This is a genomic window from Mycobacterium colombiense (assembly GCF_001672755.1).
Classification (GTDB): Bacteria; Actinomycetota; Actinomycetes; order Mycobacteriales; family Mycobacteriaceae; genus Mycobacterium; species Mycobacterium colombiense_C.
The window spans coordinates 1-87872 of sequence record NZ_LZKI01000010.1 but is presented as its reverse complement, the minus strand read 5'-3'; the positions used below and the strand labels follow the sequence as shown (position 1 = coordinate 87872).

Here is an 87872-nt window from a genome sequence, read left to right as displayed (position 1 = left end):
GCAGCTGCGCAAGGCCAACGAGGTCACCGTTCTCGACGAGGCGAGCGCGACGCAGCTGGCGGCGGGCCTGCGCGGCGCCCAGCTCAACGTCGCGTCGGTGGAGGAAAAGCCCTACACCCGGCGCCCCTACGCGCCGTTCATGACCTCGACGCTGCAGCAGGAAGCCGGCCGCAAGTTGCGGTTCTCCTCCGAGCGCACGATGAGCATCGCCCAGCGGCTGTACGAGAACGGCTACATCACCTATATGCGTACCGACTCCACCACGCTGTCGGAGTCGGCGATCAACGCCGCGCAGGCCCGCCGCCAGCTGCGTCGCGCTCGCCTCGTCGAGAACGGTGACCTCGTTGGCCTTGCGCAGCTGCCCCAGCGAGTCGAAGTCCCGGCCGGCGGCCACGCGCAGGCCGTCGACGCCGGTCAGGCGGGCGGTGAAGATGGGCGGCGAGGCCTGCGGGTCGGACACGCTGGCATCGAGCTGGGCCACGATGTCCCAGTAGGAAGCGCTGCGAAAGGCCATGCGGTCGCGTTCGCGCTGCACGATGATGCGGGTGGCCACCGATTGGACCCGGCCCGCCGACAGCTTCGGCGCGACCTTCTTCCACAGCACGGGGCTGACCTCGTAGCCGTACAGGCGGTCCAGGATGCGCCGGGTTTCCTGCGCGTCGACCAGGTCGATGTCCAGGTCGCGGGGGTTCTCGGCGGCCTCGAGAATGGCCGGCTCGGTGATCTCGTGGAACACCATCCGCTTGACCGGGATGTTCGGCTTCAGGGTTTCCAGCAGGTGCCAGGCGATGGCTTCGCCCTCGCGGTCACCATCCGTGGCCAGATAGAGCTCGTCGACTTCCTTGAGCAGGCCCTTGAGCTCGGTCACCGTGCTCTTCTTCTCGGGGCTGATGATGTACAGCGGTTCGAAGTCCGCATCGACGTTGACCCCGAGGCGGGCCCACGGCTCCGACTTGAATTTCGCCGGCACGTCGGCGGCGGCGCGGGGCAGGTCGCGGATGTGACCGCGCGACGACTCCACGATGTACCTGGAGCCCAGGTAGCTGGCCAGTTTGCGCGCCTTGGTGGGCGACTCGACAATCACGAGTCGCCGGCGGCTGCCATTCCCGCCGCTGCCGGTGTCCTTTAGTTTCGGGTCAGCCAACTGCCCTTACGCTCCATCTCTGATTGGTCCCCCCTGCGAGACCACTGCAGGAAGAATGACAGGTCGGCATCGAAAATTCCGGTGAAATTCAGGTACGCGACCGTTCCTTCGCCCTGCGGCACCTGACAATTTCGCACCCTTGGCCGGGCCTGCGCAAACTGACATCCGCGAAAATGCCGGAAAGCCGACACAGTTTCGGGCGTTTACTCCAGCCTAGACTCGCGGCCACCGCGACAGCGCCTCATCGCCATCGGGCGGCTCGCCCACGTTCTCTACCAGGCGCGATAGCCTGCGCCGCCCACTGATCCGCAGCGCCGGCCGGCCACCGCGGGTGCCGATCAGGGTGGGCGCGATGCCGACGCGCATCAATGCCGACGCCAGCGGCGAGTGCGTGTCCGGCGCGTGCGGGTCCAATGCCAGCAGGTAATGCTCGCCCTCGGGGTTTCCGGCCGCCAACGTCCACGCCCGCAGCTCGCGCGGCCCGGGCAGCCAGCGCGGCGGTACGGTCTTGACGGCACCGCGCGTCCATTCGGCGGCCAGCGTGCTCAATGAGGGGTCCACCGCGGTGCGCACCAGCGGGGTGTCCTCGTCGGTCCGGCTGATCTCGGCCACCAGGCCCGCCTCCCGGATCATCTCGGCGAGCGCCGAGGCCCGCCAGGACTGGTCCACGACCACCGACAGCCGGGCACCCGCGACCTGGCTTTCGCCGGTGGCACCCACGGTGACGATCTGCCCGGACGCCGCCAGCACCCCGGAAAGATCGGCGACCGCGGGCGGCACCGACTCCGCTGTAAAGAAGGAAAGCTGGCTCACGCCACCGACAGTAGGCCAGGGGGCCCATCCGCGTCTTGAGGCAACCGGCGCGGCGTCCGGGACCGACGGGATGCGCACCTGGTCGCGCCGGTAAAAGAGGAAACCCCCCGGCCGGACCCGCTGGGCGGGTCTGCACGGGGGGATCCGTTCAGGTCTGCTCTGTCTTAGACGGAGCGGACTCCGGTGGCCTGGGGGCCCTTAGGGCTGTGGCCGATCTCGAACTCGACCTTCTGGTTCTCTTCGAGGGTGCGGAAGCCCGAACCCTGGATCTCCGTGTAGTGGACAAACACATCGGCGGAACCGTCTTCGGGGGCGATGAACCCGAAGCCCTTCTCCGCGTTGAACCACTTCACAGTTCCCTGTGGCATCTCTCGATCTTTCCTTTTCTTCTGGGTGCGGAGCATCGCCTTTCGATGCCCCGGGCCTGGTACGACCGCCATACCTCGCTGAGTCGCCGGAACTTCACCCGACCGATTAACCTCGCAGGAACCGCGGCCGCAACGTCGATCCTGCGAAAGTTTTACACGAACACAGAAGCTGCGACCGCAATTAGTCAACCATGTTCATCGCGTCGGCGACAGACTTGTGTCTGCCGCCGATTCGAAGGCCGATTCCAGCGCCGATTTCACAACGGATTCCGGAGGGAGTGAGATGGCGAGTTTCGGCAGCGACCTGCTTGCCGCCGCGCTCGCCGGAACAGCGTCGGACGAGCGCCCGCTGCGTCACGTCGCCGAACTGCCACCACGCAGCGGCCGGCCGCGGGAGTGGCCGGCCTGGGCCGCGCCCGACGTGGTCAGCGCGTTCGCCGACCGCGGGATCACCTCACCGTGGTCGCATCAGTTCGCCGCCGCGGACCTGGCGTACGCGGGCCGTCACGTCGTGCTCAGCACCGGTACCGCGTCGGGCAAGTCACTGGCCTATCAGCTCCCGGTCCTCAACGCGCTGGCAACCGATCCGCGGGCTCGGGTGCTCTACCTGTCGCCCACCAAAGCGTTGGGCCACGACCAATTGCGGGCCGCGCACGCGCTCACCGCGGCGATTCCACGGCTGCACGACGTCGCTCCCACCGCCTACGACGGCGACAGCCCAACCGAGGTCCGACGCTTCGCGCGGGAACGTTCGCGGTGGTTGTTCTCCAACCCCGACATGATCCATTTGTCGATCTTGCGCAATCATGCCCGTTGGGGCGTCCTGTTGCGTGGCCTTCGCTTCGTGATCGTCGACGAATGTCATTACTACCGTGGGGTTTTCGGTTCCAACGTGGCGATGGTGCTGCGCCGCCTGTTGCGGTTGTGCGCCCGCTATTCGTCGTCGCCGACGGTGATCTTCGCCAGCGCGACAACGGATTCACCGGGCGCGACGGCCGCCGAACTCATCGGGCTGCCGGTCGAGGAGGTCACCGAGGACGGTTCACCGCAGGGCGCCCGGACGGTGGCGCTGTGGGAGCCCGCGCTGCGGGCCGACCTGACCGGCGAGAACGGCGCGCCGGTGCGCCGCTCCGCCGGTGCCGAGGCGGCGCGCGTGATGGCCGACCTGATCGCCGAGGGCGCTCAGACCCTGACGTTCGTGCGGTCGCGCCGCGCCGCGGAATTGACCGCGCTCGGCGCACAGGCGCGGCTGGACGAGATCGCCCCGGAGCTGTCCCGACAGGTCGCGTCGTATCGGGCCGGTTACCTCTCCGAGGACCGCACCGCGCTGGAGCGTGCGCTGGCCGAGGGCCGGCTGCGGGGTCTGGCCACCACCAACGCGCTGGAACTGGGCGTGGACATCGCCGGACTGGACGCGGTGGTGCTCGCCGGTTTCCCGGGCACGGTGGCCTCGTTCTGGCAGCAGGCGGGCCGGTCCGGGCGGCGCGGCCAGGGCGCGCTGGTGGTGCTGGTCGCCCGCGACGACCCGCTGGACACCTATCTGGTGCACCACCCCGCTGCGCTGCTGGACAAGCCGGTCGAGCGGGTCGTGATCGACCCGGCCAACCCCTACATCCTGGGTCCGCAGCTGCTGTGCGCGGCAACCGAACTACCGCTCGAGGAAGCGGAGGTACGCGCCCTCGACGCCACCGAGGTGGCCGACGGCCTGGTCGACGACGGGCTGCTGCGGCGGCGCGGCGGCAGGTACTTTCCGGTGCCCGGCTTGGAACCCCATGCCGCGGTGGATATCCGGGGCTCGGCGGGCGGTCAGATCGTCATCGTGGAGGCCGACACCGGAAGGCTGCTGGGCAGCGCCGGCGCCGGTCAGGCGCCGGCCACCGTCCACCCCGGCGCGGTGTACCTGCATCAAGGCGACAGCTACGTGGTGGACTCCCTGGACACCGAGGAAGGCATCGCGTTCGTGCACGCCGAGGACCCCGGTTACGCGACGTTCGCGCGCGAGATCACCGATATCGCCGTCACGGGAACCGGCGAGCGCCTGACGTTCGGGCCGGTAACGCTTGGTCTGGTGCCGGTCAGGGTCACCCATCAGGTGGTGGGGTATCTGCGCCGCCGGCTCTCCGGGGAGGTGATCGACTTCATCGAATTGGACATGCCGGAACACACCCTGGCCACCACGGCGGTGGTGTACACCATCACCGAAGATGTGTTGCAGCGCAAGGGCATTGAGGCAACGCGAATCCCCGGAGCGCTGCACGCCGCCGAACACGCGGCGATCGGGCTGCTGCCGCTGGTGGCCAGCTGCGACCGCGGCGACATCGGCGGGCTGTCCACCGCCGTCGGGCCCGACCCCCTCGGCCTGCCCAGCGTCTTCGTCTACGACGGTTACCCGGGCGGCGCGGGATTCGCCGAGCGGGGCTTTCGCCAGGCCCGCACCTGGCTGGGTGCGACAGCAGCCGCCATCGAAGCATGCGAGTGCCCGCGGGGCTGCCCGTCGTGCGTGCAATCCCCCAAGTGCGGCAACGGCAACGACCCGCTCGACAAGGCGGGCGCGGTGCTGGTGCTGAAGCTGGTCCTCGCAGAATTGGCGCAGGGCCCCGGGAGGGCAGTTTCCGCGGATGACGACCGACCCCTCGACGGTCGACCCAGCGGATTTGCCTCGTGACGCCCACGCCAAGAACACATTTCCTGCTGCTCAAGAAATGGCGGCGTGCTGTCGCACTGAATGAGAAAAACGATTAGTTGTGGGCCATCCGCAACCCCGACGATGCGGACGCAGCAGCAAAGTACCAAGGCCCAGACGGCATCGCAAGCACCACCGACGCCGGTGACGGCTGCCGGCCGCGGAGGTCTTCGGCGCCCGGCGAATCGGCCGCACTCCCCCACACCCCTCGCCTCATCCGTAAACTCGGCCGCATGGCCCACGACTGGTTGCTCGTGGAGACACTCGGGGGTGATCCCACCGTGGTGGCGCAGGGCCGCCAGCTCAAAAATCTCGTCCCCATCACCACATTCCTGCGCCGCAGTCCCTTTCTGGCCGCGGTCCGCACGGCGATCACCGAGTCGGTGCAGACCGGGCAGGCCCTGACCAGCATCACGACCAAGCGGGACCGCATCATTCGCACCGAACCGGTGGTGATGTCCGACGGCTTCATCCACGGCGTGCATGTCTGGACCGGTCCCGCCGACGTCGAGCCGCCCGAGCGGCCGATTCCGGGGCCGCTGAAGTGGGACCTGACCCTCGGCGTGGCCACCGACACCCGCGAATCGCTGATCAACAGCGGCAAGAACCCCGAAGTCGAGGTCACCTTCGGCAGGGCCTTCGCCGAAGACCTCCCATCCCGTGAACTCAACCCGAACGAGACCAAAGTGCTGGCCATGGCGGTCAAGGCCAAGCCCGACCAAACACTGTGCAGCACCTGGGATCTCACCGACTGGCGCGGCGAGGCGATCCGGATAGGTTTTGTCGCACGCACGATTCTGGAACCGGGACCCGACGGCCGGGAGCACCTGGTGGCGCGGGCGATGAACTGGCAGTCCGAACTCAGGGGCCCGGAGGTGTCGACCGATGATCTGGCGCAACGGATCCTCAGCGGGCTGGCCCAGGCCGGGGTGCACCGGGCGCTGATCGACCTCAACACCTGGACGTTGCTCAAATGGCTCGACGAGCCCTGCACGTTCTACGACTGGCGCAGCAGTGAGACGGGCAAGCCCCGGGTTCACCCCGATGACCACGATCTGATGTCCACCATGACAAGGGAATTCAGTGGGGGCGCCACCAGCCGGGTGTTGCGGATGCCCGGGCACGACGGGGATTGGGTGCCCGTGCACGTCACGGTCAACCGGGTGGAACTCGAACCGGACACGTACGCCGGGCTGGTCTCGCTGCGGCTGCCCACCGACGAGGAACTGGCCACCGCGGGATTGTCACCCAGCCCCGACGCCGCGACCTGATCGACTTTCCCCGTCGCCGGCCCTGCCCGCGCGGCGGCCTGCGCCGCGCCGCCGAACGCGACGGCCACCCGCGCGGTGACGATGACATCGAGACCGTCCACCGCACAGCCGATGTCATCGATCCGCATCCGGCGTGCCACGCCCGCAGCACTGGCGCAGGCCGCATCCGCTCCGGAAGTCAGCCGCGCCGCGCCCGCCAGCGCGGCCAGGTCGGCAACCGCCTGCGCGCGGTGGCGGGCCACCACCGCCGAGCCCAGGTACGCGCCGGCGCCGGTCACCGCCAGCAGCACCACGATCATCCAGGCCGCGACCAGGGCGGCCGAGCCCCGCTCACCGCGACGGCTCGGCCGCCGAGACCGCTTTTGCCGCAATGTCGATGGTGGGCAACAACTTCGAATGCGCGACGACGGTGGCCACCAGGAAGTCGCCGTCGCGGCGCAGGTCGATCCGCGCGCCACCGGGCGCCAGCCGGCGCGCGGCGGCCACCGCGGAGCGTTCGTCGCCGCGCGCCGCCAGCCGGGCGGCTTCGCGGGCGGCGTCGACGCAGCGCACCTGCATCGACACCGCGCTGACACCGGCCAGGCACAGCACCAGCACCACCACGAGCGCGGCGATGCCCAGTGCCGCCTCCACGGTGGATGCGCCGGCATCGCCGGCTACACCTTGGTGTTGAGCGCGCGACCGATGATGTTGGTCAGCGCCGAGACGATGGAATCGCCGGTTACGACGGTGTAGAGCACCGCGCCGAAGGCCGCCGCCGCGATGGTGCCGATGGCGTACTCGACCGTCGACATGCCCGACTCGTCGGCCACCAGCACGGCCACGCGTGCCGAGAATTCGCGAAACATGTTGACCATCAATCGTTTCCTTTCGTTTCACAGCAGGCCCGACTGCAAGACATCGCCGGCCAGACCGGCCACCACCGGGACGATGCCCAGGCAGACGAACGCCGGCAGGAAGCACAGGCCCAACGGTCCGGCGATCAGCACGCCGGCCCGCTCGGCCGCGGCGGTCGCCGCGTGCGCGGCGTCGTGGCGGGACTCCCCGGCCAGCTCGGTGACGCCGCCGGCCAGCGCCGCGCCCGAGGACGCCGAGCGCCTGGCCAGCCGCAGCAACGCATCGATCTGCGGATCGGCCGCGTTCTGCGGGCCGGGCGGAATAGACCAGGCGACAGCGGGATCCGCACCGAGCGCGAGCAGGTCGGCGGCGCGGCGCAGCACCCCGGCCAACTTTGGCGGCGCCGCCGGGGCCGCCGCCGCGGCGGCCGTCGACACGGCCATGCCGGCCCCCAGGCACACGGCCAGCACGTCCAGACAGGAGGCGACCGCCAGCGGATCCGGCCCACGCGACGGTGCCCGGCCCCGCGACCGTCGACCGCCACGCATCGGCGTCCCGATGCGGCTGCGCACCAGCGAGGGACCGGGGCCGACCCACAGCGCCACGGCCAGCAGCACCGCCACGAAATCCATGCGCCCCTCCTCCTCATCGCTTCGCTCTGCATCGTCGCCGACACGGTTCATTCGCCGCCCCTCACGACGCCACCCCATCCGCAATGCGATCCGCCCACAGCAGGCCGACGCAGGCCAGCGCCGAGCCGACGAGCAGCAGCCACCCGCCCGCGTGTCCGCCCAGCAAGAAGCCCAGCGGGCGGGCCCCGATCAACTGGCCGAGCAGCACGCCGAGCGCCGGCAGCGCGGCCAGTATCGTCGCGGTTGCCCGCGCCCCGGCCATGCTCGACGAGACGCGGGCCGAGAACCGTTGCCGCTCAGCGATGTCGCGCTGGGCGGCGCGCATCAGGGTGGCGATGCCCAGCCCGTTGTCGCTGGCCAGCCGCCAGCACAGGGCGAGCCGCTCCCAGTGCGCCGGCAGCGCCGAGTCGCGGGCCGCGGCGGCCAGGCCGGCCGCGACGTCGGCTCCCAGCCGGGCCCGCGCCGCCACCGAACGCAGCGACGCCGCAACCGCGCCGACGGTGTCGTCGGCGGCGACGCCGAAGGCGCGCACCGGATGCGAACCGGCCCGCAACTCACCGACCAGCACCTCGAGCGCGGATTGCAGCGCGTCGCCCTCAGCCGCGGCGCGCCGGATGCTCCGGCGGCGCCGATACCGCAGACCCGCGGTCGCGCCCACGACCGCGACGCACAGGACGGTGGTCAGCGGCAGCACGACAACGGCGAGGCAGCCGATACCCGCGGCGACGCAGGCCGCCCCGCGAAGCCCGACCACCGGGAGCCGCGGGCGTCGTGAGGCCGACAGGCGTCGTCGCGGCGAGGGCCGAACGACGATGAGCGCCAACGACAACGGCAGCGCGCCGGCCAGCGGGCCGCTCATGCCGCCATCCGGCCGCGCAGCAGGCGCTGCAGCTGCGGGGCGGCATCCGTCATTCCCCGATCCGCATGCCACACGGTGATCGCGCGCACGCGACCGTGGTCGTTGTGCAGCGCGGCGATTTCGCTGAGCCGCCGCCGGCCGGCGCGGTCGCGCTCGACGTGCAGCAACACCTGCACCGCGGCGGCGAGTTGGCTGTGCAGCGCGGCCCGGTCGAGGCCGCCGAGCGCGCCCAATGCCTCCAGGCGGGCGGGCACCTCCCCGGGGCTGTTCGCGTGCACGGTGCCCGCGCCGCCGTCGTGGCCGGTGTTCAGCGCGGCCAGTAGGTCCACGACTTCGGCTCCCCTGACCTCGCCGACCACGATGCGGTCGGGCCGCATCCGCAGCGCCTGCCGGACCAGCTCGCGTACCGGAACCTCGCCGACGCCTTCGACGTTGGCGCACCGCGCGACCAGCTTCACCAGGTGCGGGTGCCGCGGGGCCAGCTCCGCGGCATCCTCGACACAGACGATCCGTTCGCCCGGCGGCACGGCGCCCAGCATCGCGGCGAGCAGTGTGGTCTTGCCGGCGCCGGTGCCACCGCTGACCAGGAACGCCAGCCGGGCGCCGATGATGTCGGTGACCAGGGCGGCGGCCGCGGGCTCGATCGCGCCGGCGGCGGTCAGGGCCGCCAGATCCTGGCTGGCGGGCCGCAGGACGCGCAGCGACAGGCAGGTGCCCGCGGCCGCCACCGGCGGCAGCACCGCGTGTAGCCGCACCGCGAAGCCGCCGGCGCCGATGCCGCTCAGCTCGCCGTCCACCCAGGGCTGCGCGTCGTCCAGGCGCCGGCCCGCGGCCAGCGCCAGCCGCTGGGCCAGCCGCCGCACCGCCGCCTCGTCGGGGAAGCGAATTTCGGTGCGCCGCAGGGCGGTGCCGTCGTCGACCCACACCGCATCCGGTGCGGTGACCAACACGTCGGTTGTCCCGTCCGCGCAGAGCAGCGGATCGAGAATGCCGGCACCGGTGAGCTCCGTCTGCAGGATCCGCAGGTTGGCCAGCACCTCGGTGTCGCCGAGCATCCCGCCGGACTCGGCCCTGATCGCGGCGGCCACCACGGCCGGTCCCAGCGGGCCGGCCTCGCCGGCCAACCGCTCGCGGACCCGTTCGATCAGCGAACCGCTCACGCCGCCTTGCCGTTCCGCCGCGACCCAACGGGCGGGAGCACGCCGAGCACTTGTCGGGCCGCCGCCGCGAGCGCCGAGCGCCGCCCTAACCGCAGGCCGCCGCGATCGACCTGCTCGGCGAGCTGCGGCTGCGCCTTGATCGAGGCCAACAGCGGCAGGCCGGCGATATCGGCGATCTCGGCTGGGCGTAATCCGGCGGGCGACGGCCCCCGCACCACCAGGCCGATGTTGGGATTGAGGGACGCCAGGACCGGCGCCAGCGCCCCGGTCGCCGCGCAGGCCCGCACGTCAGCGCGACTGATGACGACGACCAGATCGGCCGCGCTCAGTGCGGCCTGGGCGGCGTCGGTGAGCCGACGGGGAAGGTCGCAGATGACGCTGACCGCGCCGCGCCGTCCGGCGTCGACGATGGCGTGTACCGGCCCGGCGTCCAGCTCGTAACCGCGCCGGGTACCGGACAGCACGCTGATCCCGCGGTGCCGTGGCAGCGCGTCGCGGACGGCCGACCAGTTCAGCCGCCCGCCCTGCAACGCCAGATCCGGCCAGCGCAGGCCCGGCGCGCTTTCGCCGCCCAGCAACAAGTCGAGGCCGCCACCCCAGGGGTCGAGGTCCACCAACAACGCGTCCGTGGCGGCCTGGGCCAGGGCGACCGCGAGCAGGGACGCGCCGGCCCCGCCGCAGCCCCCGATGACGGCGACCGCGTGGCCGCGTGCCCCGTCGTCGCGCGACGATTCGCTGGCCTCGGCGAGTGCGCGGACCAGATCCGCTTCCTGCCCGGGCAGCCGCAACACATGTGCGGCGCCGACCCCGACGGCGGCCGCCCACGTCGTCGTCTCCGGTTCGGCGACCGTCAGCACGGTCACGTGGTCGCGGCGCGGCAGCGCCCATCGCCCGCAGCGCGCCGCCGCCCGCGCGTCCAGCACGACGGCCGCGGCCGCCGCCCAACTCTTGCGGCTGACCGGAGAACCGTCACCGGCATGCACCACCCGGACACCGGCGGCAGCCGCCACCCGGTCCAACTCGGCGCGCATCTCGGGCTCCGCCAGCATCGCGAACACACCCGCGGAACCCGTCGCGTCAACTTCGGAGCTGCTAGCCACCCGACCACTGTGCGGGGCCGTGACCTTGGCACACCAGTCCCAGATGCGCATTTGTGGATAGAGACGCGAGTGTGCACAAACGCAGCTCGAAGGCACCCCGCCAGCGACGACGGACACACTTTCCCGCAACGCACCCAGGGCCGAGCCGGGCGCCGTGCAGAGGAAAAAACCGACCCTAGAAAAGGGACGACCCCCGCCAGGGGGGGAGGAGGCGAGGGTCGTCGTGTATCAGCCCCGGGGGGTCGGGCTGATACACCCTCGGCTCAAGGCCGAGTAATGCTTACTATACACATGACAAGCCCGAGTAACGCAAGACATCATTTTCTGAAAAAACAGCTTGAGCCGCGTAAACACTGCTCCGCCCGCCCCCCGAACCCCGCTGAGCGGCCATTTCCGGTGCGGGATCACGGCGTCGCGGGACCGTCGACCTATGCTGGGTCGGTGACCGTCTTCGACCCGACCGCGGAGCAGTCAGCCTCGGAGCAAGCAGCGGCAAGCACCGCTCCGCACGCCCGAACGGCAGCCTTCTTCGACCTGGACAAGACGATCATCGCCAAGTCCAGCACCCTGGCGTTCAGCAAACCGTTTTTCAACCAGGGCCTGCTCAACCGCCGCGCGGTGCTCAAGTCCAGCTACGCGCAGTTCATCTATCTGCTGTCCGGTGCTGATCATGACCAGATGGATCGGATGCGCGCGCACATGACCAACATGTGCACCGGCTGGGACGTCGAACAGGTCAAGTCGATCGTCAACGAGACGCTGCACGACATCGTGACTCCGCTGGTGTTCGCGGAGGCGGCCGACCTGATCGCCGCGCACAAGTTGTGCGGACGCGACGTCGTGGTGGTGTCGGCCTCCGGCGAGGAAATCGTCGCCCCCATCGCGCGGGCGCTCGGTGCCACCCACGCGATGGCGACCCGGATGGTTGTCGAGGACGGTCGGTACACCGGCGAGATCGCGTTCTATTGCTATGGCGACGGCAAGGTGCAGGCGATCCGCGAGCTGGCCGCGCGCGAGGGCTACCCGCTGGAACACTGCTACGCCTACTCCGACTCGATCACCGATCTGCCGATGCTCGAATCCGTCGGCCACCCCAGCGTGGTGAATCCGGACCGCGGGTTGCGCCGCGAAGCCGTCGAACGCGGTTGGCCCGTAATGTCGTTCTCCCGTCCGGTATCCCTGCGCGACCGCATTCCGGCGCCCTCCGGTGCGGCGATCGCCACGACGGCCGCGGTGGGTATCAGCGCGCTGGCCGCCGGCGCGGTCACGTACTCGTTGTTGCGCCGCTACGCGTTCTGAGCGCGGCGGCATGCGGCAGCAAACTCGTTAAACGCGCAATCCAAAATGGATTCGGCGCCATTTCGCGAATTGCCCTTGCTGTGCTAGGGGTCTAGTAGTACAAAGGAACCACGGAAGCCCGGTGAGGCCTAGGTCGATCCGGAAGAGAAGGTTCGTTCTCCCAACCCGGGCGCCCAGCACGGTGCTCGGCACCCACGCGGAGTCATAGCCGCGAAAATGGCAGAAGTGTTGCGGGCCTGCGAAATTGCGAAAATGCGGAAGGTATCGACGGCCCTTTGGGTGGGGTCGCAACCAGAAGCGTCGTGAGATCGCCGAGGCCAACCCACGCAGCCCCGAGATGCACGCTTGGTAACCGAGCCCCGTGCTAGCGGGCGGCGGACCGAACATTCGGAACGTCGCCCGCTCTACATTTTTCCGGCCGTTTCTCCGGTGACGTTTCCCGGCCCTCGGTCACCGCTTCAGCTACCGGTTCGACATCGAGTCGGCAATCGACACGGCCTCTTGCGCACCGGCTTTCATCGCCCGGCAGCACAGCACCAGCCACGCCCCAACGCCCTCCGGTGTGCCGTCGGCGAATCCCTGCGCGGCATCGCGATACGCGGCGGGTTGGCGCATCCAGCTGACCTCGGGCACGCCCAGCCCGTGCGGGTCCAGCCCGCTGGCGATGGTCACCAATCTCGACACCGCCCGGGCCACCACACCGTCGGAGCTGCCGAACGGCTTCAGCGTCAGCAGTTCGCCGTGAGCGACGGCGGCAAGCACCGGCGCCGGCACCCGGGTGCGTCCGTTCACCAAGTCCGCCAACAACTCCAGTCGCGGGCCAACGCCTGCGTCCGCGCGCGGACGACCCAACCGCTCATCGTCGACCTGCTCCGCCGCGGCCAGCACGTGCAGTCGGGCCAGCGCCTGCAGCGGCGCCCGTCGCCAGATCGCGACTACGGGGCCTTCGCCGCCCTCCAGCGCCTGGGCCACCCGGAGCGCCCCTGCGAATACCGGATCACTGATCTGTCCGGCGTCGGCCAGATCCTCCAGTCGGACAGGGCCACCGTCCAGCACCGACGATGCGCGCGCCGCCCGCAGCGCCGCCTCGGCGGCGGTCACGGGCCAGCCGCGCAGGTTGGCGGGGTGGCGGTGGGCACGACCCAGCGCGTCGCGGGCGCGGTCACTGGCCTCGGCGACGCCGGGCAGCTCCATCAAGGGGGCCAGCGGATCAGCTGTCACAACGTCACAACCTATCCCCGTCGTATTTCGGCCCACGCGGGATGGCGTCCAGCAACTGCCGGGTGTACTCGTGCCCGGGGTCGGTGAACAGCTGCTCGGTGGATGCGTGCTCCACGACCCGGCCCGCCCGCATCACCAGGACGTCGTCGGCGATCTGCCGCATCACCGCCAGGTCGTGGCTGATGAACAGGTAGGCCAGTCCCAGTTCGGCCTGCAACTCGCCCAGCAGATCGAGGATCTGAGCCTGCACCAGCACGTCGAGCGCCGACACCGCCTCGTCGCAGACCAGCACCTCGGGCCGCAGCGCCAAGGCCCGCGCGATCGCGACCCGCTGACGTTGGCCACCCGACAGCTCGCGCGGCAACCTGCTCAGCACCGACGACGGCAGCGCCACCTGGTCGACGAGTTCGCGCACCGATTTCGCGCGGTGCCTGCGGTCGCCCACGCGGTGGATGCGCAGCGGTTCCTCGATGGCGCGGAACACCGAGTACATCGGGTCCAGGCTGCTGTACGGGTTCTGGAAGACCGGTTGGACGCGCCGGCGGAAGGCCATCATCGCGTCCCGATCCGTCGCGTCGGAGATCTGCGTGCCGTCGAAAACGACTGTGCCGGAGGTGGGTTGGAGCAGGCCGAGCGCCATGCGGGCCACCGTCGACTTTCCCGAGCCGGATTCGCCGACGATGGCCAGGGTGCGGGCCCGCTGCAGCCGGAACGACACCGCGTCGACCGCGCGAAACTCGCCGCGCCGCCACGGTGCGCCGTGCGAATCCCGGTACACCTTGGTGAGCTCCGAGGCGACCAGTATGTCGTCGCCTCGGGTGGGCGTCCGCCTGCTCGTGGGCGTCAGCGACGGAGCCGCGGCCACCAACCGCTGGGTGTACTCGTGTTGAGGATCTCGCAGAATGGTCCGTGCGGCACCGGTTTCCACCACAACGCCGCGGTGGACGACGACGACGCGCTCCGCCCGTTCGGCGGCCAGCGCCAGATCGTGCGTGATCAGCAGCAGCGCCGTGCCCAGTTCGTCGGTGAGCTTCTGCAGATGGTCGAGGACCTGACGCTGCACCGTGACGTCGAGCGCGGACGTCGGCTCGTCGGCGATCAGCAGCTGCGGACGACCCGCCAACCCGATGGCGATCAGCGCGCGCTGGCACATACCGCCCGATAGTTGGTGTGGGTACTTGCCCGCCTGCTTGGCCGGATCCGGCATGCCCGCCTGGGCGAGCAATTCCACCGCCCGCCGCCGCGCCTGACGGCCATTGGCGTTGGCCCGCAACGCTTCTCGTATCTGAAATCCGACCTTCCACACCGGGTTGAGGTTGGTCATCGGGTCCTGCGGCACGTAGCCGATGCGGCGCCCCCTGATCGAGCGCAGCAGCCGGCGGTCCGCCGACGTGATGTCGATCCCGTCAAACGTGATGCGGCCGGCCGTGATTCGCCCGCCCGGGGGGAGCAGCCCGAGGATCGCGGCGGCCGTGGTGGACTTCCCGGATCCCGACTCGCCGACCACGGCGACGGTCTGACCGCGCAGGACGCTCAGATCCACTCCGAGCACCGCGGGGGCGTGGTCGCCGAACCTGACCTCCAGGCCCTCGACCGTCAACAGCGGCGCTTCCCCGACGGTCATTTTGCGCCGCTCCTCACCGCTGCGCTCTGCATCGTCGCCGGCGGTCATGCGCGCCTGGACCGCGAGGCCGGATCCAGGGCGTCGCGCAGCGCGTCGCCCATCATCATGAACGCGAGCACGGTCATCGCCAGCGCACCTGCGGGATAGAACAGGATCGGCGATCCGGCCCGCAGCCGCGTCTGGGCGAGGTTGATGTCGCCGCCCCACGACACCACCGAACTCGGCAGGCCGACGCCGAGGTAGGACAGCGTGGCCTCGGTGACGATGAAGGCACCGAGTGCGATCGTGGACATCGCGATCACCGGGCCCACCGCGTTGGGCAGGGCGTGCCGGAGCAGCGTTTGAAACCTGCTCATCCCCAGCGCTTTAGCCGCGAGCACGTAGTCGCTGCCCCGCACCTCCAGCACCGCGCCGCGGGCGATCCTGGCAATCTGCGGCCAGCCGAACAGGGCCAAAATGGCGATCACCATCCACACCGTGCGATGGTGCAGCACCTGCATGAGCACGATCGCGGCCAGCAGCAGCGGCAGCCCGAAGAAGATGTCGGTGACGCGGGAGATGACGGCGTCGAACCATCCCCCGTAGAAGCCGGCGAGCGCGCCCAACGCCCCGCCGACGACGAACACCAGCAGCGTGGCGCCCAGCCCGACCGTCACCGACGCGCGCGCGCCGTAGACGGTGCGCGCGTAGATGTCATGGCCCTGCAGGTCGGTGCCGAACCAGTGCGCCGCCGACGGGCTGCGGAGGCTTTGGCTGGGATCGGCATAGCCGGGGTCGGCGTGGGTGAACAACGTGGGAAACAGTGCGACGAGAAGGACGAGGACGATCAGCACGGCGGCGATGACGAACTTCGGACGGCGGTGCAGCTTTCGCCAGGTCTCACCCCAAAAGCCAGAGTGCTCAGCCATAGCGGATCCTCGGGTCCAGCGCGGCGTAGAGCAGGTCCACCATCAGGTTGGTGATCAGATAGATCAGCACCAGCACCGTCACGATGGAGACCACCGTGGGCGCTTCTTGCCTGGTGACGGCCTGATAGAGCACGCCGCCCACCCCGTGGATGTTGAAAATGCCTTCGGTCACGATGGCCCCGCCCATCAGCGCCCCCAGGTCGGCGCCCAGGAACGTCACGACCGGGATCAGCGAGTTGCGCAGGATGTGCACGGTCACCACCCGTGGCCGTGACAGCCCCTTGGCGGTGGCGGTGCGGACATAGTCGGCGTGCGCATTGGCGGCCACCGCCGACCGGGTCAACCGGACGATGTAGGCGAATGAGACTGAACCCAGGACGAATCCGGGGAGCAGCAGGCGCGCGAAGGTCGCTCGTTCGCCGACGGTGACGGGCGCGATGCCCAGCTTGACTCCGAACAGGAATTGGGCCAGGAAGCCGAGCACGAAGATCGGGATCGCGATGATGATCAGGCCGGCGATCAGCACCGTGGCATCGAAGACTCCCCCCTGACGCAGCCCGGAAATCACGCCGAACCCGACCCCCAGCACCGCCTCGACGACCAAAGCGACCAAGGCGAGCCGGAGCGTGACCGGAAACGCATGTGCGAGAACGGCACTGACCGGCAAGCCGGAATAGGCGCGGCCCAGGTCGCCGTGCACAACGCCGCCCAGGTAGCGCAGGTACTGCACGATGAAGGGATCGTCGAGGTGATAGCGAGCGCGCAGCGCGGCGGCCACCGCCGGCGTCAGCGGGCGATCGCCGGCGATGGCGGCCAGCGGGTCGCCGGGCAACAGGAAGACCATGCCGTAGATCAGGAGGGTGGCGCCCAGGAAGACGGGCACCATGACGGCGATCCGGCGTGCGATGTACCAACCCATGTTCACGCCTTGACGATGTTCTCGTAGTCGGGCAGTCCGTTCCAGGTGACCTTGACGGCGCTGACCTCCGGCGACCATCCCACCACGGCGATGTAGTACCACAGCGGCACAGCGGGCATGTCGTGCAACAGGATTCGCTGCGCGACGTTGACGAGCGTCGCGGCCTGCCGGAGGTCGGGAGCCGCCTCGGCGGCGGCCAGGCCGGCGTCGAAGTCGCGGCTGGAATATCCGACGTCGTTGGATCCCGCACCGGTGGCGTAGAGCGGTGCGAGGAATTCGATCATCGACGGGTAGTCGCCCATCCAGCCCGCCCGGAACGCGGTGTCGATGGTGCGGTTGGTGATCTGGGTGCGGAACCCGGCGAAGGTGGGCTGCGGCGCACCGACGGCATCGATGCCCAGTATGTTCTTGATGCTGTTGGCCACCGCGTCCACCCACTCCTGATGGCCGCTGTCGGCGTTGTAGGCGATGGCGTACCGCCCGCTCCACGGCGAGATCGCGTTGGCCTGAGCCCAGAGTTGTTGTGCTCGTTGGGGGTTGAAGTCCAATGCGTCACTGCCCGGGATATTCGGATCGAATCCAGGCAACGAGCTGGCGGTGAAGTCGCGGGCCGGGCTGCGGGTGTTGTTGAAGATCTGCTGACAGATTTGCGGACGGTTGATGGCCGCCGACAACGCCAACCGGCGCAGCCGGCCTTCCTCACCCCCGAAGTGCGGCAGCCGCAGCGGCGTGTCGACGGACTGGCTGACGGCGACGGGCCCGCGAGCAGCGTTGCCGCCCAGGTCGCGCTGGTAGATCGTCAACGCGCTGGACGGGATCGTGTCCAGCACATCGAGGTTGCCCGACAGCAGGTCGGCGTAGGCGGTGTCCAGGTTGGAGTAGAACTCGAACCTCAGCCCCTTGTTGTGTGGCGTGCGGTTGCCGTGGTAACCGGGGTTGGGCCGCAGGTCGATTCGGACGTTGTGCTCCCAGGCGGGCCCGTCGGGACCGCCGGCGAGTTGGTACGGGCCGTCGCCGATCGGGTGCTGCCCGAAGGCGCTCATGTCCCGAAAGGCCGCCCGCGGCAACGGATAGAACGCGCTGTGGCCCAGTCGCAATTTGAAGTCGATGGTGGGCGCCTTCAGCCGGACGGTGAACTCCCGGTCGTTGATCACGCGTAGGCCGGACATGGTGGTGGCCGTCGGCTTGCCGTCGCCGCCCAGCCCGGCAACGGCGTCATACCCGTCGATGGGGCTGAAAAAGCTCTGCTGCAGTTGGGCATTGGTGCTCAGAGCCCCGTAGTTCCATGCGTCGACGAAGGAATGGGCGGTCACCGGCGAGCCGTCGGTGAACGCCCAGCCGGGTTTGAGGACGATCCGATAGTTGACGTTGTCGGTGGTGTCGACCGACTGGGCGACCTCCGGCGACGGATTTCCGGCGGCGTCGTAGGACATCAGCCCGGCGAAGAGCCGATCGAGGATCCGGCCGCCCTGGCTGTCGTTGGTGCCGGTGGGAATCAGGGGGTTCGGCGGTTCCCCGCCGTTGACCACCACCAGATCCGGGCTCAGCGCGCCGCCACCGCAACCGGCCAGCGAGGCGATCGTCAGCATCGCGGCGGCGACCGGGGCCAGCAAGGCCAACGGTATCCGCATCCCACGCATGACACCCGACCCTAGGGCCTGAAGTCGCCTCGGAGAGCAGCCCGACGGCAAACGGGAGCATTCGATCTAGTTGGCTACCCCGTCCCCGCGCGGGTCTACCGCCTGCTCAGAGCCGATTGACGTCGCTCAGACCGCGGTGATCGGGTGCACCTGGAGCGCGCAGGCGTCGATGGTCGCGGACACGGTCACCACATCGGTGGTGTCCGGCGGATTGACGACCAGGTCGGTATAGGTGGGGCACGGCTTGCCGTCGGCCTCGACGGCCATGCCCTCGACGATGGCCTGCCCCTGCGTCGATATCGACAGGATGACCGTCGGCGGCTCATTGACCCCGGTCTGCAGGCCGCCCATGTATCCGCGCAGCGTGGGCTGGGCGTGAATCAGCGGTCCCCCCGCACCCGAGTCGACCCCGGCGTATCCGGTCAGCGTGCACGGGTCGGCGCCACCGGCGAGGCTGAACATCAGGGTGAGCGCGCGATGCCCCACGGCGGCCTCGGCGGGCGAGGCGGTGACGGCGATCTGGTCTGACCAGCACGGCGTCGGCGCGTCGGCGTTGTCGGCAGGCATGGCCGATGCGGGCCACCCCAGCGTGGTGGCCGCCGCGTAAATCGTTGCGGCCCCGGCAAAGCTGGGGATTAGTCGGCGGATGCCCCGCCCATGACCCGGCACACGGGTGATTATCCGACATCAGGGCACACTTTGACCCCGGATTCGCGCGAGCCCACCACTCGCACAGCTACACCTCACACGGCTAGGCTCGCAGTCGGCCACCGAACGGCGCAGTCTCGACACAGGAGAACCCAGTGACCGCCACCAATACCGCAGGCCCGTCGTCGTACCCGCCGCCGGCGCAATTCGCCGAGCAGGCCAATGCCGGCGAGGAGCTGTACCGCGAAGCCGAGCAGGACCGGTTGGCCTTCTGGGCCAAGCAGGCCAACCGGCTGTCGTGGGCGACGCCGTTCACCGAGGTGCTGGACTGGTCGGAGGCACCGTTCGCGAAGTGGTTCGCCGACGGCAAACTCAACGTCGCCTACAACTGTGTGGACCGCCATGTGGAGGCGGGGCACGGGGATCGGGTCGCCATCCATTGGGTGGGTGAACCCGTCGGCGATCACCGCAGCCTGACCTTTTCCGATCTGCAGGCCGAGGTGTGCAAGGCCGCCAACGCGCTGACCGATCTCGGTCTGGTCGCCGGCGACCGGGTCGCGATCTACCTGCCGCTCATCCCGGAGGCGGTGATCGCGATGCTGGCCTGCGCACGCCTGGGGCTGATGCACAGCGTGGTGTTCGCCGGCTTCACCGCCAAGGCGTTGCAGGCCCGGATCGCCGACGCGCAGGCCAAGCTGCTCATCACCAGCGACGGCCAGTTCCGCCGCGGCAAGCCGGCGCCGTTGAAGGACGCGGCCGACGAGGCCGTCAAGGGCGACGACAGCCCCGTCGAGCACGTTCTTGTGGTGCGGCGCACCGGAATTGACGTGTCCTGGAACGACGGCCGCGACCTGTGGTGGCACGACGTCGTCGACGCCGCCTCCGCCGAACACACCCCGGAATCCTTTGAGGCGGAGCAGCCGCTGTTTCTGCTGTACACCTCGGGAACCACCGGCAAGCCCAAGGGCATCGTGCACACCAGCGGCGGCTATCTGACCCACGCCGCCTACACGCACTACTACGTCTTCGACATCAAGGCCGAAACCGATGTGTTCTGGTGCACCGCCGACATCGGCTGGGTCACCGGACACACCTACGGCGTGTACGGGCCGCTGGCCAACGGCGCCACCGAGGTCCTCTACGAGGGCACGCCCGACTCGCCCAGCCAGCACCGGCATTTCGAGATCATCGAAAAGTACGGTGTGACAATCTATTACACCGCGCCCACGCTGATTCGCACGTTCATGAAGTGGGGACGCGAGATACCGGACGCGCACGACCTGTCCAGCCTGAGGCTGCTGGGTTCGGTGGGCGAACCGATCAACCCCGAGGCGTGGCGCTGGTACCGCAAGGTGATCGGCGCCGACCGCCTGCCCATCGTCGACACCTGGTGGCAGACGGAGACGGGCGCCACGATGATCTCCCCGCTTCCGGGAGTCGCTGCGGCCAAACCGGGTTCGGCGATGAGGGCGCTGCCGGGCATCTCGGCCAAGATCGTCGACGACCACGGCGATCAACTGGTGCCGGGCATCCACCAGGGCGAGCACGTCACCGGCTACCTGGTGTTGGACCAGCCGTGGCCGTCCATGCTGCGCGGCATCTGGGGCGATCCCGAGCGATACATCGAAACCTACTGGTCCCGGTTCGCCGAGCAGGGCTGGTATTTCGCCGGTGACAGCGCCTATTACGACCGCGACGGCGCCATCTGGGTGGTGGGCCGCATCGACGACGTCATGAACGTGTCGGGACACCGGCTGTCCACCGCCGAGGTGGAGTCGGCGCTGGTCGGCCACGTCGCGGTGGCCGAGGCGGCGGTGGTCGGAGCGACCGATTCGACCACCGGCCAGGCCATCTGCGCGTTCGTCGTCTTGTGCGCGGATTACCAAGTGCACGACGGGATCGTCGACGAGTTGCGCGTCGAGGTGGCCCGGGAGATCTCTCCCATCGCCCGCCCGCGCGAAGTGCACGTGGTGCCCGAATTACCCAAGACCCGCAGCGGCAAAATCATGCGCCGGCTGTTGCGCGACATCGCCGAAAACCGCGAATTGGGCGACACCTCGACGCTGCTGGATCCCGGCGTCTTCGACGCGATCAGGGCGGCGAAGTAGTCGCACCGGTCAGCCCGGCAGCGGGCTGAACCCCGCACCCGGCCGGTGTTTTGCGTTGATGTCGGCGAGGGCGGCGTTGAACGACATCACCACCGCCGGGGTGTGCAGCGGAATGTACTTGATGATGCACGTCGGCAGGTTGTCACTGAATGCGCCGTGAATCATGCCGACCAGCAGGTTGTTGACGGTGACCGGCGCCCCGGAGTCACCCGGCTGGCCGCAGACCTGCATGACGATCGTGCCCGGATCCTGCCCCGGTCCCCAGGTGACGCCGCACGAATTGCCTGTCGTTCTGCCCTGTTTGCAGGCGATCTGGCCGAAGGCCGGGTCCGGTCCGATGCCGTTGATCACGAAACCGTTGTAGTTGGCCACCGGTGTCACCTTGGTCGGGTCGAACTTGATCACCGCGTAGTCCAGATTGTCGTTGCCCGAAACCATGGTGCCCAGTACGCCCGCGTTCTCGGCGCCCTCGGCCGCCACCTGCGCTCCGGGGCCGCCGCAGTGCGCGGAGGTGAAGCCGATCAGCTCGCCTGCGGCATCACCGCCGATGGTGGTCAGGGTGCACATCGTGTCGCCGTTGATGACGATGCCCGCCCCACCGCCCATCGGGATCCGGACGTCAGCGGCGGCGGCGCGGGCAAACGAACCCATCGCGGCCACGAGCAGGGCGACAATCGCCACCAGGAAGCATCGGTGCGCCCTCCGCACAGCCCCACTCCTATCGGTAGGCCGGACATCGCGACCGGCTTGGCCGAGTGTAATCGGCCGGGATGTGATGTTCGCGCTCTGAAAGCGCCTTGGCCCGGCGTCGTCGCCGACCGCCTTCTGGCCGAACGGAACTGGCCGTCGAGCGCTCGAACCTGCGGCGCGGTGCTCGTACCCGCCTCGTCTGGCTTCTCCTGCCCAGGCGCCACATGGCAACATAAACCGCGACGACAGCGAGCCGGGTGACGACGAAAGAGGACCGTCCGTGAGCAAAGCCGATGGCAAGAACGGTGTGCCCAGCACCCTGACCACGATTCCGTTGACCGACCCGCATGCCAAACCTGCCGAGCCGTCGATCGGTGATCTGATCAAAGACGCGACCACCCAGGTGTCCACGCTGGTGCGCGCCGAAGTCGAACTGGCCCGCGCCGAAATTACCCGGGACGTCAAAAAGGGTCTCACCGGCAGCGTCTTCTTCATCGCGGCGCTGGTGGTGCTGTTCTACTCCACCTTCTTTTTCTTCTTCTTCCTCGCCGAGCTGCTGGACACCTGGCTGTGGCGCTGGGTGTCGTTCCTGATCGTGTTCGGGATCATGGTGGTAGTCGGCGCCGTGCTGGCCCTGTTCGGCTTCCTCAAGGTGCGCCGGATCCGGGGGCCGCGCGAGACGATCGAATCGGTCAAGGAGACGCGCAGCGCGCTGACGCCGGGCCACGACAAGGCCCCCGGCGGCGCGAAGGCGCTCCCCGAGCCCCAAGCCAGGCACGCGAAGCCCGGTAACGGCGCTGCCGGCGATCCATCGGGTTGGTAGATGGCGCCGCCGGATCCGTCGGTAACCCGCATCGAGGGGCCGTGGCGCCATCTCGATGTGCACGCCAATGGCATCCGCTTCCACGTGGTCGAGGCGCTGAGCGACGCCGACGGCCCGCCCGCGACGGCGCGCCCGCTGGTGATGCTGCTGCACGGTTTCGGATCATTCTGGTGGTCCTGGCGTCATCAACTGCGCGGACTGCGCGGCGCGCGAGTGGTCGCCGTCGACCTGCGCGGCTACGGCGGCAGCGATAAGCCGCCCCGCGGCTACGACGGCTGGACGATGTCCGGCGACACCGCCGGACTCATTCGGGCGCTGGGGCACTCCTCGGCCACCTTGGTGGGCCACGCCGACGGCGGGCTGGCGTGCTGGGCCACCGCCTTGCTGCATCCGCGGCTGGTGTCGGCGATCGCGCTGATCAGCTCGCCGCACCCGGCGGCGTTGCGGCGATCCACGTTGACGCGACGCGACCAGGGTTACGCGCTGTTGCCGACGCTGCTGCAATACCAACTACCGTTGTGGCCCGAGCGCGTACTGACCCGGGACGACGGCGCCGAGATCGAGCGCCTGGTCCGCAGTCGCAGCTGCGGCAAATGGCTTGCCTCCGAAGACTTCTCCGAAACCATCGGCCACCTGCGGACGGCGATTCAGATCCCGGCGGCCGCGCACAGCGCACTCGAGTACCAGCGCTGGGCGGCGCGCAGCCAGCTGCGCGACGAGGGCCGGCGCTTCATGAAGTCGATGAGCCGGCAACTCAGCGTGCCGCTGTTACACCTGCGCGGCGAGGCGGATCCGTACGTGCTGGCCGACCCCGTCGACCGTACCCGGCGCTACGCGCCGCAGGGCCGCTACGTATCCATCGCGGGCGCAGGGCATTTCAGCCATGAAGAGGCCCCCGACGAAATCAACCGGCACCTGACGAAGTTCCTCGAACAGGTGCACCTGACCCGAGCCAGATAAGCGCGCCGGTTCAGCCGACGCAGGAGCCGGTGCCCACCAGCTGGGTGTCACCGATCCTGGAGAGCTGACTGGCCACCTCGTCGGCGGTCAACACGAACCCGGTGTCGGGATCGTCGACCGCCGCGCCGAACACCACACCGAGCACGTGACCGTCGAGGTCGATCAACGGCCCACCCGAATTGCCTTGCTCCACACTGGCTCTGATGGTGTAGACGTCGCGGGTGACCGGGGCCGGATCCCGGTAGATGTCGGGCCCGCTCAGCTTGATCAGCTCGCGAATCCTGGCCGGGGTTGCGGTGAAGTTTCCGCCACCGGGATAACCCAGGACTACCACGCTGGCACCGGTTTTCGCGTCGCCCTGCGCGAAAGCCAGTGGGGGCGGCGGCAAATTGGGCACGGCCAGGATCGCGATGTCGACGGCCGGATCGTACGACACCACCGTGGCGTCCAGCGGACTGCCACTGGCGTAGATCTGCACGCTGTTGGATCCGGCCACCACGTGCGCGTTGGTCATCACCCGGTCGGGCGCGATCACGAATCCGCTGCCCTCCAACACTTTCTGGCAGCTGGGGGCCAGGCTGCGCACCTTGACCACGCTGGGCGCGGTGGCCTGCACCACCGGGTTGCCGGCCAGCTCGGGATCGGGTGAGGCGACGGGAATGACCGGGGTGCGGCTGAACGGTTCCAGCACCGCGGGCAGGCCGGAGGTGTTCAGCAGCGCGGACAGCCGCTTGGGTACCGTCTTGAGCCAGGGCGGCGCTACGTCGTTGACCTGAGCCAACACTCGCGAACCGCGGACCGCGGCGGCCAGTTCCGGCTGGTCCTTTGACTGGGTCAGCGGCGTCGCCAACAACCACGCCGCGGTCAGCACCACGACCAGCTGGACCGCCACCCCGATGACCGAGTCGACCGTTCGGATCAAACGGCTGCGGATCGCACCCCGCACGGCGCGTCCCAACACCACACCTGCGACCTCGCCGATGACGACCAGCGCCAGGATCAAAAACAGTGCGGCAAACAATTTCGCCCGCGGGGCCGCGATGTGGCTGACCAGGTGGGGCGCCAGCAGTACACCCGCAATAGCACCGAGCAACACGCCGACGAACGAGAGCAACGAGCCCAGCGCGCCCGACCGCCAGCCCGAGATCGCCGCGATGAAGGCGACCGCCAGGACGGCGACGTCCAGCCACTGCGACGGGCTCATGGAATTCATCGAGATTCGCCCCCGTCGCCGACCAGCGCCATCGCCGCGTCCAATTCCCGCTCGTCGGTGGTATCCCACGGCTGGGCCCAGCCGGCGACGTCCAGCAACGCAGAAATCACCTGGCCGGTGAATCCCCAGACCAGCATCTCGTTGAGCAGAAACGCGGGGCCGGCCCATCGGCGGCCGAGATCGCCGCGGTACACCATCAGCCGGTTGTCCGGATTGATGAAGGCGCGCACCGGAACTCGCGCGACGATTGCCGTTTCGGCCTCGTTGACGACGGCCACCGGGCCGGGATCCGGCGAGTAGGCCAGCACCGGGACGACGTGGAACTGCGACGGCGCGATGAACATCTTTTCCATCGTCGCCAAGGGGGACAGCCTGCTGACATCGATGCCGGTTTCCTCGCGGGCCTCGCGCAGCGCGGTATCGATCGGGCCGTCGTCGGTGGGATCGGCGGCACCGCCGGGAAACGCCGCCTGGCCGGCGTGGTGGCGCAGGGTCGATGCCCGCACGGTGACCAGCAGGTCGGCCTCGTCGGGAAAACCGCCGTCGGGTGCGCCGGATTCGGGGCCGGAGAACAACACCAGCACGGCGGCTTCGCGGCTCGCGCCGCGCAGGGTCGCCACCGCCGACGCGGCCTTGGTGGTGATCATCGCCAGTACGTCGGCCGGCAGCCGGCGCCGGGCCGCGTCGGGAACGTCGTCGACGTGGTCGACAAGCGGACGCAGCCAGGGCGGGCAGGCGTCAGGCCTCAGCGGAACGGACCCGCGCGCGGGGGCGGGGTCCCCACTCCGCAGGGGCGAACCCCCAGCACTCACGGCCCCTCCAGTCGGTTCAATTTTTCCGCTTATCCCCTGTCGTTGCCGATCGCGGCCGCGATCTCATCGGCAGTGGTGAAAGCTCGTGGCAGCGTTTGGGCAACGCTACCGTCCGGCCGCAGGACCACCGTCGCGGGCATCACATTTACCACCCGCAGCGCGGCTGCGACCCGGCGACGACCGTCCTGCAGGGTCGGCAGCCGCACCCCGAGCTCGGCCAGCCGCAGCAGCGCCGCGGTCTCGTTCTCGTCTTGATGCACCGTCACCACCGTCACGTCCGAACCGGCCCGACGTTGATACTCGGCCATCGCGGGCAGTTCGGCCGCGCACGGCGCGCACCAATATGCCCACAGGTTGAGGACCACCCGGCGCCCGGCCAGCGCGCGGGCGACGTCGACCAGGGAGCCGTCGGCGGCGCAGTCGGCCGTCACCCCGCGCAGCGCGGCGGGACCGTCGCCAGTTCCGGCGCCGGGGCATGGCGGCAGGTCGGCGCGCTGCCGCGGACCTGCCAACGCGGCGGCCGTGTCGGCGTCGCGGTGTTCCCGGTCGGCCGCCGGCTGATCGCTCGCGGGCCTCGGCGTCGAGGCGGAGTCGTCGCGCAGCTGGGCGACCAGCGCCACGATCAGCGCCGCGACCACCGCCAGAATCGCGATGTGCCAGCGAGCCTTCCGGGTCAACGTCGGCATTGCGGTCCCTGCGCGTCGGTCGCGGGCCGGCTTACAGCCCGGCCAGCGCGAGCAGGTGCTCGGTTTCCGGGCCCTTCACCAGGGGAGCGGCCAACGCCGGTTCGGTGGGGCCGAGGCCGAAAGAGGGGCAGTCTTTGGCGATCAGGCAGACGCCGCATGCCGGTTTGCGCGCGTGGCAGACCCGGCGGCCGTGGAAGATCACCCGGTGGCTCAGCATGGTCCACTCACCGCGTTCGATGAGCTCACCGACGGAGTGCTCGATCTTGACCGCATCCTTGTCCTCGGTCCATCGCCACCGGTGCACCAGCCGCGTGAAATGGGTGTCGACCGTGATGCCGGGGACGCCGAAGGCGTTTCCCAGAATGACGTTGGCCGTCTTGCGTCCGACCCCGGGCAGGGTGACCAATTCGGCCATGGTCGACGGCACGTCGCCGTCGAAGCGTTCGACCAGGGCCTGCCCCAGACCGATCAGCGAGGAAGCCTTGTTGCGGAAGAACCCGGTCGGCCGGATCAGGTTTTCCAGCTCGGCGCGGTCCGCCTGGGCGTAATCCAGCGCCGACGGGTACCGCTTGAACAGTGCCGGTGTCGTCAGATTGACCCGCTTATCGGTGCTCTGCGCCGAAAGGATTGTGGCGACCGTCAATTCGAGCGGCGTGGTGAAGTCCAGCTCGCAGTGAGCGTCCGGAAATGCTTGTGCCAGAGCACGATTCATGCGCCGCGCCCGCCGCACCAGGCCGACTCGAGTTTCCTCGGACCAGCGTCGGGCATCGCCGCCGCCGGGCGAGGCCGGAGTCGATTTCGAACGCCCGGACGACTTAGCCGCTGTCACCTACGACAGAGTACTGATTTCGTGATCTCGCCGAGACCCCGAGTTGACACCAGGCGATGTTTACTCTTCGTGTGTCGTGGTTGCTGGTGGCCGGTATTCCGGCGCTGCTGATGCTGGCGGCGCTGGGCCTTGGGCGGCTCGAGTCCGAGCTCGCCCCAGGCGCCTTGGCGGTGGCCGACGTCGACGAATTCCTGGAGCTTGCCGGCGGTGTGGACATGCACACGCTGGCCTCCGAGGGCATGCCCGAGGCGTTGGAATACCTGCATCGGCGCGAGCTTGCGCAGCTGTCCGAGGCCCCGGCCAACGGGCGCGGCGGCGGACCGCGTCACGCCGCGCCGTCGTTTGCCGTCAGCTTCGTCGACCGCGATGAGATGACCTTGCCGACCCGGATCCGCGGCCATTCGCCTGTCAATCCGCAGTTTAGGGCACCTCGACACGCCAATCGTGTGTAGCGTTGGCACGTTGGACACAACGGCGTTCCTCTAGACTCGTCACGCGAGCAAGGGGTTAGCCTGCCCGTATCACATTAATTTTTTGGGAAAGTTGAAGAGGCAACGTGGACGAGATCCTGGCAAGGGCAGGAATCTTCCAAGGGGTTGAACCCGGCGCAGTCACAGCGCTGACCAAGCAGCTGCAACCCGTCGACTTCCCCCGCGGACACACGGTCTTCGCCGAGGGGGAACCCGGCGATCGGCTGTACATCATCGTCTCGGGGAAGGTGAAGATCGGTCGCCGCTCGCCCGACGGACGCGAGAACCTGCTGACGATCATGGGCCCCTCGGACATGTTCGGCGAGCTGTCGATCTTCGACCCGGGTCCGCGGACGTCCAGCGCCACCACCATCACCGAGGTGCGCGCGGTGTCCATGGACCGCGACGCGCTGCGCGCGTGGATCGCCGATCGTCCCGAGATCGCCGAGCAGTTGCTGCGGGTGCTGGCCCGACGGCTGCGCCGCACCAACAACAACCTGGCCGACCTGATCTTCACCGACGTGCCCGGCCGGGTGGCCAAGCAGCTGCTGCAGCTCGCCCAGCGGTTCGGCACCCAGGAGGGCGGCGCCATGCGGGTCACCCACGACCTGACGCAGGAGGAGATCGCGCAGCTGGTCGGGGCGTCCCGCGAGACGGTGAACAAGGCGCTGGCCGACTTCGCCCACCGCGGCTGGATCCGCCTGGAGGGCAAGAGCGTGCTGATCTCGGACTCCGAGCGGCTGGCGCGCCGAGCTCGGTAAAAGCGCGGGCCCGCCGGACCGTTCGGCCGGCCTTTGCCGCACCAGTCACATGGGCACCGCCGTGCGTCCCATGAAGCGACTTCACAACGCGCAAGCGCCGGCGCTAGCGAGTTTCGGCAGCACCGTATCCCACCCGACCCGGGATCCGTGGGGCGATAGTGACCTGTGCGAACGCAGTTACGCCGACGGCTCCGAGCGCAGGTGATTCAGCTGCACCTGCACCGACCACTCGGCGGCGTCCCACAGCTTCTCGTCGACGTCGACATAGACGTGCTCGACGATCCGCCGGGCGCTGGCGTCCTCCCCCAGCTCCCGCACCGCCGATCGCACCTGATCCAGTCGCTCCCGCCGGTGCTCGAGGTAGCCCTGCGCGACGCTTTCCAGATCGGTCAGGTCCGGGCCATGGCCGGGCAGCACCGTCCGCGGGCCCAGGCCGCGCAGCCGCCGCAGCGATTCCAGGTAGTCCGTCAGGCTGCCGTCCTCCTTGTCGAGGACTGCCGTGCCGCGGCCCAGGACGGTGTCGGCGGTCAACACGGCGTCGTCTATCAGGAAGGACAGCGAATCGGCGGTGTGGCCGGGGGTCGCCATGACCTTGATCTTGAGGCCGGCGGCATCGATCACCTCGCCGTCGGTCAGCTCGCCGCCCAGGCCGCGCAGAAAACCGCTGCCCGCCGAGCGGACGGTCGCGCCGGTGCGCTCGACCAGCTTGTCGATGCCGTCGGTGTGATCGCTGTGCCGGTGGCTGATCAAGACCAGGGCGATACGGCCGAGCGCGGCCACCCGTGCGATGTGCTCGTCGTCGTCGGGTCCGGGGTCCACGATGACCAGCTCGTCGCTGCGCGGGCCGCGCAGCACCCAGGTGTTGGTGCCCTCGAGCGTGAGCAGCCCGGGGTTATCGGCCAGCAGGACAGACGCGGTCTCGGTGACCGGCCGCAACTTGGCGTACGCGGGATGGGTCAGCGGCTCGGCGGCCTTGGTCACGGTGTCAGCCGACCTCGACGACCAGCTCCACTTCCACCGGCGCATCCAGTGGCAGCTCGGAGACGCCGACCGCCGAGCGGGCATGCGCGCCCCGCTCGCCGAACACCTCGGCGAGCAGCTCGGAGGCCCCATTGATGACGCTGGGCTGGCCGTTGAATCCCGGGGCCGAGGCGACGAATCCGACCACCTTCACCACCCGGGCCACCTCGTCGATACCCACCAGCGAATTGACGGCCGCCAGCGCGTTGAGCGCACAGATCCGCGCCATCGCTTTGCCCTCATCCGGGCTGATGCCGGCGCCGACCTTGCCGGTGGCCAACAGCTTGCCGTCCCGCATCGGGAGCTGGCCCGCGGTGTAGACGAGGTTTCCGGTGCGCACCGCCGGTACGTAGGACGCCAGCGGCGCAACCACCTCCGGCAGCGCGAGGCCGAGCTGCCCGAGCCGGGCCGAAGCACTCATCGGATGCGACCCTCTACTTGGGGCGCTTGAGATACGCGACGTGCTGCTCGCCGGTCGGCCCCGGCAGCACCGACACCAACTCCCAGCCGTCGGCGCCCCACTGGTCGAGGATCTGTTTGGTGGCATGCGTCAGCAGCGGAACCGTGACGTATTCCCATGCGGTCGGTTGGCTCATGCCGCGAGCTTATCGGTCGCAGGTGAACCGCTCCGGCCAGCCCAAGGGCCCGTCGGGCTAGCATGCGAAGGTGGCAACCACATTGGGCGGCGGAGCTGCCGTCGGCTGGCCTGCGCGCTTGACGAAGGCCCGTTTACATTTCGTGACCGGCAAGGGCGGCACGGGCAAGTCGACCGTCGCGGCCGCGCTGGCGCTCACCCTGGCCGCCGGGGGCCGCAAGGTGCTGCTGGTGGAAGTCGAGGGCCGCCAAGGGATTGCGCAACTCTTCGACGTCCCGCCCCTGCCGTATCAGGAGGTCAAGATCGCGACCGCCGAACGCGGCGGTCAGGTCAACGCCCTGGCGATCGACATCGAGGCCGCGTTCCTGGAATACCTCGACATGTTCTACAACCTGGGCATTGCGGGCCGCGCGATGCGCCGCATCGGCGCGATCGAGTTCGCGACGACGATCGCGCCGGGTCTGCGTGACGTGCTGTTGACCGGCAAGATCAAGGAGACGGTGATCCGGGTCGACAAGAATCGGCTCCCGGTTTACGACGCGATCGTCGTCGACGCCCCGCCGACCGGACGGATCGCGCGCTTCCTGGATGTCACCAAGGCGGTGTCCGATTTGGCCAAGGGTGGGCCGGTGCATTCGCAGGCCGACGGCGTGGTGAAGCTCCTGCACTCCGAGCAGACGGCCATTCACTTAGTCACCCTGCTGGAGGCGTTGCCGGTGCAGGAGACACTGGAAGCCATCGAGGAGCTTGCCGAGATGCAGCTGCCGATCGGCAGCGTCATCGTCAACCGCAACATCCCCACTTACTTGCAACCGGCGGATCTGGCGAAGGCCGCCGAGGGCGACGTCGATGCGGACTCGGTGCGGGCCGGATTGGAAAAGTCTGGAATCAGCTTGACCGACAAGGACTTCGCGGGCCTGCTGACGGAGACCATCGAGCATGCCACCGTCGTCGCCACCCGCGCCGAGATCGCGCAACAGCTCGATGCGTTGAAGGTGGCGCGACTGGAATTACCGGCCATTTCCGACGGTGTCGACCTCGGTAGCCTCTACGAACTGTCGGAATCGCTTGCACAGCAGGGTGTTCGATGAGCGTCACGCCCAAACAGCTTGATATGGCCGCCATCCTGGCCGACACCACCAACCGCGTCGTGGTGTGCTGCGGCGCGGGCGGGGTGGGCAAGACCACCACCGCGGCCGCGATCGCGCTGCGCGCCGCCGAGTACGGGCGCAACGTCTGCGTTTTGACGATCGATCCGGCCAACGGCTGGCCCAGGCGCTGGGAGTCAGCGACCTCGGCAACACGCCGCAGCGAGTCCCGCTGGCGGCGGAGGTTCCCGGCGAGCTGCACGCGATGATGCTCGACATGCGTCGCACCTTCGACGAGATGGTGATCCAGTACTCCGGACCCGGTCGGGCACAAGCGATTCTGGATAACCAGTTTTATCAAACGGTCGCCAGTTCACTCGCCGGCACGCAGGAGTACATGGCGATGGAGAAGCTGGGCCAGCTGCTGGCCGAGGATCGCTGGGACCTGGTGGTGGTCGATACCCCGCCGTCGCGCAACGCGCTGGACTTCCTGGACGCGCCCAAACGGCTGGGCAGCTTCATGGACAGCCGGCTGTGGCGGCTGCTGCTGGCGCCGGGCCGGGGCATCGGGCGGTTGGTCACCGGCGCAATGGGTTTGGCGATGAAGGCGATGTCGACAATCCTGGGTTCACAGATGCTCGGCGACGCCGCGGCGTTCGTGCAGTCGCTGGACGCGACCTTCGGCGGCTTCCGCGAGAAGGCCGATCGCACCTATGCGCTGCTGAAAAGGCGTGGGACGCAGTTCGTTGTGGTGTCGGCGGCCGAGCCGGACGCGCTGCGCGAGGCGGCGTTCTTCGTCGACCGGCTGTCGCAGGAAGGGATGCCGCTCGCCGGGCTGGTCCTCAACCGCACCCATCCGCCGCTGTGCTCCCTGCCGGCCGAGCGGGCGATCGACGGCAGCGAAATGCTGGACCACGACGCCGACTGCGAGGCGGCGTCGCTGGCCTCGGCGGTGCTGAAGATTCACGCCGACCGGGCGCAGACCGCCAAGCGGGAGATCAGATTGCTCTCCCGGTTCACCGGCGCCAATCCGCACGTGCCGGTCATCGGCGTTCCGTCGCTGCCGTTCGATGTCTCGGATCTCGAGGCGCTCCGCGCGCTGGCCGATCAGATCACTTCGGTCGGCGACGGCCGGGCAGCGGCTCGCTGAATCACTTTCAACTCCGCGGTCCGGCCTGCCTTAACAGAAACGTAATCACGAGCGGCGGGCCGGTCAGACCTACCGTCCACCAATCGGCGGGGTGACCCGTCGGCGCGGCGAAGGGTCAGCCGACGCTGCGGGTCCGCCTCTTGTCGAAGAAGTCCGCCCAGGAAACCACCTCGGGGTGCTGCTTGAGCAGGGCGCGGCGCTGCCGCTCGGTCATGCCGCCCCAGACCCCGAACTCGACCTTGTTGTCCAGCGCGTCTGCCCCGCACTCCTGCATCACCGGGCAATGCCGGCAGATCACTGCCGCCTTACGCTGGGCCGCGCCGCGGACAAACAGTTCGTCGGGATCGGTGGTCCGACATAGCGCCCTCGAGACCCAGGCGATCCGTTCTTCGGCATCGACACTGCGGAGTACCCCTTGTGCGGCTGCAATGTTTGTCCTACGCGCCGCCGGCCGTATTGGTGACACGAACTGTTCCCTTTCCCTACCGGCCGCCCGTCACGGCCGCCCTCCTTGGGGTGCAGATCCCGTCTCGCGATCTACGCCACACTGTGTACTTCGGTGTTACCTGAATCTCACCGTGTGTCTAAGTTAGGTGGTCAGGTGCCAATTGCGCAACAGTCCGATAACGCTTTTTTTGGGACGGGCGTCCAGCCTCGTACCAAAAGATCGGCGAGGAAGTGATCTTGGACACGCCTTAGCCCGTCTGACCTGTGCCGCAATTCGAAATTCGCGCCCGTCGGCGCCGGTCTTGAGATGACGAAATTTTTCGGAGAACGCGCAGCGTGGTGGCGTGACTGGGGCCCGCTACTGTAGTACCCATGTCAGACCGCCCCCCGGCCGCGCTCACGATCCTCAAGCTTGCGGGGCTCTGCGTGTTGGCCAGCGTCGTCGCGACGGCTCTCCTGTTCCCCTTCGCCGGCGGAATAGGACTGGTGTCCAATCGCGCGTCGGAAGTGGTCGCCAACGGCTCGGCTCAGCTTCTCGAGGGCGACGTGCCGGCCGTCTCGACGATGGTCGACACCAAGGGCAACACCATCGCCTGGCTGTATTCGCAGCGCCGGTTCGAGGTGCCCAGCGACAAGATCGCCAACACGATGAAGCTGGCGATCGTCTCCATCGAGGACAAGCGGTTCGCCGACCACAACGGGGTGGACTGGAAAGGGACCCTGACCGGTCTGGCCGGCTATGCCCGCGGCGACGTCGACACCCGCGGCGGCTCGACCATCGAGCAGCAGTACATCAAGAACTACCAACTGCTGGTCACCGCGAAGACCGACGCCGAGAAGCGCGCGGCGGTCGAAACCACCCCGGCCCGCAAGCTGCGCGAGATCCGCATGGCGCTGACGCTGGACAAGACCTTCACCAAACCCGAGATCCTGACCCGGTATCTGAACCTGGTCTCGTTCGGCAACGGATCGTTCGGCGTGCAGGACGCCGCCCAGACGTACTTCGGCATCAACGCGTCCGACCTGAACTGGCAACAGGCGGCCCTGCTGGCGGGCATGGTGCAGTCGACCAGTGCGCTCAACCCGTACATCAACCCCGATGGCGCGCTGGCACGGCGAAACTTGGTGCTGGACACCATGATCGAGAACATCCCGCAGGAGGAGGAGGCGCTGCGCGCCGCGAAGGCGGCGCCGCTGGGCATCCTGCCGCAGCCCAACGAGCTGCCCCGCGGTTGCATCGCGGCAGGCGACCGCGCGTTCTTCTGCGACTACGTCCAGGAGTACCTGTCCCGAGCCGGCATCAGTAAGGAACAGGTGGCCCGGGGAGGCTACCTGATCAAGACGACGCTGGACCCGGACGTGCAGATCCCGGTCAAGACGGCCATCGACAAGTTCGCCAGCCCGACGCTGCCGGGTATTTCGAGCGTGATGAGCGTGATCCAGCCCGGCAAGACGTCGCACAAGGTGATGGCCATGGCCAGCAACCGCACCTACGGGCTCGACGTCGACGCGGGTCAAACCATGCGCCCGCAGCCCTTCTCGCTGGTCGGCGACGGCGCGGGATCCGTCTTCAAAATCTTCACCACGGCCGCGGCCCTGGACATGGGCATGGGCACCAACGCCACCCTCGAGGTGCCGGGCCGCTTCCAGGCCAAGGGCATGGGTAGCGGTGGAGCCAAGGGCTGCCCCAAGGACAACTGGTGCGTGGTCAACGCCGGCAACTACCGCGGGTCGATGAACGTCACCGACGCGCTGGCCACCTCGCCCAATACCGCGTTCGCCAAGCTGATCCAGCAGGTCGGCGTGACGCGCACGGTGGACATGGCGATCAAACTCGGGCTCCGGTCCTACGCCGACCCGGGCACCGCCCGCGACTACAACCCCGACAGCAACGAGAGCCTGGCCGACTTCGTCAAACGGCAGAACATCGGCTCGTTCACGCTGGGCCCGATCGAGGTGAACGCGCTGGAGCTGTCCAACGTCGCGGCCACCCTCGCCTCGGGCGGCACCTGGTGCCCGCCCAACCCGATCGACAAGCTGGTCGACCGGAAGGGCAACGAGATCGCGGTGACCACCGAGACCTGCGATCAGGTGGTGCCCGAGGGGCTGGCGAACACCCTGGCCAACGCGATGAGCAAGGACGCGCTGGGCGGCGGCACGGCGGCCGGCTCGGCCAGCGCGGCGGGCTGGGACCTGCCGGTGTCCGGTAAGACCGGCACCACCGAGGCCCACCGCTCGTCGGGCTTCGTGGGCTTCACCAACCACTACGCGGCGGCCAACTACATCTACGACGACTCCACCACCCCCACCGATCTGTGCTCCGCCCCGCTGCGCCACTGCGGCGAGGGCGACCTGTACGGCGGTAACGAGCCGGCGCGCACGTGGTTCACCGCGATGAAGCCGATCGCCACGAATTTCGGGCCGGTGCAGATGCCGCCCACCGACCCTCGCTACGTCGACGGTGCACCGGGCTCCCGGGTACCCAGCGTCGCCGGCCTGGATATCGACGCGGCGCGCCAGCGCATCAAGGAGGCGGGCTTCCAGGTCGCCGACCAGAACAACTTCGTCAACAGCAGCGCCAAGCAGGGCGAGGTGGTCGGGACGACACCCAGCGGCGCAACGATTCCGGGGTCGATCGTCACGATCCAGGTCAGCAACGGCATCCCGCCGGCGCCGCCGCCACCACCGGAAGGCGCGCCGCCGCCGGTCGGCTCGCAGGTCGTCGAGATTCCGGGGCTGCCGCCGATCACGATCCCGCTGCTGGCGCCACCGCCACCGCCACCCGGTCAGCCGCCCCCCTAGGCGCGGTTGCCGCACTCCTCCTCACCTCAGTCCCGGGCCGCATCGTCGTACGGCTCGGCGCCGTGACCCAAGAGATACGCTGCCAGTCCCCGACCGGCAGTAGGCTGCCAGCATGGCTGATGTTTTGCCCGTCCTGATACGTGCCGGCGCCGCCACGCTAGCTTCGAGCGTGGCCGGCCTCGGCTATGCCGCGGTCATCGAGCGCAACGCGTTCGTCCTGCGCGAGATCACGATGCCCGTGCTCACCCCGGGCTCGACCCCGCTGCGGGTGCTGCATGTCAGCGACCTCCACATGACGCCCGGCCAGCGCCGCAAACAGGCGTGGCTGCGCGAACTGGCGGGCTGGGAACCGGATCTGGTGGTCAACACCGGCGACAACCTGGCGCACCCCAAGGCGGTCCCGGCGGTCATCCAGGCCCTGGGCGATCTGCTGTCGCGGCCGGGTGTCTTCGTGTTCGGCAGCAACGACTACTTCGGCCCGCGGCTGAAGAACCCAATGAACTACGTGACCAACCCGTCGCACCGGGTTCGCGGTGAACCGCTGCCCTGGCAGGACCTGCGGGCGGCGTTCACCGAGCGCGGCTGGCTTGACCTCACCCACACCCGACGCGAGTTCGAGGTGGCGGGTCTGCACATCGCGGCCGCGGGCGTGGACGACCCGCACATAGACCGCGACCGCTACGAAACCATCGCGGGCCCGGCCAGTCCGGCCGCGAATCTTCGGCTGGGACTGACCCATTCGCCCGAGCCGCGGGTGCTGGACCGCTACGCCGCCGACGGCTATCAGCTGGTGATGGCCGGACACACCCACGGCGGTCAGGTGTGCCTGCCGTTCTACGGCGCGCTGGTGACCAACTGCGGTCTGGACCGCTCGCGCGCGAAGGGACCGTCGCGCTGGGGCGCCAACATGCAGTTGCACGTGTCCGCCGGGATGGGCACCTCGCCGTTCGCGCCGGTGCGATTCTGCTGCCGACCGGAGGCGACCCTGCTGACGTTGATCGCCACCCCGATGGGCGACCGCGACGCGGCCAGTGACCTGAGCCGTTCGCAGCCAACAGCATCGGTGCGTTGACCGACCAGACCCGGATCGCGGTTCGCAGCCGCTCTCGCTGCTGGACAGACAACGCGATCCGGCTGATCCAGGCCGACGCCCGGCGCAGCGCCGACACCCACCTGCTGCGCTACCCGCTGCCCTCGGCATGGAGCGCGGGCGCCGACGTCGCGCTGTACCTCAAAGACGAGACGACGCACATCACCGGCAGCCTCAAGCACCGGTTGGCCCGCTCGTTGTTCCTCTATGCGCTGTGCAACGGCTGGATCGACGAGGGCACCACGGTGGTCGAGGCGTCGTCGGGTTCGACGGCGGTGTCCGAGGCCTACTTCGCGGCGCTGCTGGGACTGCCGTTCGTCGCCGTGATGCCCGCGGCGACGAGCACGTCGAAGGTGGCGTTGATCGAATCCCACGGCGGCCGTTGCCATTTCGTGCAGAGCTCCAGCGAGGTGTACGCCGAGGCCGAGCGGGTCGCGAGGGAGACGGGCGGGCACTACCTGGACCAGTTCACCAACGCCGAGCGCGCCACCGACTGGCGGGGCAACAACAACATCGCCGAGTCGATCTTCGAGCAGATGCGCGAGGAGCGTTACCCCGTCCCGGACTGGATCGTGGTCGGGGCGGGCACCGGCGGAACCAGCGCCACGATCGGCCGCTACATCCGCTACCGGCGGCACGCCACCCGGCTGTGCGTCGTCGACCCGGAGAACTCCGCGTTCTTTCCCGCCTACGCGCAGGACCGCGAGGACGTCGTGATGCCCACCTCGTCGCGCATCGAGGGCATCGGCCGGCCGCGGGTGGAGCCGTCGTTCCTGCCCGGCGTGGTCGACCGGATGGTGTCCGTCCCGGACGCGGCGTCGATCGCGGCCGCGCGGCACGTCAGCGCCGTGCTGGGCCGTCGCGTCGGGCCGTCGACCGGCACCAACCTGTGGGGCGCGTTCGGCCTGCTCGCCGAGATGGTCGCCGAGGGCCGCAGCGGCTCGGTGGTCACGCTGCTCGCCGACAGCGGCGACCGCTACCGCGACACCTATTTCAGCGACGAATGGGTGACGGCGCAGGGGCTGGACCCGGCGGGCCCGGCCGAGGCGCTGGTGGAGTTCGAGCGATCGTGCTCCTGGAAGTGACCTGCCCCACCGCGGTTTGGCCTCCCGATGGCCCGGTGCGATAGGCTGTCGAAGCTTCAAGCGGGGTGTGGCGCAGCTTGGTAGCGCGCTTCGTTCGGGACGAAGAGGCCGTGGGTTCGAATCCCGCCACCCCGACTCGTAATTCAAAAGCCTGACCGGCAGCAGCACGGTCAGTGCTTCTCGCGACAGGAGAACTAGCCTGGCCGGCCGCGACACCGGACGTGTTGATATCCGGGCCCGGCTGCAGCCATGTAAGCGGCGCACTATTCGGTGTAGCGTCATCGTTGTCCGGCGGGACGTTGGCGTCCGGGACAGACTCAGATGGGTTCGGCGGGACGTTGGCGTCCGGGACCTGGCGAGCCTCCTGCTCCCGTGAGCGGAGCGGGCGCCCATTACGAAGGAGGGCTCCCTCCATGGCCGCCAATGACACGTCGCAGCCGGTGAGTCCGGCACGGTCAGACGATCTGCGCGTCACCCTGGCCTTGAGCCGAGACAAGCTCGTTCGCCAGCGCGTGGACGTGCTTGCACAGATTCGCACGCTTTCCGGGCAACTCGAATCGATCGACCGCCAACTCGAGCACATCGCGCACATTGAGGCCGCGCACGTCGAGCCCTGATCAAGGCTCAGTTGTCTCAGTATTCAGCGTGACGCGTCCGCGCTCTGGGTCTCCATCACGTCATCGTCGCCAGGTTGTGCCAGAAGTTCTTGAGGCTGTCCGTTCCGCCGAACAGCGTCGTGAAATTCGTGGAGTCGACGAGCACGATGTCGCCGGCCCGGTTGCCGGCCGGCGGCATCCAGACCAGCGCGTTGAATTCGCTGTTGCCCGCCGCGGTAAAGGGATGGGGCCGTTGCGGGTCCACGAGTTGCCTGCCGAGGACGCGCAGCAGGTCGCTTTCCGGGGCGGTGAGTTCGTAATGCGGCAGGTGCGGGTGAAAGTTCAGCGTCGTGACGTTGTTCAACAGGCCCGGCGCGTCCAGATCGCGGAAGCCGGTCAGCGGGGCGATCTCGCCGGTCCCCTCGACCAGCGCGGGACGCAATCCCCACGCGTTGCGCACGGGAACGTCGAGCGCCTTCATCAGTGAGCGCGTGTAGGCGGTGAACCGCTGCTGTCGTGGCACCAACGGATCCCCGTGGTGCAGGTATTCGACCTGGCGCTGCGCTGGGTCGTCGGTGAAGCCGACGTCGTGGTGCGGCGCCAGCAGCAGGCAGGTGCCATCGCGTTGCAGCCACTCGCGCAGGGCGGCGATCTCTTCGGGGCGCGCCTCCTCTTGGCCGACGAGATGGTCGAGCCCGAACACCATCAGGGTGTCGGCGTCGGCCAATATCCGTTCGTCGATCAGCTGCTGGTAGCCGGCCTGGTCGATGCGCTGGAACACCGCGACCGGATGGCCGGTGGCGTCGCCCGCCAGCTCCTGAAATGCCAGCGTCGACCGGTGGAACAGTTCCAGGGTGCCGGCGATGCCCTGCAGGAAGTGCGCCTCATCCCAGTCGGGTCCCTCGTACTGCGGCCAGGCCGCTCTGCGCACTTCGGTCATCGTTGAAAACCGGTTGTCCAGCGCTTCGACGTCGCGCTGGGATTCCCACGGATAGCTCCACGTCCAGTAGATGCTGATGCGCCGTCCGGCCGTGCGCGGTCGCGGCACGTGGGTCTGGTTGTACGTGCGTGCGGCGGGCAAGGTGCTCATGATGGTTCCCGGTTGTCAGTCGAGCGCCGCGAGGTAGCGCATGGCGTTGATGCCCGGCAGGAAGAAGTACGCCCCACCGGTGAGCGTCGTGAACGCTGGAAGGCCCTTGAGAACCCGGCGAATCGGGCGCTTCGGCACTTTGAATTCCATTGTGCCGTCTTGTGTTCCGCAGATGGGGTCGTGCTCGTTGCCGAGTTCGTGGAACGTGCGGTCGTTGATCCAGACGTTCTGCGCGAATTCGAATTGCCGGATCAGGCTGGCGCAGATGATGAACGCGGCGATGCCGCGGTCCACTCCGTCGTCGGGCGCACCGTCGGGAAGCGCCGGCCCGTAGGTGGCCCCGCGGCGGATCATCCGTCGCCGGTTCATGTTGGGCGCGGTGTCTCGCGGGTTGAGCCGCCGGGCGTGGGCACCCAGGGGACACGCGTAGCCGAGCGGGTCCATCTCCTTGTAGTTGAAGTCGTTGTTGCGCATCGGGTCCGCACCCAGTTCGGGGTCATCGGCGTCCGGCGCCAGCACCAAGGGAGCGCCGCTGCGCCAGCGGCCCATGAATTTCGCGGCCAACAGCTCCTCGTCATCGGGCGCGCGGGCCTGCGAACGGATGTAGTCGCGGAACAACGCCACGTGCTCGTGCAGTCGCCGGTACGCGGCGTAGGTCCCGTTGCGCGAGAGCACATCCGGCTGGGGCGACTTGGCCACCGGGCCGACCTCGTCGGGATAGCCGAGGATGAACTCGCCGGCCTTCAGCGGCGCGCCCGAGCCGGGCGTGGGTTCCTCACCCGATCCCTCGATCACCGGCTGCGACAACCGATCCCGAAAGCCGAAATGGTCGTGGGCATAGTTGAACGGGGGTGTCGCATTCAGATCCAGGTACGACAACCGGCGCACGCCGCCGCACCTTTGCACCAGGTCGTCGTGCGCCCGGGTGGCGCGGGCGTGTTCGGCGTCGTCTCGCGCGAACAGAATCGCGATCGCGTGCAGGTCGTCGCCCGCCAGTCCCCCGACCCAGTTGTCGGGGTGGTTTCGTCCGGTGTCGCCGAGGATGTCGGCCCGGGCGGCCATGCCCTGACGGAACTCTTCCGGGAAGGTTGCGAGCGCCTCCTCCGGCACACCGAGCGCCCGAAGGCCGCTCCAGGTGAAACCCAGGGTGACCCAGCGCCTGGTGTCATCCATGGTGTCTCGCACCGACGCGGCGGACTCCACGACGTCCAGCAGTTCGGACAGCCAGGCCCGGCCGGCCGCCGGATCGTCGAACGAAAGAAACTCGTAACGCCCGGTCAGGGCCGGGGTCCGGGTCAGCAGGATGTGCTGGATGTCGTCGAGCTCAAGCATCTGCACGCTCCGATGTGCGTCACTGCATCTGATCCAGCATGGCGCCGAACGCGGCTTTCAGCCGCAGCCCCTTCTTGATCTCGTCGGCCGTGGCATAGGGGTACTCCCCGTATTCCAGGAAGCTCGGGCACTGGTGCTCGCGAACGAACTTGACGAAGGCCTCCGGGTTCTCCCGCCAGTCCTCGGGGAAGCCCTCGAGGTTGGTGAAGACGGTGGTGATCCCGGTCTGGCTGAACAGCTGCACCGCGTCCTCGGTGTATTTGTCGAAGTCGGTGTCGAAGATGCCCTGGTACTGGAAGTGCAGCCCCGACCCGACGTCGAAGAGCTGCCAGCGCAGATAGTGCAGCCGCAACGGTGCCAGCACTTCCGGGTTTGCCCTGACGGCTTCTTCGATCTGTTTGCCGTAAGCGCGAACGGCTTCCTCGCGGCCTTCCTTGACCTTGGCGATGATGGAAAAGCCGTAGCAGGCCGGGGTGCGCGGATACAGCGGCCCGTACCGGCCGCGTTCCAGCTCGAAATAGCCTTCCTTGGGGATGGCCAGGGCCGCGGGTTTGCTCCACAAGTCTTCGGTTGCCACCATCGTCGCTCCAAAGTCAGGCCGATGCGCCGGACGCTACCACCTGACTCCGCCCACGCAACACGGATCGACCGAAGGCGGCCGCCCCGGCCGCAGGGCACGCATTTGCCGGACCGGTAGCGGGCGCCATCCCCCGAAACCAGGCCGATATAATCGGTCTCACCGTAATGCTGAGCAAACAGCATTGACATTCGTCGCCGTCACAAACTCCAAGTGATCGCCTTGCGAGACCGCAGGCTCCTGAACGGTACGGGTTATGCCTGCCACCGGTCTCGAAGCATGAGGGCGATACTCAGTGACCAATCTTGACGATCTCAGCCTGCTCACCGACGTTCTGCGGGCCATCTATTCGGCCGACGCCGGCGACTTTCCCCAGGTGCTGGACGACCTGACCAGGGCGGCGGCCCGCTGGGTGCCGGGCGCCCAGGAAGCGGGGATCACCGTCACCAGCCGGCAGAACGAGGTCAGCACCCCGTCGGTCACGCACGACTGCGCCCGGCTGCTCGACGAGTTCCAGCAGCGCCACCTCGAGGGACCCTGCGTCCACGCCGCGTGGACGCGCAAGGTCGTCGTCATCGACGACCTCGAAGCCGATGAGCGCTGGCCGAAGTATCGGGCCGACGCGCTCGAACACACTCCGATTCGCAGCGTGCTGTCGCTGCCCATGTTCGCCGACGAGCTGAGCATGGGCGCGCTGAACTTCTACGCCGAGCGCCCGCAGTCCTTCTCCGAAGACTCGCGCCGGATCGCCGCCATCTTCGCGACGCTGGGCGCCCTGGCCTGGAGCAACGTCGTGCGCACCCAGCAGTTCCGCGAAGCCCTGAGCACCCGCGACATGATCGGCCAGGCCAAAGGCATTCTCCTCGAGCGCTACGACCTCGACGACCAGACCGCCTTCAACACCCTGATCAAACTGTCGCAGAGCATGAACACCCCGTTGCGCGACATCGCGCGGCGGGTGATCGAGGACGCAACCGGGCGCTGACGCCACGGAGGGATGGCGGCCCGGCCGAACATGCCGTGGCCCATGGCATCTCGCTAGCTTTCCCACTCCGGTTCCAGCCGTTGCGGTCTGGCCTGCGGAGCGACCCGATGGGTGCGCCGCGGACCCGGCACGACGACGGGCTGAATTCGCGTCCAGCTCTGCACCTGGGAGCGGCCCACCAGGCGGCAATGGTGGGTACCGGCCAACCGGCGGGCCGCCTTGGTGAAGGTCTGGTTGGTCACGACCACCGTCCGGTTACAGCCGTGCTGCAGCGCCCCGGCCACGACCTGCTGGACCGCGGCCACTCCGACGGCCTTCGCCAGCCTCTTGCATTGGACGGCCATGCGGGCGCCGTCCTTCCTGGCGATCAGATCCACGCCGTAGTCACCGGTGCTGGCGGTCGGGGTGACGCTGTACCCCGCGACGCGAAGCTGCGCCGCAACGAATTCCTCGAACTCGGTGCCCGACATCCGGTCGATCGCCCGAAGACCGGATTTCGACAGTTTGAGGTCGCGTCGTCGGTGCGCGTCGGCCTGGTAGCGGTCCCGCTGCAGCGACAGCCACCACAAGATCGCCACGGCGACGGCGAGCCCGCCGAGTCCGGCGAGGCATCCCGCCGGCAGGCTGCCGGTGGCCTTCTGCGTGAAATACCAAGGGAGCGCTAAACCCAGCAGCAGGAGCGACCCGAGTACCTTCTCCATTTGTCCGATGAACCTAGTGGATGCCACTGACAATCCAGGGCAATCCAGCGCGGGTTCACGGTCGCGGCATGGGCCGGGAGGCGCCTCACCCGGCTCGAGGGGCGGGTGTCAGGCGCAGTCGGCGCACACCGGCAGGCCGGCGCCGGAGACCCGCATCCGGCTGCGGTGCTGCACCAGAAAGCAGCTCGAGCAGGTGAACTCGTCGGCCCGCTGGGGAATCACCGTCACCGACAGTTCTTCTCCGGACAGGTCGGCGCCCGGCAGCTCGAAGAAGTTCACATCGTTGGGGTCCTCGTCGACCACGGCGATGGCAGACCCGTGCAGGGTCGGCGCCAGTTCGCGGAGCGGGGATTTCTCCTGGGTGTCGGCGTCAGATACACGGCGTGCGTCATAGTCAGTGGTGGTCGCCATTGGTGTTCCTTCCTGCGATGGAACGGGTTGACGCACTTTCCTGTACTCACCCGTGGCGCAGGCAGTACCCCGTTCGGGGGTGCGTTACACGGTCGCGGCCCGAAAAAGTTGCGGCAGCCGCCGACAGCCGCGCGATGCCGAAAGTGGTCAACTCGACAGACCAGGCGTCCTCAGCTGCTGGGCGGTGGCGCCGGCTGATCGGAATGCTCAGCGTGCCAGCGCAGTTCGGCGTCGCGGACTTTGCGGTGGGCGCGCAGCAGCCACGCCGCACTGAGCGCGCCCAGCACGACCGCCACGAGCAGGGCGATGGCGCCGCTCACCAGATGCCCGGCCGCCACGGCGAACAGCCCTACGGTCAGGGCGATGACCGCGACGGCTGAACCGACGAGACCTGGGGCGTTGGCACCGTTCTTGAAGGATTCGCCGGCGTGCTGACGGGTGGTGCGGGCATGGTCGACCGGGGCGTTCTTGGGGTAGTCCAATGTCATTCCTCGTCGAGAATTACTGTGTACCAGCATTATTCGTACGCGTACGATTGCTATCGAGCCGCAGGCGGGCACCATGAACCCCGGGCCCGATGTCGCGGATCATCACGCACGTGTACCCGGCGCGCCGGTGGCCAAACGAGACCCCGCACTGTGTCAGCCGCACCCGGCCTGGGTATGCCGGGCACATGACTTCAGGGCATGCTCCCGGCGGCGCACCCGCCGTCCTGTTCGATGTCGACGGCACGCTGGTGGATTCCAACTATCTGCACGTGTACGCCTGGCAGCGCGCGTTCGACGCCGAAGGCATGCGGGTGCCGTCCTGGCAAATCCATCGCTGCATCGGCATGGACGGGTCCCGACTGGTCCGAGCGCTCTCCGATGACGCCCCGGACGATGTTCAGGAGCGGCTCAGCGACAAGCACAGCCAGTACTACCGGGAGATCACCCCGCTGCTGCAACCTTTGCCCGGCGCTCGCGACCTGCTGCGCCGCGTCGCCGACCTGGGCTTACAGGTCGTGCTGGCCAGCTCGGCGCCCGAAGACGAGCTGGAGATTCTGCGCAAGGCGCTCGACTGCGACGACGTGATCTCCGAGACGACATCCTCGCGCGATGTCGACACCGCCAAGCCCGAGCCCGGCATCGTGCGGGTGGCGCTGGACCGCGCCGGCGTCGACGCTGCGCACGCCGTGTTCGTCGGGGACGCCGTGTGGGACGCGCACGCCGCGGCCGGCGCGGAATTGCCGTGCATCGGGCTGCTGAGCGGCGGCATTGCCCGCGCCGAGCTGCGGGAGGCGGGCGCCGAACCTGTCTTCGCCGATCCGCGCGACCTGCTCGAGCACCTGGACTCCACTCGAATCGCGGCACTCGCGCCGGGCCGCTGACCGACGAGTTTCGCCTCAGTCGCCGCGCGTCCGCAGCATCAGCGGCAGCACCCACCAGAAGAAGGTGAACAGCGGCAACGCACACGCTCCGGCTATGAGGCCGACATTTCGCCCGGCCACCGCGGCGAAAATGATCGTGGTGAGGCCGATCAGCGCCAGACCGAGCAGGCCGAGCCCGGCGAAGGCGCACCGGTGCGCAGCCGATACGAGGACCTGAAGCCGATGACGCCGGAAGAGTATGCGATGCATGGCGACCGGGGCGATCAATAAGACGGTCGCGCACACCGCGCACACCACGGTGCCCAGATAGACGACGCGCATGTGCGGGCCCAACACGTCGAAGCGCTGCTGGAACGGCAGGGTCAACAGGAAGCCGGTCAGCAGCTGCACCCCGGTCTGGACCACCCGCAGCTCCTGCAGCAGGCTGTTCCAATTGCGGTCCAGCCGTTGAACTTCGGTCTCGCCTCGCTCACGGCGATCCCACCGCTGGTCGTCTTGCGGATGGTCGACGTCCATAGTCCTGATCATCGCATCTGGGCTACGCGGGGACACCGGTTCACGACGACCGGCCGCCGATAAAGGTCTTCGCCGGTTTTGTTCGGGTGAATTCCTGCCGCGGACGGCGTTTCCGGGAAAAATGCGGGATAAGTCCCGAAATCGATGCAGTGCGGAATCAAACTCGCCGCCTTTGCGCCAAACATGTTGTCAGGCAACTAAACCTGTCAGAATTCGGCCCACCGGGCCCGGGCCATGGAGACGGCGCGCCGCCAGGGCGGCGGGGTGGGTAGCTAGCCGTTCAGCTTGCCGTCCCGCACCCCGGTCAACGCATCGTCGAGCGTCGGGTACAGCGGGAAGGTCTTGTCCAGGCCGGTCAGATGGATCGGCCTGCGGGTGGCCGGACCGCGAGCGACCACGCCGAACCCGGTCTGGTCGCCCAGCTTCTCGTAGGTCGCCGCCAGGATCTTCAGGCCGACCGAGCCCAGAAACTCGACCGCGGAGAGATCGATGATCAGTGCTGTAGGGCTGTCCGCGACGACCGCGCTGATGGCTTGTTCCAGGGCTGGAGCCGTGACCAAATCGATTTCGCCGCTGACACTGACCACGGACACGCCGTCATGGTCCTCAACCAACGTGGTAATCGAATCAGGAGCTGACAATGGCAATCCTTTGTCCTGGGCCGTGGCGTGGTTCAACCCTAGCCTGCGTTACCGAACTGCGAGAAGAATATGCCCTCTACACGTGCCCCGCGACAACCCACGCTAGTCTCGCAAAAGGAACTGCAGACCGCAGGGCGCGACGTGGCACTCGGGAGGCCAGATGTCAGATTCGCCGTCGGATTTCAACAGTACCGGCACCGCAGCACAGACCATCGGCATTTCCAGTGAGGGTCTCCTTCCCCAGCTAGTCCAGCATCTGCGGCAGAACCGAACCGTCCTGCGGGAGGAGTGGGCCCGCAGGATCACCGAGGCCGAGCTGCTCACCGCGATGACCCCCGAGGAGATCTTCTCCGAGGCGACGACCGTGTACGACAGCTACGTCGAGGTGCTCGAGACCGGTAGCGTCGAGGCGCTGCAAGATTACGCTCGCGACCTGTCCGAACGCATCATCCCCCGGGGCGTGGAGACCGACGAGGTCGTCGGCATCGTGCTGCTGCTCCGCGACGTGCTGGCGCGGTCACTGTTCGAGAAGTACCAGACCGACTTCGAGATGCTCAACCGCGTCCTCGACGCCTACGAACCGGCGGCCAACCGCATCGCCAATACCGTGGCCGTGTCCTTCGTGCAGGAACGCGAGCGCATCATCCGCCAGCAGCAGGAGGCCATCCGCGAGCTGTCGACGCCGGTGCTGCAGGTGCGTGAGCAGCTGCTGATCCTGCCGATCATCGGCGTGCTGGACAGCCAGCGCGCCCGCCAGGTCACCGAACAGCTGCTGCGGGCCATCCGCGCGAACCGCGCCAAAGTGGTGGTCATCGACATCACCGGTGTGCCGACCATCGACTCGACGGTGGCCAACCACCTGGTGCAGACGGTCGACGCGTCCGGCCTGATGGGCGCCAGCGTGATCATCACCGGCCTGTCCTCCGAGATCGCGCTGACGCTGGTGACGATCGGGCTGGACCTGTCGAAGATGAACGCCGTCGGTGACCTGCAGGGTGGCATCGAGGAAGCCGAACGCCTGCTGGGTTACGAGGTGACCCGCACGGGCGAGCAGACCGGATAACCACCATCGACGCGAGCACCCCATGCCAGTACCGATCCTGAAACAGGGCTCGATCCTCATCGCGTCGGTACAGGCCGCCCTCACCGACTCCGACGCCGAACGCCTGCGCTACGACCTGATGGAACGGGTCAGCCAGTTCCGCGCGCAGGGCATCATCGTCGATGTCACCGCCATCGATGTGATGGATTCCTTCGCCGCCAGGTCGCTGCGGACGATCGCTCACATGACGCGGCTGCGCGGCGCGGACACCGTGATCGTCGGATTGCAGCCGGAGGTTGCCTTCGCGATGGTCCAGCTTGGTCTGGCGTTCGACGACATGAACACCGCCCTGGATCTCGAAGAGGGCCTGGCGCTGCTGAATCGTCAAGGCGCAGCGGGGAAGTCAACGATCGGGCTCGACGGTGGCGGCTGATATCGTCGTCGCCATCGACCACCCCGACGACATCGTCGAAGCCCGCAAAGCCGGACACGAGCTCGCCCTTGATTGGGGATTCTCCCTGACCGATGTCACGATGATCGCCACTGCGATCTCCGAGATCGCCCGAAATATCACCAGCTACGCCGGCCGCGGCGCCGTCCGGGTCACCATCGCCGACCGGGAGGGGCGCAAGGCTCTGGTGGTGCGCGCCGAGGACGAGGGCCCCGGCATCGCCGACATCGAACGGGCGATGGAGGACGGCTACACAACCGGACGCGGGCTGGGCATGGGTTTGCCGGGCGCGCGCCGGCTGATGGACCGGTTGGTCGTCGAATCCACCCTGGGACAGGGAACTGTCATCGAAATGTGGAAATGGGTCCCCCCTCGTGCATGAGAGCGGTCGCTTCGGACCTATCGAATGGGCAAGGGCGGGGCGGCCTTTGCCCAGTGAATACACCTCCGGTGACCGGGGTATCGCAGTCGAGGTCGGCGGTGACGCCGCGCTGTTCGGGGTGGTGGACGGCCTCGGCCATGGGCCGGCCGCCGCCGAAGCCGCGCTGCGCGCCGTCGACGTGGTCACGCGCGCCAGCTCCGAGCGGGTCGAGGTGCTGATCCAGCTCTGCCACCGCGTGTTGGTCGGCACCCGCGGAGTCGCAATGACGTTGGCGCGGGTGGATTTCGCCGCCAACACGCTCACCTGGACCGGCGTCGGCAATGTCACCGCCGACCTGGTGGCCAAGGCGCCAACCGGTAACCAGATTCGTTCCAGCGCACGGCTTACCGGGGGCATCGTCGGCTATCGCATACCGGAAATCAGGCCGGCGCAGGTGGTTTCGATTCGCCCCGGCGATCTGATCGTGATGAGCACCGACGGAATCGTCGAAGACTACCTGGACCACATCGACTTCTCGGCCACCGCTGTCGCTATCGCGGAGGGGCTCCTCGGCAAGGACGCGAAAGAGACCGACGATGCGATGGTGCTGGCGGCGCGTCACAGGGGAGTATCGATTTGAGCGGCGACAACGACTTTCACGCGCAATACGAGGCCGCCCTGCGTGCCTATCTGAACTCACACGACGAGGCCAGCCTGTCGGTCGGCAACGAGCTCGGGCGCAGGGCCCTGAAGGAACAGATCAGCCTGCTCGACATCGTCGAGCAGCACGTCCGCCTGGTCTTCGAAATCTCGCAAGACGTGCGGATCGATGCGCCGATCGCGCTGGAGTTCCTGTTGCAGTTGCTGGTTCCGCTGGATATCGCAACACGCGGCTTCATCGACGGCAACCGGCGCTACGCCGAACAGCGGGCCCGCGCCGAGGGGCTGGCCGACCGGGACAAATTCCGCACCGCCCTGGTGAATTCGCTGCAGGAAGGCTTCTTCGTCGCCGATCACGAGGGCTCCGTGGTCGAGATGAACAACGCCTTCATCGAGATCCTCGGGTTTCCCAACGAGGGCCTGCCGTACCGGTGGCCGCACCCATGGCTGGTCGACACGAAGACGGCGGCCGAGCAGATATCAGAGGTGCTGGCCAACGGCCGGGCCGACTACGAAACACCGATCCGCCATGCCGACGGACACCTGGCGTGGGTGAAGGTGAGCATCAACGCGGTCAAGGAAACCGGCAGCGATCGGGATGCCTACGTCGGCACGATCCGCGACGTCACCGCCGAGCGCGCCTTCGCGGCCCGGGAGAGTGCGGTGTTGCGGCTGGCCACCGCCGTGGCGGTGGCCAAGAGCGTGGACGAGTTGCTGTCGATCACGCTCGACGAGTGCAGCGCGGCGATCGATGTGCAACGGGTGATCGCGGTCTCGTGGCCCAACGGCGACAGCGACCCCACGGTGCAGGCGGCGGGCGAGCCCTCGGCCTCATCGTGGCGCAAACTGGATCCGTGGCTGCGCCATACCTTCCAGGATGCGCGTCACCAGTTGCCTCTCACCGCGAAAACGGTTGAGGCGCCTGATCATCCGGGCAAGGCCCAGGGACTGGTCGCGGCACTCTCCGGTACCGGTGACCTGACGCTGTGGCTGGAGCTGCGCACGCCTCGCTGGGTCAGCGGGGAGGACCGGCTGCTGGTCACCGTGCTCATCGGTCACTTGAGCCTGGCCATGCAGCACGTGCGCCAGTTCGAGAGCGCGCGTGAGACGTCGCTGACATTGCAGCGGGCCATGCTCCCGCCGGTTCAGCCGCCGCCGGGCTTCGCCGTTCGCTACGAACCCGCGGTGCCGCCCTTGGAGATCGGCGGTGACTGGTACGACGTGCTGCCGATCGGCGAGCACCACATCGGCATCGTCGTCGGAGACTGCGTGGGCCGCGGCCTGCCGGCGGCCGCGATCATGGGTCAGCTGCGCAGTTCCGCGCGTGCGCTGCTGATCAACGGGGCCGAGCCCGCCGTGCTGCTCGACCAGCTGGACTCGGCGGCGTCGCTGATCCCGAACGCGTACTGCACGACCGTGTTTCTGGCCATCCTGGACACCGAGACCGGGGTGCTGCAGTACAGCAACGCCGGCCACATGCCGGCCGTGCTGGCCGGCCCGCAGCCCGGCACGACAATGCTGTTGACCGATGCCGCGTCGGTGCCGCTGGCGGTCCGCCGCAACGAGCCACGCCCGCAGGCAACGCAGGTGCTGCCGCCCGGCTCTACGCTGATGCTGTTCACCGATGGACTCGTCGAACGCAAACATGAGTCGATCGACGACGGGATCGACCGTGCGGCAGACGTTCTGGCGCAGACCATGACATCGCCGCTGGACACCGTCGCCGATGTGGTGCTTCGCGAACTGGCGCCTGCGGCCGGGTATGACGACGACGTCGCGATGGTGATCTACCGACACCAGCACACACCCCTGCGGATCGAAACCGGCGCCACCGCGGACCAATTGGTCCTCATCCGGCATCGGCTGGCGGGCTGGCTACACGCCGGAGGCGTGACGGAGGACCGGGCGGCGGACATCGTGCTGGTCGTCAACGAGGCGTGCACCAACTGCGTCGAACACGCCTACCGGGGTTTCGCCGCCGGAACCATGCTGCTCGAGGTCAATCTCGCCGACGGCGAAGTGCGCACCCGGATCAAAGATTACGGATCGTGGAAGACGCCGGCCAACCCCCCGGGCAACGGCGGGCGCGGCCTGCCGCTGATGCGGGTGCTCAGCGACTCGATAGAGCTCGACACCACGGCCAGCGGCACCACCGCGGACATCACCTTCCGGCTACCCTCAGAAGCCGCCTGAGACGCGGTGACGGCCGTTAGCGGCCGGCCGGCGTGCCGTTTGCCCGTCCCGCACAGCGGGTAGACATCGGCGTGACCCACGCATCGACCCTGACCGAACCGGTCCTGCCTGCGGCGCACGGGCCCCTGTCAACGGCCGTGCGCTGTGCGCTGGCCGGTCCACCGTCGGTTGACCACCTGGCGCGTATCGGTGCCTCGGTGCGCGATTCCGATCCTTGCGGCCTTGATCTGCAACTGGCGCTGTCGATGTGCTACGAGTTGCACTACCGCGGCCTCGCCGGCGTGGACCCCGCCTGGGAGTGGAATCCCGCGCTACTGGGGCTGCGCGCCGAACTGGAACGGGTGTTCCTGGCGGGCGTGCGCCGCGATGTCGGGCACATCGATCCCGATCAGACGGCGGCGGCCGAGATGGAAGCGCTCACGGTCGAAGCCGCCGACGGCACCGGCCCGTCGTATTACCTGCGCGACACCGGAACCTGGCAGCAGATGTGCGAATACTTCATACATCGCTCCCTATACCACCTGAAAGAGGGCGATCCGCATGCCTTTGCCATCCCGCGCCTGACGGGTGTGGCGAAAGCGGCTTTTGTGGCAATCGAATTCGACGAATACGGCGCCGGACGGGGGCCGCGGCTGCACCAGCAGCTGTTCGCTGATCTGCTGGCAGCGGCGGGTCTGGACGCGACGTATTGGGGTTACGTCGACGCGGTGCCCGCCGAATCCTTGGCGGTCGTCAACCTCATGTCACTCTTCGGCCTGCACCGCTCGATGCGCGGCGCGGCGATCGGGCACTTCGCGTCGACGGAGATCACCTCACCGCCGGGATCGCAGCGCATGGTGAAGGCCTTGCGGCGCCTGCGGGCACCGGCGGCCTGCATCGAGTTCTACAGCGAGCACGTCGAAGCCGACGCGGTGCACGAACACGTCGTGCGCAACGACGTGGTGGGCGATCTCGTCGCCCAGGACCCACGGCTCGAGCACGATGTCATCTTTGGCATCCGCGCCCATGCCGCCGTCGAAGACCGCTTGGCAGAACGGATTATGACGTCGTGGGGGCGGAGTCAGACGTCGCTGCGGAGGCCGCTGGAGCAGACGAGCCTGCCGACGTCTTGAGGCGCCGGCACCGGCGATGGCTGGTGTCGCACAGCGGGTAGCGGTCGCTGCGACGGCAGGTGCAGATGGCCACCATGAAGCGGTCGGACTCGACGACCTCGCCACCGGGCATCTCGATGCGCACCGGACCCGACACCAGCACCGGCCCGTTGGGCACCACCTGCACCCGGGTGGTGGTCATCGCTTCTCCGCGCGGATCACGATCAGCTCTTCTTCCCGCCGCCCGCGCGGGATCAGGCCGACCTCCTCCAGCCACTTCGCCCGGGAAGACATCACCGGGCCGAACGGTATCCATTTGGAGGCAATCACTTTCGCATCCATACCGGCCCACTTCAGCGAATCCAGGGACTGCTGAACGCCGGCGAGCGCCGAATGCACCAGCAGCAGGGATCCGCCGTCGCGCAGGAGCTTCGGTGCCGACTCGCACAGCGGGTCGAGGATCATCCGGCCATCCACACCGGCGTTCCACGCCCAGGACGGTCCCGCGTTCGGGCAGATCTCTTCCAACTCCGCACCGGGTGGCGTGGGCACATAAGGCGGATTCGACACGACCACGTCGAACGGCGCGCAATCCACCGCCGCGATCCACGATCCTTCGCGCACGTCGACCTCGACACCGGCCACCGCCGCGTTCTCCCGGGCGCACCGCACCGCGTGCGGGCAGATGTCGAACGCCGTCGCGCCGGCACATCCCATCGCGGCGGCCGCGATGGCCACGAAACCGCTGCCGGTGCACAGATCGAGAACCCGCCGCCCGGGAATCAGGCCGGTGTCATGCATCACGTCGACCAGCAATCGAGAGTCCTCTTGCGGCTGATACACGTTCGGAACGGACGAGACAGCGGGCTCGGGATACGTGGTTGTCACTGTTGGCCTTTCGAGAACCCTACAAGGATTGCCGCTCAGCACGGCTTGGCGGGATAATGCCCGCAAACCGGCGCATTCAAACGGACCTGCCGGAAAGTCGTGGCGGCTAACCCGCCGTCTCACGGGCGAACTGTTTGAGGATGGCCGCGCAGAACGCCGGGAGGTCCGACGGCGACCGGCTCGAGATCAGATTGCCGTCGACCACGACCTCCTCGTCGACGACGTGTGCGCCCGCATTGCGCAGATCGGTGCGAATGCTGGGATACGACGTCAGCGTGCGGCCCACTGCCACACCGGCTTCCGCCAGCGTCCAGGGCCCATGACAGATGGCCGCCACCGGCTTGCCCGACCCGACGAAATCACGGACGAAGGAGACGGCGGAGCTGTCCATGCGCAGCTTGTCCGGGTTGACGGTGCCGCCCGGCAGCACCAGGCCGTCGTATTCGTCCACCGACGCCTCGGATACCAACCGGTCGACGGCGAACGTTCCGGCCGGTTCGAGATCGTGGTTGCGTGCCTGGATTTCGCCGTCCTTCAGGGACAGCAGCTGCACCCGCGCGCCGGCATCCTGCAGCGCCGCACGCGGCTGTTCGAGCTCCACCTTTTCCACGCCGTCAGCCGCCAAGATCGCTATCGTTTTGCCCTGCAATTCATTTGACATCGTCGCATCCCTTCCTACATCACCCGTCGGATCAAACAGCTGGTAGCTGCGAAGCACCGCGTCGGTCCGCGGTGGTTCGCAACGCCGTGTAGAGGTCGAGTCCGGCGATGCCGGAAAGCAGGGTGGCCGAAATGGCGCCCTGGCGCCGTCGGCCCGGCCCACGGGCGACCACTCCGGCGATCAACAGCGCCATGTCCAGCACGTCACCGACCACGCGGGTCCACACCAGCTTGGCCGGCCCGGCCAGCAGCGCCGCGCCATGGCCGCATTCACGCACCCCGAGCGCGCGGATCACCCGTCGCGACCGGCCGGTGGCGTCCACGCCCGCGATCGCGGCGACTTTGCCCGGGGCAACCAGTTCGCTCACACCCAGGCCGAAACTGGCGCCGCTGAGCGCCCTGACGAGTGTGGTTGTGGTGGCGCCGGTTTGATCGCTCATAATTCACTCCCCCTGCTTTACCGGAATGCGGATGCCTGCAAGCCGGCTGTGCGGCAGCAGTGTTCTAAGGCCAACGCGCGCCGGAACGCCCGTTCACGTCCCAGCTCTACCGGTGTCCGACGCGCGTTGGCTGGCTGCGCACGACTGGGAGGCGGATACCCGGGCGCGCAGCGGTCAAACCTGCGATCAGTTTGCTGCGTCGCGCAGCGCCGCGAGCAAAGGCTCCGCGGCTTCTTCGAGGAAGCGTTCCTGGGTTTCGCCGCCGATTTGCACGAGGGCGATGTCGGTGAATCCCGCTTCCCAGTAGGGCCGGACGGCCTCGACGATCGCGTCAAGGTCAGGGCCGCAGGGAATGGTCTCGGCGACGTCTTCGGGGCGCACGTACTGGGTTGCCCCGGCGAAGCCGGCGGGCGTCGGCAGGTCGGCGTTGACCTTCCAGCCGCCGGCAAACCAGCGGAACTGCTCGTGCGCGCGTTTGACGGCGGTATCACGGTCGGGGTCCCAGGACACCGGGATCTGGCCGACCACGCGTCCACCGCCGGCAAGATTGGCGGCTTGGCGGGCTCCGTGCCAGGCGTCGACGAGCCCCTTCTCGGGTTCCGTCGCGATCAGGTGGTCGGCCAGCTTGGCGAACTTGTCGACGGCCCTGGTGCCGCCGATGGCCACCCCGATGCCGACCGGAACGTCCGGTACGTCCCACAACCGCGCCGAATCGACCTGGAAATAGTCGCCGGTGAAGTCAACCAGTTGCCCGCCGAACAGCTCGCGGATGATTTTGATGGCCTCGCGCAGCATGTCCTGCCGGCGCGTGACGGTCGGCCAGCCTTTGCCGACGACGTGTTCATTCAGGTTTTCCCCACTGCCCAGGCCCAGGGTGAACCGGCCGTCGGACAGGATCTGCACGGTGGCCGCCTGCTGAGCGACGATCGCGGGGTGATACCGCATCGTCGGGCACGTCACATAGGTGTAGAGATCGACCCGCTCGGTGGCCTGCGCCACCGCGCCCAACACCGCCCAGGCATTCGGCGCGTGCCCCTGCGAAGTGAGCCACGGCGAAAAGTGGTCGCTGCACACGTGAAAGTCGAATCCGCGCTCTTCAGCCGAAACCGCATACCGGACAAGGTCTTTGGGTCCACTCTGTTCGGTCATCAAAGTGTAGCCAAAATTCGTCATGCGTGACGGGGTACCCGGCTGCTCCGGGCGCAAACGATTCCGGCGTTCAGTCCGCGGTGGTGATGGAGTCCCCGGTGACGCCGGCCGCCCGGCGGGCGGCGAGCCTGCGCTTCTGCGGCTCGATCGTGTAGCGGGGGTCGCCGGCCGATTCCTTGCCCGCCTCGAAGAAGCCGAACCGCAGCAGCGCCGACGCCGTCAGCAACGTCAGGCCGGACAGGGCGGCGACACCGCGGTGCCGTCCGCCCAGCAGCGCACCCAAACCCCCTGCGGCGGCGAGCCATTCGCTGGCCGACAGCAACCGCCCAGGTGTGCCGTGGTGCAGCGGTTCCCGGGTCACCGGGTCCATCCGGTACTCGGTGAATCTGGCGGAGACCAAATCGCTGACCGCGCCGATGACGGCCAGCTTGCGGGCCGGCCCCGCCTCGGCGACCGGGGTGGTGATCATCGCCAACCCCGACGCGGCCAGGCTCGCCGAGCTGACGAACACGAAGGGCAGGTCTCGATACGCGGCGTTCCACGTCGGGGTCGCGGTGTCGGTGAGCAGCACCGCGGTGTAGACGGCCAGCGGCGCCGCGAAGGCGGCGGCTTCCAGTCCGGCCGGTCCCTCCGCGGCGCGCAGCACGGGCCGCAACGGGCCCAACGGGATTCGCTCGCCGGTCATCCGGTCCACCTCGGCGGCCGCGGCGACTCCGATGCCGGCGGAGAAGAAGCTGAGGATCCACGAGCCGATGCTCATCGGCGAGGTCAGCTTGACCGTGCGCAGCATGTTGACGAAACGCTCGGGCCGGCCCAGGTCCTTTACCAGCGCGACGGCGCCGAGCGACACCGCGATCAGGGCGGACAGCCTGGTGTTACGGCGCAACGTGTTTCGGCCGGTGAGCTGGGCGCCCGCCGCCAGCAGGCCGGATCCGCCGGCGACGCCGCCCAGGAAAAGGTACGCCGCCACCTCGTGTCCCCAGGGCGCCGGCTTGACCACCGGGCGTCCGTAATACGAGGTGAATTCGGCGTCGGGCACCATCGGCATCTCGCGTGACCCGTCGCCGCCGCCGCGGCGACCCGCGCGCTTGCCTTTGCGGCGCCTGCCGGGTTCCGGCGGGCGGAAGCTGTCGAATTCCGAGGTGCTCACCGGCTGCTCCAGAATGCCCACGCGGCCGCGCCGACCATGCTGGCCGCGGCCATGCTCGCCCGCTTGAACATGGTCTTCAGGTCGGCCGTGCACACCCGCGGATCTGGCGGCAGTCCGTACACCTCGGGCTCGTCGAGCAGCAGGAACACCGATCCGATCCCACCGACGCCGTCGTTCTCGTTGGCGCCGTAAAGCCTTGCCTCGGTTCGGCCTTCGGCGTGCAGCTGCGCCACACGCTCGCGCGCCTGGGTCACCAGCTCGTCGTGATTGCCGAACTTGATCGACGTCGTCGGGCAGGTCTTGGCGCACGCCGGTACCTGGTCCTCGACCAGGCGGTCGTAGCACAGCGTGCACTTCTGGGCGACGCCGGTGACGAATTCCTCTTTCGGCCTACCCGGGCGTTCCACCGGCGTCGCGTACGTGCCGTCGCTGCGCCGTTCGACCACGCCGAACGGGCATCCGGCCACGCAGGTTCCGCAGCCGTTGCACACGTCGTGCTGCACCACGACGGTGCCGAATTCGGTGCGGAACAACGCGCCCGTCGGGCACACGTCCAGGCAGCCGGCGTGCGTGCAGTGCTTGCACACGTCCGATGACATCAGCCAGCGGAATTCCGGCGTGTACAGCGGCTGCGAAACAGGCTCTGGTTCCTCGGGTTTCGCGGCACCGGGGATGGCGGGCATGCCGAGATTGATCAGCGCGCGACCGGATTCGCGGGCCTCTTCGATGCGGTCGCGGCCCTGCTCGATGAAGGCGACGTGCCGCCAGGTGCTGGCGCCCAGCGCCCCGGTGTTGTCGTACGACGACCCCAACAACTCGAGGTCGCCGTCGCGCGGGTTGCGGTTCCACTCCTTGCAGGCGACCTCGCAGGCCTTGCAGCCGATGCAGATCGAGGTGTCGGTGAAGAACCCTTTCCGCGGCTTGCGATCCGACCAACCGGCGTCGGTGGCCGGGTCAGTCGGTCCAATCAGCTGACCCATCTGCCCTCCTCGTGTCCGGCCGCCCGATGATGTCCCACACGGCATCATCGATCCGTACATTGTCCGTCTCGGTGGTGGCGCCCGACCGGGACTGGTATTCGGCGATCAAGCGCAGCAGCTCCTCGCCCTGCGGACGGCGTCCCGGGCGGATGTCGCACGAGCCGGCCTTGGACTCCTGGATCTGCACATTGGGATCGAGCGTCACACCGAGCAGGTCGTTGGCCGCGTCGCCGCTGACCACCGCGTCGCTACCCACGCCCCAGTGATACGGCAGCCCGATCTGATGCACGGTGTGGCCGTTGATGATCAGCGGGCTCACCCGCTTCGTGACCAGCACCCGGGCCTCGATCGCGGCGCGCGGCGAGATGATGGTGGCCCACCCGTAGGGCTCGAGGCCCCGTTCGGCGGCCAGTTCGGGGGACACCTCGCAGAACATCTCCGGCTGCAGCTCCGACAGGTAGGGCAGCCACCGGCTCATGCCGCCGGCCGTGTGGTGCTCGGTGAGTCGGTAGGTCGTGAAGACGTAGGGGTAGACCTCGGCGCCGGGGTCGCCCGCGCTCGGCGCGCTCAGATTGTCCTTGCGCGGGAACGTGATTCGCGCCGGATTGCGCTGCTGCGGGTAGAGCGCGTTGGTGACCGGCGACTCCTGCGGCTCGTAATGCGTGGGCAGCGGACCGTCGACCACGCCCGTCGGCGCGAACAGCCAGCCCTTGCCGTCGGCCTGCATGATGAACGGGTCGTCCCCGGCCAGCGCGTCGGGACCACCCAGGTCCGGATCGGGCCGGCTACCGGGTGCCCGGTCGGCCACGAAGTCCGGCACGTCGTAGCCGACCCAGCGCTTTTCGTCCTGGTCCCACCAGATGTACTTCTTGCGTTCGCTCCACGGCTTGCCCTCGGGGTCGGCCGAGGCGCGGTTGTAGAGCACCCGCCGGTCGGCCGGCCACGCCCAGCCCCACTCGGATTGGCTCGGCGAGTCACCGCCACCCGGCACCCGGCGCGCGGCCTGGTTGGTGGCGTTCGCGTACACCCCGGTGTAGATCCAGCAGCCGGCGGCCGTCGACCCGTCGGCGCGCAGCTCGGTGTAGGAGGTCAACGGTTTTCCGCTCTCGGCGCCCCCGACGCGGTACCCGTTGACCTCGGCCAGCACCGCTTCCCCGTCGGGCTCGCCGTGCTCGTCGGTCGGGTAGTCCCACGTCAGGTCCAGCAGCGGCCGGTCCCGCTCGTCGGTCGAGCCGGCCAGCCGTTGCCGGATCCGCTTGCCGAGTTCGTAGAAGAACTGCAGCTCGCTCTGGCACTGGCCCGGCGGCTCGACGGCCTTGTGACGCCACTGCAACAGCCGCTGGGTCTGGGTGAACGATCCCGCCTTCTCGACATGCGTTGCGGCGGGCATAAAGAACACCTCGGTCTCGATGTCGGAGGTCTTGAGCTCGCCCGACGCGATCTCCGGCCCGTCCTTCCACCAGGTGGCCGATTCGATGAGGTTGAGGTCGCGCACCACCAGCCACTTGAGATGCGACATGCCCAGGCGCTGCATGCGGCCGTGGGCCGAACCCACCGCGGGATTCTGCCCGAGCAGGAAGTAGCCCTCGACCTCGTCGTCCAGCATCCCCATCACGGTCTGATAGGTGCCGTGCGGACCGGACAGCCGCGGGAGGTAGTCGTAAGCCCAGTCGTTGTCCGCCGTGGCCGCATCCCCCCACCACGCCTTGAGCAGGCTGACCGTGTAGGCATCGGCGTTGGCCCAGAAGCCTTTCTGCTTCTTGGAGCTCACCGCGCCGAGGTAGTCGGCGAGGGTGTCGTGCATGCCCGCCTTCGGCATCGGCAGGTACCCGGGCAGCAGGTTGAACAGCGTGGGGATGTCGGTGGAGCCCTGGATGGTGGCGTGACCGCGCAGGGCCATGATCCCGCTGCCGGGTCTACCCACGTTGCCTGTCAGCAGTTGCAAAATCGTTGCGGTGCGGATGAATTGGGCGCCGAGGGTGTGCTGGGTCCAGCCGACGGCATAGGCGAAGCAGGTGGTGCGCTCGCGCCCGGAGTTCGCCACGATGGATTGGGCCAGATAGTCGAAGTCCTCGCGGCTGATACCGCAGACGTCCCTGACCATCTCCGGCGTGTAGCGGGCGTAGTGGCGCTTGAGTATCTGGAACACCGTGCGGGGGTGCTGCAGGGTTTCGTCTCGCTTCACCTTGGCGTGCGCCAGCGGCGGGCCGCCGCTGCCGTGTTCGTCACCCGCGGCGCTCTGCGAGGCGGTGGCGCCGTGCGTGTGACCCCCGTCAGGGGACTCGATCTGGCCGTCGTCCTGCTCGTCGTAGGCCCAGCTCGACGTGTCGTATTGCCCGGTTTCGGGGTCGAATCCGGAGAACAGGCCGCCGAGATCCTCGGTATCCCTGAAGTTTTCGTTGATCAGGGTCGCGGCGTTGGTGTACGCCAGCACGTACTCCTTGAACCACAGATCATTGGACAGGATGTGATTGATCAACGCGCCGAGCAGCACCACGTCCGAACCGGCGCGGATCGGGATGTGCCGGTCGGAGACCGCCGAGGTGCGGGTGAAGCGCGGGTCGACGTGGATCACCCGCGCGCCGCGGGCCCTGGCCTCTTCCACCCACTGAAAGCCGACAGGGTGGCACTCGGCCATGTTGGAGCCCTGGATGACGATGCAGTCCGCGTTGGCCATGTCTTGCAGTGATTGGGTGGCGCCGCCGCGCCCGAAGGAGGCTCCCAGACCGGGAACCGTTGAGCTGTGTCAAATACGAGCTTGGTTCTCGATCTGAATGGCGCCCGCGGCGGTGAAGAGTTTCTTGATGAGGTAGTTCTCTTCGTTGTCCAGGGTCGCACCGCCGAGCGCGGCGATACCCATGGTGCGGCGCAGCAGGTTGCCCTTCTTGTCGATGTCCTGCCAACTGTTTCGGCGTGATTCCACGAAGCGGTCGGCGATCATGTCGATCGCAGTGTCCAACTCCAGCGGCTGCCATTCGGTCGCCCGGGGCGGCCGGTAAAGCACCTGCAGTTGCCGCCCGGGTGAATTCACCAGCTGTTCGCTGGCAGAACCCTTGGGGCACAACCGCCCTCGCGAAATCGGCGAATCGGGATCACCCTCGATCTGAACGACCCGCTCATCCTTGACATACACGCGCTGCCCGCAGCCCACGGCGCAGTACGGGCACACGCTTTGCACAACACGGTCGGCGGTGGTGGTGCGCGGCGTGAGCGCGCGGGTGTGTTTGGACGTCACCGCCGAGCCGCGGCCGAGCTTGTCTGTCGACCGCAACTGGCGCAGGACGGGCCATTCCAGGAAAACTTCGCGCAGGGCCATGTGCTCACCCTAATGGCGATCGCAAGCGCGGCGAAGCCGGGCGCAGCGGGTCGCCATGCACCTTGATGCGATCGGACCGCTCACCGCACCACGATGGTGTGCTCGCCGCGCGGCACCAGTTCGCCGATGACGGGCGCCCCCGGAATCTCCCCGGCGATCAGCAGCCCACCGGAGGTCTGCGCGTCCGCGAGCAACAGGGCGTCGTCCTGGCTCACCGCCGAGAGGTCGACGTGCGGCGCCACCCAGTCGAGGTTTCGCCGGGTGCCGCCGGACAGGTAGCCGGCCGCCAGCGCCTCGCGTGCGCCGTCCAGGTAGGGCACCGCGGCCGAGTCCACCACCGCCGTCACGCCGCTGGCCCGCGCCAGCTTGTGCAGATGGCCGAGCAGCCCGAAACCGGTGACGTCGGTGGCACATTCGACGCCAGCCGCCAGCGCCGCGCCGGCCGCCTCGGCGTTGAGCGTCGTCATCACTGCGATGGCCTCCTCGAAGCGCTCCCCGGTGGCCTTATGCCTGTTGTTCAGGACGCCGACACCGAGCGGCTTGGTCAGCGACAGCGGCGTTCCCGGCTTGCCGGAATCGTTGCGCAGCAGGCGGTTTGGATCGGCGATCCCGGTGACCGCCAGCCCGTACTTGGGCTCGGGGTCATCGACGCTGTGCCCGCCGGCCAGGTGGCAGCCGGCCAGGCCGCACACGTCCAGCCCGCCGCGCAACGTCTCGGCGGCCAACTCGAACGGCAGCACCTCCCGCGGCCAGCCCAGCAGGTTCACCGCGACCACCGGGCGCCCACCCATCGCGTAGACGTCGGACAGCGCGTTGGTGGCCGCGATCCGGCCCCAGTCGTAGGCGTCGTCCACCACCGGGGTGAAGAAGTCGGTCGTCGCGATCAGCGCCGTACCGTCCTGGATACGGACCACCGCCGCGTCGTCGCCGTTGTCCAGGCCCACCAGCAGCTCCCCGACCGCGTCGCGCGGCGGCTTGGATCCCAGCCCGCGGACCACCTCCTCGAGCTCACCGGGCGGGATCTTGCAGGCGCAGCCGCCGCCGTGGGCGTATTGAGTCAGTCGGTACGTCACGGCGTCCATGGTGCCCGCGCCGCGGAGGCTGCGACAATTGGCGCCATGGCTGAAGGAGGCGTGTCCGGTCTGGTGACCGGCGCGGTCTTCAAAACCGTCGAACGGCAGTCGCTGCCGTTGGCGGGTTCAATTCCCGTCCGCCTCCGCCATGTTCTTTCGGGCCCGACATGAGCGACCCGCGCCGACGGGTGCCCGGCACCGACACGCTGCTCGCCGATCCGCGGCTGGTCGCGGCGCAACGGGTGCTAGGCCGCGACCTGGTCAAGTCGGTGATCACCGCCGCCCAGCGGCGGGCGCGGGCCGGCGAGATCGCACCCGAGCAGGTCGCCGAGCACGCGGTCGCCGCCCTTCCCGCCACCGCCTCGAGCCTGCGGCCGGTCATCAACGCCACCGGGGTGGTGGTGCACACCAATCTGGGCCGCGCCCCGCTGTCGCGGGCCGCGCTGGACGCGGTGGTCGCCGCCGGCGGGGCCACCGACGTCGAGTTCGACCTGGCGACGGGCCGGCGGGCGCGCCGCGGCCGGGGTGCGCTGGCCGCCCTGGCGGGTGCGGTCCCGACCACCGGCGGCGTGCATGTCGTCAACAACAACGCGGCCGCGCTGCTGTTGACCGCCATGGCACTGGCACCCGGCAAGGAGATCGTGCTCAGCCGAGGCGAACTCGTCGAAATCGGTGACGGGTTCCGCATCCCGGAGCTGCTGGAATCCACCGGATCGCGACTGCGCGAAGTCGGCACCACCAACCGCACCAGCCTGTGCGACTACGCCGAGGCGCTCGGGCCGCAGACCGGTTTCGTGCTGAAGGTGCATCCGTCCAACTTCCACGTCACCGGGTTCACCTCGGCCGTCGACGTCGCGACGCTGGCGCCGGAACTACGCGAGCTCGGCGTGCCGCTGGTGGTCGACATCGGCTCCGGCCTGCTGTCGCCGCATCCGGTGCTGCCCGACGAGCCGGATGCGACGTCGATGCTGGCCGACGGCGCGGACCTGGTCACCGCGAGCGGGGACAAGTTGCTGGGCGGGCCGCAGGCCGGGTTGCTCTTCGGAGGCGCCGAGCTGATCGAGCGGATCCGCCGCCATCCCGCGGCGCGCGCCCTGCGGGTCGACAAGCTGACGCTGGCCGCGCTGGAGGCGACACTGCTGGGACCGCCCCCGCCGGTGGCGCAGGCGCTGGCCGCCGATGTCGAGCGGCTGCGCGCGCGGGCCGAGTCGCTGGCCGCCGGGCTGCCCGGGGCGATGGCGGTGGACTGCGTCGCGGCCGTCGGCGGCGGCGGGGCGCCCGGTGTCGAATTGCCCAGCGCCGCGGTGAGCCTGCCCGAGTCCTACGCCGCCGCGCTGCGCCTCGCCAGCCCACCCGTCGTGGGCCGCCTGGAGGGCGGCCGGTGCCTGCTCGACCTGTGCACGGTGGCGCCCGAGGATGACGAGCTGCTGGCCGCGGCGGTGCGGGCGTGTTCGTCCTAGCCACAGCCGGACACGTTGATCACGGCAAATCGACTCTGCTGCAACGGATTACCGGCATGTGGCCGGATCGGCTGGCCGAGGAGCGGCGCCGCGGTCTGACCATCGATCTGGGCTTCGCGTGGACGGAGCTCGGCGGCCGTCAGCTCGCGTTCGTCGACGTGCCCGGCCACGAGCGGTTCGTGGCCAACATGCTGGCCGGCGTCGGTGCGGTCCCCGCGGTGGTGTTCGTCGTCGCGGCCACCGAGGGCTGGATGCCACAGTCGGAGGAGCACCTGGCCGCCCTGGATGCGCTCGGGGTCCGGCACGGACTGCTGGTGATCAGCAAGGCCGACCTCGCCGATGCGGGCCCGGCGGTCGCGCAGGCGTCCGAAAAGCTTGCCGCCACATCACTTGCGGGCACCCCCGTGGCTATCGGCACCGACCTCGACCGGGTGCGCGCCGAACTGGTGGCGCTGACCGACCGGCTGCCCGCGCCGGACCCCGGCGCCGACGTGCGGCTGTGGGTGGACCGCAGCTTCACCGTGCGGGGCGCGGGCACCGTGGTCACCGGCACGCTGGCCGCCGGCACGGTCCGGGTGGGCGACGAGCTCGAGCACGCCGGGCGGCGCGTCACCGTCCGCGGGCTGCAATCGTTGGGCCGCGGCGCGGACGCGGTGGGCCCAGTTTCGCGGGTGGCGCTGAATCTGCGCGGCGTTGACCGGCACGACGTCGGCCGCGGGGACACCGTGCGCACGCCAGGGGCCTGGTTGGACACCGCGGAGATCGACGTCGCCCTGCGGTCGGCGGACACGCTGCACCGCCAGCTGGTGTTGCACATCGGGTCGGCGGCGGTGCCGGTGCAGGTGCGCCGGCTGGGGGCCGCCGCGGCGCGGCTGCGGCTGGCCAGGCCCCTGCCGCTGCGCGTGGGGGACATCGGGTTGCTCCGCGACCCCGGAGAGCACCGGATCGCGGCGGGCGTCGAGGTGCTCGACGTCCGCCCGCCCGGACTGCGACGGCGGGGCGCGGCGCGGGCGCGCGCCGAAGAACTGGCCACCGGCGAGGCCGCCGCCCCCGACGTCGCGCGCGCCGCGGACCTGCGCGCCATGGGTCTGCCGCCGCGCGGGCAGCGGGTGGGCGACTGGGTGGTGGATCCGCGGTGGTGGGCGGCGCGGCGCGAGGAGGCGGCCGCGGCGGTGCGGCGCTGGGCGGGCGATCACGACATCGCGGCGGGCATGCCGCTGGAGACGTTGCGACAACAAGTCGGGCTGCCCGCCGCCGACCTGATGCCGAAGCTGCTGGACGGCACGGGCCTGCAGGTGACGGACGGGTTGGTCCGCCCGCCCGGGGCGGGCCTGCCGGCCCGGGTGGACGAGGCCGTGTCCGCGGTCGAGGAGTGGCTGGCCGCCGAGCCGTTCCGGGCGCCCGAGGCCGACGAGCTGGCCGAGCTGAAGCTGGGCCCGCGCGAGCTGGCCGCGGCGGTGCGGGCCGGGCGGCTGGCGCGGATCGCCGACGGGGTGGTGCTGGGGCCCGACGCCCTGGACCGCGCCGCCGGCGTGCTGGCGGCGCTGCCACAACCGTTCACCGTCAGCGAGGCGCGCCGCGCGCTGGGCACCAGCCGGCGGGTGGCGGTGCCGCTGCTGGAACAGCTCGACGCCCGGCGCGTGACGCGCCGCGGCGACGACGGAACCCGGGTGGTTACAGCCGCTCTTTGACGGCCGCCGAGAGGCGCGCGCCGTCGGCCTTGCCGGCGGCGATCGCGGTGGCGGCCTTCATCACCATGCCCATCTGTTTCATCCCCGGCCGCTCGCCGATTTCCTCGGCGACTTGCGCGATGGCGGTGTCGGCGACGTCGGCCACCTCGGCCTCGGTGAGCGGGGTGGGCAGGTACTCGTCGATGATCCGCCCCTCGGCGTGCTCGTTGGCGGCGAGCTCTCCGCGCCCGTTCTGGGTGTAGATCTCCGCGGATTCGCTCCGCTTGCGCGATTCTTTGGCCAGCACCTTGATGACTTCCTCGTCGGTGAGGTCCTTGGCCTCCTTACCGGAAACTTCCTCGGTTTGGATCGCAGCTAACAGCATGCGCAGGGTGGCCGTTCGCAACTTGTCCTGGGCCTTCATCGCCGCGGTCAGGTCGGTCCGGATCCGGGATTTGAGTTCCGCCATGTCTGAGACGCTACGCGCCGGGCAGGGGGTCAACGTTGTGAAATGCCCCGGCCGCCGACAGGATGGAGCCCATGACGAACGACGCGCCCGGCTGCAGAGGCCGCGGGGTTCGGTGAGCGCGCCGCCGCCTGGTTATCCGGCTGGTCCGCCACCGGCATCCGGCCCACAACCTGAATACGGTCCGCCTCCGGGCTACGGCCCGCCGCCGGGGTACGGTGCACCTCCGGGCTATGGCCCGCCACCGCCGTACGACGCGCCACCGGCTTTCGGCCCGCCGCCGGGGTACCAATCCCAGCCCGGCTACGGACCCCCGCCGGGGTACGGATCGCCGCCGGGCTACGGACCACCGCCCGGCTACGGGCCACCACCCGGATATGGGCCCGCGCCGGGGTACGGATCGCCGCAATCCTTCGGCACAGCGCCGGGGTACGCGGCCGTCAAACCCGGGATCATCCCGCTGCGGCCGCTGACCCTCGGCGACATCTTCAACGGCGCGGTCGGCTACGTCCGGGCTAACCCGAAAGCGACGTTGGGCCTGACCGCCATCGTCGTGGTGATCATGCAGATCGTCACCAAGGTCGCCTTCTTCGGGCCACTGGCCGCGGCCGACAGGCTCGCCAGCGATCAGCCCGGCCAACTCAGCTCGGGCGTCCTCGGGGCCTGGTCCGTGTCGGTGGGTGGCGGCATCCTGGTCGGCTGGCTGGGCGGCATGCTGCTGTCCGGGATGCTCACCGTCATCGTCGGGCGGGCGGTGTTCGGGTCACATATCACCATCGGCGAAACCTGGGCCAAGATCCGCGGGCGGCTGCTGACCCTGCTCGGCCTTGCCCTGCTGGAAGCCGTCGTGGTCGCCGCCCTTGCCGGGCTCGTCGCGGTGATCATCGGGGTGTTGGCGGCGATCGGCAGCGCCGCGGCCGCCGTGGTGCTGGGCATTCCGCTGGTGCTGGTCGTCCTCGCGCTGCTGGTGTTCCTTTACACCGTGGTGCTGTTCGCCCCGGTACTGATCGTGCTGGAGCGGCTGCCCGTCCTGGACGCGATCGCCCGATCGTTCAAGCTGGTGCGCAACGGATTCTGGCGAGTGCTGGGCATCCGGGTGCTCGCGTTCCTGGTGACGGCCGTCGTCGCCAACGCCGTCGCGGTGCCGTTCAGCATCGTCGGCCAGTTCTTCCAGATCACCTCGTCCGGCACGGCGTTCCTGGTCAGCACGGCGGTTCTCTCGGTGGGCGCCGCCATCGGCGAAATCATCACCGCACCGTTCAACGCGGGGGTCATCGTGCTGCTGTACACCGACCGCCGGATGCGCGCCGAGGCATTCGACCTGGTGCTACAGAGCGGAGCCGCCCAGGGGCCGTATGCGGCCGCGTCCACCGACAACCTCTGGCTGACGCGGCCCCTGTAAGGGCCGAGCGAGGACTAGCTCAAGGATGCCTTCCATCGACATCGACCGCGATGCCGCACATCGCGCCGCGCAGGACGAGCTCAACAAACCGATCTACTCCAAGGGCTCCGCGCGGGAACATTTCGTCGACTGGGTCAACGACCTGATCTACCGGCTGCTGCAGAAGACTTCCTCGGTGCCCGGCGGATGGCTCACCGCCACGGTGCTTTTCGTCCTGCTCGCCATCGCGGTGATCGTCGGCATCTACATTCTGCGGCGCACCATGCGCACCCGACGCGGCGGCGACCACGCGCTGTTCGAAGCCGCCCAACTGACCGCCGCCCAGCATCGCGCGACCGCGGAAAACTATGCGGCCGAGGGTGATTGGGCCGCCGCGATTCGTCACCGGCTGCGCGCCGTCGCCCGCCAGCTCGAAGAGACCGGGGTGCTGACACCGGCCCCGGGCCGCACGGCCAACGAGCTTGCCCGCGACGCGGGTGCCGCGCTGCCCCACCTCGCCGGCGAATTAACGCAAGCGGCAACGGCTTTCAACGACGTCACGTATGGCGAACAACCCGGGACCCAGGATGCCTACCAGATGATCACCGACCTGGACGACCACCTGCGGTCCCGCTGGCAGGGCGGTCCGCTCGAGCCCGGCCGGGCGCAAGCACCCGAGTCATGGGCGCAGGTGCGGTAATGGCGACGATCACCGACTCCGGTCCCGAGATCACGCCGCGCCGCGGGCGCACCTGGCGCTGGGTATTCGTCACCCTGCTGGTGCTCGCCGTCATCGCCGGCGTCGACGCATACCTGAGCGCAGCGCGACCCGGGGCCCGCATGGATCCCGCGTCGACCGGTTCCGACGGTGCCCACGCGCTGGTTGAGTTGCTGCGCGGCGCCGGAGTCGACGTCGTCGTGGCCAACAACATCGCCGACGTCGAACACGCGGCGCGCCCGGACGCGCTGATCCTGGTGGCCCAGAGCCAATACCTCACCGACACGCTGCTTGACCGGCTGGACAACGTGCATTCGGACCTGCTGCTGGTGGAACCGACGACCCGGACCCGCGAGGCGCTGCTGCCCGGCGTGCGGGTCTCCGGCGCCAACGGCTTTGACCTCGACCCGAATTGCACGCTGCGCGAGGCTGTTCGGGCCGGGTCTGTCCGATTCGGGGCCACCAATACCTACGAGTCCAAAGACGGCCGCGCCATGACCCGCTGCTACGACGGCGCGCTGATCCGCTTCCGCAGCGACGGACGCACCATCACCGCCGTCGGCAGCACCGACTTCATGACCAACGGCAGCCTGCTGCAGGCGGGCAACACCGCGCTGGCGATGAACCTCGCGGGCGACCGCCCCCGGCTCATCTGGTACGCACCGCGTCATATCGAGGGTGAATCCTCGCCCAAGTCAACGCTTTTCCAGCTGATTCCGCCCAACGTGATCTGGATCGTCGGACAACTGGCGCTGGTGGTGCTGCTGGTGGCCGTCTGGAAGGGCCGTCGGCCCGGACCGCTGGTGGCCGAGGAGTTGCCCGTGGTGGTGCGCGCCTCGGAGACCGTCGAGGGTCGCGGGCGGCTGTACCGGTCCCGACGGGCACGCGATCGCGCGGCCGCGGCTTTGCGCGCCGCCACGGTGGCGCGGCTGCTGCCGCGGCTTGGCCTGGGTGCGGGCGCTTCGCCGGCGGCCGTCGTGACCACCGCGGCCCAGCGCACCGGAGCCGATCCGGCGTTCGTCTCCTACCATCTGTTCGGTCCGCCCCCGACGACCGACAACGACCTGTTACAACTTGCCCGTGCGCTCGACGAAATCGAAAGGCAGGTCGCACACCCGTGACACAACCCATTACCGCTGGATCCCCCACCGCTGAATCGGCGCGCGAGGCGCTGCTGGCGTTGCGCGCCGAGCTCGCCAAGGCCGTCGTCGGACAGGAGGGCGTGGTCAGCGGCCTGGTGATCGCGCTGCTGTGCCGCGGCCACGTGCTGCTGGAAGGTGTTCCGGGAGTGGCGAAGACGCTGTTGGTCCGCGCGCTGTCCGCGGCGCTGCAGCTGGAGTTCAAACGGGTGCAGTTCACCCCCGACCTGATGCCCGGCGACGTGACCGGCTCACTGGTGTACGACGCGCGCACCGCCGCGTTCGTGTTCCGGCCCGGGCCGGTGTTCACCAATCTGCTGCTGGCGGACGAGATCAACCGGACCCCACCCAAGACCCAGGCCGCGCTGCTCGAGGCGATGGAAGAGCGTCAGGTCAGCGTCGACGGCGAACCGCAGCCGCTGCCCGACCCGTTCATCGTGGCCGCCACCCAGAACCCGGTCGAGTACGAGGGCACCTACCAGCTGCCCGAGGCCCAGCTGGACCGCTTCTTGCTCAAATTGAATGTGACGCTGCCGCCACGCGACGCCGAGATCGCCATCCTGCACCGGCACGCGCACGGCTTCGACCCGCGCAATCTGTCGGCGATCAACCCGGTGGCCGGGCCCTCCGACCTGGCGGCCGGCCGCGCCGCCGTGCAGAACGTGCTGGTTGCCGACGAGGTGCTGGGCTACATCGTCGACATCGTCGGGGCCACCCGTTCCTCCCCTGCGCTGCAACTGGGTGTGTCACCCCGCGGGGCGACCGCGCTGCTGGCCACGGCGCGCTCCTGGTCGTGGCTGTCCGGACGCAACTACGTCACGCCCGACGACGTGAAGGCCATGGCCCGCCCGACGCTGCGGCACCGGGTCATGCTGCGGCCCGAGGCCGAACTCGAGGGGGCCACGCCCGACGGCGTGCTCGACGGGATCCTGGCGTCGGTTCCGGTGCCCCGATAGTGGTCCTGACCGGACGCACCGGGCTGGTCGCACTGATCTGCGTCCTGCCTATCGCGCTTTCTCCTTGGCCGGCAACCACTTTCGCGGCCCTGCTGATGGCGCTGGCAATCGCGGTGGCCTTCGACATCGTCCTTGCCGCCAGCACGGCCAAACTGCGCTACGTGCGTTCCCCGGATCGCTCGGCGCGGCTCGGGCAGCAGGTGGAGTGCGGGCTGTCGATCCACAACGACGGCGCGCGCCGGTTCCGCGGCCAGATCCGCGACGCCTGGCCGCCCAGCGCCCAGGCGCGGCCGCGCATTCATCCCGTCGACATCCCCGCCGGGCAAGACCAGCACGTCCAGACCCGGCTACAGCCCGTTCGCCGCGGCGACCAGCGAGCGACCGTGGTGACCGCCCGATCGATCGGCCCGCTCGGGCTGGCGGGACGGCAGGGTTCGCGACCGGTGCCCGGACAGCTGCGGGTACTGCCCCCGTTCCTGGCCCGCAAGCACCTGCCGTCGCGGCTCGCCAAGCTCCGCGAGATCGACGGCCTGCTGCCCACGCTGGTACGCGGGCAGGGCACCGAATTCGACTCGCTGCGAGAGTATGTCGTCGGCGACGACGTGCGCTCGATCGACTGGCGCGCCACCGCGCGTCGCGCCGACGTGGTGGTGCGCACCTGGCGGCCCGAACGCGACCGGCGGGTGGTGATCGTGCTCGACACGGGCCGCACGGCGGCGGGTCGGGTCGGTGTCGACCCGACGGCGTCCGATCCGGCGGGCTGGCCGCGGCTGGATTGGTCGATGGACGCCGCACTGCTGTTGGCGGCCCTGGCGTCGCGGGCCGGCGACCATGTCGACTTCCTCGCCCACGACCGGGTGAGCCGAGTCGGCGTGTTCGGCGCCTCGCGCACCGAACTGCTTGCCCAGCTGGTCGACGCGATGGCGCCCCTGCAACCTACCCTCGTCGAATCAGATTGGCGGGCAATGGCTTCCGCGATCGCGCTGCGCGCCCGCCGGCGGTCCCTGGTGGTGCTGCTGACCGATCTCAACGCGGCCGCGCTTGACGAGGGCCTGCTGCCCGTGCTGCCGCAGCTGTCGGCCAAGCATCACCTGCTGGTGGCGGCTGTCTCCGATCCGCGCGTCGACCAAATGGCCGGGGGGCGCTCGGACGCCGCGGCGGTGTACGACGCGGCGGCCGCCGAGCGATCCCGCAATGACCGCGGCGCGATCGCCACCCGGCTGCGCCGCAGCGGGGTGGAGGTCGTCGACGCCCCGCCCACCGAACTGGCACCCGCCCTCGCCGATCACTATCTGGCGATGAAGGCGACCGGGCGTCTGTAGCCCGCCGGCGACACCCGGCTCAGCGAGTCGGAACGAAGTCCGGCGCGTCGGCCATGTCGCCGCTTTCCCCGGCCTTCACCCCGCGGCGGCCGAAGTAGACGATGTAGGACAAGAACGCCACCTCGGCGATGACGCCGATTCCGACCCGCACGAACGTCGGCAACGGCGACGGTGTCACGAGCGCTTCGATCAACCCTGAAACCAGCAGCACCGCAACCAGACCCACGGCGACCGAGACGACGGCGCGGCCCTGTTCGGCGAGCACCTGGCCCCGGGGCCGGTCCCCGGGCGAGATCACCGACCAGCCCAGCCGCATTCCCGTTGCGCCCGAGAGGAATACCGCCGTGAGCTCCAGCAGTCCGTGCGGGACAAGCAAACCCAGCAGCAGTGCACCCTTGCCGGCCGGGAACATCAGCCCGGCGATGACGCCCAGGTTGGCGGCATTCTGGAACAGCACAAAGGGAATCGGCACGCCCAGCACCACGGACAATGCGATGCATTGCGCGGAAACCCAGGAGTTGTTGACCCAGATCTGCAGCGCGAACGCCGCGGCGGGATGTTCGCTGTAGTACGACTCCACGTCGTGGTTGACCAATTGCTGGATGTCGCTGGGTGTTCCGAGCGAGGACTGCACATCCGGGCTGCCGGCGACCCAGAGCGCGACGATCACGACCACGGCGAAGAACGCCGCCGCGGTGGCCAGCCACCACCGCCAGGTGCGGTAGGCCACGACCGGAAACGAGACGGTCCAGAACCGGGTGAACGCACTGCTCAGTGGCGCGTGGGCACCGGTCACCGCCGACCGGGCCCGCGCGACCAGGCTCGACAGCCGGCCGATCAGCACGGAATCCGACGACGCCGAGCGCAGCATCGACAGGTGGGTGGAGACCCGCTGGTAAAGCTCGACGAGTTCGTCGACTTCCGCGCCGGACAGCGACCGGCGCCGGCCGATCAATCGGTCGAGGCGGTCCCAGGTCGGGCGATGGGCCAGCACGAATGCATCGACATCCACCCTCGGCAGCCTAATCGCACCGCCGGCCTGACAAAGTGCGGCCGGCCACACGCACCCAGCCTGTACCGTTCGAAGTTATGTCGGAGGTGGTGACCGGGGACGCTGTGGTGCTCGATGTGCAGATCGCCCAGCTGCCGGTGCGGACGCTCAGTGCGCTGATCGATATCGTGGTCATGGTCATCGGCTACCTGCTCGGCCTGATGTTGTGGGCGGCCACCCTGACTCAATTCGATACCGCACTGACCAACGCGATCCTGCTGATATTTACGGTGCTGGTCATTGTCGGCTATCCCTTGGTTCTCGAAACGGCCACGCGGGGGCGCTCGGTCGGCAAGATCGCGATGGGCCTGCGTGTGGTGTCCGACGACGGCGGCCCAGAACGCTTCCGCCAGGCGCTGTTTCGGGCCCTGGCGGGGCTGGTGGAGATCTGGATGCTGTTCGGTAGTCCCGCCGTTATCTGCAGCATCTTGTCTCCGAAGGCCAAACGGATCGGCGACATCTTCGCCGGCACCGTGGTGGTCAACGAACGCGGACCCCGGCTCGGGCCCCCGCCCATGATGCCGCCCTCCTTGGCATGGTGGGCGTCGTCGTTGCAGCTGTCCGGTCTGTCGGCCGGTCAGGCCGAGGTGGCGCGCCAATTCCTTTCCAGGGCAACGCAGCTCGACCGTCAGCTGCGCCTGCAGATGGGATACCGGATCGCCGGTGACGTGGTGGCCCGCATCGCGCCGCCACCACCGCCCGGCGCCCCACCGGAGCTGGTGCTCGCGGCCGTCCTCGCCGAGCGGCACCGGCGCGAGCTGGCCCGGCTGCGCCCGGTCATGCCCGCGCCAGGACCGATGGGGCCGACGCCGTGGCCACCGCCCGGCGGTGCGTACCACGGCCCCCCGGGCTGGCCCAGCCCGCCGCCGGGCGCGGTGCCGTCAGCGCCGCAATCATCCGTCGGATGGCCTGACCCCCGATCGGGTGGTCCCGGTCCGGGAGACCCCGGTACGCCGGACGGATTCTCAGTGCCGCACTAGCCGGCCACGCTCGCCGCCATGAGGGCGACGTCGATGATCAGCAACGCCCATCCGCACAGCGGTACCGCGATGCCGCCGCGCCGCTTCGCGGTGAAGAACGAGATGACGATGACGACCACCGCGACCGCAGGCGCACCGTAGAACGCGACGCCGAAATCGATCCCACCGTGGCCCAGGTTGGGACAGCTGCGGTCGCTGCAACCGTCGGTGCTCATCACGGCACCGAGCGCGAAGAGCATCACGAGCGCGGCCGCGGGCACCGTCGCCAGCGCCAGCCCCCAGTTGATCCACGTCCAGCTGTTGCGGCGCCGGGCACCGTCGGGCCGCCCGAATGCGGCCGCGCCCGTGCGACCGCCGTCGACCTTCAGGTTGTTGTCAGCGTTCATCTCACTAGTTCCTACCCGCCGTCTGGTGCATGCAAACCGTACGGCCATGAACGAGCATCACCCGGTTTGCGCAGCTCAGCGGCAAATTAATGCAGGTATTCAACATATCTCGTTGCATCGCGTTAGTTTTCGATATATCGTGATGTTTCGAAGCGCACGACCGGTGCGCGACCCCCAAACGTAAGGACAGAAAAATGAGCAACCCATTCACTCCCCCCGAAGGACCATTCGCCGGTCGGCCCGGTATCGGATTCGGCTTCGGCTCCGGCCCGGTTGACCGGCGCGCCCTGCACGAGGCACGGCGCCAGGCCCGGCGGGACTTCCGCGAGCACCTGCGCGATCACGCCGGTGGCCACGACGGCCCGCTCGGATTCGGCCCAGGTTTCGGCCCGGGCTTCGGTCCCGGCTTCGGCCCGGGCTTCGGCTTCGGCCCCGGTGGCCGGCGCGGCGGATGGCGCCGCGGCGGCCCGGGTCGCGGCAAGCGCGGCGACGTGCGAGCGGCCATCCTGACGCTGCTGGCCGAGCGGCCGATGCACGGCTACGAAATGATCCACCAGATCGCCGAGCGCAGCAATGGACTGTGGAAGCCGAGCCCCGGTTCGGTCTACCCGACACTGCAACTGCTCGACGACGAAGGCCTGATCACCGCGAGCGAAACCGACGGCAGCAAGAAGCGTTTCGAGCTGACCGAACAGGGCCGCGCGGCGGCCGAGAAGATCGAAACCCCGCCGTGGGAGGAGATCACCGAAGGCGCCGACCCGGGTCACATGAATCTGCGGGCGGCCGTCGGCCAATTGTTCGGCGCGGTCGGGCAGTCCGCCCACACCGCTTCGGCCGACCAGCAGCAGCGCATCGTGGACATCCTCAACAATGCGCGGCGTGAGATCTACGGCATTCTCGGCGAAGACTGAGTGCCTCCGGCGGGCCCCGGATCGGGCGGCGTCACGTGACCCTCAGGTTACGGAGACCCAATCCAGGGTCCGCTGCACGGCTTTGCGCCACCCCGCATAACCCGCGGCGCGCTGCTCGTCGTTCCACGCCGGAGCCCAGCGCCTGCCCTCCTGCCAATTGGCGCGCAGGTCGGCCGGATCGGCCCAGAACCCCACCGCCAGACCTGCCGCGTAGGCGGCGCCCAGCGCGGTCGTCTCCGCGACCACCGGGCGCACGACGTCCACGCCCAACACGTCGGCCTGGATCTGCATGCACAGGTCGTTACCGGTGATACCGCCGTCGACCTTCAAAACCTCAAGGCGCACACCGGAATCCGCCGCCATGGCGTCCACCACGTCGCGACTCTGATAGCAGATCGCCTCCAGCGTTGCGCGCGCCAGATGCGCGTTGGTGTTGAACCGGGACAGGCCGACGATCGCGCCGCGCGCATCGGACCGCCAGTAGGGCGCGAACAAACCGGAAAACGCGGGAACGAAATAGACCCCGCCGTTGTCGTCGACCTGTCGTGCCAGCGATTCGCTTTGCGCGGCACCGCTGATGATGCCCAGCTGATCGCGCAGCCACTGCACGGCCGCGCCGGTCACCGCGATCGAACCCTCGAGCGCGTACACGGGTTTGGCGTCCCCGAACTGATAGCAGACGGTGGTCACCAACCCGTTGTCTGACCGCACGATGGTCTCACCGGTGTTGAGCAGCAGGAAGTTTCCGGTGCCGTAGGTGTTTTTGGCTTCCCCCTCGGACAGACACACCTGACCCACCATCGCCGCGTGCTGGTCGCCGAGCATCCCGGTGATCGGTACCTCGCCGCCGGCCGGCCCGGTCTCCGACGTCACGCCGTAGGGCCGCGGAGACGACGACGGCCCGATCTTCGGCAACATTGCACGAGGGATGGAGAAGATCGACAACAGTTCGTCGTCCCAGTCCAGGGTCTCCAGGTTCATCAGCATGGTCCGGCTGGCGTTGGTCACGTCGGTGGCGTGTACTCCGCCGCGCGGCCCCCCGGTCAGGTTCCACAACACCCAGGTGTCGGCGGTGCCGAACAGGGCGTCACCGTTGTCGGCGGCCGCGCGCACCCCGTCGACGTTCTCCAGGATCCACTGCAGCTTGGCGCCGGAGAAGTAGGTGGCCGGAGGCAGGCCCGCCTTGCGCCGGATCACGTCGCCGCGACCATCGCGTTCCAGCGCCGACGCGATCCGGTCGGTGCGGGTGTCCTGCCAGACGATCGCGTTGTAATAGGGTCGCCCGGTCTTGCGGTTCCACACCAGAGTCGTCTCGCGCTGATTCGTAATACCGAGCGCAGCAAGGTTTTTCGTACTCAGGTTGGCCCGGTTCAACACCGACGTCAGCACCGAGGAGGTGCGCTCCCAGATCTCGACCGGATCGTGCTCCACCCAGCCGGCCCGGGGCAGGATCTGTTCGTGCTCGAGTTGATGACGTGCCACCTCGGCACCCTCGTGATCGAAGATCATGCAGCGAGTGCTGGTGGTCCCCTGGTCGATCGCGGCGACGAATTCGGCGAACTCGGCCAACTGCTCTCCTCCACCCGTGACACATTTGCGGCAAAAGTCCATCATGGTCTACCCGCCCGGCGGACGGGGCCACAACTGCGACTCGTGAAAGCTTGCGTAACTGGCGTTAACCCTGTTGCATCTGCGGTGTGGGCGAAGAGGTCAAGCGCACCACGTACGACAGCGCACACCGACGGGAATACCGGCGCAAGATACAGCTGTGTCTGGACGCCTTCGAGAGGATGCTCGCCCAGTCAGACTTCGATTCCGAGCAGCCGCTGACCGGCATGGAGATCGAGTGCAACCTGGTCGACGCCGACTACCAGCCGGCGATGTCCAATCGCCACGTGCTGGACGCGATCGGCGATCCGGCGTACCAGGTCGAATTGGGCGCCTACAACATTGAATTCAACGTTCCGCCGCACGCACTGCCCGGGCACACCGGCCTGGATCTCGAGACCGAGGTGCGGGCCAGCCTGAACGAGGCCGAGAACAAAGCCGGCGCCGCAGGCGGTGCCCACATCGTCATGATCGGCATCCTGCCCACACTGATGGCCGAACACCTGGAGCACGGCTGGATGAGCGAATCGAAGCGATACGCCGCGCTCAACGAATCGATCTTCACCTCCCGCGGCGAAGACATCCACATCAACATTTCCGGACCCGAGCCGCTGAGCTGGCACACCTCGACGATCGCACCCGAATCCGCTTGCACCAGCATGCAATTGCATCTGCAGCTGGATCCGGAGACCTTCGCCGCCAACTGGAATGCGGCGCAGATCGTGGCCGGCCCGCAGTTGGCGCTGGGCGCCAACTCGCCGTTCTTCTTCGGCCACCGGCTGTGGGCGGAAACCCGTATCGAGCTGTTCGCGCAGTCCACCGACACCAGATCCGATGAGCTGAAATCCCAAGGCGTGCGGCCGCGGGTGTGGTTCGGCGAACAGTGGATCAGCTCGGTCCTCGACCTGTACCAAGAGAACATCCGCTTCTTCGAATTCCTGCTGCCCGAGGTGTCCGACGAAGATCCGGTCGCCGAGCTGGCCGCCGGGCGCATCCCGCACCTTGCCGAATTGCGGCTGCACAACGGCACCGTCTACCGGTGGAACCGTCCGGTGTACGACGTGGTCGACGGTCGTCCCCATCTGAGGCTGGAGAACCGGGTATTGCCGGCCGGGCCGACCGTCATTGACATGCTGGCGAATTCGGCCTTCTTCTACGGCATGCTGCGCAGCTTGTCCGAAGCGGACAAACCGTTGTGGACCGCCATGGATTTCGGTGTGGCGGAAGCCAATTTCCTGGCGGCCGCGCTGGACGGCATCGACGCCCGGCTGCGCTGGCCCGGGCTCGGTGAGGTGACGGCGCGCGAACTGGTGCTCGACACCCTGCTGCCGATCGCCGACGAGGGGTTGCAGCGCTGGGGTGTCGACGCCGAGGTCCGCGACCGGTTCCTCGGGGTCATCGAGGGCCGGGCGCGGACCGGTCGCAACGGCGCCAGCTGGCAGGTGTCCACCGTGCGGGCCCTGCAGGACGGCGGCATGAGCAGGCCGGCGGCGCTGGCCGAGATGCTGCACCGGTACTGCGAGCACATGCACGCCAACGAGCCGGTGCACACGTGGGAGTCCTGACCGCGGGTAGCTCGCCGCAGACAAGCGCGGCTTACCAACGTCATGGGCATGACAGGCACAAACTCGGCGACGCGTCGCGCGGAAGTACTGTTGAAGCGGTTGGCGGCTCGACGTGCCGAGCTGACAGCGCAACCACGCGGAGCTGCCGGTGCATGGCTGCGCTGCATACCCGTCTTCGCGCCAGCGGCGCGTAACAGCAAACAGGGAGTTGGAAACCGTGCCCGATCAAGTCATGGACTGGGACAGCGCGTATCGCGAGCAGGGCGAGTTCGAGGGCCCGCCGCCGTGGAACATCGGTGAGCCGCAGCCCGAACTGGCCGCCCTGATCGCGGCCGGCAAGTTCCGCAGCGACGTGCTGGACGCGGGCTGCGGAGTCGCCGAGCTGTCGTTGACCCTGGCCACCCAGGGCTACACCGTGGTCGGCATCGACCTCACCCCCACCGCCGTCGCGGCGGCCACCAAGGCCGCGGCCGACCGCGGCCTGACCAAGGCCACCTTCGTGCAGGCCGACATCACGTCGTTCACCGGCTACGACGGACGGTTCTCCACCGTGGCCGACAGCACGCTGTTCCACTCGTTGCCGATCGAGGGCCGCGACGGCTACCTCAACTCGGTACACCGCGCGGCGGCGCCGGGGGCCGGCTACTTCGTGCTGGTCTTCGCCAAGGGCGCCTTCCCCGACGAGTGGGAAAGCAAGCCCAACGAGGTCGACGAGGACGAGCTGCGCGAGGCGGTCAGCAAGTACTGGGAGATCGACGAGATCCGGCCGGCCTACATCCACGCCAACATTCCGCCGGTCCCCGACGGCCCGCAGCACGACCGCGACGAGAAGGGCCGGATGAAGATGCCGGCCTACCTGCTGACCGCACACAAGGCCGGCTAGCTGGTCGCGGTCGCCGCCGTGGCGGCGATGAGCGCCTCGGCGAACGTCTCCAGGTCTTCGGCGGTGGTGTCCACGTGCGGCGAGATCCGCAGCACGGGTTCCGTCAGCTCCAGCGGCGCCCGCTGCACGCCGGCGAACGTGGTCAGGATTCGCCGCTCGGCGAGCAGCCAGTCGCGGACCGCCTGCGGGTCGGCGCCGTCGTTCGGCACCAAAGTGGTTATGGCACTGGGTTCTTCGACCTCTTCGATCACCGTCCAGGCGGCCACATCGGCCAGCACCGTGCGGCTCACGCCGCCCACCTCGGCCAGCCGCGCACACACCGCCTGCGGCCCGTACGCCAGATGCTCGCCCAGCGCCAGCGAAAACCCCACGCGCGCGGCGACATTGGCCTCGCCGAATTCCAGCTGTTCGGCCACCGTCGGCGAACCGTCTCTGCGGGCCCAGTCCGGCGCGGCCAGCCGTGGGCGCAGGCTTTCCATCAGCTCGCGGCGCACCCCGAGCATCCCGACACCGCGCGGCCCGGCGATCCACTTGCGCGACGAGGAATAGGTCGCGTCGGCGCCCACCGCGCAGTCCACCTGGCCCAGCGCCTGGGCCGCGTCGACGACCAGCGGCAGCCCCAGCTCCCGGCAGAGCTGGGCGACCATCGAAACCGGTTGCACCACACCGCAATGGCTGGCCACCGCGGTCAGATGCACCAAGTCGGGCGGATCGGTTTGCAACGCCAGCGCCGCGTCGTCCAGCGCGACCCGGCCGTCTTCCAGGGTCGGCAGCAGCTGCCTGTCGAATCCGTGCGCGGCCAGCATCGCCAGGTTGGGTCCGTATTCGCCGGGCAGGCAAGCCACCGTTCGGCGCTTTGCCGGCCAGCTGCCCAGCAACAGATCCAGGGCGTTCAGCGAGCCGGTGGTGAAAACCACCTCGGCATCGGCCATTCCGGTCAGCGCGGCGAATGCCACGCGTCCGGCGTCGAGCACCGGTGTGGCCGCCTCCGCCGCGACATAGCCGCCGAGCTCGGACTCGTTGCGGGCGTGCTGCGCGGCGGCCTCGATCACCGCCAGACTCTGCCGCGAACAGGCGGCGTTGTCCAGGTGCAGTCCGGCCATCGGCGGGCGGGCTGACCGCCATTGATCGGCCAGCGCGGTGGGGCCGGTCACTTCACGGCCAACGACAACCCGAAGTCGTTCGCCTCGTCGGTCCACCACTGGGTGCGGCGCAACCCCGCAGTCGCCAATTCACCAGTCACCTTGTCGGAGTGGAACTTACACGACACCTCGGTGAGCATTTCCTCGCCGTCTTCGAAGTCGACGGTCAGCTCGAGCGCACCGACCCGCACCCGCTGGCGCCGGTCGGACCGCAGCCACATCTCGATGCGTTCTTCCGCCGCGTTCCACCGGGCCACATGCCGGTAGGCGCCGACGTCGAAGTCGGCGTCGAGCTCCCTGTTCACCACCGCGAGCACATTGCGGTTGAACGCCGCCGTCACCCCGGCGGCGTCGTCATAGGCGCGCACCAGCCGCTCGGTGTCCTTGATCAGGTCCGTGCCCAGCAGCAGGCTGTCGCCGGTCCGCATCTGCGCGGACAGTGCCGCGAGGAATTCCGCGCGGGGTTCGGGCGTGAGATTGCCGATCGTCGACCCCAGGAACACGAACAGCCGGCGCCCGCCGTCGGGGATCTCCGTCAGGTGCTCTTCGAAATCGCCGCAGACGGCCTTGATTTCGACGCCCTCATACTCCTGCTGGATCGCCGCGGCGGCGGTCGACAGGATGCTGGCGTCCACGTCGAACGGGACGAACCTGCGCAGCGAACCCCGCGCCCGCAGCGCGTCGAGCAACACCCGCGTCTTCTCCGATGTCCCGCTGCCCAGTTCCACCAGGGTGTCGGCCTCGCTGGCCGATGCGACTTCGGCCGCCCGTGCCCGCAAGATCTCGGCCTCGGCGCGCGTGGGGTAGTACTCCGGCAGGCGGGTGATCTGGTCGAACAGCTCACTGCCCACGGAATCGTAGAACCATTTGGGCGGCAATGTCTTTGGTGTCTTCTGCAGGCCTTCCAGCACGTCGCGGCGCAAGGCGTGGTACGCCGAGTCGGCGGCCAGGTGGTTCGACAGCGACAGCGTCATCAAGATCCTCTCGACTGATCCAGCGGCGTCATCGTGACACCGTTCGCGGTGACTTCGACAAGGTGGCGGTCCGGCACGTCCTCCCAGTCGGAGTCGTTGTCGTAGGGTTCGCTGGCCAGGACCACTCCGTCCGGGCGCCGCAGGATGGACAACGTGTCGCCCCAGGCCGTCGCCAGCATGCGAGAGCCATTGGCGGCCAATATGTTCAGCCGGGCGTTCGGATCGGCCGCGGCGACCTCTTCGATGGTCTCCCCCAGCGCGTCGAGGCCGCGCCCGAAGATGGTGGCCGCCAGTATCGCGCTGTCACAGACCGATTCGGCGCGCGACGTCGCCGGCAACACGGCCAGATCCACGATTCCGTTGTGCGACAACAACCACTGCCCGTCGGTGAACGGCGCACACGCGCTGGCCTCGATCGGCATGCCGACGGTGGCCGAGCGCACCGCGGCCACCACGCAGCGGCTGCGCAGCGCGGGCGCGATGGAATCGAACGACACGTCGCCCCACAGCGGCGCCTGGCTGCGCCAGCGGCGCGGCTCATGATCGTCGAAAAACCCGACGCCCCAACCGTCGGCGTTGAGCAGGCAGTGCTTTTGTCGGCGCGGCGCGTAGGACTGCACCCGCAGGCCGAACGGCGGGTCGAGCACCAGCGAGGAAATCGTGACGTCGGTCCCCAGCCAGCCCAGGTGCCGGCACATCAGGCGCGACCCCCGGCGTCGGGGACGTCCCATGCCAACCGGACGCCGGAGAAGATCTGGCGCCGGTAGGGGTGATCCCAGTTGCGGAAACTCGGGCGCATGATGCCGGGCTCGACGGCCCAGGAGCCGCCGCGCAGCACCCGGTAATCGCCGTCGAAGAAGGGCTGCGAATACCGTTCGTAGAGCATCGGCACGAACCCCGGCCAGGGCCGCAGCGGGGAGGTGGTCCACTCCCAGACCTCGCCGAGCATCTGCTCGGCCCCGCACGGCGAAGCGCCTCCCGGGTAGGCGCCGACGGGCGCCGGCCGCAACGCGGTGCCGCCGAGGTTGGCCAGCGCCTCGTCCGGTTTGCGCTCGCCCCAGGGAAACCGGCGCCGGGTATTGGTGGACGGATCCCAGGTGCAGGCCTTCTCCCATTCCATCTCGGTGGGCAGCCGGGCACCGGCCCAGGCCGCGTAGGCCTCGGCCTCGAAATAGCTGACGTGCTGGACGGGTTCGTCGGCCGGGATGTCCTCGACGTGGCCGAACCGGGTGCGGGTCGCGCCGTCGGAGCTCCAGAACTGCGGCGCGGTGAGGCCCGCAACCCGGCGGTGCTGCCAGCCGCGCTCCGACCACCAGCGCGGCTGGTCGTAGCCGCCGTCGTCGACGAACCGGCGCCATTCGCCGTTGGTGACCGGAACCCGGCCGATCCGGAACGCGGGCAGGTCGACGACGTGGGCCGGGCGCTCGTTGTCCAGCGAATACGGCTCGGCGGCGGCGTCCACACCGAGCACGAATTCGCCGCCGGGCACCAGCACCGACGTGCCGGCCAAACCCGCTCGACCGGCCGGCAGCACGGCGGCGTCCCGCAACAGGGGTGCGCCGCTGCGCAGATTCAGCGCCTGCAACATGGTTTCGTCGTGCTGGTTTTCGTGGCTGACCACCATCGCGTACACGAACGCGGCCTCGTCGCCGGCGGGATCATCGGGCAAGGCGTCGAGCGCGTCGAGCACGGCCGAACGCACGGTCCGGCAGTAGGCCCGCGCCTTGTCCGGCGACAGCAGCGGCAGATCGACCCGGCTGGCGCGGGAATGCACGAAGGCGTCGTAGAGCCCCTCCACCGCCGGCGGCAGCATCCCGGGGCGCGCGGGGTCACCGCCGCGCAACAGCCACAGCTCCTCCTGCTGGCCGATGTGCGCCAGGTCCCATACCAGCGGGCTCATCAACGGGTCGTACTGCCGGTAGAGTTCGGCGTCGTCGAACTCGACCAGCCGCAGCGTCCGCGTCCGCGTCCGCGCCAGGTCGTCGGCGATGCCCTCCCGGCATGACGACCGTAAGCGCGGCGCAGCCGGGCGCAGCGGGTCGGAATTCTCCGGAGACGTCACGGCTCCCCTTGCGCGAGTCGCGCCACCGTGGGGGCCAGGCCGTGCGCGACCACCTGGTCGGAGAAATCGTCGCCGGGGCAGCGGCCCTGGTCGACCAATCGGACCAGCCGGCGCATCGAATCGCCGAGTTCGGCGGGCGCCTTCGCGGCGGCGACGGTCATGCACGCGTTGGCCGCCGCGTACAGCCGCCGGTCCCGCAGCCCGACCCGGGCCGCGGTGTCCCAGGCGGTGGCCACCGGTTCGACGGCCTCGGCCGCGATGTCGGCGGCGGCCGGGTCGTCGAGCAGGACCGTCAGGGTGAACGCGACGGCGGGCCACAGCGCGTCGGGCACGCTGTCCAGATAACGGATCTCCAGCCACTGCCTGGGTCGCACCGGCGGGAACAGCGTGGTCAGGTGGTATTCCAGGTCTGCGACGCTGGGGCGACGATCCCCGAGCAACACGCGGCCGTCGACCCAATCGGCAAAGGGCACCCAATGCGTGACCGCCTCGGCGTCGGGGTTGTGCACCAGCATCACCGGGGCCTTGAGCGCATACCGCGCCCAGTCGGTGCCCGGGTCGTCGCCGCTGGCGCCCAGGATGGGTCCACAGCGCGCTGAATCCATCCGGCCCCACACCCGCTGCCGGCTCGACACCCAGCCGGTGAAGTCGCCGTCCAGCATCGGCGAGTTGGCGGTGATCGCGATCATGGTGGGCCCCAACGCATGTGCGAGGCGCACCCGGGCCGCCCAGCCGTCGCGCGGCCCGGCGTCCAGGTTGACCTGAATCGATGCGGTGGAGGTCATCATCGCCGCGCCGGCCTCCCCGGAGTCGCTGGTCGCGAAGAACTGTTCCATGGCGCGGTACCGGGCGCCGGGGTTGATGCGCTTGGGCGGGCGCAGCGGATCGGCGCCGAGGAAGACCAGGCCCAACCCGGCCGCAGCAAACGCCGGCTGGAGCACGGCCTGATCCCGGCGCATGCCCTCGATGGCCGGCACCACGCCGTCGGCCGGCGGCCCCGACAGTTCGACGGCACCGCCCGGTTCCACGGTGATCCTGCTGCCGCCCGGCAGCGCGGGCAGCGCGTCGAGCACGTCGGCGATCTCGCTCCAGCCCGGTCTGCGGTGCGGGTCGGCCGGGTCGTGGCAGTGGGCCTCCAACTCCAGGCCGACACGACCCAGCGGGGCGTCCACCAGACATCCCTCGGCGATGTATTGCGCGACGGCCGCGGAGTCGGCCAGTTCGGCGATGTTGAGTTCGGGGGCGGGTTCGGCACCGGGCACGCGCGACTCCGACTGCGAAGCCGCGGCGGTGATCGGCGCGAACGTCATATCACGATCCCTTCGGGCCCGGGCAAACCTGAACATGCGCCTGCGGACCGCTTCCCTGCGCAGCTAATCGAACGTTAATCGGCACCACTTCGTCTAGTGCTTCATCTATCAGATGCCCCCGACAAATTCCCTTCTCCGCACTTCGAGGTGCTCGGGACAGACGGTTACCCAATCGCTCGACTATTGACCCAACGCGTTCTGCATCGCCCCAGCTAGCACGTTCACCGCGGGTCCGGCGTTACCGGATTGGCACACTTTCGCCTGCAGCAACACGTTTTCGCGCAGCCTGGTTTGATTGAAGCACCGGCGATCGGTGCCGGCCTCCTGCTTCGTCCAGTTCTCATCGGCCGGGCCGGCCGGCCCGCCGTCGAACGACCACACCTGCGTGCTGCCGTTGTCCAGGTGGAGCGCGGTGGTCTGTCCCGAACAGCCCACCGTCCGATCCACCACCCGGTGAAATGCCCGTCCGGCGGCCTCGTTGGTGGCGAACACCCCGACGGCCTGTTTGACCAGATGGGTCTGGTCGCTGGCCGACGTCTGGGTGAGGGCCCCGTTGAACGACGCCAGGTCGGGATCGTTGTACACCTCGGGCAAACCGATGTCGGCCCAGTTGTTGCAGTCCGGGAGGTCCACCCAGTCACCTTGCCCGGGCTGGGTGAACACCGACTCCCACCCCATGGGCCCGCCGACGATGTTGCCGACCGATCCCTTGCCCAGCACGGCGTAGTTCACCACGCCGGGCTCCGACGGGTGCGCGGCCGCCACCGGCATTGCGGCCGCGGCCGCCAGAACCAATCCGATGGCCATCGCGGCCCCGTGCAGCTGGACAACCTGCGTCACCCGCATGGTCATGCAGCGATCATGCCAGGCGCACCGACGGGCGGTCAGCCCCCGTTGCCCCGCACGCCTTCCTCGACCTTTTTGCCGAGGTCGGGATCGACGTTGCGCCAGTACTCGAACACCCGCGACAGCACCGGCTCTTTCACACCTTGGGAGACGTGGCCAATGATGTTGTGCGCCAGGCGTTCCCTGGCCGCATCGTCGAGGACCTCGCGCACCATGGTGCCGGCCTGCCCCCAGTCGTCGTCCTCCGCGTGCAGCGTGTAGGCCGAGCGGACCATGTCCCCGTCGGCGTGCCAGCGGATCTCGGCGGCGCGTGCGGGGTCGGCGTGCGGCCCGCCGTAGGAATTGGGCGCATAGACCGGGTCGGACACGTTGTTCATCCGCATGGCGCCGTCCTTGGAGTAGCTGTTCACCTCGACCTTGGGGGTGTTGACCGGGATCTGGCGGTAGTTGGTCCCCAGCCGGGCGCGATGGGCGTCGGAGTACGAGAAGCCGCGAGCCTGCAGCATCTTGTCCGGGCTCAACCCGGTGCCGGGCACGGTGTTGTTCGGCTCGAAGGCCGCCTGCTCGATCTCGGCGTGGTAGTCGGTGACGTTGCGGTTCAGCGTCATCTTGCCGACGTCGATCAACGGGTAGTCGCCGTGCGGCCACACCTTGGTCAGGTCGAACGGGTTGAACCGATAGTTCTTGGCCTCCTCGTACGGCATGATCTGCATCTTCAGCGTCCAGCTCGGGTGATCCCCGCGTTCGATCGACTCGAACAGGTCGCGCTGGTGATAGTCGCCGTCCTCACCGGCCAACCGGTCGGCGTCCTCCTGGGTCAGGAACTCGATGCCCTGATCGGTGACGAAGTGGTACTTCACCCAGAAGATCTCGCCGGCCGCGTTGATCCAGCTGTAGGTGTGGCTGCTGTAGCCGTTCATGTTCCGCCAGGTCTTGGGGATTCCCCGGTCGCCCATCAGCCATGTCACCTGGTGCGCCGATTCCGGGGACAGGCTCCAGAAATCCCACTGCATGTTGTGGTCACGCACATTGCTTGCCTGTAAGCGCTTCTGGGACCGGATGAAGTGCTGGAACTTCAGCGGGTCGCGCATGAAGAAGACCGGGGTGTTGTTGCCGACCAGGTCGAAATTGCCCTCGCTCGTGTAGAACTTCAGCGCGAAGCCCCGCGGGTCGCGCCAGGTGTCTGGGCTGCCCCGCTCGCCGGCGACGGTGGAAAACCTGGCCAGCATCTCGGTTTTGGTGCCGGGCTGGAACACCGCGGCCCTGGTGTATTGGCTGACGTCATTGGTCACTTCGAAATGACCATATGCGCCACCACCTTTGGCGTGCGGCTGGCGCTCCGGGATGCGCTCCCGATTGAACATCGCCATCTGTTCGATCAGGTAGTGGTCCTGCAACAGAATCGGGCCGTCTGGGCCGATCGTCAGCGACTGGTCGTCACTCGGCGCAGCGATGCCCGCGTCAGTGGTCGTGAAAGGCTCCGTCATTTCGCTCTCCTCGTCACCGGGCTGAAGGCCGCGGTGCCCGAGGTCGCACACCGCGGTACCGAATCGCCTGAGCATCAGGCATTTTCATTACCGCAGTGAGCGCCCCGGATCTTCCGGCCTGCAATCGAGTATTCCCCTTATCTTGACCTGGTCAAGAAAATACGGGCGACTTCCGATCGGCCGCCCACTACGGGTTCATACCCATTCGGGCGCGACTTAAGGCGTGACTTGAGCAGGCGCTCGTCAGGGGCGCGGCGCGGGCGCGCCGGGGCCGGGGCTGACCGCGGGCGGCTGGCCGGGGCCGCTGACGCCCGGGCCGGCAACCGGTCCGCCGGGACCGCCCGGGCCACCGGGGGGCATCGGAACGATCAGGCCAGGACCGCCGGGCCCATATCCCCACGGCCCGTTGTCGGGTCCGCCCGGGCCCCCGTACCACGGCCCGTAGCCGCCGGGGGCGCCGTACTGGCCGGGTCCGTTACCCGGCCCGGGCCCGCCGGGGCCTCCCCACGGTCCGTTGCCCGGCCCGGGGCCGCCGGGGCCGCCCGGGTGGAACATGCCGTGGTGATGGTGGCAGGGGTGTTGGTGTTTCCAGATGAAGGCGCCGACGAAGAACAGCGACGAGAGGATGAAGACGATGCCCGCGACGATCACCACCCACGCGGCCGCCGTGTAGAGCCGCGGCGGCTTCACCCGGTGCGGGGGTGGCGGCGGCGGCGCGGTGACGGGTGCGGCCGGGGTCGAATCAGTCGGCTCGGTGTGTGGTTCGGGTGTCTCACTCATGCCTTGCCATATTGCCCCGCGCTGGCTGGTCCTAACAGGTCTCGGCGAGAAAATTGTTGTGAATCGAGATGCGGCGGTTAGGCGCCGGTGACCGCGAACGACAGGTGGCCCGGCGCTCACGAGGAGCGCCGGGCCACTGGTTGACAAGGGTTTTTCAGTTGGTCAGCACGATGATGCTCGGGACCTGACCCGTCGCGGCCGCGGAGTGGAAGACCGACGCCGGGAGCTGACCCGGGGCCATGCCGCTGGGACGCACGCCCGACGTCGACGGAGGAGCGGTGGTGGCTCCCGGACCGTTCTGTCCGCCCTGTCCACCCTGGCCGCCCGGTGCGCCCGGGCCGCCGAAGTTGCCGGGGCCGCCAGGACCGCGGTGGTGAACCATCGCGTGGTGGTGCTTGTGGTGGTGGTGGCCGTGATGGCCGCCGCGGTGGCCGAGGATGAAGCCGGTGAAGAAGATGACCGCGACGATGAACACGATCCCGGCGACGATGGCGACCCACGCGGCGAGTTGGAAGACCCGCGGGGCCCGGTAGGCCGCCGCCGCTTCGGCGGCGACCGGTGCAGTGGCGGTGGAGTGCCGCACAGTGGGGGTTTCAGATGTTTCACTCATGAGACAAATGATGAAGCCGTTAACAGTAGTGGCGGCTATGCGCTGCTTATGTAGCAGCTGTGAACTAAAGCCCCCGGTCAGCGGGCGTATCGGCGCGGCAAAGCTCCGGTGATCACCCACACGATCAGCCACCCGCGAACGGGCCTGGGAACCCTGGGGCCTACTCAGGCCGAAACGGGTTGACCGCGAACTGGATGACCCGGTACGGCGCGGCCACCCGCGCGCGAGTGTCCCACTGGCTCACGAAGATTCGCAGCTCATCCAGGGTGGAGCCGGGCGAGATGTAGCCGCCGTACGGTTGCGCGAGCCGATTGTCGTAGGGCGGCGGCAGGCTCTCCGCCGGATCCGGCCACTCGTCGTGCTGCACCACCGTGGTGACCGGCGCATCGCCCAGGCCCGTCGGGTCGTTGGCCACCCGGACCTCCATGTTGCCGGTGACCGCGTTGAAATAGGACAGCACCGCCTTGCCGTCGATCTGCCGAATGCACATCTCGCCCACCGCATCCGGCCACAGCGGCGTCGGCGGCTTGCCCCAGCCCCCGCCCGGGCCACTCGCCCAGCGGGTGGGTGTACATCGTCGCCGACAGTTTCACCCGCAGGGACCCGGTGCTGCTGTACCGGGCCACCCCGCAGACGTTCACCGACCGGTCGCGATGGCAGGGCTGGGCGAGTGGCCCGGGCGGGGGCTGGGGCAAGCCGCCGACGCCGCTGTGGCCGGATGCGGTGGGCGAGATGTGC

Annotated in this window: 85 protein-coding genes, 2 tRNA genes and 6 pseudogenes; 37 read left to right on the top strand and 56 right to left on the bottom strand. The window is 68.8% G+C overall.

Annotated elements, in window-relative coordinates; all coding sequences use genetic code 11:
- Positions 1-4: 4 nt before the first annotated feature.
- Positions 5-250, top strand: a pseudogene (locus tag A5708_RS27345) (DNA topoisomerase); the annotation flags it as partial.
- Positions 251-286: 36 nt separating this feature from the next.
- Here the strand turns inward: A5708_RS27345 and A5708_RS02115 are convergent.
- The 3 genes and pseudogenes from A5708_RS02115 to cspA form a co-directional block, all read right to left on the bottom strand.
- Positions 287-1144, bottom strand: a pseudogene (locus tag A5708_RS02115) (toprim domain-containing protein); the annotation flags it as partial.
- 213 nt (positions 1145-1357) lie between these two features.
- Positions 1358-1957, bottom strand: a complete 600-nt coding sequence (locus A5708_RS02110; protein ID WP_065027034.1) for a hypothetical protein — start codon at positions 1955-1957, stop codon at positions 1358-1360.
- 164 nt (positions 1958-2121) lie between these two features.
- The gene (cspA, locus tag A5708_RS02105) at positions 2122-2325 is read right to left on the bottom strand and encodes a cold shock protein CspA (protein WP_007166602.1); all 204 of its coding nucleotides are present in this window, start codon (positions 2323-2325) and stop codon (positions 2122-2124) included.
- 283 nt (positions 2326-2608) lie between these two features.
- On the opposite strand from cspA, the gene A5708_RS02100 reads away from it, so the two are divergent.
- Complete coding sequence (locus tag A5708_RS02100; protein WP_231117790.1) at positions 2609-4990, top strand: DEAD/DEAH box helicase; 2382 nt, start codon at positions 2609-2611, stop codon at positions 4988-4990.
- A 251-nt stretch (positions 4991-5241) separates the two neighbouring features.
- Entirely contained in the window at positions 5242-6279 is a 1038-nt protein-coding gene (locus A5708_RS02095) for a PAS domain-containing protein (RefSeq protein ID WP_065027033.1), read from the top strand.
- Between the two features lie 77 nt (positions 6280-6356).
- Here A5708_RS02095 and A5708_RS25870 read toward each other — a convergent pair.
- From A5708_RS25870 to ssd, 7 genes and pseudogenes are all read right to left on the bottom strand, one after another.
- Positions 6357-6578, bottom strand: a pseudogene (locus tag A5708_RS25870) (Rv3654c family TadE-like protein); the annotation flags it as partial.
- A 31-nt stretch (positions 6579-6609) separates the two neighbouring features.
- Positions 6610-6912: a TadE family type IV pilus minor pilin gene (locus tag A5708_RS02090; protein WP_196772496.1), complete on the bottom strand. Its 303-nt coding sequence runs from the start codon at positions 6910-6912 to the stop codon at positions 6610-6612.
- A 23-nt stretch (positions 6913-6935) separates the two neighbouring features.
- On the bottom strand, positions 6936-7136 hold the full coding sequence (locus tag A5708_RS02085) for a DUF4244 domain-containing protein (RefSeq protein WP_064885260.1): 201 nt from the start codon (positions 7134-7136) through the stop codon (positions 6936-6938).
- An 18-nt stretch (positions 7137-7154) separates the two neighbouring features.
- Positions 7155-7748 (bottom strand): type II secretion system F family protein, encoded by a 594-nt coding sequence (locus tag A5708_RS02080; protein WP_196772495.1) that lies wholly within the window; start codon positions 7746-7748, stop codon positions 7155-7157.
- A gap of 61 nt (positions 7749-7809) precedes the next feature.
- Positions 7810-8607 carry a type II secretion system F family protein gene (locus A5708_RS02075; RefSeq protein WP_065027032.1) on the bottom strand — a complete coding sequence of 266 codons (798 nt, stop codon included), beginning with the start codon at positions 8605-8607 and terminating at the stop codon, positions 7810-7812.
- The gene (locus A5708_RS02070) at positions 8604-9767 is read right to left on the bottom strand and encodes a TadA family conjugal transfer-associated ATPase (RefSeq protein WP_065027031.1); all 1164 of its coding nucleotides are present in this window, start codon (positions 9765-9767) and stop codon (positions 8604-8606) included. Before A5708_RS02070 ends, A5708_RS02075 begins: the two co-directional genes overlap by 4 nt.
- Positions 9764-10816 carry a septum site-determining protein Ssd gene (ssd, locus tag A5708_RS02065; protein ID WP_065027043.1) on the bottom strand — a complete coding sequence of 351 codons (1053 nt, stop codon included), beginning with the start codon at positions 10814-10816 and terminating at the stop codon, positions 9764-9766. The genes A5708_RS02070 and ssd overlap by 4 nt, the downstream gene beginning before the upstream one ends.
- Positions 10817-11308: 492 nt before the next feature.
- Here ssd and A5708_RS02060 point away from each other — a divergent pair, with 492 nt between their 5' ends.
- Positions 11309-12166 (top strand): HAD-IB family hydrolase, encoded by an 858-nt coding sequence (locus A5708_RS02060; RefSeq protein WP_065027030.1) that lies wholly within the window; start codon positions 11309-11311, stop codon positions 12164-12166.
- A gap of 462 nt (positions 12167-12628) precedes the next feature.
- Here the strand turns inward: A5708_RS02060 and A5708_RS02055 are convergent, their stop codons facing one another.
- The 6 genes from A5708_RS02055 to A5708_RS02030 form a co-directional block, all read right to left on the bottom strand.
- Positions 12629-13387: an oxidoreductase gene (locus A5708_RS02055; RefSeq protein WP_065027029.1), complete on the bottom strand. Its 759-nt coding sequence runs from the start codon at positions 13385-13387 to the stop codon at positions 12629-12631.
- A gap of 4 nt (positions 13388-13391) precedes the next feature.
- On the bottom strand, positions 13392-15011 hold the full coding sequence (locus tag A5708_RS02050) for a dipeptide ABC transporter ATP-binding protein (protein ID WP_065027042.1): 1620 nt from the start codon (positions 15009-15011) through the stop codon (positions 13392-13394).
- Positions 15012-15055: 44 nt separating this feature from the next.
- Positions 15056-15919 carry an ABC transporter permease gene (locus A5708_RS02045; protein WP_065027028.1) on the bottom strand — a complete coding sequence of 288 codons (864 nt, stop codon included), beginning with the start codon at positions 15917-15919 and terminating at the stop codon, positions 15056-15058.
- Positions 15912-16838: an ABC transporter permease gene (locus A5708_RS02040; RefSeq protein WP_065027027.1), complete on the bottom strand. Its 927-nt coding sequence runs from the start codon at positions 16836-16838 to the stop codon at positions 15912-15914. The genes A5708_RS02045 and A5708_RS02040 overlap by 8 nt, the downstream gene beginning before the upstream one ends.
- 2 nt (positions 16839-16840) lie before the next feature.
- Positions 16841-18469 (bottom strand): peptide ABC transporter substrate-binding protein, encoded by a 1629-nt coding sequence (locus A5708_RS02035; protein WP_419538293.1) that lies wholly within the window; start codon positions 18467-18469, stop codon positions 16841-16843.
- A gap of 135 nt (positions 18470-18604) precedes the next feature.
- Positions 18605-19147 carry a DUF4232 domain-containing protein gene (locus A5708_RS02030; RefSeq protein WP_196772494.1) on the bottom strand — a complete coding sequence of 181 codons (543 nt, stop codon included), beginning with the start codon at positions 19145-19147 and terminating at the stop codon, positions 18605-18607.
- Between the two features lie 134 nt (positions 19148-19281).
- Between A5708_RS02030 and acs the strand changes: the two genes are divergently transcribed.
- Positions 19282-21234: an acetate--CoA ligase gene (acs, locus tag A5708_RS02025; RefSeq protein WP_065027024.1), complete on the top strand. Its 1953-nt coding sequence runs from the start codon at positions 19282-19284 to the stop codon at positions 21232-21234.
- A gap of 9 nt (positions 21235-21243) precedes the next feature.
- On the opposite strand, the gene A5708_RS02020 is transcribed toward acs, so the two are convergent.
- On the bottom strand, positions 21244-21942 hold the full coding sequence (locus A5708_RS02020; protein WP_155765842.1) for a S1 family peptidase: 699 nt from the start codon (positions 21940-21942) through the stop codon (positions 21244-21246).
- Between the two features lie 262 nt (positions 21943-22204).
- Between A5708_RS02020 and A5708_RS02015 the strand changes: the two genes are divergently transcribed.
- Both A5708_RS02015 and A5708_RS02010 read left to right on the top strand, forming a co-directional pair.
- On the top strand, positions 22205-22747 hold the full coding sequence (locus A5708_RS02015) for a phage holin family protein (protein WP_065027022.1): 543 nt from the start codon (positions 22205-22207) through the stop codon (positions 22745-22747).
- Positions 22748-23707 carry an alpha/beta fold hydrolase gene (locus tag A5708_RS02010; RefSeq protein WP_065027021.1) on the top strand — a complete coding sequence of 320 codons (960 nt, stop codon included), beginning with the start codon at positions 22748-22750 and terminating at the stop codon, positions 23705-23707.
- Positions 23708-23717: 10 nt separating this feature from the next.
- Here A5708_RS02010 and marP read toward each other — a convergent pair whose 3' ends face one another.
- The 4 genes from marP to nth are packed head-to-tail and all read right to left on the bottom strand — an operon-like array spanning position 23718 to position 27130.
- Positions 23718-24911: an acid resistance serine protease MarP gene (gene marP, locus A5708_RS02005; protein ID WP_155765846.1), complete on the bottom strand. Its 1194-nt coding sequence runs from the start codon at positions 24909-24911 to the stop codon at positions 23718-23720.
- Between the two features lie 5 nt (positions 24912-24916).
- Entirely contained in the window at positions 24917-25732 is an 816-nt protein-coding gene (locus tag A5708_RS02000) for an NUDIX hydrolase (protein ID WP_065027019.1), read from the bottom strand.
- Positions 25733-25761: 29 nt separating this feature from the next.
- Positions 25762-26418: a TlpA family protein disulfide reductase gene (locus tag A5708_RS01995; protein WP_065027018.1), complete on the bottom strand. Its 657-nt coding sequence runs from the start codon at positions 26416-26418 to the stop codon at positions 25762-25764.
- Positions 26419-26449: 31 nt separating this feature from the next.
- Positions 26450-27130, bottom strand: a complete 681-nt coding sequence (nth, locus tag A5708_RS01990; RefSeq protein ID WP_065027017.1) for an endonuclease III — start codon at positions 27128-27130, stop codon at positions 26450-26452.
- Between the two features lie 173 nt (positions 27131-27303).
- Here nth and A5708_RS01985 point away from each other — a divergent pair, with 173 nt between their 5' ends.
- Together A5708_RS01985 and crp are read left to right on the top strand one after the other, a co-directional pair.
- Positions 27304-27699, top strand: a complete 396-nt coding sequence (locus A5708_RS01985; protein ID WP_231117789.1) for a hypothetical protein — start codon at positions 27304-27306, stop codon at positions 27697-27699.
- A gap of 104 nt (positions 27700-27803) precedes the next feature.
- Entirely contained in the window at positions 27804-28478 is a 675-nt protein-coding gene (gene crp / locus A5708_RS01980; protein ID WP_036465140.1) for a cAMP-activated global transcriptional regulator CRP, read from the top strand.
- Between the two features lie 177 nt (positions 28479-28655).
- On the opposite strand, the gene A5708_RS01975 is transcribed toward crp, so the two are convergent.
- Genes A5708_RS01975 through A5708_RS26585 form a run of 3 tightly spaced genes read right to left on the bottom strand, consistent with a single transcriptional unit; the run spans position 28656 to position 30094 of the window.
- On the bottom strand, positions 28656-29459 hold the full coding sequence (locus A5708_RS01975; protein WP_065027015.1) for an MBL fold metallo-hydrolase: 804 nt from the start codon (positions 29457-29459) through the stop codon (positions 28656-28658).
- Positions 29460-29463: 4 nt separating this feature from the next.
- A complete protein-coding gene (locus A5708_RS01970) occupies positions 29464-29919 on the bottom strand; it encodes a RidA family protein (RefSeq protein ID WP_065027014.1) in 456 nt (151 codons plus the stop codon).
- A gap of 13 nt (positions 29920-29932) precedes the next feature.
- A complete protein-coding gene (locus A5708_RS26585; RefSeq protein WP_007166633.1) occupies positions 29933-30094 on the bottom strand; it encodes a DUF4177 domain-containing protein in 162 nt (53 codons plus the stop codon).
- A gap of 70 nt (positions 30095-30164) precedes the next feature.
- On the opposite strand from A5708_RS26585, the gene A5708_RS01965 reads away from it, so the two are divergent.
- Together A5708_RS01965 and A5708_RS01960 are read left to right on the top strand one after the other, a co-directional pair.
- Positions 30165-31184 carry an ArsA family ATPase gene (locus A5708_RS01965; RefSeq protein WP_065027013.1) on the top strand — a complete coding sequence of 340 codons (1020 nt, stop codon included), beginning with the start codon at positions 30165-30167 and terminating at the stop codon, positions 31182-31184.
- A pseudogene (locus tag A5708_RS01960) lies at positions 31181-32331 on the top strand (ArsA family ATPase). The gene A5708_RS01965 and the pseudogene A5708_RS01960 overlap by 4 nt, the downstream one beginning before the upstream one ends.
- 115 nt (positions 32332-32446) lie before the next feature.
- On the opposite strand, the gene A5708_RS01955 reads toward A5708_RS01960, so the two are convergent.
- Complete coding sequence (locus A5708_RS01955) at positions 32447-32797, bottom strand: WhiB family transcriptional regulator (RefSeq protein ID WP_065027012.1); 351 nt, start codon at positions 32795-32797, stop codon at positions 32447-32449.
- Between the two features lie 353 nt (positions 32798-33150).
- Between A5708_RS01955 and ponA2 the strand changes: the two genes are divergently transcribed.
- The 5 genes from ponA2 to A5708_RS01930 all read left to right on the top strand — a co-directional run bounded on the left by ponA2 (position 33151) and on the right by A5708_RS01930 (position 38372).
- A complete protein-coding gene (ponA2, locus tag A5708_RS01950; protein ID WP_065027011.1) occupies positions 33151-35580 on the top strand; it encodes a transglycosylase/D,D-transpeptidase PonA2 in 2430 nt (809 codons plus the stop codon).
- 112 nt (positions 35581-35692) lie between these two features.
- Positions 35693-36652, top strand: coding sequence for a metallophosphoesterase (locus tag A5708_RS01945; RefSeq protein ID WP_065027010.1), 960 nt, complete (start codon positions 35693-35695; stop codon positions 36650-36652).
- Positions 36649-37755 carry a PLP-dependent cysteine synthase family protein gene (locus tag A5708_RS01940; RefSeq protein WP_065027009.1) on the top strand — a complete coding sequence of 369 codons (1107 nt, stop codon included), beginning with the start codon at positions 36649-36651 and terminating at the stop codon, positions 37753-37755. Before A5708_RS01945 ends, A5708_RS01940 begins: the two co-directional genes overlap by 4 nt.
- Positions 37756-37816: 61 nt before the next feature.
- Positions 37817-37890: transfer RNA gene (locus tag A5708_RS01935), tRNA-Pro, on the top strand.
- A 278-nt stretch (positions 37891-38168) separates the two neighbouring features.
- The gene (locus A5708_RS01930; RefSeq protein ID WP_065027008.1) at positions 38169-38372 is read left to right on the top strand and encodes a hypothetical protein; all 204 of its coding nucleotides are present in this window, start codon (positions 38169-38171) and stop codon (positions 38370-38372) included.
- Positions 38373-38427: 55 nt separating this feature from the next.
- Here the strand turns inward: A5708_RS01930 and A5708_RS01925 are convergent, their stop codons facing one another.
- The 3 genes from A5708_RS01925 to A5708_RS01915 are packed head-to-tail and all read right to left on the bottom strand — an operon-like array spanning position 38428 to position 41353.
- Complete coding sequence (locus tag A5708_RS01925; RefSeq protein ID WP_065027007.1) at positions 38428-39441, bottom strand: hypothetical protein; 1014 nt, start codon at positions 39439-39441, stop codon at positions 38428-38430.
- Positions 39442-39456: 15 nt separating this feature from the next.
- A complete protein-coding gene (locus A5708_RS01920) occupies positions 39457-40773 on the bottom strand; it encodes a Dyp-type peroxidase (RefSeq protein WP_065027041.1) in 1317 nt (438 codons plus the stop codon).
- 19 nt (positions 40774-40792) lie between these two features.
- Positions 40793-41353 (bottom strand): hypothetical protein, encoded by a 561-nt coding sequence (locus A5708_RS01915; protein WP_065027006.1) that lies wholly within the window; start codon positions 41351-41353, stop codon positions 40793-40795.
- A 292-nt stretch (positions 41354-41645) separates the two neighbouring features.
- Between A5708_RS01915 and A5708_RS01910 the strand changes: the two genes are divergently transcribed.
- Positions 41646-42335: a GAF and ANTAR domain-containing protein gene (locus A5708_RS01910; protein ID WP_065027005.1), complete on the top strand. Its 690-nt coding sequence runs from the start codon at positions 41646-41648 to the stop codon at positions 42333-42335.
- Between the two features lie 53 nt (positions 42336-42388).
- Here A5708_RS01910 and A5708_RS01905 read toward each other — a convergent pair whose 3' ends face one another.
- The 3 genes from A5708_RS01905 to A5708_RS01895 all read right to left on the bottom strand — a co-directional run bounded on the left by A5708_RS01905 (position 42389) and on the right by A5708_RS01895 (position 43935).
- A complete protein-coding gene (locus A5708_RS01905) occupies positions 42389-43036 on the bottom strand; it encodes a restriction endonuclease (protein WP_065027004.1) in 648 nt (215 codons plus the stop codon).
- Between the two features lie 108 nt (positions 43037-43144).
- The gene (locus A5708_RS01900) at positions 43145-43447 is read right to left on the bottom strand and encodes a DUF4193 domain-containing protein (protein ID WP_065027003.1); all 303 of its coding nucleotides are present in this window, start codon (positions 43445-43447) and stop codon (positions 43145-43147) included.
- Between the two features lie 170 nt (positions 43448-43617).
- Positions 43618-43935, bottom strand: a complete 318-nt coding sequence (locus tag A5708_RS01895) for a hypothetical protein (RefSeq protein ID WP_065027002.1) — start codon at positions 43933-43935, stop codon at positions 43618-43620.
- A gap of 185 nt (positions 43936-44120) precedes the next feature.
- Between A5708_RS01895 and A5708_RS01890 the strand changes: the two genes are divergently transcribed.
- Entirely contained in the window at positions 44121-44816 is a 696-nt protein-coding gene (locus A5708_RS01890) for an HAD family hydrolase (RefSeq protein ID WP_065027040.1), read from the top strand.
- A gap of 15 nt (positions 44817-44831) precedes the next feature.
- On the opposite strand, the gene A5708_RS01885 is transcribed toward A5708_RS01890, so the two are convergent.
- Both A5708_RS01885 and A5708_RS01880 read right to left on the bottom strand, forming a co-directional pair.
- A complete protein-coding gene (locus tag A5708_RS01885; protein WP_065027001.1) occupies positions 44832-45332 on the bottom strand; it encodes a DUF6328 family protein in 501 nt (166 codons plus the stop codon).
- Positions 45333-45604: 272 nt separating this feature from the next.
- Complete coding sequence (locus A5708_RS01880; RefSeq protein ID WP_231117792.1) at positions 45605-45973, bottom strand: STAS domain-containing protein; 369 nt, start codon at positions 45971-45973, stop codon at positions 45605-45607.
- Positions 45974-46133: 160 nt separating this feature from the next.
- Here A5708_RS01880 and A5708_RS01875 point away from each other — a divergent pair, with 160 nt between their 5' ends.
- The 6 genes from A5708_RS01875 (at position 46134) to A5708_RS01850 (ending at position 51792) form a co-directional block, all read left to right on the top strand.
- Positions 46134-47036: an STAS domain-containing protein gene (locus A5708_RS01875; protein ID WP_065026999.1), complete on the top strand. Its 903-nt coding sequence runs from the start codon at positions 46134-46136 to the stop codon at positions 47034-47036.
- A gap of 22 nt (positions 47037-47058) precedes the next feature.
- Positions 47059-47448 carry an STAS domain-containing protein gene (locus tag A5708_RS01870; RefSeq protein ID WP_064952620.1) on the top strand — a complete coding sequence of 130 codons (390 nt, stop codon included), beginning with the start codon at positions 47059-47061 and terminating at the stop codon, positions 47446-47448.
- Entirely contained in the window at positions 47438-47848 is a 411-nt protein-coding gene (locus tag A5708_RS01865; protein WP_065026998.1) for an anti-sigma regulatory factor, read from the top strand. The genes A5708_RS01870 and A5708_RS01865 overlap by 11 nt, the downstream gene beginning before the upstream one ends.
- A 46-nt stretch (positions 47849-47894) precedes the next feature.
- The gene (locus A5708_RS01860; protein ID WP_196772493.1) at positions 47895-48467 is read left to right on the top strand and encodes a SpoIIE family protein phosphatase; all 573 of its coding nucleotides are present in this window, start codon (positions 47895-47897) and stop codon (positions 48465-48467) included.
- Positions 48464-50680 (top strand): SpoIIE family protein phosphatase, encoded by a 2217-nt coding sequence (locus tag A5708_RS01855; protein WP_065026996.1) that lies wholly within the window; start codon positions 48464-48466, stop codon positions 50678-50680. The genes A5708_RS01860 and A5708_RS01855 overlap by 4 nt, the downstream gene beginning before the upstream one ends.
- Positions 50681-50751: 71 nt before the next feature.
- Positions 50752-51792, top strand: coding sequence for an iron-containing redox enzyme family protein (locus A5708_RS01850; RefSeq protein WP_065026995.1), 1041 nt, complete (start codon positions 50752-50754; stop codon positions 51790-51792).
- Here the strand turns inward: A5708_RS01850 and A5708_RS25860 are convergent.
- The 9 genes from A5708_RS25860 to selD form a co-directional block, all read right to left on the bottom strand.
- A complete protein-coding gene (locus A5708_RS25860) occupies positions 51719-51973 on the bottom strand; it encodes a CDGSH iron-sulfur domain-containing protein (RefSeq protein ID WP_081292782.1) in 255 nt (84 codons plus the stop codon). The two genes, A5708_RS01850 and A5708_RS25860, sit on opposite strands and share 74 nt — an antisense overlap.
- Entirely contained in the window at positions 51970-52659 is a 690-nt protein-coding gene (locus A5708_RS01845; protein WP_065026994.1) for a HemK2/MTQ2 family protein methyltransferase, read from the bottom strand. Before A5708_RS01845 ends, A5708_RS25860 begins: the two co-directional genes overlap by 4 nt.
- A gap of 106 nt (positions 52660-52765) precedes the next feature.
- A complete protein-coding gene (locus A5708_RS01840; protein WP_065026993.1) occupies positions 52766-53320 on the bottom strand; it encodes a type 1 glutamine amidotransferase domain-containing protein in 555 nt (184 codons plus the stop codon).
- 31 nt (positions 53321-53351) lie between these two features.
- Positions 53352-53759 (bottom strand): malate dehydrogenase, encoded by a 408-nt coding sequence (locus A5708_RS01835; RefSeq protein WP_231117788.1) that lies wholly within the window; start codon positions 53757-53759, stop codon positions 53352-53354.
- Positions 53760-53945: 186 nt separating this feature from the next.
- Positions 53946-54932, bottom strand: coding sequence for an LLM class F420-dependent oxidoreductase (locus A5708_RS01830; RefSeq protein ID WP_065026991.1), 987 nt, complete (start codon positions 54930-54932; stop codon positions 53946-53948).
- Between the two features lie 46 nt (positions 54933-54978).
- Positions 54979-56058, bottom strand: a complete 1080-nt coding sequence (gene nrfD, locus A5708_RS01825) for an NrfD/PsrC family molybdoenzyme membrane anchor subunit (RefSeq protein WP_065027039.1) — start codon at positions 56056-56058, stop codon at positions 54979-54981.
- Positions 56055-57038, bottom strand: coding sequence for a 4Fe-4S dicluster domain-containing protein (locus tag A5708_RS01820; RefSeq protein WP_065026990.1), 984 nt, complete (start codon positions 57036-57038; stop codon positions 56055-56057). Before A5708_RS01820 ends, nrfD begins: the two co-directional genes overlap by 4 nt.
- Positions 57013-60354 (bottom strand): formate dehydrogenase, encoded by a 3342-nt coding sequence (fdh, locus tag A5708_RS01815; RefSeq protein WP_231117787.1) that lies wholly within the window; start codon positions 60352-60354, stop codon positions 57013-57015. The genes A5708_RS01820 and fdh overlap by 26 nt, the downstream gene beginning before the upstream one ends.
- 80 nt (positions 60355-60434) lie before the next feature.
- On the bottom strand, positions 60435-61436 hold the full coding sequence (selD, locus tag A5708_RS01805) for a selenide, water dikinase SelD (protein ID WP_081292780.1): 1002 nt from the start codon (positions 61434-61436) through the stop codon (positions 60435-60437).
- A gap of 45 nt (positions 61437-61481) precedes the next feature.
- On the opposite strand from selD, the gene A5708_RS01800 reads away from it, so the two are divergent.
- From A5708_RS01800 to A5708_RS01790, 3 genes are all read left to right on the top strand, one after another.
- A tRNA-Sec gene (locus tag A5708_RS01800) sits at positions 61482-61576 on the top strand.
- Positions 61577-61594: 18 nt separating this feature from the next.
- Positions 61595-62887 (top strand): L-seryl-tRNA(Sec) selenium transferase, encoded by a 1293-nt coding sequence (selA, locus tag A5708_RS01795; RefSeq protein WP_065026987.1) that lies wholly within the window; start codon positions 61595-61597, stop codon positions 62885-62887.
- The gene (locus A5708_RS01790; protein ID WP_065026986.1) at positions 62875-64578 is read left to right on the top strand and encodes a selenocysteine-specific translation elongation factor; all 1704 of its coding nucleotides are present in this window, start codon (positions 62875-62877) and stop codon (positions 64576-64578) included. The genes selA and A5708_RS01790 overlap by 13 nt, the downstream gene beginning before the upstream one ends.
- Here the strand turns inward: A5708_RS01790 and A5708_RS01785 are convergent.
- Entirely contained in the window at positions 64562-65026 is a 465-nt protein-coding gene (locus A5708_RS01785; RefSeq protein WP_065026985.1) for a GatB/YqeY domain-containing protein, read from the bottom strand. The genes A5708_RS01790 and A5708_RS01785 overlap by 17 nt on opposite strands.
- Between A5708_RS01785 and A5708_RS01780 the strand changes: the two genes are divergently transcribed.
- Genes A5708_RS01780 through A5708_RS01760 form a run of 5 tightly spaced genes read left to right on the top strand, consistent with a single transcriptional unit; the run spans position 65025 to position 70539 of the window.
- Complete coding sequence (locus A5708_RS01780; protein ID WP_331250426.1) at positions 65025-66425, top strand: hypothetical protein; 1401 nt, start codon at positions 65025-65027, stop codon at positions 66423-66425. The genes A5708_RS01785 and A5708_RS01780 overlap by 2 nt on opposite strands.
- Before the next feature lie 25 nt (positions 66426-66450).
- Positions 66451-67104, top strand: a complete 654-nt coding sequence (locus A5708_RS01775; RefSeq protein ID WP_065026983.1) for a DUF4129 domain-containing protein — start codon at positions 66451-66453, stop codon at positions 67102-67104.
- Positions 67104-68243: a DUF4350 domain-containing protein gene (locus A5708_RS01770; RefSeq protein ID WP_065026982.1), complete on the top strand. Its 1140-nt coding sequence runs from the start codon at positions 67104-67106 to the stop codon at positions 68241-68243. The genes A5708_RS01775 and A5708_RS01770 overlap by 1 nt, the downstream gene beginning before the upstream one ends.
- Positions 68240-69217: an AAA family ATPase gene (locus A5708_RS01765; protein ID WP_065026981.1), complete on the top strand. Its 978-nt coding sequence runs from the start codon at positions 68240-68242 to the stop codon at positions 69215-69217. The genes A5708_RS01770 and A5708_RS01765 overlap by 4 nt, the downstream gene beginning before the upstream one ends.
- Positions 69217-70539, top strand: coding sequence for a DUF58 domain-containing protein (locus tag A5708_RS01760; protein WP_065026980.1), 1323 nt, complete (start codon positions 69217-69219; stop codon positions 70537-70539). The genes A5708_RS01765 and A5708_RS01760 overlap by 1 nt, the downstream gene beginning before the upstream one ends.
- A gap of 19 nt (positions 70540-70558) precedes the next feature.
- Here the strand turns inward: A5708_RS01760 and A5708_RS01755 are convergent, their stop codons facing one another.
- Positions 70559-71551, bottom strand: a complete 993-nt coding sequence (locus tag A5708_RS01755; protein ID WP_065026979.1) for a stage II sporulation protein M — start codon at positions 71549-71551, stop codon at positions 70559-70561.
- A 77-nt stretch (positions 71552-71628) separates the two neighbouring features.
- Between A5708_RS01755 and A5708_RS01750 the strand changes: the two genes are divergently transcribed.
- Complete coding sequence (locus A5708_RS01750; RefSeq protein WP_065026978.1) at positions 71629-72570, top strand: RDD family protein; 942 nt, start codon at positions 71629-71631, stop codon at positions 72568-72570.
- Here A5708_RS01750 and A5708_RS01745 read toward each other — a convergent pair.
- On the bottom strand, positions 72567-72956 hold the full coding sequence (locus A5708_RS01745; protein WP_065026977.1) for a hypothetical protein: 390 nt from the start codon (positions 72954-72956) through the stop codon (positions 72567-72569). The genes A5708_RS01750 and A5708_RS01745 overlap by 4 nt on opposite strands.
- A 194-nt stretch (positions 72957-73150) precedes the next feature.
- On the opposite strand from A5708_RS01745, the gene A5708_RS01740 reads away from it, so the two are divergent.
- Positions 73151-73867, top strand: a complete 717-nt coding sequence (locus tag A5708_RS01740) for a PadR family transcriptional regulator (RefSeq protein ID WP_065026976.1) — start codon at positions 73151-73153, stop codon at positions 73865-73867.
- Positions 73868-73909: 42 nt separating this feature from the next.
- Here A5708_RS01740 and glpK read toward each other — a convergent pair whose 3' ends face one another.
- Positions 73910-75478 (bottom strand): glycerol kinase GlpK, encoded by a 1569-nt coding sequence (gene glpK / locus A5708_RS01735; RefSeq protein WP_155765844.1) that lies wholly within the window; start codon positions 75476-75478, stop codon positions 73910-73912.
- A gap of 86 nt (positions 75479-75564) precedes the next feature.
- Between glpK and A5708_RS01730 the strand changes: the two genes are divergently transcribed.
- Together A5708_RS01730 and A5708_RS01725 are read left to right on the top strand one after the other, a co-directional pair.
- Complete coding sequence (locus A5708_RS01730) at positions 75565-77040, top strand: glutamate--cysteine ligase (RefSeq protein ID WP_065026974.1); 1476 nt, start codon at positions 75565-75567, stop codon at positions 77038-77040.
- A gap of 217 nt (positions 77041-77257) precedes the next feature.
- Positions 77258-77923 (top strand): class I SAM-dependent methyltransferase, encoded by a 666-nt coding sequence (locus A5708_RS01725; protein WP_155765840.1) that lies wholly within the window; start codon positions 77258-77260, stop codon positions 77921-77923.
- Here A5708_RS01725 and egtE read toward each other — a convergent pair.
- From egtE to A5708_RS01675, 10 genes and pseudogenes are all read right to left on the bottom strand, one after another.
- The gene (egtE, locus tag A5708_RS01720; protein ID WP_231117791.1) at positions 77920-79026 is read right to left on the bottom strand and encodes an ergothioneine biosynthesis PLP-dependent enzyme EgtE; all 1107 of its coding nucleotides are present in this window, start codon (positions 79024-79026) and stop codon (positions 77920-77922) included. The two genes, A5708_RS01725 and egtE, sit on opposite strands and share 4 nt — an antisense overlap.
- A gap of 47 nt (positions 79027-79073) precedes the next feature.
- Positions 79074-80039, bottom strand: a complete 966-nt coding sequence (gene egtD / locus A5708_RS01715) for an L-histidine N(alpha)-methyltransferase (RefSeq protein WP_065026972.1) — start codon at positions 80037-80039, stop codon at positions 79074-79076.
- Complete coding sequence (egtC, locus tag A5708_RS01710; protein WP_065026971.1) at positions 80039-80737, bottom strand: ergothioneine biosynthesis protein EgtC; 699 nt, start codon at positions 80735-80737, stop codon at positions 80039-80041. Before egtC ends, egtD begins: the two co-directional genes overlap by 1 nt.
- The gene (gene egtB / locus A5708_RS01705) at positions 80737-82074 is read right to left on the bottom strand and encodes an ergothioneine biosynthesis protein EgtB (RefSeq protein ID WP_065027036.1); all 1338 of its coding nucleotides are present in this window, start codon (positions 82072-82074) and stop codon (positions 80737-80739) included. Before egtB ends, egtC begins: the two co-directional genes overlap by 1 nt.
- 23 nt (positions 82075-82097) lie before the next feature.
- Entirely contained in the window at positions 82098-83411 is a 1314-nt protein-coding gene (gene egtA / locus A5708_RS01700; RefSeq protein WP_065026970.1) for an ergothioneine biosynthesis glutamate--cysteine ligase EgtA, read from the bottom strand.
- A 180-nt stretch (positions 83412-83591) separates the two neighbouring features.
- The gene (locus tag A5708_RS01695; RefSeq protein ID WP_065026969.1) at positions 83592-84263 is read right to left on the bottom strand and encodes a sensor domain-containing protein; all 672 of its coding nucleotides are present in this window, start codon (positions 84261-84263) and stop codon (positions 83592-83594) included.
- Between the two features lie 32 nt (positions 84264-84295).
- Positions 84296-85744, bottom strand: coding sequence for a catalase (locus tag A5708_RS01690; protein WP_065027035.1), 1449 nt, complete (start codon positions 85742-85744; stop codon positions 84296-84298).
- 243 nt (positions 85745-85987) lie between these two features.
- Positions 85988-86524, bottom strand: a complete 537-nt coding sequence (locus tag A5708_RS01685) for a hypothetical protein (RefSeq protein WP_065026968.1) — start codon at positions 86522-86524, stop codon at positions 85988-85990.
- Positions 86525-86678: 154 nt separating this feature from the next.
- The gene (locus A5708_RS01680; protein ID WP_196772497.1) at positions 86679-87107 is read right to left on the bottom strand and encodes a hypothetical protein; all 429 of its coding nucleotides are present in this window, start codon (positions 87105-87107) and stop codon (positions 86679-86681) included.
- A 187-nt stretch (positions 87108-87294) separates the two neighbouring features.
- A pseudogene (locus A5708_RS01675) lies at positions 87295-87693 on the bottom strand (DUF4185 domain-containing protein); the annotation flags it as partial.
- Here A5708_RS01675 and A5708_RS25855 point away from each other — a divergent pair.
- Positions 87687-87872, top strand: a pseudogene (locus A5708_RS25855) (DUF4185 domain-containing protein); the annotation flags it as partial. The pseudogenes A5708_RS01675 and A5708_RS25855 sit on opposite strands and share 7 nt — an antisense overlap.

Excerpts from the sequence above, each read along its gene's own strand:
- cspA (WP_007166602.1), bottom strand. The coding sequence starts at position 2,325 with ATGCCACAGGGAACTGTGAAGTGGTTCAACGCGGAGAAGGGCTTCGGG.
- A5708_RS02100 (WP_231117790.1), top strand. The coding sequence starts at position 2,609 with ATGGCGAGTTTCGGCAGCGACCTGCTTGCCGCCGCGCTCGCCGGAACA.
- A5708_RS02095 (WP_065027033.1), top strand. The coding sequence starts at position 5,242 with ATGGCCCACGACTGGTTGCTCGTGGAGACACTCGGGGGTGATCCCACC.
- A5708_RS02085 (WP_064885260.1), bottom strand. The coding sequence starts at position 7,136 with ATGGTCAACATGTTTCGCGAATTCTCGGCACGCGTGGCCGTGCTGGTG.
- A5708_RS02080 (WP_196772495.1), bottom strand. The coding sequence starts at position 7,748 with ATGGATTTCGTGGCGGTGCTGCTGGCCGTGGCGCTGTGGGTCGGCCCC.
- A5708_RS02075 (WP_065027032.1), bottom strand. The coding sequence starts at position 8,607 with ATGAGCGGCCCGCTGGCCGGCGCGCTGCCGTTGTCGTTGGCGCTCATC.
- ssd (WP_065027043.1), bottom strand. The coding sequence starts at position 10,816 with ATGCTGGCGGAGCCCGAGATGCGCGCCGAGTTGGACCGGGTGGCGGCT.
- A5708_RS02050 (WP_065027042.1), bottom strand. The coding sequence starts at position 15,011 with ATGACCGTCGGGGAAGCGCCGCTGTTGACGGTCGAGGGCCTGGAGGTC.
- A5708_RS02045 (WP_065027028.1), bottom strand. The coding sequence starts at position 15,919 with ATGGCTGAGCACTCTGGCTTTTGGGGTGAGACCTGGCGAAAGCTGCAC.
- A5708_RS02040 (WP_065027027.1), bottom strand. The coding sequence starts at position 16,838 with ATGGGTTGGTACATCGCACGCCGGATCGCCGTCATGGTGCCCGTCTTC.
- A5708_RS02035 (WP_419538293.1), bottom strand. The coding sequence starts at position 18,469 with ATGCGGATACCGTTGGCCTTGCTGGCCCCGGTCGCCGCCGCGATGCTG.
- A5708_RS02010 (WP_065027021.1), top strand. The coding sequence starts at position 22,748 with ATGGCGCCGCCGGATCCGTCGGTAACCCGCATCGAGGGGCCGTGGCGC.
- marP (WP_155765846.1), bottom strand. The coding sequence starts at position 24,911 with ATGAGCCCGTCGCAGTGGCTGGACGTCGCCGTCCTGGCGGTCGCCTTC.
- A5708_RS01995 (WP_065027018.1), bottom strand. The coding sequence starts at position 26,418 with ATGCCGACGTTGACCCGGAAGGCTCGCTGGCACATCGCGATTCTGGCG.
- nth (WP_065027017.1), bottom strand. The coding sequence starts at position 27,130 with ATGAATCGTGCTCTGGCACAAGCATTTCCGGACGCTCACTGCGAGCTG.
- A5708_RS01985 (WP_231117789.1), top strand. The coding sequence starts at position 27,304 with ATGTTTACTCTTCGTGTGTCGTGGTTGCTGGTGGCCGGTATTCCGGCG.
- A5708_RS01970 (WP_065027014.1), bottom strand. The coding sequence starts at position 29,919 with ATGAGTGCTTCGGCCCGGCTCGGGCAGCTCGGCCTCGCGCTGCCGGAG.
- A5708_RS26585 (WP_007166633.1), bottom strand. The coding sequence starts at position 30,094 with ATGAGCCAACCGACCGCATGGGAATACGTCACGGTTCCGCTGCTGACG.
- ponA2 (WP_065027011.1), top strand. The coding sequence starts at position 33,151 with ATGTCAGACCGCCCCCCGGCCGCGCTCACGATCCTCAAGCTTGCGGGG.
- A5708_RS01945 (WP_065027010.1), top strand. The coding sequence starts at position 35,693 with ATGGCTGATGTTTTGCCCGTCCTGATACGTGCCGGCGCCGCCACGCTA.
- A5708_RS01930 (WP_065027008.1), top strand. The coding sequence starts at position 38,169 with ATGGCCGCCAATGACACGTCGCAGCCGGTGAGTCCGGCACGGTCAGAC.
- A5708_RS01925 (WP_065027007.1), bottom strand. The coding sequence starts at position 39,441 with ATGAGCACCTTGCCCGCCGCACGCACGTACAACCAGACCCACGTGCCG.
- A5708_RS01920 (WP_065027041.1), bottom strand. The coding sequence starts at position 40,773 with ATGCTTGAGCTCGACGACATCCAGCACATCCTGCTGACCCGGACCCCG.
- A5708_RS01915 (WP_065027006.1), bottom strand. The coding sequence starts at position 41,353 with ATGGTGGCAACCGAAGACTTGTGGAGCAAACCCGCGGCCCTGGCCATC.
- A5708_RS01905 (WP_065027004.1), bottom strand. The coding sequence starts at position 43,036 with ATGGAGAAGGTACTCGGGTCGCTCCTGCTGCTGGGTTTAGCGCTCCCT.
- A5708_RS01900 (WP_065027003.1), bottom strand. The coding sequence starts at position 43,447 with ATGGCGACCACCACTGACTATGACGCACGCCGTGTATCTGACGCCGAC.
- A5708_RS01895 (WP_065027002.1), bottom strand. The coding sequence starts at position 43,935 with ATGACATTGGACTACCCCAAGAACGCCCCGGTCGACCATGCCCGCACC.
- A5708_RS01890 (WP_065027040.1), top strand. The coding sequence starts at position 44,121 with ATGACTTCAGGGCATGCTCCCGGCGGCGCACCCGCCGTCCTGTTCGAT.
- A5708_RS01885 (WP_065027001.1), bottom strand. The coding sequence starts at position 45,332 with ATGGACGTCGACCATCCGCAAGACGACCAGCGGTGGGATCGCCGTGAG.
- A5708_RS01875 (WP_065026999.1), top strand. The coding sequence starts at position 46,134 with ATGTCAGATTCGCCGTCGGATTTCAACAGTACCGGCACCGCAGCACAG.
- A5708_RS01870 (WP_064952620.1), top strand. The coding sequence starts at position 47,059 with ATGCCAGTACCGATCCTGAAACAGGGCTCGATCCTCATCGCGTCGGTA.
- A5708_RS25860 (WP_081292782.1), bottom strand. The coding sequence starts at position 51,973 with ATGACCACCACCCGGGTGCAGGTGGTGCCCAACGGGCCGGTGCTGGTG.
- A5708_RS01840 (WP_065026993.1), bottom strand. The coding sequence starts at position 53,320 with ATGTCAAATGAATTGCAGGGCAAAACGATAGCGATCTTGGCGGCTGAC.
- A5708_RS01835 (WP_231117788.1), bottom strand. The coding sequence starts at position 53,759 with ATGAGCGATCAAACCGGCGCCACCACAACCACACTCGTCAGGGCGCTC.
- A5708_RS01830 (WP_065026991.1), bottom strand. The coding sequence starts at position 54,932 with ATGACGAATTTTGGCTACACTTTGATGACCGAACAGAGTGGACCCAAA.
- A5708_RS01820 (WP_065026990.1), bottom strand. The coding sequence starts at position 57,038 with ATGGGTCAGCTGATTGGACCGACTGACCCGGCCACCGACGCCGGTTGG.
- selD (WP_081292780.1), bottom strand. The coding sequence starts at position 61,436 with ATGGACGCCGTGACGTACCGACTGACTCAATACGCCCACGGCGGCGGC.
- selA (WP_065026987.1), top strand. The coding sequence starts at position 61,595 with ATGAGCGACCCGCGCCGACGGGTGCCCGGCACCGACACGCTGCTCGCC.
- A5708_RS01780 (WP_331250426.1), top strand. The coding sequence starts at position 65,025 with ATGTCTGAGACGCTACGCGCCGGGCAGGGGGTCAACGTTGTGAAATGC.
- A5708_RS01785 (WP_065026985.1), bottom strand. The coding sequence starts at position 65,026 with ATGGCGGAACTCAAATCCCGGATCCGGACCGACCTGACCGCGGCGATG.
- A5708_RS01775 (WP_065026983.1), top strand. The coding sequence starts at position 66,451 with ATGCCTTCCATCGACATCGACCGCGATGCCGCACATCGCGCCGCGCAG.
- A5708_RS01770 (WP_065026982.1), top strand. The coding sequence starts at position 67,104 with ATGGCGACGATCACCGACTCCGGTCCCGAGATCACGCCGCGCCGCGGG.
- A5708_RS01750 (WP_065026978.1), top strand. The coding sequence starts at position 71,629 with ATGTCGGAGGTGGTGACCGGGGACGCTGTGGTGCTCGATGTGCAGATC.
- A5708_RS01745 (WP_065026977.1), bottom strand. The coding sequence starts at position 72,956 with ATGAACGCTGACAACAACCTGAAGGTCGACGGCGGTCGCACGGGCGCG.
- A5708_RS01740 (WP_065026976.1), top strand. The coding sequence starts at position 73,151 with ATGAGCAACCCATTCACTCCCCCCGAAGGACCATTCGCCGGTCGGCCC.
- glpK (WP_155765844.1), bottom strand. The coding sequence starts at position 75,478 with ATGGACTTTTGCCGCAAATGTGTCACGGGTGGAGGAGAGCAGTTGGCC.
- egtE (WP_231117791.1), bottom strand. The coding sequence starts at position 79,026 with ATGGCCGGACTGCACCTGGACAACGCCGCCTGTTCGCGGCAGAGTCTG.
- egtD (WP_065026972.1), bottom strand. The coding sequence starts at position 80,039 with ATGACGCTGTCGCTGTCGAACCACCTGGCCGCCGACTCGGCGTACCAC.
- egtC (WP_065026971.1), bottom strand. The coding sequence starts at position 80,737 with ATGTGCCGGCACCTGGGCTGGCTGGGGACCGACGTCACGATTTCCTCG.
- egtA (WP_065026970.1), bottom strand. The coding sequence starts at position 83,411 with ATGACGTTCGCGCCGATCACCGCCGCGGCTTCGCAGTCGGAGTCGCGC.
- A5708_RS01695 (WP_065026969.1), bottom strand. The coding sequence starts at position 84,263 with ATGACCATGCGGGTGACGCAGGTTGTCCAGCTGCACGGGGCCGCGATG.
- A5708_RS01690 (WP_065027035.1), bottom strand. The coding sequence starts at position 85,744 with ATGACGGAGCCTTTCACGACCACTGACGCGGGCATCGCTGCGCCGAGT.
- A5708_RS01685 (WP_065026968.1), bottom strand. The coding sequence starts at position 86,524 with ATGAGTGAGACACCCGAACCACACACCGAGCCGACTGATTCGACCCCG.